110 protein-coding genes, 1 tRNA gene and 2 pseudogenes (1 of these 113 cut by a window edge) are annotated in these 113,057 nt (G+C 62.3%); 40 read left to right on the top strand and 73 right to left on the bottom strand.

The window, feature by feature from the left end; all coding sequences use genetic code 11:
- Positions 1-135 precede the first annotated feature (135 nt).
- From hisC to IFT80_RS06705, 10 genes are all read right to left on the bottom strand, one after another.
- A complete protein-coding gene (gene hisC, locus IFT80_RS06660) occupies positions 136-1,179 on the bottom strand; it encodes a histidinol-phosphate transaminase (protein ID WP_192137012.1) in 1,044 nt (347 codons plus the stop codon).
- Between the two features lie 2 nt (positions 1,180-1,181).
- Positions 1,182-2,510: a histidinol dehydrogenase gene (gene hisD, locus IFT80_RS06665; RefSeq protein WP_192137013.1), complete on the bottom strand. Its 1,329-nt coding sequence runs from the start codon at positions 2,508-2,510 to the stop codon at positions 1,182-1,184.
- A gap of 125 nt (positions 2,511-2,635) precedes the next feature.
- Complete coding sequence (gene hisG, locus IFT80_RS06670; protein WP_185794044.1) at positions 2,636-3,271, bottom strand: ATP phosphoribosyltransferase; 636 nt, start codon at positions 3,269-3,271, stop codon at positions 2,636-2,638.
- Positions 3,272-3,340: 69 nt separating this feature from the next.
- Positions 3,341-4,606 carry a UDP-N-acetylglucosamine 1-carboxyvinyltransferase gene (gene murA, locus IFT80_RS06675; RefSeq protein ID WP_122479496.1) on the bottom strand — a complete coding sequence of 422 codons (1,266 nt, stop codon included), beginning with the start codon at positions 4,604-4,606 and terminating at the stop codon, positions 3,341-3,343.
- A 22-nt stretch (positions 4,607-4,628) separates the two neighbouring features.
- Entirely contained in the window at positions 4,629-4,868 is a 240-nt protein-coding gene (locus IFT80_RS06680; RefSeq protein ID WP_043186744.1) for a BolA family protein, read from the bottom strand.
- A gap of 113 nt (positions 4,869-4,981) precedes the next feature.
- Positions 4,982-5,284: an STAS domain-containing protein gene (locus IFT80_RS06685; protein ID WP_185794045.1), complete on the bottom strand. Its 303-nt coding sequence runs from the start codon at positions 5,282-5,284 to the stop codon at positions 4,982-4,984.
- Entirely contained in the window at positions 5,284-5,937 is a 654-nt protein-coding gene (locus tag IFT80_RS06690) for an MlaC/ttg2D family ABC transporter substrate-binding protein (RefSeq protein WP_192137014.1), read from the bottom strand. The genes IFT80_RS06685 and IFT80_RS06690 overlap by 1 nt, the downstream gene beginning before the upstream one ends.
- Positions 5,938-5,947: 10 nt before the next feature.
- Entirely contained in the window at positions 5,948-6,415 is a 468-nt protein-coding gene (gene mlaD / locus IFT80_RS06695; RefSeq protein WP_043186734.1) for an outer membrane lipid asymmetry maintenance protein MlaD, read from the bottom strand.
- A complete protein-coding gene (mlaE, locus tag IFT80_RS06700; protein WP_043186730.1) occupies positions 6,415-7,212 on the bottom strand; it encodes a lipid asymmetry maintenance ABC transporter permease subunit MlaE in 798 nt (265 codons plus the stop codon). Before mlaE ends, mlaD begins: the two co-directional genes overlap by 1 nt.
- Positions 7,212-8,021 (bottom strand): ATP-binding cassette domain-containing protein, encoded by an 810-nt coding sequence (locus IFT80_RS06705; RefSeq protein WP_122479498.1) that lies wholly within the window; start codon positions 8,019-8,021, stop codon positions 7,212-7,214. Before IFT80_RS06705 ends, mlaE begins: the two co-directional genes overlap by 1 nt.
- A 234-nt stretch (positions 8,022-8,255) precedes the next feature.
- On the opposite strand from IFT80_RS06705, the gene IFT80_RS06710 reads away from it, so the two are divergent.
- From IFT80_RS06710 to IFT80_RS06755, 10 genes are all read left to right on the top strand, one after another.
- Positions 8,256-9,230: a KpsF/GutQ family sugar-phosphate isomerase gene (locus IFT80_RS06710; RefSeq protein WP_122479499.1), complete on the top strand. Its 975-nt coding sequence runs from the start codon at positions 8,256-8,258 to the stop codon at positions 9,228-9,230.
- 17 nt (positions 9,231-9,247) lie between these two features.
- Positions 9,248-9,784: a KdsC family phosphatase gene (locus IFT80_RS06715; protein WP_122479735.1), complete on the top strand. Its 537-nt coding sequence runs from the start codon at positions 9,248-9,250 to the stop codon at positions 9,782-9,784.
- Positions 9,785-9,792: 8 nt separating this feature from the next.
- Entirely contained in the window at positions 9,793-10,365 is a 573-nt protein-coding gene (gene lptC, locus IFT80_RS06720) for an LPS export ABC transporter periplasmic protein LptC (RefSeq protein ID WP_192137015.1), read from the top strand.
- Positions 10,352-10,897 carry a lipopolysaccharide transport periplasmic protein LptA gene (gene lptA / locus IFT80_RS06725; RefSeq protein WP_043186718.1) on the top strand — a complete coding sequence of 182 codons (546 nt, stop codon included), beginning with the start codon at positions 10,352-10,354 and terminating at the stop codon, positions 10,895-10,897. Before lptC ends, lptA begins: the two co-directional genes overlap by 14 nt.
- Positions 10,897-11,622, top strand: a complete 726-nt coding sequence (lptB, locus tag IFT80_RS06730) for an LPS export ABC transporter ATP-binding protein (RefSeq protein ID WP_192104046.1) — start codon at positions 10,897-10,899, stop codon at positions 11,620-11,622. The genes lptA and lptB overlap by 1 nt, the downstream gene beginning before the upstream one ends.
- Before the next feature lie 163 nt (positions 11,623-11,785).
- Positions 11,786-13,279, top strand: coding sequence for an RNA polymerase factor sigma-54 (locus IFT80_RS06735; RefSeq protein ID WP_192053588.1), 1,494 nt, complete (start codon positions 11,786-11,788; stop codon positions 13,277-13,279).
- A gap of 78 nt (positions 13,280-13,357) precedes the next feature.
- Positions 13,358-13,666, top strand: coding sequence for a ribosome hibernation-promoting factor, HPF/YfiA family (gene hpf / locus IFT80_RS06740; protein WP_049860579.1), 309 nt, complete (start codon positions 13,358-13,360; stop codon positions 13,664-13,666).
- Positions 13,667-13,678: 12 nt separating this feature from the next.
- The gene (gene ptsN, locus IFT80_RS06745; protein ID WP_122479502.1) at positions 13,679-14,143 is read left to right on the top strand and encodes a PTS IIA-like nitrogen regulatory protein PtsN; all 465 of its coding nucleotides are present in this window, start codon (positions 13,679-13,681) and stop codon (positions 14,141-14,143) included.
- A 2-nt stretch (positions 14,144-14,145) separates the two neighbouring features.
- Positions 14,146-15,003 (top strand): RNase adapter RapZ, encoded by an 858-nt coding sequence (gene rapZ / locus IFT80_RS06750; protein WP_122479503.1) that lies wholly within the window; start codon positions 14,146-14,148, stop codon positions 15,001-15,003.
- Positions 15,004-15,019: 16 nt separating this feature from the next.
- Positions 15,020-15,292, top strand: a complete 273-nt coding sequence (locus IFT80_RS06755) for an HPr family phosphocarrier protein (RefSeq protein WP_122479504.1) — start codon at positions 15,020-15,022, stop codon at positions 15,290-15,292.
- 77 nt (positions 15,293-15,369) lie between these two features.
- On the opposite strand, the gene IFT80_RS06760 is transcribed toward IFT80_RS06755, so the two are convergent.
- The 5 genes and pseudogenes from IFT80_RS06760 to pmbA form a co-directional block, all read right to left on the bottom strand.
- A complete protein-coding gene (locus tag IFT80_RS06760) occupies positions 15,370-16,263 on the bottom strand; it encodes a ZIP family metal transporter (protein ID WP_122479505.1) in 894 nt (297 codons plus the stop codon).
- A gap of 10 nt (positions 16,264-16,273) precedes the next feature.
- Positions 16,274-16,885: a superoxide dismutase gene (locus IFT80_RS06765; protein ID WP_192137017.1), complete on the bottom strand. Its 612-nt coding sequence runs from the start codon at positions 16,883-16,885 to the stop codon at positions 16,274-16,276.
- 2 nt (positions 16,886-16,887) lie between these two features.
- Positions 16,888-17,340 (bottom strand): hypothetical protein, encoded by a 453-nt coding sequence (locus tag IFT80_RS06770; protein WP_192137129.1) that lies wholly within the window; start codon positions 17,338-17,340, stop codon positions 16,888-16,890.
- Between the two features lie 33 nt (positions 17,341-17,373).
- Positions 17,374-17,590: pseudogene (aspA, locus tag IFT80_RS06775) on the bottom strand (aspartate ammonia-lyase); the annotation flags it as partial.
- Positions 17,591-17,704: 114 nt separating this feature from the next.
- Positions 17,705-19,051, bottom strand: coding sequence for a metalloprotease PmbA (gene pmbA / locus IFT80_RS06780; protein WP_185794052.1), 1,347 nt, complete (start codon positions 19,049-19,051; stop codon positions 17,705-17,707).
- A 107-nt stretch (positions 19,052-19,158) separates the two neighbouring features.
- Between pmbA and yjgA the strand changes: the two genes are divergently transcribed.
- A complete protein-coding gene (gene yjgA, locus IFT80_RS06785; RefSeq protein WP_192137018.1) occupies positions 19,159-19,680 on the top strand; it encodes a ribosome biogenesis factor YjgA in 522 nt (173 codons plus the stop codon).
- Between the two features lie 41 nt (positions 19,681-19,721).
- Here yjgA and tldD read toward each other — a convergent pair whose 3' ends face one another.
- The 7 genes from tldD to mreB form a co-directional block, all read right to left on the bottom strand.
- On the bottom strand, positions 19,722-21,164 hold the full coding sequence (gene tldD, locus IFT80_RS06790) for a metalloprotease TldD (protein WP_122479511.1): 1,443 nt from the start codon (positions 21,162-21,164) through the stop codon (positions 19,722-19,724).
- Between the two features lie 287 nt (positions 21,165-21,451).
- A complete protein-coding gene (locus IFT80_RS06795) occupies positions 21,452-25,267 on the bottom strand; it encodes a YhdP family protein (protein ID WP_192137020.1) in 3,816 nt (1,271 codons plus the stop codon).
- A 94-nt stretch (positions 25,268-25,361) separates the two neighbouring features.
- Positions 25,362-26,819, bottom strand: a complete 1,458-nt coding sequence (gene rng, locus IFT80_RS06800; RefSeq protein WP_122479513.1) for a ribonuclease G — start codon at positions 26,817-26,819, stop codon at positions 25,362-25,364.
- Positions 26,820-26,880: 61 nt separating this feature from the next.
- Positions 26,881-27,468 (bottom strand): Maf family protein, encoded by a 588-nt coding sequence (locus tag IFT80_RS06805; RefSeq protein ID WP_192137022.1) that lies wholly within the window; start codon positions 27,466-27,468, stop codon positions 26,881-26,883.
- 34 nt (positions 27,469-27,502) lie between these two features.
- Positions 27,503-27,991: a rod shape-determining protein MreD gene (gene mreD, locus IFT80_RS06810; protein ID WP_122479515.1), complete on the bottom strand. Its 489-nt coding sequence runs from the start codon at positions 27,989-27,991 to the stop codon at positions 27,503-27,505.
- Positions 27,991-29,064, bottom strand: coding sequence for a rod shape-determining protein MreC (gene mreC / locus IFT80_RS06815; protein ID WP_197975790.1), 1,074 nt, complete (start codon positions 29,062-29,064; stop codon positions 27,991-27,993). Before mreC ends, mreD begins: the two co-directional genes overlap by 1 nt.
- 166 nt (positions 29,065-29,230) lie before the next feature.
- The gene (gene mreB, locus IFT80_RS06820; protein ID WP_008371426.1) at positions 29,231-30,268 is read right to left on the bottom strand and encodes a rod shape-determining protein MreB; all 1,038 of its coding nucleotides are present in this window, start codon (positions 30,266-30,268) and stop codon (positions 29,231-29,233) included.
- Positions 30,269-30,473: 205 nt separating this feature from the next.
- Here mreB and gatC point away from each other — a divergent pair, with 205 nt between their 5' ends.
- The 5 genes from gatC (at position 30,474) to IFT80_RS06845 (ending at position 35,284) form a co-directional block, all read left to right on the top strand.
- The gene (gene gatC, locus IFT80_RS06825) at positions 30,474-30,761 is read left to right on the top strand and encodes an Asp-tRNA(Asn)/Glu-tRNA(Gln) amidotransferase subunit GatC (RefSeq protein ID WP_122479517.1); all 288 of its coding nucleotides are present in this window, start codon (positions 30,474-30,476) and stop codon (positions 30,759-30,761) included.
- Positions 30,762-30,777: 16 nt separating this feature from the next.
- On the top strand, positions 30,778-32,229 hold the full coding sequence (gene gatA, locus IFT80_RS06830; protein ID WP_192104244.1) for an Asp-tRNA(Asn)/Glu-tRNA(Gln) amidotransferase subunit GatA: 1,452 nt from the start codon (positions 30,778-30,780) through the stop codon (positions 32,227-32,229).
- A gap of 11 nt (positions 32,230-32,240) precedes the next feature.
- On the top strand, positions 32,241-33,686 hold the full coding sequence (gatB, locus tag IFT80_RS06835) for an Asp-tRNA(Asn)/Glu-tRNA(Gln) amidotransferase subunit GatB (protein WP_122479519.1): 1,446 nt from the start codon (positions 32,241-32,243) through the stop codon (positions 33,684-33,686).
- A 149-nt stretch (positions 33,687-33,835) separates the two neighbouring features.
- Positions 33,836-34,201: a septal ring lytic transglycosylase RlpA family protein gene (locus IFT80_RS06840; protein WP_240998815.1), complete on the top strand. Its 366-nt coding sequence runs from the start codon at positions 33,836-33,838 to the stop codon at positions 34,199-34,201.
- A gap of 57 nt (positions 34,202-34,258) precedes the next feature.
- Positions 34,259-35,284, top strand: coding sequence for a calcium/sodium antiporter (locus IFT80_RS06845; RefSeq protein WP_122479736.1), 1,026 nt, complete (start codon positions 34,259-34,261; stop codon positions 35,282-35,284).
- A 13-nt stretch (positions 35,285-35,297) separates the two neighbouring features.
- Here the strand turns inward: IFT80_RS06845 and IFT80_RS06850 are convergent, their stop codons facing one another.
- From IFT80_RS06850 to IFT80_RS06875, 6 genes are all read right to left on the bottom strand, one after another.
- Positions 35,298-36,653 (bottom strand): amino acid permease, encoded by a 1,356-nt coding sequence (locus tag IFT80_RS06850; RefSeq protein ID WP_122479521.1) that lies wholly within the window; start codon positions 36,651-36,653, stop codon positions 35,298-35,300.
- A gap of 45 nt (positions 36,654-36,698) precedes the next feature.
- Entirely contained in the window at positions 36,699-37,640 is a 942-nt protein-coding gene (locus tag IFT80_RS06855) for an AEC family transporter (protein ID WP_185794060.1), read from the bottom strand.
- A gap of 208 nt (positions 37,641-37,848) precedes the next feature.
- Entirely contained in the window at positions 37,849-38,760 is a 912-nt protein-coding gene (kdgD, locus tag IFT80_RS06860; protein WP_122479523.1) for a 5-dehydro-4-deoxyglucarate dehydratase, read from the bottom strand.
- A gap of 266 nt (positions 38,761-39,026) precedes the next feature.
- Positions 39,027-39,776, bottom strand: coding sequence for a FadR/GntR family transcriptional regulator (locus IFT80_RS06865; RefSeq protein ID WP_122479524.1), 750 nt, complete (start codon positions 39,774-39,776; stop codon positions 39,027-39,029).
- Between the two features lie 154 nt (positions 39,777-39,930).
- Positions 39,931-40,491 (bottom strand): response regulator transcription factor, encoded by a 561-nt coding sequence (locus IFT80_RS06870; protein WP_192137024.1) that lies wholly within the window; start codon positions 40,489-40,491, stop codon positions 39,931-39,933.
- Complete coding sequence (locus tag IFT80_RS06875) at positions 40,488-41,747, bottom strand: ATP-binding protein (protein WP_122479526.1); 1,260 nt, start codon at positions 41,745-41,747, stop codon at positions 40,488-40,490. Before IFT80_RS06875 ends, IFT80_RS06870 begins: the two co-directional genes overlap by 4 nt.
- A gap of 169 nt (positions 41,748-41,916) precedes the next feature.
- Here IFT80_RS06875 and IFT80_RS06880 point away from each other — a divergent pair, with 169 nt between their 5' ends.
- The 13 genes from IFT80_RS06880 (at position 41,917) to leuA (ending at position 59,477) form a co-directional block, all read left to right on the top strand.
- Positions 41,917-42,627 (top strand): SIMPL domain-containing protein, encoded by a 711-nt coding sequence (locus tag IFT80_RS06880; protein WP_192057685.1) that lies wholly within the window; start codon positions 41,917-41,919, stop codon positions 42,625-42,627.
- 62 nt (positions 42,628-42,689) lie between these two features.
- A complete protein-coding gene (locus IFT80_RS06885; protein ID WP_192057686.1) occupies positions 42,690-44,291 on the top strand; it encodes an ABC transporter substrate-binding protein in 1,602 nt (533 codons plus the stop codon).
- A 256-nt stretch (positions 44,292-44,547) separates the two neighbouring features.
- Positions 44,548-46,149 carry an ABC transporter substrate-binding protein gene (locus IFT80_RS06890; protein ID WP_185794064.1) on the top strand — a complete coding sequence of 534 codons (1,602 nt, stop codon included), beginning with the start codon at positions 44,548-44,550 and terminating at the stop codon, positions 46,147-46,149.
- 212 nt (positions 46,150-46,361) lie between these two features.
- Positions 46,362-47,960: an ABC transporter substrate-binding protein gene (locus IFT80_RS06895; RefSeq protein ID WP_122479530.1), complete on the top strand. Its 1,599-nt coding sequence runs from the start codon at positions 46,362-46,364 to the stop codon at positions 47,958-47,960.
- A 161-nt stretch (positions 47,961-48,121) separates the two neighbouring features.
- Positions 48,122-49,501 (top strand): OprD family porin, encoded by a 1,380-nt coding sequence (locus IFT80_RS06900; protein ID WP_122479531.1) that lies wholly within the window; start codon positions 48,122-48,124, stop codon positions 49,499-49,501.
- 72 nt (positions 49,502-49,573) lie between these two features.
- Positions 49,574-51,169 carry an ABC transporter substrate-binding protein gene (locus IFT80_RS06905; protein ID WP_192137026.1) on the top strand — a complete coding sequence of 532 codons (1,596 nt, stop codon included), beginning with the start codon at positions 49,574-49,576 and terminating at the stop codon, positions 51,167-51,169.
- Positions 51,170-51,245: 76 nt separating this feature from the next.
- Positions 51,246-52,256, top strand: a complete 1,011-nt coding sequence (locus IFT80_RS06910; protein ID WP_122479533.1) for an ABC transporter permease subunit — start codon at positions 51,246-51,248, stop codon at positions 52,254-52,256.
- 10 nt (positions 52,257-52,266) lie between these two features.
- The gene (locus tag IFT80_RS06915) at positions 52,267-53,178 is read left to right on the top strand and encodes an ABC transporter permease subunit (RefSeq protein ID WP_049861914.1); all 912 of its coding nucleotides are present in this window, start codon (positions 52,267-52,269) and stop codon (positions 53,176-53,178) included.
- Positions 53,179-53,188: 10 nt separating this feature from the next.
- Positions 53,189-54,157, top strand: coding sequence for an ABC transporter ATP-binding protein (locus IFT80_RS06920; RefSeq protein WP_192137028.1), 969 nt, complete (start codon positions 53,189-53,191; stop codon positions 54,155-54,157).
- Positions 54,157-55,125 carry a peptide ABC transporter ATP-binding protein gene (locus tag IFT80_RS06925; RefSeq protein WP_122479535.1) on the top strand — a complete coding sequence of 323 codons (969 nt, stop codon included), beginning with the start codon at positions 54,157-54,159 and terminating at the stop codon, positions 55,123-55,125. Before IFT80_RS06920 ends, IFT80_RS06925 begins: the two co-directional genes overlap by 1 nt.
- A gap of 93 nt (positions 55,126-55,218) precedes the next feature.
- Positions 55,219-56,598, top strand: coding sequence for an exodeoxyribonuclease VII large subunit (gene xseA / locus IFT80_RS06930; protein WP_192137029.1), 1,380 nt, complete (start codon positions 55,219-55,221; stop codon positions 56,596-56,598).
- A 3-nt stretch (positions 56,599-56,601) separates the two neighbouring features.
- Complete coding sequence (locus tag IFT80_RS06935) at positions 56,602-57,423, top strand: M23 family metallopeptidase (RefSeq protein WP_192137031.1); 822 nt, start codon at positions 56,602-56,604, stop codon at positions 57,421-57,423.
- Between the two features lie 383 nt (positions 57,424-57,806).
- Entirely contained in the window at positions 57,807-59,477 is a 1,671-nt protein-coding gene (gene leuA, locus IFT80_RS06940; protein WP_192137033.1) for a 2-isopropylmalate synthase, read from the top strand.
- A gap of 206 nt (positions 59,478-59,683) precedes the next feature.
- Here the strand turns inward: leuA and IFT80_RS06945 are convergent, their stop codons facing one another.
- From IFT80_RS06945 to trmJ, 21 genes are all read right to left on the bottom strand, one after another.
- Positions 59,684-60,484 (bottom strand): amidohydrolase, encoded by an 801-nt coding sequence (locus tag IFT80_RS06945; protein WP_192053944.1) that lies wholly within the window; start codon positions 60,482-60,484, stop codon positions 59,684-59,686.
- Positions 60,481-61,629 (bottom strand): pyridoxal phosphate-dependent aminotransferase, encoded by a 1,149-nt coding sequence (locus IFT80_RS06950; protein WP_192137035.1) that lies wholly within the window; start codon positions 61,627-61,629, stop codon positions 60,481-60,483. The genes IFT80_RS06945 and IFT80_RS06950 overlap by 4 nt, the downstream gene beginning before the upstream one ends.
- Before the next feature lie 320 nt (positions 61,630-61,949).
- Positions 61,950-63,413: a ribosome biogenesis GTPase Der gene (gene der, locus IFT80_RS06955; protein WP_192137037.1), complete on the bottom strand. Its 1,464-nt coding sequence runs from the start codon at positions 63,411-63,413 to the stop codon at positions 61,950-61,952.
- Between the two features lie 120 nt (positions 63,414-63,533).
- Positions 63,534-64,688, bottom strand: coding sequence for an outer membrane protein assembly factor BamB (bamB, locus tag IFT80_RS06960; RefSeq protein ID WP_122479542.1), 1,155 nt, complete (start codon positions 64,686-64,688; stop codon positions 63,534-63,536).
- The gene (locus IFT80_RS06965) at positions 64,681-65,322 is read right to left on the bottom strand and encodes a tetratricopeptide repeat protein (protein ID WP_122479543.1); all 642 of its coding nucleotides are present in this window, start codon (positions 65,320-65,322) and stop codon (positions 64,681-64,683) included. Before IFT80_RS06965 ends, bamB begins: the two co-directional genes overlap by 8 nt.
- A 42-nt stretch (positions 65,323-65,364) precedes the next feature.
- A complete protein-coding gene (hisS, locus tag IFT80_RS06970; protein ID WP_122479544.1) occupies positions 65,365-66,654 on the bottom strand; it encodes a histidine--tRNA ligase in 1,290 nt (429 codons plus the stop codon).
- A gap of 22 nt (positions 66,655-66,676) precedes the next feature.
- Positions 66,677-67,786, bottom strand: a complete 1,110-nt coding sequence (gene ispG / locus IFT80_RS06975; protein WP_122713484.1) for a flavodoxin-dependent (E)-4-hydroxy-3-methylbut-2-enyl-diphosphate synthase — start codon at positions 67,784-67,786, stop codon at positions 66,677-66,679.
- A 1-nt stretch (position 67,787) separates the two neighbouring features.
- Positions 67,788-68,771 carry a RodZ domain-containing protein gene (locus tag IFT80_RS06980; RefSeq protein WP_192137039.1) on the bottom strand — a complete coding sequence of 328 codons (984 nt, stop codon included), beginning with the start codon at positions 68,769-68,771 and terminating at the stop codon, positions 67,788-67,790.
- Positions 68,768-69,523 (bottom strand): type IV pilus biogenesis/stability protein PilW, encoded by a 756-nt coding sequence (gene pilW, locus IFT80_RS06985; RefSeq protein WP_043186565.1) that lies wholly within the window; start codon positions 69,521-69,523, stop codon positions 68,768-68,770. The genes IFT80_RS06980 and pilW overlap by 4 nt, the downstream gene beginning before the upstream one ends.
- Before the next feature lie 14 nt (positions 69,524-69,537).
- Positions 69,538-70,686, bottom strand: a complete 1,149-nt coding sequence (gene rlmN / locus IFT80_RS06990; protein WP_122479547.1) for a 23S rRNA (adenine(2503)-C(2))-methyltransferase RlmN — start codon at positions 70,684-70,686, stop codon at positions 69,538-69,540.
- Between the two features lie 28 nt (positions 70,687-70,714).
- Positions 70,715-71,140, bottom strand: a complete 426-nt coding sequence (gene ndk / locus IFT80_RS06995) for a nucleoside-diphosphate kinase (protein ID WP_043186559.1) — start codon at positions 71,138-71,140, stop codon at positions 70,715-70,717.
- An 88-nt stretch (positions 71,141-71,228) separates the two neighbouring features.
- Positions 71,229-71,429, bottom strand: coding sequence for a Fe-S cluster assembly protein IscX (gene iscX / locus IFT80_RS07000; RefSeq protein WP_122479548.1), 201 nt, complete (start codon positions 71,427-71,429; stop codon positions 71,229-71,231).
- A gap of 13 nt (positions 71,430-71,442) precedes the next feature.
- Positions 71,443-71,784 carry an ISC system 2Fe-2S type ferredoxin gene (fdx, locus tag IFT80_RS07005; RefSeq protein ID WP_122479549.1) on the bottom strand — a complete coding sequence of 114 codons (342 nt, stop codon included), beginning with the start codon at positions 71,782-71,784 and terminating at the stop codon, positions 71,443-71,445.
- Positions 71,785-71,787: 3 nt separating this feature from the next.
- Complete coding sequence (gene hscA, locus IFT80_RS07010; RefSeq protein ID WP_185794076.1) at positions 71,788-73,650, bottom strand: Fe-S protein assembly chaperone HscA; 1,863 nt, start codon at positions 73,648-73,650, stop codon at positions 71,788-71,790.
- A gap of 46 nt (positions 73,651-73,696) precedes the next feature.
- Positions 73,697-74,218: a co-chaperone HscB gene (hscB, locus tag IFT80_RS07015; RefSeq protein ID WP_192137041.1), complete on the bottom strand. Its 522-nt coding sequence runs from the start codon at positions 74,216-74,218 to the stop codon at positions 73,697-73,699.
- An 8-nt stretch (positions 74,219-74,226) separates the two neighbouring features.
- Entirely contained in the window at positions 74,227-74,550 is a 324-nt protein-coding gene (gene iscA / locus IFT80_RS07020) for an iron-sulfur cluster assembly protein IscA (RefSeq protein ID WP_122479552.1), read from the bottom strand.
- 90 nt (positions 74,551-74,640) lie between these two features.
- The gene (gene iscU, locus IFT80_RS07025) at positions 74,641-75,027 is read right to left on the bottom strand and encodes a Fe-S cluster assembly scaffold IscU (protein ID WP_043186545.1); all 387 of its coding nucleotides are present in this window, start codon (positions 75,025-75,027) and stop codon (positions 74,641-74,643) included.
- A gap of 53 nt (positions 75,028-75,080) precedes the next feature.
- Positions 75,081-76,295: an IscS subfamily cysteine desulfurase gene (locus IFT80_RS07030; RefSeq protein WP_122479553.1), complete on the bottom strand. Its 1,215-nt coding sequence runs from the start codon at positions 76,293-76,295 to the stop codon at positions 75,081-75,083.
- 34 nt (positions 76,296-76,329) lie between these two features.
- On the bottom strand, positions 76,330-76,827 hold the full coding sequence (gene iscR, locus IFT80_RS07035; protein WP_122479554.1) for a Fe-S cluster assembly transcriptional regulator IscR: 498 nt from the start codon (positions 76,825-76,827) through the stop codon (positions 76,330-76,332).
- A gap of 320 nt (positions 76,828-77,147) precedes the next feature.
- Positions 77,148-77,927, bottom strand: a complete 780-nt coding sequence (cysE, locus tag IFT80_RS07040) for a serine O-acetyltransferase (RefSeq protein WP_192137043.1) — start codon at positions 77,925-77,927, stop codon at positions 77,148-77,150.
- Positions 77,928-78,680 carry a tRNA (cytosine(32)/uridine(32)-2'-O)-methyltransferase TrmJ gene (trmJ, locus tag IFT80_RS07045; protein ID WP_122713491.1) on the bottom strand — a complete coding sequence of 251 codons (753 nt, stop codon included), beginning with the start codon at positions 78,678-78,680 and terminating at the stop codon, positions 77,928-77,930.
- 133 nt (positions 78,681-78,813) lie between these two features.
- On the opposite strand from trmJ, the gene suhB reads away from it, so the two are divergent.
- Positions 78,814-79,629: a type III secretion system regulator SuhB gene (gene suhB / locus IFT80_RS07050; protein WP_122479557.1), complete on the top strand. Its 816-nt coding sequence runs from the start codon at positions 78,814-78,816 to the stop codon at positions 79,627-79,629.
- An 81-nt stretch (positions 79,630-79,710) separates the two neighbouring features.
- Here the strand turns inward: suhB and argE are convergent, their stop codons facing one another.
- The 8 genes from argE to IFT80_RS07090 form a co-directional block, all read right to left on the bottom strand.
- Positions 79,711-80,865, bottom strand: coding sequence for an acetylornithine deacetylase (gene argE, locus IFT80_RS07055; protein ID WP_192137045.1), 1,155 nt, complete (start codon positions 80,863-80,865; stop codon positions 79,711-79,713).
- Positions 80,862-81,539, bottom strand: a complete 678-nt coding sequence (locus IFT80_RS07060) for a DUF1028 domain-containing protein (RefSeq protein ID WP_192137047.1) — start codon at positions 81,537-81,539, stop codon at positions 80,862-80,864. The genes argE and IFT80_RS07060 overlap by 4 nt, the downstream gene beginning before the upstream one ends.
- Positions 81,540-81,552: 13 nt before the next feature.
- On the bottom strand, positions 81,553-81,963 hold the full coding sequence (locus tag IFT80_RS07065; protein WP_122713495.1) for a RidA family protein: 411 nt from the start codon (positions 81,961-81,963) through the stop codon (positions 81,553-81,555).
- A 62-nt stretch (positions 81,964-82,025) separates the two neighbouring features.
- Entirely contained in the window at positions 82,026-83,321 is a 1,296-nt protein-coding gene (locus IFT80_RS07070) for a flavin-containing monooxygenase (protein WP_192137049.1), read from the bottom strand.
- A 122-nt stretch (positions 83,322-83,443) separates the two neighbouring features.
- Positions 83,444-84,175: a class II aldolase and adducin N-terminal domain-containing protein gene (locus IFT80_RS07075; protein WP_192137051.1), complete on the bottom strand. Its 732-nt coding sequence runs from the start codon at positions 84,173-84,175 to the stop codon at positions 83,444-83,446.
- 72 nt (positions 84,176-84,247) lie between these two features.
- Positions 84,248-85,081, bottom strand: coding sequence for a transporter substrate-binding domain-containing protein (locus tag IFT80_RS07080; protein ID WP_122479562.1), 834 nt, complete (start codon positions 85,079-85,081; stop codon positions 84,248-84,250).
- 25 nt (positions 85,082-85,106) lie between these two features.
- Positions 85,107-85,979, bottom strand: coding sequence for a phytanoyl-CoA dioxygenase family protein (locus IFT80_RS07085; RefSeq protein ID WP_192057700.1), 873 nt, complete (start codon positions 85,977-85,979; stop codon positions 85,107-85,109).
- A gap of 29 nt (positions 85,980-86,008) precedes the next feature.
- Positions 86,009-87,529, bottom strand: coding sequence for an amino acid ABC transporter permease/ATP-binding protein (locus IFT80_RS07090; RefSeq protein WP_192057701.1), 1,521 nt, complete (start codon positions 87,527-87,529; stop codon positions 86,009-86,011).
- 509 nt (positions 87,530-88,038) lie between these two features.
- Between IFT80_RS07090 and IFT80_RS07095 the strand changes: the two genes are divergently transcribed.
- Positions 88,039-88,998, top strand: coding sequence for a LysR substrate-binding domain-containing protein (locus IFT80_RS07095; protein ID WP_192137053.1), 960 nt, complete (start codon positions 88,039-88,041; stop codon positions 88,996-88,998).
- Here IFT80_RS07095 and IFT80_RS07100 read toward each other — a convergent pair.
- From IFT80_RS07100 to queA, 6 genes are all read right to left on the bottom strand, one after another.
- Complete coding sequence (locus tag IFT80_RS07100) at positions 88,983-89,531, bottom strand: glycine zipper 2TM domain-containing protein (RefSeq protein ID WP_122713500.1); 549 nt, start codon at positions 89,529-89,531, stop codon at positions 88,983-88,985. The genes IFT80_RS07095 and IFT80_RS07100 overlap by 16 nt on opposite strands.
- Before the next feature lie 120 nt (positions 89,532-89,651).
- The gene (gene secF, locus IFT80_RS07105) at positions 89,652-90,563 is read right to left on the bottom strand and encodes a protein translocase subunit SecF (RefSeq protein WP_122479566.1); all 912 of its coding nucleotides are present in this window, start codon (positions 90,561-90,563) and stop codon (positions 89,652-89,654) included.
- 9 nt (positions 90,564-90,572) lie between these two features.
- A complete protein-coding gene (gene secD / locus IFT80_RS07110) occupies positions 90,573-92,441 on the bottom strand; it encodes a protein translocase subunit SecD (protein ID WP_122479567.1) in 1,869 nt (622 codons plus the stop codon).
- A 62-nt stretch (positions 92,442-92,503) separates the two neighbouring features.
- Positions 92,504-92,839 (bottom strand): preprotein translocase subunit YajC, encoded by a 336-nt coding sequence (yajC, locus tag IFT80_RS07115; protein WP_122479568.1) that lies wholly within the window; start codon positions 92,837-92,839, stop codon positions 92,504-92,506.
- A 51-nt stretch (positions 92,840-92,890) separates the two neighbouring features.
- Entirely contained in the window at positions 92,891-94,006 is a 1,116-nt protein-coding gene (gene tgt, locus IFT80_RS07120; protein WP_163007623.1) for a tRNA guanosine(34) transglycosylase Tgt, read from the bottom strand.
- Between the two features lie 14 nt (positions 94,007-94,020).
- Positions 94,021-95,085, bottom strand: coding sequence for a tRNA preQ1(34) S-adenosylmethionine ribosyltransferase-isomerase QueA (gene queA / locus IFT80_RS07125; protein ID WP_192137055.1), 1,065 nt, complete (start codon positions 95,083-95,085; stop codon positions 94,021-94,023).
- Between the two features lie 109 nt (positions 95,086-95,194).
- Between queA and IFT80_RS07130 the strand changes: the two genes are divergently transcribed.
- The 4 genes from IFT80_RS07130 to IFT80_RS07145 all read left to right on the top strand — a co-directional run bounded on the left by IFT80_RS07130 (position 95,195) and on the right by IFT80_RS07145 (position 99,063).
- Positions 95,195-95,279: transfer RNA gene (locus IFT80_RS07130), tRNA-Leu, on the top strand.
- 241 nt (positions 95,280-95,520) lie between these two features.
- A complete protein-coding gene (locus IFT80_RS07135; RefSeq protein WP_192137057.1) occupies positions 95,521-96,144 on the top strand; it encodes a LysE family translocator in 624 nt (207 codons plus the stop codon).
- Positions 96,145-96,245: 101 nt separating this feature from the next.
- Positions 96,246-97,451: an MFS transporter gene (locus IFT80_RS07140; protein ID WP_192137059.1), complete on the top strand. Its 1,206-nt coding sequence runs from the start codon at positions 96,246-96,248 to the stop codon at positions 97,449-97,451.
- Positions 97,452-97,509: 58 nt separating this feature from the next.
- Complete coding sequence (locus IFT80_RS07145; RefSeq protein ID WP_122479575.1) at positions 97,510-99,063, top strand: alkaline phosphatase D family protein; 1,554 nt, start codon at positions 97,510-97,512, stop codon at positions 99,061-99,063.
- A 57-nt stretch (positions 99,064-99,120) separates the two neighbouring features.
- On the opposite strand, the gene IFT80_RS07150 is transcribed toward IFT80_RS07145, so the two are convergent.
- Together IFT80_RS07150 and IFT80_RS07155 are read right to left on the bottom strand one after the other, a co-directional pair.
- On the bottom strand, positions 99,121-99,738 hold the full coding sequence (locus IFT80_RS07150; RefSeq protein WP_192057707.1) for a LysE family translocator: 618 nt from the start codon (positions 99,736-99,738) through the stop codon (positions 99,121-99,123).
- A gap of 12 nt (positions 99,739-99,750) precedes the next feature.
- Positions 99,751-100,527, bottom strand: coding sequence for a 2OG-Fe dioxygenase family protein (locus IFT80_RS07155; protein WP_122479577.1), 777 nt, complete (start codon positions 100,525-100,527; stop codon positions 99,751-99,753).
- A gap of 124 nt (positions 100,528-100,651) precedes the next feature.
- Here IFT80_RS07155 and IFT80_RS07160 point away from each other — a divergent pair.
- Positions 100,652-101,612, top strand: a pseudogene (locus IFT80_RS07160) (LysR substrate-binding domain-containing protein).
- A gap of 82 nt (positions 101,613-101,694) precedes the next feature.
- Positions 101,695-102,558, top strand: coding sequence for a class I SAM-dependent methyltransferase (locus IFT80_RS07165; protein WP_192057709.1), 864 nt, complete (start codon positions 101,695-101,697; stop codon positions 102,556-102,558).
- Between the two features lie 23 nt (positions 102,559-102,581).
- Here IFT80_RS07165 and IFT80_RS07170 read toward each other — a convergent pair whose 3' ends face one another.
- Entirely contained in the window at positions 102,582-103,367 is a 786-nt protein-coding gene (locus IFT80_RS07170) for a substrate-binding domain-containing protein (RefSeq protein ID WP_122479580.1), read from the bottom strand.
- 312 nt (positions 103,368-103,679) lie between these two features.
- Here IFT80_RS07170 and IFT80_RS07175 point away from each other — a divergent pair, with 312 nt between their 5' ends.
- Entirely contained in the window at positions 103,680-104,327 is a 648-nt protein-coding gene (locus IFT80_RS07175) for a DJ-1/PfpI family protein (RefSeq protein ID WP_192137063.1), read from the top strand.
- Positions 104,328-104,331: 4 nt separating this feature from the next.
- Here the strand turns inward: IFT80_RS07175 and alaC are convergent, their stop codons facing one another.
- The 7 genes from alaC to IFT80_RS07210 all read right to left on the bottom strand — a co-directional run bounded on the left by alaC (position 104,332) and on the right by IFT80_RS07210 (position 111,615).
- Positions 104,332-105,531 carry an alanine transaminase gene (alaC, locus tag IFT80_RS07180; protein ID WP_122479582.1) on the bottom strand — a complete coding sequence of 400 codons (1,200 nt, stop codon included), beginning with the start codon at positions 105,529-105,531 and terminating at the stop codon, positions 104,332-104,334.
- Between the two features lie 186 nt (positions 105,532-105,717).
- Positions 105,718-106,605 (bottom strand): heme o synthase, encoded by an 888-nt coding sequence (cyoE, locus tag IFT80_RS07185; RefSeq protein ID WP_122479583.1) that lies wholly within the window; start codon positions 106,603-106,605, stop codon positions 105,718-105,720.
- Positions 106,606-106,616: 11 nt separating this feature from the next.
- A complete protein-coding gene (cyoD, locus tag IFT80_RS07190) occupies positions 106,617-106,949 on the bottom strand; it encodes a cytochrome o ubiquinol oxidase subunit IV (RefSeq protein WP_122479584.1) in 333 nt (110 codons plus the stop codon).
- Positions 106,950-107,579, bottom strand: a complete 630-nt coding sequence (locus IFT80_RS07195) for a cytochrome o ubiquinol oxidase subunit III (RefSeq protein WP_122479585.1) — start codon at positions 107,577-107,579, stop codon at positions 106,950-106,952. It abuts the gene before it with no gap.
- 3 nt (positions 107,580-107,582) lie between these two features.
- A complete protein-coding gene (cyoB, locus tag IFT80_RS07200) occupies positions 107,583-109,598 on the bottom strand; it encodes a cytochrome o ubiquinol oxidase subunit I (protein WP_122479586.1) in 2,016 nt (671 codons plus the stop codon).
- A 3-nt stretch (positions 109,599-109,601) separates the two neighbouring features.
- A complete protein-coding gene (cyoA, locus tag IFT80_RS07205) occupies positions 109,602-110,537 on the bottom strand; it encodes a ubiquinol oxidase subunit II (RefSeq protein WP_122479587.1) in 936 nt (311 codons plus the stop codon).
- A gap of 571 nt (positions 110,538-111,108) precedes the next feature.
- Entirely contained in the window at positions 111,109-111,615 is a 507-nt protein-coding gene (locus IFT80_RS07210) for a disulfide bond formation protein B (protein ID WP_122479588.1), read from the bottom strand.
- Positions 111,616-111,901: 286 nt separating this feature from the next.
- Here IFT80_RS07210 and IFT80_RS07215 point away from each other — a divergent pair, with 286 nt between their 5' ends.
- A complete protein-coding gene (locus tag IFT80_RS07215) occupies positions 111,902-112,801 on the top strand; it encodes a chemotaxis protein (protein ID WP_122479589.1) in 900 nt (299 codons plus the stop codon).
- 93 nt (positions 112,802-112,894) lie between these two features.
- On the top strand, positions 112,895-113,057 hold the 5' portion of the coding sequence (locus tag IFT80_RS07220) for a hypothetical protein (protein ID WP_122479590.1). The gene runs 152 nt beyond the window's last position; the window shows 163 of its 315 coding nt (coding positions 1-163); its start codon is at positions 112,895-112,897; its stop codon lies beyond the right edge, outside the window.

The following is a 113,057-nucleotide window of genomic DNA, read 5'->3' on the forward strand; positions in this document are numbered from 1 at the left end:
ACTCAGGTCTTGTGCGAAGCATTAGCCGGCTGACAACTTATCCTGCTGTCCCGCGCCCTATACCGGCAGCCTAACCGACCAGGAAAGTCTGCCGGTATAGCGGCTTGTTCAGCCCAGCCGCTTTTATCTTCTTGCTCACAGGGCGTCCAGCAACGCCTGGTTCTGTTCCGAAGTACCGATGCTGATGCGCAGGAATTGCGCGATGCGTTCCTGCTTGAAATGGCGCACGATCACGCCCTTTTCGCGCAAGCGGGTGGCGATGGCTGCAGCGTCCTGTTCGGGGTGGCGGGCGAAGATGAAGTTGGCTGCCGAGGGCAGTACCTCGAATCCATGTTCATTCAGCCCTTGCACCAGTTTTTCGCGACTGGCGATCACCTTGGCGCAGGTGTCTTCGAAGTAGGCCTTGTCGGCAAACGCTGCGGCGGCGCCGGCGACCGCCACTCGGTCGATCGGATAGGAGTTGAAGCTGTTCTTGATGCGCTCCAACGCTTCGATCAGGTCCGGGTGGCCGACCGCGAGGCCTACCCGCAGGCCTGCCAGCGAACGGGATTTGGAGACGGTCTGGGTGACCAGCAGATTCGGATAGCGGTCGACCAGGGTGATCGCGGTTTCACCGCCAAAATCGACGTAGGCCTCATCCACCACCACCACCGAATCCGGGCTGGCCTTGACGATCTGCTCGACCGCTGCGAGCGGCAACAGGCAGCCAGTGGGAGCGTTCGGGTTGGGGAAGATGATCCCGGCGTTGGGCCTGGCATAGTCCTGCGCGCGGATCTGGAACTGCTCATCGAGCGGCACGGCCTCGAAGGGAATACCGTACAAGCCGCAATAGACCGGATAGAAGCTGTAGCTGATGTCCGGGAACAACAGCGGCTGGTCATGCTGGAACAGGCCGTGGAAGATGTGCGCCAGCACTTCGTCCGAGCCGTTGCCCAGGAACACCTGGTTGGGTTGCACCCCGTAATAGTCCGCCACGGCTTGCTTGAGCAGGTCGCTGTTGGGATCCGGGTACAAACGCAGGGCGTCACCCAGCTCGGCGCGCATGGCCTCGATCGCCTTGGGCGATGGGCCGTAGGGGTTCTCGTTGGTGTTGAGCTTGACCAGGTTGGCAACCTTGGGCTGCTCGCCGGGCACATAGGGCACCAGGTTCTTGACGAAGGGACTCCAGAATCTGCTCATGCTCATTCCCCTTTTGCCAGATCGGGTTGGATACGGTATTCGGCGCTGCGGGCGTGTGCGCTCAGGGACTCGCCGCGAGCCAGCACGGAAGCGGTCTTGCCCAGCTCGGAAGCGCCCTGCTCCGAGCAGAAGATGATCGACGAACGCTTCTGGAAATCGTAGACACCCAGGGGCGACGAAAAACGCGCGGTGCCCGAAGTCGGCAGCACGTGGTTGGGGCCGGCGCAGTAGTCGCCCAGCGCTTCGCTGGTGTGACGCCCCATGAAGATGGCACCCGCATGGCGGATCTGCGGCAGCCAGGCCTGCGGGTCTTCGACCGACAACTCCAGGTGTTCCGGGGCAATTCGGTTGGCTACCTCGATCGCCTGCTGCATGTCGCGGACCTTGATCAGCGCACCCCGGCCATTGATCGAGGTATTGATGATCTCGGCGCGTTCCATGGTCGGTAGCAACTTGTCGATACTGGCCGCGACCTTGTCGAGGAACTCGGCATCGGGGCTGACCAGAATGGCCTGGGCGTCTTCGTCATGTTCGGCCTGGGAGAACAGGTCCATGGCGATCCAGTCCGGATCGGTGCCACCGTCGCAGACCACCAGAATTTCCGAGGGGCCAGCGATCATGTCGATACCGACCTGGCCGAACACATGGCGTTTGGCAGTCGCCACGTAGATATTGCCGGGGCCCACGACCTTGTCCACGCGCGGCACGCTTTCGGTGCCATAGGCCAGGGCCGCAACGGCCTGGGCGCCGCCGATAGTGAACACTCGGTCGACGCCGGCAATGCAGGCCGCTGCCAACACCAGCTCGTTGACCTCGCCTCGGGGCGTGGGCACGACCATGACAACCTCGGTAACGCCCGCCACTTTTGCCGGAATGGCGTTCATCAATACCGATGACGGATAGGAGGCCTTGCCGCCGGGCACGTACAGGCCGGCGCGGTCCAGTGGTGTGACCTTCTGGCCGAGCACCGTGCCGTCGGCTTCGGTGTAGCTCCAGGAATCCTGCTTCTGCTTCTCATGGTAGAGCCGCACGCGCTCGGCGGCGGTTTCCAGAGCGTTGCGCTGCACATCGGTAATGCGTGTGAGGGCCAGCTCGAGACGCTCGCGCGGCAGGATCAGGTCGGCCATCGAGGCGACCTGCAGGCCATCGAAGCGCTCGGTGAATTCGACCAGCGCGGCGTCGCCCCGCTCGCGCACGGCCTTGATGATGCCCAGCACGCGCTGATTGACCGAGTCATCTGACACACTTTCCCAGCTCAACAGATGGTCCAGATGGCGGGCGAAGTCCGGATCAGTGGCATCGAGTCGGCGAATAGCAGTGGAAACGGTCATGGCGGGCCTCAAATAATGGCAATTGCTCAAGCGCCGATAGATTACCAATCGATCCACATGGGCACTTGAGTTATTTGGCTATGATGCGGATAGACGGGCGCAGGTTGCAGACCTGCGCAGGTGCATCAGTCGCGGTGTCGCGACTCCACTGCCTTGCGCAGGGTGTCGATCAACGCCTGGATGCGGGCGTGCTGCATCTTCATGGAGGCTTTGTTCACCACCAGCCGGGAGCTGATGTGGGCGATCAGTTCCTGGGGCTCCAGGCCGTTGGCACGCAGGGTATTGCCGGTGTCGACCACGTCGATGATCTTGTCGGCCAGGCCCACCAGTGGCGCCAGTTCCATGGAACCGTAGAGCTTGATGATATCGACCTGGCGGCCCTGCTCGGCATAGTAGCGCTTGGCAACGTTGACGAACTTGGTGGCCACACGCAGCCGACCGGTTGGCTCGGCCGCGCCGATGGCGCCGGCCGTCATGAGCTTGCACTGGGCGATCTGCAGATCGAGGGGCTCGTACAGGCCCTGGCCGCTGTATTCGAGCAGGACGTCCTTGCCGGCGACACCCAGGTCGGCGGCACCATGCTCGACGTAGGTCGGCACGTCGGTGGCGCGCACGATCAGCAGGCGTACATCGTCCTGGGTCGTGGGAATGATCAGCTTGCGGCTCTTGTCCGGGTTCTCGGTGGGCACGATGCCCGCCTCGGCCAGGAGCGGCAATGTATCGTCAAGAATGCGGCCTTTGGACAGCGCAATGGTCAACATGGGAAACGTCAGTCCTTACAGGAAAGTTTCTGGCAACGACCGGGCGCATCCCTGCGCCCTGCACACACATCAGCCCGGTACGCGACGGATCTTGGCGCCCAGCATCTGCAGTTTTTCTTCGATGCACTCGTAGCCACGGTCGATGTGGTAGATGCGGTCGATCAAGGTGTCGCCTTCGGCGGTAAGCGCCGAAATCACCAGGCTCGCCGACGCCCGCAGGTCGGTCGCCATGACCGGTGCGCCCTTGAGCTTCTCGGTGCCGGTGACGATGGCCGTGTTGCCCTCGACCTGGATCTGCGCACCCATGCGGTGCATCTCGTAGACGTGCATGAAACGGTTTTCGAAGATCGTCTCGATGACCGCGCCAGTGCCTTCGGCAATGGCATTGAGCGAAATGAACTGCGCCTGCATGTCGGTGGGGAACGCCGGGTACGGCGCGGTCCGCACGTTGACCGCCTTGGGCCGCTTGCCATGCATGTTCAGTTCGATCCAGTCGGCGCCGGTGGTGATCTCGGCGCCCGCCTCGCGAAGCTTTTCCAGCACCGCTTCGAGAATGGTCGGATCGGTGTCCTTGACCTTGACCCGGCCGCCTGTGCAGGCGGCGGCCACCAGGTAGGTACCGGTCTCGATGCGATCGGGCATGACCTTGTAGGTCGCCGAGTGCAGGCGCTTCACACCATCGATGGTGATGGTGTCGGTGCCGGCGCCCTGGACGTTGCCGCCCATGGCATTGATGAAGTTGGCCAGATCGACCACTTCCGGCTCGCGCGCGGCGTTCTGCAGGACGCTGCGGCCGTTGGCCAAGGCTGCGGCCATCATGATGTTCTCGGTACCGGTCACACTGACCGTGTCGAAGAAGAAGTTGGCGCCGCGCAGGCCACCTTCAGGCGCCTTGGCCTTGATGTAGCCGGCTTCCACGTCGATGACCGCACCCATGGCTTCGAGGCCGCGGATGTGCAGGTCGACCGGACGCGAGCCGATCGCGCAACCACCGGGCAGCGCCACTTCCGCTTCGCCGAAGCGAGCGACCATCGGGCCCAGCACCAGGATCGAGGCGCGCATGGTCTTGACCAGCTCGTACGGTGCAACCAGTGTCTTGATGGTGCGCGGATCGATCTCGACCGCCAGCTTCTCGTCGATCACCGGCTCGATGCCCATGCGACCGAACAGCTCGATCATGGTAGTGATGTCGTGCAGGTGCGGCAGGTTGGCAACCGTTACCGGCCCATCGGCCAGCAGGGTGGCAGCCAGAATCGGCAGAGCGGAGTTCTTCGCTCCGGAAATGCGAATTTCGCCATCAAGGCGAACGCCGCCAGTAATAATCAGTTTGTCCATTGGAGTCTCGACGCGGAATGGCTCAGGAACGCTCAGCCCAGGCTGCGCTGCTGAAGAATTTCATGGTGATCGCATGGATGCTGCCATCGGCGATCCATGGGTTCAAATGAGCATAGATCTGTTGCTGGCGCTTGACCGGGCTAAGCGCGGTCAGCTCGTCACTGATCACGTTCAGCTGGAAATTGCAGCCTTCGCCCTCGACTTCCACCTGCACTCCCGGCAGCTTGGATTCAAGGAAACCCTTCACTTCTACAGCCTGCATGCTCAACCTCGATCGGCGCCCTGTGCGCGCGGGTCGGCCATCATACAAAAAAGCCCCCCGACTGCGAACCCCGTATCGACGGGATCAGGCCAGAGGACCTCGATGAGGGCCGCTCAAATCTGTGAAAAGAATTCGCTCATGCCGGTGACCTGAGCGATCTGACGCATATCGTGGGGCAGTGCCTGGACCCGCACGGTCTTGCCGGCCGCCTCGGCATCGCGCATGAAGCCCAGCAGCAGGGACAAGCCGACGCTGCTGGATTTCTCGACCGCAGTGCAGTCGATGACCAGCGCCGTGGCCGGGCTGGACTGGATCAATGCCTGCCCCTGCTTGCGCAGGGCGGCGCCGGAGCGGTAGTCCAGCACGCCGGCCAGGCGGAGCTGGTCGCCGGCCAGTTCGACGCGAGCCTGATCCATCACTGGGCGCTCGTCGGAGCAGCTTTGTCGGTGACTTCCTTGGCCTTGGCGACTTCGCCCGCCCAACCGTCGATGGTCTTGTCCAGGTCGTTGCCGTTGCGCTGCATGCTGTCGGCGAACTGGTCGCGGAACAGCTTGCCGATGTTGATGCCATTGATGATGACGTTACGCACCTTCCACTCGTTGTTCAGGTTTTCCAGGGTGTAGGAAACCGGATACACCGCTCCGCCAGTGCCCTTGACCTGCATGTCGACGCTGGTACGGGTGCCACTTTCATCCTTGGCCGGGCCAACGGTGATGCCCTGGTTGTTGTATTCGAGCAACGCGTTGCCATAGAACTGCATCAGGCTGCGCTTGAAATTTTCCTGGAAACGCGTTTTCTGCGCCGGTGTTGCCCGGTTCGCGTACTTCACGGTCATGATGCTGCGCGATATGCCTTCGGCATCGACGACTGGACCGACGATGGAATTCAACGCGTCGTAGAAAGCCTGAGGGTTGCTGCGGTAGGTTTCGCGGTTCTTTTCCAGATCCGACAGCAGCCGGTCGGTGACGCCCTGTACCACCTGATGTGCGGACACCGCAGGGGCTGCGTTGGCCCACATCGGTAGCATAGCCACCAGAACCAGCAGGCTGCGTCGCATGATCGAAAACATGGATAACTCCTTATTTGGCATCTTTGCTGACTGTATTGAGCAGGAACTTGCCGATCAGGTCTTCGAGCACCAGGGACGACTGGGTGTCGTGGATGGTACCGCCGTCGGTGAGCAAGGCTTCCTCGCCACCCACGCTGATACCGATGTACTTCTCGCCCAGCAGGCCCGCGGTCAGGATGGAAGCAGTGGAGTCGGTGGGCAGGTTGTCCACTTTCTTGTCCAGTTGCAGGGTCACCCGGCCGGTGAAGGTGTCGCGATCCAGATCGATGGCCGTGACCTTGCCGATGGTCACACCGGCCATGGTCACCTTGGCTCTGACAGTCAAACCGGCGATATTGTCGAAATAGGCATAAAGTTTGTAGCTCTCGGTGTTCGCGCTGGTGGACAGACCACTGACACGCAAGGCCAACAGCAGCAAAGCCAGGATGCCGGCCAGAAGAAACAGGCCGACTCCGACTTCCATTGATCGGTTTTGCATCAGAAATCTCCAAACATCAGGGCGGTCAGAATAAAGTCCAGGCCCAGGACGGCCAGCGACGCGTAGACCACGGTCTTGGTGGTAGCGCGGCTGATGCCCTCGGACGTGGGTTCACAGTCATAACCCTGGAACACGGCGATCCAGGTGACGACGAAAGCGAATACCAGGCTCTTGATCACACCGTTGAGCACGTCATCGGTGAAGCTCACGCTGTTCTGCATGTTGGCCCAGAACGATCCTTCATAGACGCCCAGCCAATCGACGGCGACCCAGGATCCACCCCAGATACCGACGACGCTGAAAATCATCGCCAGCAACGGCAGGGAAATGAAACCGGCCCACAGCCTTGGCGCAACGATGTACTTGAGCGGGTCGACGCCGATCATCTCCAGGCTCGACAACTGCTCGGTCGACTTCATGTTGCCGATCTCGGCCGTCAATGCAGAACCTGCACGACCGGCGAACAATAGAGCGGTGACCACAGGTCCGAGTTCACGCAGCAATGTCAGCGCGACCATTTGCCCGACCGCCTGCTCCGACCCGTACTTGGCCAGAATGCTGAAGCCCTGCAGCGCCAGCACCATGCCGATGAACACGCCGGACACGACGATGATCAGCAGGGACATGACGCCCACTGAATACAATTGCTTGATCAGCAGCTGGAAGCCGCCACCGATGCCGCCGCGGCCCACCAGCGCGTGGCCGAGGAACAGCCCGGAACGACCCAGGATGCCGACCATGTCGATGGCCGAGCGGCCAAACAGGCGCACGCGCTCCATGATTGATTTCTTGCGCATCAACGCTTCCCCAGCAGATCGGCGCGGTAGTCGGGCGCGGAAAAATGAAAAGGCACGGGGCCGTCGGGATCGCCCTTCATGAATTGGCGGACGCGCGGATTGTCCGACCCCATCAAGGCTTCTGGCGTGCCATGACCAAGCACCTGGCCATCACCTACGACATAGATGTAGTCGGCGATGCTCGCGGTTTCCGCCAGGTCGTGGGACACCACGATGCTGGTGATACCCAGGGCGTCGTTGAGCAGGCGGATCAGCCGCACCAGTACGCCCATGGCGATCGGGTCCTGACCGACGAACGGCTCGTCGTACATCAATATCTGCGGGTCCATGGCGATGGCGCGGGCCAGCGCGACCCGGCGCTTCATGCCGCCGGACAGTTCGTCCGGCATCAGTTCGATGGCACCGCGCAGGCCAACGGCCTGCAACTTCATCAGAACGATGTCGCGGATCATGTCTTCGGGCAGGTCGGTGTGCACGCGCAGCGGGAAGGCCACGTTTTCGAACACGTCCAGGTCGGTGAACAGCGCGCCGCTCTGGAACAGCACGCCCATGTGCTTGCGCGCATCGAACAGATCGCTGCGCGAGAGTTTGGGCAGGTTCTGGCCATTGACCCACACTTCGCCGCCGCTGGGCCGCAGTTGCGCGCCCATCAAACGCAGGAGCGTGGTCTTGCCGCTACCTGAAGGCCCCATGATACCGGTGACCTTGCCGCGAGGAATGCGGATATCGACGTCGTTGAAAATGCTCCGCGCACCGCGCTTGAAGGAAACCCCTTTCAGCTCGACCGCGTAGGCGCTATCGGCACTCATTTAAACTCCTTGCAGTGCAACCTTACCCTCGGACGCTCATCTTCTGACCGAAGACACTTGGCGCGGACAGGCCGAACAAGCGGCGAACTATAGCATTGCAGACACGTGCCGCCCAAGATTGATCCATTGGCGAAACGTACCATCGATTTACCGGGGCCGCGAAATAGGCAGGTGAGTCGCACGTCCATTCCCGCTATAATCGCCGCCTTTTCACCGGGCCTACCGATTTTCGCCATGAGCCAGACCAGCGACCTGATCCAATCCGCGCACCGCACCATACGTCTCGAAATCGAAGCGGTAGAGGGCCTGCTTGCCCACATCGACGCCGATTTCGTGCGCGCCTGCGAATTGATCCTCGAAAGCAACGGCCGCGTGATCGTGCTGGGCATGGGCAAGTCCGGCCATATCGGCAACAAGATCGCCGCGACCCTGGCCAGCACCGGCACCCCGGCGTTTTTCGTTCATCCTGCCGAGGCCAGCCATGGCGACATGGGCATGATCACTCGCCAGGACATCATCCTGGCCCTGTCCAACTCCGGTTCGACAGCGGAGATCGTCACTTTGCTGCCTTTGATAAAACGCATGGGCATTCCGCTGATCAGCATGACCGGCAACCCCGACTCACCCCTGGCCCAGGCTGCCGAGGTCAATCTCGACGCGCGCGTCGCCCAGGAGGCCTGCCCGCTGAACCTGGCGCCGACCTCCTCCACCACCGCTACCCTGGTGCTGGGCGATGCGCTGGCCATTGCTCTGCTCGAGGCGCGCGGCTTCACGGCCGAAGACTTCGCCTTCTCCCATCCCGGCGGAGCGCTGGGCCGACGCCTGCTGCTCAAGGTGGAGCACGTGATGCACACCGGCACTGCGCTGCCACAGGTGGCGCGCGGTACGCTGCTGCGCGATGCCCTGATGGAAATGACCCGCAAGGGCCTGGGCATGACCGCCATCCTGGAAGCCGATGGCCGCCTGGCCGGGATCTTCACCGACGGCGATCTGCGGCGCACATTGGATCGCACCATCGATGTCCACAGCACTCGAATCGAAGACGTCATGACTTCCCACGGCAAGACGGCTCGCGCCGACATGCTGGCTGCCGAGGCGCTGAAGATCATGGAAGACAACAAGATCAACTCACTGATCGTGGTTGACGATCAAGACTGTCCGGTAGGCGCCTTCAACCTTGGCGACCTACTGCGCGCGGGAGTCATGTAATGACCGAGAATGGTGCAATGCCCGAGACTGGCAGCAACGACCTCCTGCAGCGAGGCAAGGCCATCAAGCTGGCCGTATTCGACGTCGACGGCGTACTGACCGATGGCCGCCTGTATTTCCTGGAAGACGGCAGCGAGTTCAAAAGCTTCAGCACGCTGGATGGTCAGGGCATCAAGATGCTCATCAACAGTGGCGTGACCACGGCCATCATCACCGGTCGCAAGAGCCCGGTGGTGGAGCGGCGTGCCAAAAACCTGGGCATCGCCCACCTCTTTCAGGGCCGTGAAGACAAACTCGTGGTGCTCGACGGACTGCTCGCCGAACTCGGCCTGAGCTATGAACAAGTGGCTTACCTGGGCGACGACCTGCCTGACCTGCCGGTGATTCGCCGGGTGGGCCTGGGCATGGCAGTGGCCAATGCCAATGCCTTCGTGCGCCAGCATGCCGACGGTGTGACCCAGGCCAGTGGCGGCTTCGGGGCGGCACGCGAGTTCTGCGAGCTGATCCTCGATGCCCAGGGCAATCTCGAAGCGGCCCGCGCCGCCTACCTGTAGGGCCTGACATGCTGAACAAGAAAATCCGCAATATCGTCATCCTGGGTGTGCTGGGGCTGCTGTTCGCCGCCATCGGCTACTGGGACATCAGCCCGGAGCGCTTCCTCGACCAGCCCACGGCAGCCATCGACGAAAGCCAGATCGATTACTACGCTATCAACGCGAAGGCTCGGCAATACCTGCCCGATGGCGGCGTGCAGTACGACATGACCGCCGACAAGGTCGAGCACGTGAAGACGTCGCAGGTCACTTTGCTGACCAAGCCCGACATGCAGCTGTACCGCGGAACCGTCTATCCATGGCACGTGACCAGCGACCGTGGCGAAGTCAATCCCGATGGCAGCGAAGTCGAGCTGATCGATTCGGTGCGCATCGCGCGTACCGATCAGAAAAGCCGCGCTACGCTGATCACCAGCTCGCGCATGACCGTTTTCCCACAGAAGCAATATGCGCAGACCGACCAAGACGTTAGAATCGACGGCGCCGGTGGCGTGTCGACGGCCAAGGGCATGAAAGCGTATCTGAATGACAGCAAGATCAACTTGCTGTCCAACGTAAGAGGACAGTATGAGGCTCGTTAAAACCCTCCCCTTTTTGCTCAGCCTGAGCGCAGCACTGGGAAGCGCGAGCGCCTGGGCACTGCCCACTGACCGCGATCAGCCCATTCATATCCAGTCCGACGATGCCCAGCTCGACGACAAACAGGGTGTGGCGACCTACAAGGGCAATGTGATCATTACCCAAGGGTCGATGAAGATCACCGGCAATACCGTGACCATCACCCGCAATGCCACGGGCGACGTGGACGTGTTCACTGCTGTCGGCAACCTGGCCTACTACGAGCAGAAACCCGCCGCCGACAAGCCCATCGTGCAGGCCTACGGCATGACCATCCAGTACTTCGCGGCGCAGAACCGCATCGTGCTGATCGACAAGGCCAAGGTCATCAACGACGGCAACACGTCCGAAGGCGAGAAGATCGTCTACGACACCGTGCGCCAGGTGGTCAACGCCGGCCGTGCCACGGGCAGCAAGGTCACCACGCCTCGTCCGCGCATCGACATGGTGATCCAGCCGAAGAAGAAATCCGACGCACCGCAGAAGGCCCAGTAATGGCAGTTCTGAAAGCGCAGCACCTGGCCAAGAGCTACAAGAGCCGGCAAGTCGTACGCGACGTCAGCCTGTCCATCGAAAGCGGGCAGATCGTCGGCCTGCTGGGCCCCAACGGGGCCGGCAAGACCACCTGTTTCTACATGATCGTCGGCCTGGTGCAGGCCGATCAGGGCCGCGTGCTCATCGACGAGCTGGACGTCAGTCACCAGCCGATGCATGGCCGCGCCCGCTCCGGCATCGGTTACCTGCCGCAGGAGGCCTCGATCTTCCGCAAGCTGTCGGTGGCCGACAACATCATGGCCATTCTGGAAACCCGCAAGGAACTCGATGCCACGGCTCGGCTGGCAGAGCTCGAAGGCCTGCTGCAGGAATTCCACATCACGCACATCCGCGACAATCTGGGCATGAGTCTTTCGGGGGGTGAACGTCGCCGCGTGGAGATCGCCCGCGCCCTGGCCACCGCACCCAAGTTCATCCTGCTCGACGAACCCTTCGCCGGTGTCGATCCGATTTCGGTCGGCGACATCAAGCAGATCATCCACCACCTCAAGACCAAGGGCATCGGCGTATTGATCACCGACCACAACGTCCGCGAGACCCTGGATATCTGCGAAACGGCCTACATCGTCAACGACGGCCAGCTGATTGCCGAAGGCGATGCCCAGACCATTCTGGCCAACGATCTGGTACGCGAAGTCTACCTGGGCCACGAGTTCCGCTTGTAAGGCCCGAGGGCGCCAGCGCCCTCCCACGGGCATTAATTTTCATGGCGCCCTAGGCAAACACTCAGGTTTCAGGCATATAATTTGCTTACGACATAAGCCGGGTGCTTCGGTACCCGTAGTAGAAGGCGCTTCGCGCCGGCGACCAAGGTGTTAAGTTCCTGCCATGAAACCATCGCTCGTCCTACGTATGGGCCAGCAACTGACGATGACACCGCAGTTGCAACAGGCCATCCGCCTTCTCCAGCTATCGACTCTGGACCTCCAACAGGAGATTCAGGAAGCGCTGGAATCCAATCCCATGCTCGAACGCCAGGAAGAAGGCGACGACTTCGACAACAGCGACCCGCTGGCCGACAAGGTCGAGCAGACACCGCCCCAGGAAATCCAGGAGCCGAGCTTCCAGGAATCCGCGCCTACGGTCGACAACCTCGAGGAAGGCGACTGGAACGAGCGCATCCCCAGCGAACTGCCTGTGGACACCGCCTGGGAAGACATCTACCAGACCAGCGCCAGCAGCCTGCCGAGCAACGATGACGACGAGTGGGACTTCACCACGCGCACATCGGTCGGCGAAAGCCTGCAGACGCATCTGTTGTGGCAGCTGAACCTGGCGCCCATGTCCGACACCGATCGGCTCATCGCCGTGACCATCATCGACTGCATCAACAACCAGGGTTACCTGGATGAAACGCTGCAGGAAATCTGCGAGTCTTTCGATCCTGAACTGGACATCGAGCTGGATGAGATCGAAGCGGTGCTGCACCGCATCCAGCAGTTCGAGCCCGCTGGCATTGGCGCGCGCAACCTGAGCGAATGCCTGATGCTGCAGCTGCGCCAGCTGCCGCCCAAGACCCGTTGGCTGGCCGAAGCCCAGCGCCTGGTCAGCGACTTCATCGACATGCTCGGCTCGCGCGACTACAGCCAGCTGATGCGCCGCATGAAGCTCAAGGAAGACGAGCTGCGCCAGGTCATCGAGCTGGTGCAGAGCCTCAATCCGCGGCCCGGCTCGCAGATCGAATCCAGCGAGCCGGAATACGTCGTGCCCGATGTCATCGTGCGCAAGGACAGCGACCGCTGGCTGGTCGAGCTCAATCAGGAGTCCGTGCCACGCCTGCGAGTCAATCCGCAGTACGCCGGTTTCGTGCGGCGCGCCGATACCAGCGCCGACAACACCTTCATGCGCAACCAGCTGCAGGAAGCGCGCTGGTTCATCAAGAGCCTGCAGAGCCGTAACGAGACCCTGATGAAGGTGGCGACGCAGATCGTCGAGCACCAGCGCGGCTTCCTCGACTATGGCGACGAGGCCATGAAGCCTCTGGTGCTGCACGACATTGCCGAGGCGGTGGGCATGCACGAATCGACCATTTCACGGGTGACCACGCAGAAATACATGCATACACCCCGTGGCATATACGAGCTGAAATACTTTTTCTCGAGCCATGTCAGTACCTCGGAAGGTGGCGAATGCTCCTCCACGGCGATCCGCGCGATCATCAAGAAACTGGTCGCGGCCGAAAATCAGAAAAAGCCGTTGAGTGACAGCAAGATCGCTGGTTTACTGGAGGCACAAGGCATCCAGGTAGCCCGCCGAACGGTCGCCAAGTATCGCGAATCCCTCGGGATTGCGCCGTCCAGCGAACGCAAGCGGTTGATGTAGCCCTGCGATGTGCCACAGCGTTCCAGTGGCAGGCACCCAAGCCTGCTTCTTTATGCAATGGCAATAAGGAGAAGCGGTATGCAAGTCAACATCAGTGGACACCAACTGGATGTGACCGAACCCCTGCGAACCTACATCGGGGAAAAACTCGAGCGGCTCGAACGTCATTTCGACAAGATCACCAACGTTCAGGTGATCATGGAGGTCGAGAAGCTCAAACAGAAAATCGAAGCCACCCTGCGCATACCCGGTGGTGAGGTGGTTGCCAACGCCGAACATGACGACATGTACGCGGCCATCGACCTGCTTACCGACAAGCTGGATCGCCAACTCAAAAAGCATAAGGAAAAACAGCAAAGTCTGCTGCAAGGCGCGACTGCTCGCTGACACTCCCCACTCATGATCCGACTAGAAACCATCCTGACCCCCGGCCGTTCATGCGTGAACGTGCCGGGCGGCAGCAAGAAGAAAGCACTCGAAAACATCGCCGAGTTGATCGGTCGCGAAGTGCCCACGCTGGATACCCAAACGGTATTCGAAGCGCTCGTTGCCCGTGAAAAACTGGGCTCGACCGGATTCGGCAACGGCATTGCCATCCCGCATTGTCGCCTGAAGGGCTGCGATACACCCGTCAGCGCCCTTATCCACCTGAGCGCCCCGATCGACTACGACGCCATCGACGGTGCTCCCGTGGATCTGCTGTTCGTGCTTCTGGTACCCGAAGCGGCCACCGATGCCCACCTGGAGTTGCTCCGCCAGATCGCCAGCATGCTCGATCGCAAGGAAGTGCGTGAGAAACTGCGTTCGGCGCCCAGCAATCAAGCCTTGTACCAAGTGGTACTGGACGAACAGAGCGGTCATTAACCATGCGTTTGATCATCGTCAGTGGCCGCTCAGGCTCAGGCAAGAGCACTGCCCTGGATGTTCTCGAAGACAACGGTTTCTATTGCATCGACAACCTGCCGGCCGGGTTGCTGCCCGAACTGGCAGAGCGTGCCCTGATCCACACCGAGCTGGCACAGCCGCAGGTAGCGGTGTCGATCGATGCGCGCAACCTGCCCAGCCATTTATCACGTTTTCCCCAACTGCTGGCCGAAGTACGGGCCAAGCACATCAATTGCGATGTGCTGTACCTGGACGCCGACGAAGAAACGCTGCTCAAGCGTTTTTCCGAGACCCGTCGCCGCCACCCGCTGAGCAACGAGAGCCGCTCGCTGGCCGAGGCCATTCGCGTCGAGAGCGACCTGCTCGGGCCCATCGTCGATCTGGCCGACCTCAAGATCAACACGACCAACCTGAACCTCTACCAGCTGCGCGATGCCATCAAGGTCCGGCTGCTGAACAAGCCAGAGCCTGGTACGGCCTTTCTGGTGGAGTCATTCGGGTTCAAGCGCGGCATGCCCATAGACGCCGACCTGGTGTTCGACGTGCGCTGCCTGCCCAACCCCTACTGGAAGCCGGAGCTGCGAGAACAGTCCGGGCTCGACGCCCCGGTCGCCGAATACCTGGCGGCCCAGCCGGACGTCGAAGAGATGTATCAGGACATCTCCTCCTACCTGCTCAAATGGCTGCCGCGCTTCGCTGCCAGCAGCCGTGCCTATGTCACCATCGCCATCGGCTGTACAGGCGGGCATCATCGCTCGGTATACTTGACCGAGCGCCTGGGCCGATTGCTGCAGCAGTCGCTCAAGAACGTCCAGGTTCGCCATCGCGACCTCAGCTGAAAGGATCCCCCGCGCAATGCCCGCCCTCCAAGTAGAAATCATCAACAAGCTCGGCCTGCACGCCCGCGCCGCAGCCAAATTCGTCGGCGTGGCGGGACGCTTTCCCTGCCAGGTACGTGTTGGCCGTACGCCGGAAGCTTTGGTCGACGGCAAGAGCATCATGGGTGTAATGATGTTGGCAGCCGGAAAAGGCACCACCATCCACCTGCACACCGAAGGCGAGCAGGATCAGCAGGCGCTCGATGCCATCGTCAAACTGATCAACGACAAGTTCGACGAAGGCGAGTAAAGCCAGCCAGCGGCCGAGAAGCAGAACCCGGTAGCGGCAGTCGAGTACTGCGCTACGTCAGGTTCTGGGTTCAGGGGTCAAGACAGCGCAGTGTCCATGACCATCATCAGGCAGAACCCTACACACAGGCCCAGGCTCGCCAACTTGTGATGACCATTGCTGCGTGACTCGGGAATGATCTCGTGGGTCACTACCAGCAGCATCGCGCCGGCCGCGAAGGCCAGGCCCAAGGGCAGCAACAGCTCGCCCATGCGCACCAACCAGGCACAGAGCACGGCGAATACCGGCTCGACCAGGCCAGACGCGGCGCCAATCAGGAAAGCTTTGTAGCGCGCCATTCCGGCACCTGCCAGTACCAGCGCAATCACCAGGCCCTCGGGGACGTCCTGCAGGGCAATGCCCATCGCCAGGCTGTCGGCATCGTGCATGCCGCCGCCAGCCGACACGCCGATGGCCATGCCCTCCGGGATGTTGTGAGCGATGATGGCGATCACGAAGATCCAGATACGTGCAGGGATCACAGGCTGCTGCGTGCTGCCCACCAGATAGTCCGGTGTGACTCCGGAAACCCTCCGGTCCACCAGATACAGGCAGAACGCTCCGGACATGATGCCCAGGCTCATCAGGCCACCAGCGCCCCAGCGTGAGAAACCGATGGCCGCTGCCGCATCCAGGCCGGGAATGATCAGCGAGAACGCAGTGGCCGCCAGCATCACGCCCGCGCCGAAGCCCAGCAATGTATCAGCCACGGCGACTGGCATGCTGCGGATGACCAGTACGGGAACCGCGCCCAGAGCCGTGCCCAGGGCGCAGATGGCCCCGCCTTCGAGCGCGCGCAGGATGCGCGGCTCGAGGTCGAGCCAGGCCAGCAGCTCGCCTACCAGCAGGGCCGCGCCTGCCAATAACAGCAACGTGCCCAGCGCCAGGCGAAAGCGACGAACACTGACCAGCGCGAAGGCCTGCGATCCCATGGCGCGGGGCTCAGTTCACGGCGGCTTGGTAGCGCTTCTCGACGTTGGCCCAGTCGACCACGTTGTAGAACGCGTTGATGTATTCAGGCCGACGGTTCTGGTACTTGAGGTAGTAGGCGTGCTCCCAGACGTCCAGGCCCAGAATCGGCGTGTTGCCATTCATCAATGGGCTGTCCTGGTTGCCGCTGCTCTCCACCACCAGCTTCTTTTCCGGGGTGACGCTGAGCCAGGCCCAGCCACTGCCGAAGCGGCTCAGCGCGGCTTTGGTGAACGCTTCCTTGAAGGCATCGAACCCACCCAGCTCGGTTTCGATGGCCTGAGCCACGCTGCCCTGCGGCTGACCGCCACCGTTGGGCGACATGACTTCCCAGAACAGGCTGTGGTTGGCATGGCCGCCGCCGTGGTTGGTGACGGCGCCGCGCAGGTTTTCCGGCAGCTGCTTGACCGAGGCGACCAGCTTTTCAACGGGCCACCCGGCGTATTCGGTGCCCTCGATGGCGGCATTGACGTTGGTAATGTAGGTCTGGTGGTGCTTGGTGTGGTGGATTTCCATGGTCGCAGCATCGATGTGCGGCTCCAGGGCATCGTAGGCATACGACAAGGCAGGCAAGGTATAAGGCATTTTCAGTGAACTCCGTAGTGAAGGTTATCGGGTTGCGTGACGACTGGCGCAACGTCGGTGTCGGCGGCACCACACAGCAACCGGTGGGTACGGGGGTATTCGCCATGCTGGCGAGTGAAGCCGAGCAGTTCGGCGTAGGTCTTGCTGGCATGGCGCAGGGCCGCATCGCGCAGCGCAGGCTGCAGTCTGGAATCCTGGGCGGCTTGCAACAGGCGTTCATGAATGGCGCACAGGTACTCTGCGCTTTCTTCGGGTTGATGCAACTGCAGGTGCAGGTCGGCAAGGTTGTGGTGGGAGATGACGCATGCGGCCACTGCTTCGTCGACATCCGCCCAGCGCTCGAACAGCACCTGGGCCCATGCCAGGGCCTGCAGGTAATGCTCGCGCGCCTCGATCAGCTCGCCCCGGACAAAGCTGGCATTGGCCGTCTCCGTGATTCGTTTCCAGTGCTGCATGGCGGATGTCTCCCAGCGGTTGCCCAGCGGTCCGATACCGCCAGCGGTGAGCTTTTCCGGGTCGAGCACGTCGCCGAGCTGTTCGCGACGCAAGTCCATGTGTTCCAGCGCCACATCAATCACCGGCCGACCTTCCCTGTAGGCTAGCTCGGCAATCTGGACAGCTTGCCGATATCCGATGATCGGGTTGGCCGCGGCCACCTCGATCGGCTGGCGGGCCAGCGCCCTTCAGCCTGGCCTCGTTCAACTTGCCGAGCATGATCGACACTCATCAGCGGTAATGAGTTTTATTATTGATTGATATTGAGAATCAAAACAAGCATCGCAGCACAGATTGCCCGACCTGAAGGGCCGGGCAACGGGATCAGCTCCCGGCGACCGTCATGCGCTCGATCAGCACCGAGCCGGTGCGGATGTTGCTGCGCAGTTCCAGATCGTTGCCCACGGCGACGATCTGCTTGAACATGTCACGCATGTTGCCGGCGATGGTCACTTCCTGGACCGGAAACTGGATCTCGCCATTCTCGACCCAGAACCCGGCCGCACCGCGCGAGTAGTCGCCGGTCACCATGTTCAGGCCATGGCCCATCAGTTCGGTCACCAGCAAGCCGCGGCCCATGCGGCGCAGCAGCGCTTTCTGGTCTTCGTCGCCATGGGTTACGAACAGGTTGTGCACGCCACCGGAGTTGGCCGTACTGGGCAAGCCGAGTTTGCGGCCCGAATAGGTACTCAACACATAGGACACCAGCTCGCCATTCTCTACGAACGGCTTGGCGTAGGTTGCCAAGCCGTCGCCGTCGAATGCCGCGCTGCCCATGGCGCGCATCAGGTGCGGACGCTCGTCCAGGGTCAGCCACTCGGGGAACAGCCGCTGGCCCATCGCCCCTTCCAGGAACGAGGATTTGCGGTACAGGTTGCCACCGGAGATCGCCGCGAGGAAATTTCCGAACAGCCCCCCGGCCAGTTCGGCCGAAAACAATACCGGCACCTCGCACGTCGGCACCGGCCGTGCACCGAGACGGGCGGCAGCGCGTTGCGCGGCGCGCTGACCGATGGAAGCGGCATCGGCCAGCAACTCGCCCTGGCGACTTACGTCGTACCAGTAGTCGCGCTGCATCTGCCCGTTGGCTTCGGCGATCATCACGCAGCTCAAGCTGTGTCGCGTCGATGCATAGCCACCGATGAAGCCGTGGCTGTTGCCATACACGCGGCAGCCCTGGTGAGTGTTGAGCGTGGTGCCGTCGGCATTCTTGATCAAGGGCTCGGCGTCGAAGGCTGCGGCTTCGCAGGCCAGGGCTTTCTCGATGGCCTGCTCGGGCGTGATGTCCCAGGCGTGGTAAAGGTCGAAATCGGGCTGCTCGCGGGCCATCAGAGCGGCGTCGGCCAGGCCCGAGCTTTCATCCTCGGAGGTGTGCTTGGCGATCGCCAGGGCTGCAGCGACGGTTTCACGAATGGCCTGCGGACCGCTCGCCGAGGTGCTGGCCGAGCCCTTGCGCTGGCCGACGTACAGGGTGATGCCGAAACCCTGGTCGCGGTTGAATTCGACGGTCTCGACTTCGCGCTGGCGCACCGATGTGGACAAGCCCTGCTCCAGCGACACGGCCACCTCACAGGCGCTGGCCCCCTGACGCTTGGCTTCATCGATGATCTGCTGCACTTGCTCCTGCAGGACTGGCAATGCCTGCGGGCCGACGCTCTGGGGTGCGTTCATGGTGTTCTCCAATCAAATTCGGGTTCGGGGCGGGCCGATCTACGGCCGGGCCAGACAAGCGGCCCCCGACTGGTTATCATGGCGGCGTTTATTTGCGGACGGCCCCCATGGTTGATTCTTACGACGACTCCCTCGACGAGGGAAAAAGCAAAACTCAGGTCAAGCGCGAGCTGCATGCGCTGACCGATCTGGGCGAGCGCCTCATCACGCTCAAGCCGGACATGCTCGATCGCCTGCCCTTGACCGATGGCCTGCGCCGGGCGTTGGCCGATGCCTCCAAGCACACGGCGAACATCGCGCGCAAACGCCACATCCAGTTCATCGGCAAACTGATGCGCGACCAGGACATCGAAGCCATTCTGGTGCTGCTCGACCAAGTGGACGCCTCCACCCGGCAATACAACGAGCGCTTTCACAACCTGGAGCGCTGGCGTGATCGGCTGGTAGCCGGCCCGGACCAGGTGCTCGAGGCGTTTTTCGCCGAGTACCCGGAAACCGATCGCCAGCACCTGCGCAACCTGGTTCGCCAGGCCCAGCACGAGACGGCGCACAACAAACCGCCTGCCACTACGCGCAAGATCTTCAAGTACATCCGCGAGCTGGACGAAACTCAACGCGGCTTGCGCTGATACGCCTGAAGGCAGGCCGCCCGGCCTGCCTGTCATCCGCTTCAGGCGCCGGTACCGCCCACGGTGATCGCGTCGATCTTCAAGGTCGGCTGGCCCACGCCCACGGGCAGCGACTGCCCATCCTTGCCGCAGGTACCCACGCCACTGTCGAGCGACAGGTCGTTGCCGACCATCGAGACCCTGCTCATCGCTTCCGGGCCATTGCCGATCAGCGTGGCGCCCTTGACCGGCGTGGTGATCTTGCCGTCTTCGATAAGGTAGGCTTCGCTGGTCGAGAAGACGAACTTGCCGCTGGTGATATCCACCTGCCCGCCACCCAGGTTGGCGCAATAGATGCCCTTCTTCACCGAGGCGATGATTTCGGCCGGGTCGCTTTCGCCCGCCAGCATGTAGGTGTTGGTCATCCGCGGCATGGGCAGGTGCGCATAGGATTCGCGACGACCGTTGCCTGTGGCGGCCACGCCCATCAGACGCGCATTGAGCTTGTCCTGCATGTAGCCCTTGAGCACGCCGTTTTCGATCAGGGTGGTGCACTGCGTAGGCGTGCCTTCGTCATCGACGCTCAGTGAACCGCGACGCCCGGCCAGGGTGCCATCGTCGACGATGGTGCACAGGCTGGAGGCGACCTTCTCGCCCACGCGGCCGCTGTAGGCCGAGCTGCCCTTGCGGTTGAAATCGCCTTCCAGGCCGTGCCCGACCGCTTCGTGCAAGAGAACGCCGGACCAGCCCGCGCCCATCACCACGGGCATGGTACCGGCCGGCGCCGCCACCGCCTCGACGTTGACCAGCGCTTGGCGCAGCGCTTCGCGGGCGTAGCCCATGGCGCGGTCTTCGGCCAGGAAGTAACGGTAATCGGTGCGGCCACCGCCACCGTGGCCGCCGCGCTCGCGACGCCCATTGTGCTCGACGATCACACTGACATTGAAGCGCACCAGTGGACGCACGTCGGCGGCCAGGCTGCCATCGGCTGCAGCGACGAGAATTCTTTCCCAGACACCGGCCATGCTGACGGTGACTTGCTGGATACGCGGGTCCAGCGCGCGGGTGGCGGCGTCGACACGCTTGAGCAGGTCGACTTTCTCGGCGCGGGTCAGGACCTCCAGTGGGTTGTCAGGACCGTACAACTGGCTGACCACAGGACTGCTGAACGCCTGCACGCGGCCGTTCTGGCCAGCGCGGGAAATCGAGCGGGCCGCACGCGCGGCCTGCACCAGGGCGTCCTGAGTGATGGCGTTGCTGTAGGCGAACCCGGTCTTCTCACCGGACTGAGCGCGCACGCCCACGCCCTGATCGAGGTTGAAGCTGCCTTCCTTGACGATGCCGTCTTCCAGCGCCCAGGACTCGGAAATCTGACCCTGGAAATACAGGTCGGCGGCGTCTATACCGGGGCCGGCCAACTCGCCCAACACCGACTGCAGGCTGTCCAGCGTGAGGCCGCCGGGTGCCAGCAGGTGTTCGCTGACGGTGGATAACATCTGGCTCATATTTACTCCGCGCTGTTCGCAGGACGCTCGACGTACTGCGTAGAAAAAGCTCGCAGGACGCTCGACGTACTGCGTAGAAAAAGCTCGCAGGACGCTTCGCGTGCTGCGTGGGAAAGTGCTCGCAGGACGCGTGGCGTCCTGCGCAAATGACTGCGCGCGGGTGGCCGGAAGCGGCCCGCGCAATTCGGGTGTCGGTGACGGATGCTCAATACATGCGTCCGCCCGGACACTTTTTCAATACCGGAGCCCGGCCGACAGTCCGATACCGGGCGACGGCCACCGCGCCATCAGCCGCCGAAAGGCTTGACCAGGGTCATCTGCGGATCCTTCCAGGAACCCTCGATGCGGTATTGCACGCTGGCGAAGCGCGCCACGCGGTCGCCCAGCAGCTTGTTCACCACGAACAAGGCGCCGCCCACCACCGGCGCGCCGACCAGCACCGCTGCCAGCGGCAGGCTGTTGGTGATCGGCAGGGCAACCTGCACTTTGGCGTTGACGCCGTCGCGGACCATGTCCAGGGTACCGTCCAGATCGATGTCGGTGGTGGGACCGCGCAGGGTGATCGGGGTACGCGTCACATAGACCCCTTCGCTGGCCACCAGCAGGCCTTTGACTCGATCGTAGCTCAAACCCTTGCCCAGCACATCGGAGAAATCCAGGCGCAGGCGACGGCCGATGGCATTGAAGTTGAGCAGGCCGAACACGCGTAGAGCCTGGGCGCCGCCCTCGACCTCGACGAACTGGCCATCACGCAAAGTAGCGTCCAGGTTGCCGGAAAAACGCTTGAGCCCGACCCAGGCCGGCGAACCCGGCCAGCGACCATCGGCGTCGAGGTGGAACGACTCGCTGGTCACGGTCGGGGCAAATTTCCACGCCTGCAGCACATCGGCCAGGTTCTTGCCTTGCAAGCGCCCGCGGAACCACGTGCTGGAGGCTCCCGGCGCGCCTTCCCATGTGCCCGCGCCGTGCAGCATCAAGCCCTTGAGACCCAGGTCGAGATCGTTGAGGGCGACACCCTTGGAAGTTGGGCGCAGCTTCAACGACCAGCTGCCGATCAACTCTTCGCCCTGCAACAGCTGGCGGATCCTGACATTCACCGCGGGTATCTTGCGTGGGTCGACATTGGCCAAAGGGTCCGGTGCTTCCACCGGGTTGTCGGCCTTGACCGCGTTCGGATCGACCGGCGGCAGGCGCACGGTATCGAGGTCGACGTTGATCGGGGTCGCCTTGCCATCGGGCACATCGACCTTGCCGGTGATCTGTTGGCTGGCCAGGGCAAGGTGCCAGGCGCTGGGGCTGCGGTTGAGTTGCACGTGCGCCTGGTCGAGTTGCTGACCGAAGCCCTTGAGCGTGCCGACCTGCAGGTCGACCGCATTGATCAACTGGCTGGCAGTGCCACCCGGATCGCCACCGGTGTATTGCTCGGCCTGCTGCTGCCAAGGCTCCAGATCCAGGGTCGGCAACGCGCCACGGACTCGCAGCCCCTGGGTTGTGGGCATCTGCGGCGTACCAGAGCCGACCAGCAACTCGCCCCGACCATTGGCCAGGTCGGCGGGCGGAGCTGCATAGGCAAAACCGGCCAGATCGGCATAGGTGACGTCGAAGCGGCGTTCCCGGTCCTGCAGGTTCATCACGAATACGGTCGGGCGCGCCACAGGGCGTGTTTTGCCAAAGGGCGCAGGCAGGTCGATGTCGACACCCTTGAGGTCGGAGTCGACGCGAAGCTGGCTGTCGGCACCCAACTTGAGCTGCAGCTGGTAGGCAATATCACCGGAAGCCGGCACGGCCTGCTTGACCTGCAACCAGTCGACCAGGCGCTTCACGGTGATCTGGCTGTGGGCGACGATGCGGGTCAACGGCTCGCCTGGCTTGCCTTCGGCAGAAATCTGCGCCTTCACCGGCTGATCGAACGCCTGGGCAGTGATGCCCTCGCCGCTCAACCCCTTGTCGAAGTCGAAACGAAACGCCCCGCCCAGCTGGCTGAGCGCAAGCTCCGGAGACTTGATCTTCAGGCGGGCCGCGTGGGTGCTGAAATCCACCACGACTTTGGGCTCATGGCCCTTGACCAGCGGAATGTCGAGGTCGAGCCTGCCCTTGAGCGGGCCTTCACCCTGCCAGCCGGCGAAAATGTCGGCGGTGCCGATGGGCGCGGTCTGCAGAATTTTCAAACCGTCGGCCAGCCCCCCGTCGAAGCTGCCTTTGACATACAGGTGGCTGTCCTCGCCAAGGGGTACATGGGGCACAGTGACGGAAACGTCGCTGACCTTGGTGTCGAGGATCTGCCCGCGGTCGGCCAGGATGCGCACGTCACCGTCCTGGATATAGACATTGCCGGCGACCTTGCGCGCCTCCGGCCAACCGGGCTGGAACGCCAGGGTCACGTCGTGGACCTTGAAGAACAGCGTGATACTGCGCGAATGCGCCTCGGCCGCGCTGGCCAGCGAACCCTGGTACTGGAAGTAACCTTGGTCGACCGCGCCGCGCTTGATCGCCGTACGCAGCCACTGGTCGACCGCTGGGCTGAGTACCTTGGGCAGATATTTGCTGGTGTAGGCGCCATCACCATCGACCAGGCCGACGCGCAGGTCCATGTAGGGCTCGGCCTCATGGTGCAATGGCAGACGAATGAGAAAGTCCGCTGCAATGTTGCCTTCTTCGCCCAGCACCTTGATGGCCGGTGCGATCAGGGTGAACGCGTGTTCATCGAGCTTGAAATTCAGGCGAGCGTTGGCCTTGAGGTAATACCAGGGCTTTTCGAAGATCGGGCTCAGGTGCAGCATGAACTTTTCACTGTCCAGGCGCAGCTCGCCCTGGCCGATATCGCCGATCAGGCTACCGCTGACATTGTCCGCCGCCGGGGCGCCGGAATAGGCGTCGAAGCCGACGTTCTCGAGGTTGGCCGCGTAGCTCAGGCGCTCGGCCCCGGTGGCCTTGGGGCGGATGTCGAGCGAGACGTTGCGCAGCACACCGGTGAGGTTCAGGCCGTTGGCGATGGCTGCCACCTGCTTGGGCAGGGGCACCAGCGCGTCCAGCAACGGCGTGATCGGTGTCAGGTCGAGACGATCGGCCTGGATGCGCCACTGCTCCTCGGCCGCGGACGTCGCGGCGCGCTGCTGCAGAGCCACGTGGGTCTGCCAGGGCTTGCCATCCAGGGTCATGGCCAAGGTGCCCAGGTTCAGGTCGAAGCCTTCGGCGCTGCGTTGCGCCCAGGCCTGCAGCTTGAGATCGGCGATGGCGTAGGGCTTGTGCTCGGCGCGGGCACCTTTGAACGTCGGCACATCGAGCTTGACCACGGCTCGCTGGACGTTGGCATCCGCCCAGTCCAGCCAGAACTCGCCGCCCGCCTTGAACTGTTCGAGTTTCCAGGCCTGGGTGTAGCGGCTCGGCAACCATTGCGCCCAGTCGCTCTGCGGCAGGTTCAGATAGACCTGGGCACGGCCCTGGCGCCACCGTTCGGCACGCAGCTGTGCCTCCACGTTCAGCGCCAGCGGCTGGCCATCAGGCAAATGCAGGCGCAGATCCAGGCGCTGGCGCTCTTCGCTGGTGCGCAGGCTCAGACCCACATAGGTCAAGGTCAGCGGGTCGTGCTCGAACGGTTGCAGGGTCAGTTGGCTGTCGAGCACCGACAGCCGCTCGACCTGTTGCATCTGCTGCAGCGTGCGCTGCATGTCGAAGGCCTGGTCCTGCTGCTGCGGCAGCCCCTTGAGCGACCACTTGCCGGCAGCATCCTCGACGGCGCTGAGCTGTACGCCGCCCAGTTCGAGATGGGCAATGCGCACCGACCGCGCCAACAGGCTGCCCCACAGGTCCGGCACCACCCTGACTCGATCCAGACGCAGCGCATTGCTGCCCTCGCCCACTTGCACATCGTGAACCAGCAGTATCGGTGCCAGACGGCTCCAGCGTCCTTCCAGGCTGCCGATGCGCACCGGCATGCCCAGCGCTTCGCTGGCACGTGCCTCGATCTGCGCGTCGTATTCGGCCACCAGGGGCACCAGCTGCCGGCCCAGGCTGACGTACAGCGCCAGCAACACCAGCAGCACCGCACACAGCGTCAGCGCCCAACGCGTCAGGCCAGCGAGCACGGCATTCAAGCGGACCATGCAGGCATGCTCCCGCCACAGGCCGCGTCAGCCTGAAAGCCCGAAGCTTGAAGACTGGAAGCCTGAAGACTGGAAAATCGTTTCACTGGCCGTTTCAGAGCAGCACCACATCATATTGTTCCTGGGAATACATGGACTCGACCTGGAAGCGAATGGTTCGTCCGATGAAGGCTTCCAGTTCAGCCACATTGCCTGATTCTTCATCGAGCAGCCGGTCGACCACTTTTTGATTGGCCAGCACGCGGTAGCCCACGGCCTGATAGGCCCGAGCCTCGCGCAGGATCTCGCGGAAGATCTCGTAGCACACCGTTTCCGGGGTTTTCAGCTTGCCGCGGCCCTGGCAACAGATGCAGGGCTCGCACAGGACCTGTTCAAGGCTTTCGCGAGTGCGCTTGCGGGTCATCTGCACCAGGCCCAGCTCGGTGATGCCGATGATGTTGGTCTTGGCGTGATCGCGTTCGAGCTGCTTCTCCAGGGTGCGCAGAACCTGGCGCTGGTGTTCTTCATCTTCCATGTCGATGAAGTCGATGATGATGATTCCGCCGATGTTGCGCAGACGCAGCTGCCGGGCAATGGCGGTGGCCGCTTCCAGGTTGGTCTTGAAGATGGTCTCTTCGAGATTGCGGTGGCCAACGAAGGCCCCGGTGTTGACGTCGATGGTGGTCATCGCCTCGGCCGGATCGACCACCAGATAGCCGCCGGACTTGAGTGGCACCTTGCGGTCCAGCGCCCGCTGGATCTCGTCTTCCACACCGTACAGATCGAAAATGGGCCGCTCGCCCGGGTAGTGCTCGAGACGGTCGGCGATTTCGGGCATCAATTCGGCCACGAACTGCGTGGTCTTCTGGAAGGTCTCCCGGGAGTCGATGCGGATCTTCTCGATCTTCGGGTTGACCAGATCGCGCAGGGTCCGCAGCGCCAGGTCCAGGTCCTCGTAGATCTCGGTCGGCGCCCCGACGGTCTGGATCTGCGCGTTGATCTGGTCCCACAGCCGGCGCAGGTAGCGGATGTCCATGAGAATTTCCTCGGCGCCCGCCCCCTCGGCGGCGGTGCGCAGGATGAACCCGCCAACCTCCTGGATACCCTCTTTCTCGACGCAGTCTGCCACCACCTTCTTCAGGCGCTCACGCTCGCCTTCATCCTCGATCTTCAGGGAAATGCCGACGTGCCGGGTGCGTGGCATGTACACCAGGTAGCGTGAGGGAATCGACAGCTGGGTGGTCAGGCGCGCGCCTTTGGAGCCGATCGGGTCCTTGGTGACCTGTACCACCAGGCTCTGCCCCTCATGGACCAGGGCGCTGATGGTTTCCAGGGTCGAGCCTTCGCGCAGGGAGATTTCCGAAGCGTGGATGAACGCGGCGCGGTCTAGGCCGATGTCGATGAAGGCGGCCTGCATGCCGGGCAGCACGCGCACCACCTTGCCTTTATAGATATTGCCGACGATCCCGCGCCGCTGGGTGCGCTCGACGTGGACCTCTTGCAGGACACCGTTTTCCACCACGGCCACGCGCGATTCCATCGGCGTGATGTTGATCAGAATCTCTTCGCTCATGGCTGGGTCTCGTTCCTGGTGTCTTTATTGTAATGACGATGGCGCTCCCGGCCGGCCCTCTTCAGGACACTTGCCAGCAGGCGATGCCATTGCGTTGCAGCAGCGCCGCGGTTTCGTACAAACCCAGGCCGACGACGGCAGAATAACTGCCTTCGAGCTTTTCTACGAATATTGCGCCCAGACCCTGGATGCCGTAGCCCCCCGCCTTGTCCACCGGTTCGCCGCTGGCCCAGTAGGCACGGGCTTCGGCTTCGTCTATCGGGCGAAACGTGACCCGCGCCGAGGCCGTGCCGATGTCCATCTGCGTGCCATCGAACAGCGCCGCGGCGGTGAGCACTTCATGGGTGCTGCCGGATAACAGGGCCAGCATTGCCAGGGCATCGGCTTGGTCGCGCGGCTTGCCGAGAATGCGTCCTTGCGCGATCACTGCAGTGTCCGCGCCCAGCACGTGAGCGGCCCCCGGCTGCGACCGCGACTGCCAGCCGGCGCGCGCCTTTTCTTCGGCCATGCGCTGCACGTATGCATGGCTTTCTTCGCCGGGCCTGGGTGTTTCGTCGATGACGGCGTTGATCACGTTGAAGGGTACGCCGATCTGCGTCAGCAGTTCACGACGCCTGGGCGAGCTGGAAGCCAGGTACAGGGTAGGCATGCAAGGCGTCTCCGCGTCGGGCCGCGCGGGCCCGTCAGTTGATGCCCAGGCGCTTGCGCAAGCCACGCAGCAGGTAGCTGACCCACGGCCAGAGCAAGGCGCTCATCAAGGCAGGCAACAGCAGGGCCAGGGTAGGTTGGCGGTTGCCGGTCAACGCGCTCAGCCACAGCTGCACCAGCTGCGCCAGACCGAAGACCACGAGGATGACCAGGCTCTGCTGCCACATTGGAAAGATGCGCATGCGCTGGGCCAGGGACAGGATCAGAAAGGTGATGAGGCTGAGGATGAGTGCGTTCTGCCCAAGCAGGGTGCCGAACAGCACGTCTTGCGCAAGGCCGAGGATCCAGGCGGTGGTCATGCCCACCTTGTGTGGCACCGAGAGCGTCCAGTAGGCCAGCAGCAGGGCCAGCCACAGCGGCCGCAACACTTCCATGAACTGCGGCATGGGCGACACGCACAGCAGCAGACCGACGACGAAGGTCAGCCAGATCACCCAGCCATTGCGCGAGCGCGTACCAACCATTATTGCCTCTCCCGTGTGGTGGCCGGCGCAGAGCGCGAAGGTGTCGCCGGCGGGGTTCGCTCAGGGGTGGCGGCCGGGGCCGAGCTGGCACGCGCCGGGGTGGTGGCTGCCGGCGTCGTGGTGTGGGCAGGCGTTGCCGGTGCCGCAGCGGGCGCAGCAGTGGCTGGCGCGGAGGTTGCTGCAGGGACCGGCGTCGCCGGGGTGCCGTCCTGTGGCGCGGCACCCTGGCGGTCGGCCGCCTCTTGCGCCTGCGCAGCTTCGGTCGCCCGCTGCTCCGGCGAGCGACTGTCGCTGAACACCAGCAGCAGATAGCGGCTGCGGTTCAGGGCGGCGGTCGGCACGGCGCGGACGATGGCAAAGGGTTGACCGGAGTCGTGGATGACTTCCTTGACCGTGGCCACCGGGTAACCCGCCGGGAATCGCTGGCCCAGGCCAGAGCTGACCAACAGGTCGCCTTCCTTGATGTCGGCAGTGTCGGCCACGTGGCGCAGCTCGAGCCGCTCGGGATTGCCCGTGCCGCTGGCGATGGCGCGCAGCCCGTTGCGGTTGACCTGCACTGGAATGCTGTGGGTGGTGTCGGTGAGCAGCAGCACACGCGAGGTGTAGGGCATCAATTCGACCACCTGCCCCATAAGGCCACGCGCGTCGAGCACCGGCTGGCCGAGTACCACGCCATCGCGCTCGCCCTTGTTGATCAGGATGCGATGGGTGAACGGGTTCGGGTCCATGCCGATCAGCTCGGCAACCTCGACCTTTTCGTTCACCAGCGCCGAAGAATTGAGCAACTCGCGCAGGCGCACGTTCTGCTCGGTCAGCGCCGCCAGCTTCTGCAGGCGCCCCTGCAGCAACAGGCCTTCGGTCTTGAGTTTCTCGTTTTCGGCCAGCAGCTCGGTGCGGCTGCCGAACTGGCTGGCAACGCCTTCGTACAGGCGCTGCGGCAGGTCGGTGACCCAATAGGCACGCATCAGCACCAGCGACATTTCGCTGCGCACGGGTTTGAGCAGGATGAAGCGCGCGTCGACGACCATCAGCGCGACCGACAGCACGACCAGCACCAACAGGCGCACGCCCAGTGAGGGGCCCTTGGTGAAAAGCGGTTTAATAGGCCGCTCCTCCCAGGCAAATGTTCATGTGGTCATTCATGTGACGGCAAACCGGCCCGGATCGAAAGTACAGGACGCATACAGGTAGCATCGAAGACGCTACCTGTAAACGACCCCAGGAATCTTTCCCGCGAAGTTATTCGCTGGAGAGCAGATCCATGGTGTGCTTGTCCATCATTTCCAGGGCGCGACCGCCACCCCGAGCCACGCACGTCAGCGGGTCTTCGGCGACGATCACCGGCAGGCCGGTTTCCTGGGCCAGCAGCTTGTCGAGGTCGCGCAGCAGCGCGCCACCGCCAGTCAGCACCAGGCCGCGCTCGGCGATGTCCGACGCAAGCTCGGGAGGCGACTGTTCCAGCGCGCTCTTGACGGCCTGCACGATGGTCGCGAGCGACTCCTGCAGGGCTTCGAGCACTTCGTTGGAATTCAAGGTGAAGGCGCGTGGAACGCCTTCGGCCAGGTTGCGGCCACGCACGTCGACTTCACGCACTTCGCCGCCTGGGTAAGCGGTGCCGATTTCCTGCTTGATGCGTTCGGCGGTGGATTCGCCGATCAGGCTGCCGTAGTTGCGACGCACGTAGGTGACGATGGCTTCGTCGAAGCGGTCGCCGCCCACACGCACGGATTCGGCATAGACCACGCCATTGAGCGAGATCAGGGCGATTTCGGTGGTACCACCGCCGATGTCGACGACCATCGAACCGCGGGCTTCCTCGACCGGCAGGCCGGCGCCGATGGCGGCCGCCATGGGCTCTTCGATCAGGAACACTTCGCGGGCACCGGCGCCCAGCGCCGATTCACGGATGGCACGGCGTTCCACCTGGGTGGATTTGCAAGGCACGCAGATCAGCACGCGCGGGCTGGGCTGCAGGAAGCTGTTCTCGTGCACCTTGTTGATGAAATATTGCAGCATCTTTTCGCAGACGCTGAAGTCGGCGATCACGCCGTCCTTCATCGGGCGAATGGCGGCGATGTTGCCGGGAGTACGGCCGAGCATGCGCTTGGCTTCGGTACCGACCGCAACGACACTTTTCTGATTACCGTGGGTCCGAATGGCCACAACTGATGGCTCATTCAGGACAATACCGCGCTCACGCACGTAAATAAGGGTGTTGGCAGTGCCCAGGTCAATGGAAAGATCGCTGGAAAACATGCCACGCAGTTTCTTGAACATGGGAAAAGGACCCTAGGCAACGCGTGGGTAAAAAAGTGCGGCAAACTCTAACAACGGCGGGGATTTTGGGCAAGGCGCCAATATGTTAAATTGGCTGTTTTTCCGGGCACGCCTGCACTCGATCGCGGCCATATGACCACAGAAGTGCGATAGTGTTCCCCAAAACCACGGCTTTGCCGTATTTCATTTTCCACTGGAGATCCCCATGGCGCTTGAACGCTGCGACGTGGAAAAAATCGCTCACCTGGCCCGCCTGGGCCTGAATGAAGCCGATATGCCACGCACCATCGAAGCACTGAACAGCATTCTGGGCCTCGTCGACCAGATGCAAGCGGTCGACACCAGCGGCATCGAACCCCTGGCCCACCCACTGGAAGCCAGCCAGCGGCTGCGCGCCGACCAGGTGACCGAACGCAACCAGCGCGAGGCTTACCAGGCCATCGCACCGGCGGTCGAGAACGGCCTGTATCTGGTTCCGAAAGTCATCGAGTAAAGGGAAAGAGCCTGCCATGCATCAACTGACACTGGCCGAGATCGCCCGCGGACTCGCCGACAAGAAATTTTCTGCCGAAGAACTGACCCGGACCCTGCTGGCGCGTATCGCTGAGCTGGACCCGCAGCTCAACAGCTTCATCACCGTCACCCCCGAGCACGCCATCGCCCAGGCGCAGGCCGCCGATGCGCGCCGCGCCAATGGCGAAGGCGGTGCCCTGCTGGGTGCACCGCTGGCCCACAAGGACCTGTTCTGCACCCAGGGCATCCGCACCAGCTGCGGGTCGAAGATGCTCGACAACTTCCAGGCGCCCTATGACGCCACCGTGGTGGCCAGGCTCAATGCAGCGGGCGCGGTGACCCTGGGCAAGCTGAACATGGACGAATTCGCCATGGGTTCGGCCAACGAGAACAGCCACTACGGCCCGGTGAAGAATCCCTGGAACCTGGCCCACGTGCCCGGCGGCTCCTCGGGTGGCTCGGCGGCAGCCGTGGCGGCGCGCTTGTTGCCGGTGGCAACGGGCACCGACACCGGCGGTTCGATCCGTCAACCGGCGGCCTTCACCAACCTCACTGGCATCAAGCCGACCTACGGCCGCGTGTCTCGCTGGGGCATGATCGCCTACGCTTCCAGCCTCGACCAGGCCGGCGTGCTGGCGCGCAACGCCGAGGACTGTGCCCTGTTGCTGCAAGGCATGGCGGGCTTCGACCCGCAGGACTCCACCAGCATCGATGAGCCCGTGCCCGACTACAGCGCCACCCTGGGCGGCTCGCTGCAAGGCCTGCGCATCGGCGTACCGAAGGAATACTTCGGTGCCGGCCTCGATCCGCGCATCGCCGACCTGATTCACGCCAGCATCGAGCAACTGCAGAAGCTGGGCGCAACCATCAAGGACATCAGCCTGCCGAACATGCAGCAGGCAATTGCCGCCTACTATGTGATCGCGCCGGCCGAGGCCTCTTCGAACCTGTCGCGCTTCGACGGCGTACGCTTCGGCTATCGCTGCGAACACCCCAAGGATCTCACCGACCTGTACAAGCGTTCGCGCGCCGAAGGCTTCGGCCCGGAAGTACAGCGCCGCATCATGGTCGGGGCCTATGCACTTTCGGCGGGCTACTACGACGCCTATTACCTGCAGGCGCAGAAGATCCGCCGCTTGATCAAGAACGATTTCATGGCCGCCTTCGAAGACGTCGACATGATCCTCAGCCCGACCACGCCGAACCCGGCCTGGAAGCTGGGCGCCAAGAATGCCGACCCGGTTGCTGCCTACCTCGAAGACATCTACACGATCACCGCCAACCTGGCCGGCCTGCCGGGCCTGTCTATGCCGGCCGGTTTCGTCGATGGCCTGCCGGTCGGCGTGCAGCTGCTGGCCCCCTATTTCCAGGAAGGCCGCCTGCTCAATGCGGCGCACCAGTACCAGCAAGTCACCGACTGGCACACTCGCGCGCCTGAAGGCTTCTAAGGAGAAACATCATGCAATGGGAAGTCGTGATCGGGCTGGAGATTCATACCCAGCTCGCCACCCAGTCGAAGATTTTCTCCGGCAGCTCCACTACCTTCGGCTCCGAGCCGAACACCCAGGCCAGCCTGGTCGACCTGGGCATGCCCGGCGTACTGCCGGTGCTGAACCAGGAAGCCGTGCGCATGGCCGTGATGTTCGGCCTGGCAATCGACGCCGAAATCGGCCAGCACAACGTGTTCGCGCGCAAGAACTACTTCTATCCCGACCTGCCCAAGGGCTATCAGATCAGCCAGATGGAGCTGCCGATCGTCGGCAAGGGCCACCTGGACATCACCTTGGAAGACGGCACGGTCAAGCGTATCGGCGTGACACGCGCGCACCTGGAAGAAGACGCCGGCAAGAGCCTGCACGAGGACTTCAGCGGCAGCACCGGCATCGACCTCAACCGTGCCGGCACACCGCTGCTGGAAATCGTTTCCGAGCCCGACATGCGCAGTGCCAAGGAAGCCGTGGCGTACGTCAAGGCCATGCATTCGCTGGTCCGTTACCTGGGCATCTGTGACGGCAACATGGCCGAAGGCTCGTTGCGCTGTGACTGCAACGTGTCGATCCGGCCCAAGGGCCAGGTCGAGTTCGGCACCCGCTGCGAGATCAAGAACGTCAACTCGTTCCGCTTCATCGAGCGCGCCATCAACAGCGAGATCGCACGCCAGATCGAACTGATCGAAGACGGCGGCAAGGTCATCCAGCAGACCCGCCTGTACGACCCGAACAAGGACGAGACACGCGCCATGCGCAGCAAGGAGGAAGCCAACGACTACCGTTACTTCCCCGACCCCGATCTGCTGCCGGTGGTGATCGAGGATTCGTTCCTGGAAACCACCCGGGCCACCCTGCCCGAGTTGCCGCCCGCCAAGCGCGAGCGCTTCAAGAACGAGTTCGGCCTGTCTGCCTACGATGCCAGCGTCCTCGCTTCGAGCCGTGAGCAGGCGGACTTCTTCGAGCAGGTGGTGGCCAGCTGCGCCGATGCCAAGCTTGCCGCCAACTGGGTCATGGTCGAGCTGGGCAGCCTGTTGAACAAGCAGGGTGTGGAAATCGAGGAGTCGCCGGTCAGCGCCGCACAACTGGGTGGCATGCTGCAGCGCATCAAGGACAACACCATCTCCGGCAAGATCGCCAAGATGGTTTTCGAAGCCATGGCCAACGGTGAAGGCGATGCCGACCAGATCATCGAGGCGCGTGGCCTGAAACAGGTCACCGACAGCGGGGCAATCGAGAAGGTGCTCGACGAAGTGCTGGCTGCCAATGCCGAGCAGGTCGAACAGTACCGCGCGGCAGACGAAGCCAAGCGCGGCAAGATGTTCGGCTTCTTCGTCGGCCAGGCAATGAAAGCCTCGAAGGGCAAGGCCAATCCGCAGCAGGTCAACGAGCTGCTCAAGAGCAAGCTGGCCGGTTGATGCGCCGACGCCTTTTCTGTAGCAGCGGCGCGAGCCGCGTCCGGCGCAGTTGTAGCAGCGGCGCGAGCCGCGTCCGGCTTCAACGCGGTGAAGCAAACGGACCGCGTATACCGCCGACGCGGTTTGCGCCGCTGCTACAGGCGCTGCGTGTGTGCTGTGTCGGTGCAATTGCCGTGCTGGCGGGCTGCGCCGGCCAGAACGACCTCATCGACCCGCGCGGCTACAACCGCGAGGGGGTCGCTTCCTACTACGGCGCACGCCATCATGGTGCTCGCACCGCCAGTGGCGAACGCTTCGATCAATACGGTCTCACCGCTGCCCACCGCCAGCTTCCATTCGGTACCCGGGTAGTGGTGACCAATTTGTCCAACAAGCGCAATGTAGTGGTGCGGATCAACGATCGCGGCCCACACTCGCGCGGGCGCCTGATCGATGTGTCGAAAGGCGCTGCCGAAGAATTGGGCATGCTGCGCAGCGGCACGGCCAGAGTGCGCGTGCAGACCTTGCAAGACTGACCTGGAGCCACCCTTATCCCCGATCTTGCCACCCTGCCCGGCCCGACCTTGCTGCAATTGTTCGCAGGGCTGCTGCTGCTGATTGCCGGCGCCGAGTGCCTGGTGCGCGGCGCCGTGCGCCTGGCGGCCGCGCTCAAGATCAGGCCGCTGGTAGTGGGCCTGGGCGTGGTTGCGCTGGGCAGCAGTGTGCCGCAGCTGGCCGTCAGCCTGCAGGCGACGTTCGTCGGTACGCCGGACATCGCCGTCGGCAGCCTTGTGGGCAGCAATATCTTCAGTTTGCTGGTGACCCTGGGGCTGTCCGCGCTGATCATTCCGCTACGGGTTTCGCGGCAACTGCTGCGGCTCGATATTCCTCTGTTGATCGCAGCCAGTGCGCTGGTGTTCGGGCTGGCCCTGAACGAGCAGTTGGGGCGCCTGGAAGGCGGCGTCCTGCTTCTGGCCCTGGTCGGCTATCTGGGCGTGCTGTGGCGCCAGTCTCGGCATCCGGGCCGGGTGGCGACAGCCCAGGGCACAGCGCCCTGGCTCAAGTGCCTGGGCATGATGCTCGGCGGCTTGCTGCTGCTGGGCGCGGGCAGCCACTGGCTGCTGGAAGCGGCGCTGGAGCTGGCCACCGATTTCGGCTTGTCGGACCGGGTGATCGGGTTGACCATCGTGGCCGTCGGCACCTCACTGCCGGAACTGGCGACGTCGTTGGTCGCCGCCTTTCGCGGTCACCGCGAGATCGCAGTGGGCAACGTCATCGGCAGCAACCTGTTCAACCTGCTCGGTGTGCTCGGCCTGACCGCAGTGCTGGCACCTGCGCCCCTGAGCGTGTCACCCAACGCGCTGGACTTCGACCTGCCGGTGATGCTCGGCGTCACCCTGCTGTGCCTGCCGCTGTTCTATTCCGGATACCGGGTCACGCGGATCGAAGGGCTGGTGCTGCTGGGGTTGTACGTCGCGTATGGCCTGCACGTGGTGGCGTTCACCACGGGCATGCCATTGGCGGCCAGGCTGGAAGAGCTGATGCTGTTCTACGTGCTACCGTTGCTGGCGGCGGTGGTGCTGTGGGGCACCCTGCGCGCCTGGCGCCGACAGCACTGAGCCAGGCGGCCTCCTACCCTGCCCGACGCTTCTTGACCATCCAGGCCACGGCCAGCACCCCAAGCCACAAGGGAATCAACAGCACCGAAATGCGGATTCCCGGCGTCATGTACATGATCACCAGAATGCCCGCCAGGAACAGCAGGCATACCCAGTTGGTGATCGGGTAGCCCCAGCTGGGGAAGAACGTCGCCTGACCGTTGGCGCGCATGGCCTTGCGAAACTTCAGGTGAGTGATGCTGATGATGCCCCAGTTGATGACCAGTGCGGACACGGCCAACGCCATCAACAAGCCGAAGGCCTCGCCCGGCATCAGGTAGTTGATGACCACGCTCAACCCGGTCGCCATGGCGGAAATACCCAGCGCTTTCATGGGCACGCCACGGCGGTTGACCTTGAGCAGGGTCTTGGGCGCATCGCCCTGCACCGCCAGGCCGAACAGCATGCGGCTGTTGCAATAGACGCAGCTGTTGTACACCGACAGCGCCGCGGTCAGCACTACCACGTTGAGCACGGTTGCCACTACGTTGCTGTCCAGCGCATGGAAGATCATCACGAACGGGCTGCCACCTTCGACCACTTTCTGCCACGGATACAGCGACAACAAGATGGTCAGGGCGCCCACGTAGAACAGCAGGATCCGGTAGATCACCTGGTTGGTGGCCTTGGGGATGCTGCGCTTGGGATCATCGGCTTCGGCGGCGGTGATGCCGACCAGCTCCAGGCCACCGAAGGAAAACATGATGACCGCCATGGCCAGGGTCAATCCACCGATGCCGTTGGGGAAGAAGCCGCCGTATTGCCACAGGTTGGCGATGCTGGCGTCCGGCCCACCGCTGCCGGTGGCCAGCATCCAGGCGCCGAAGCCGATCATGCTGACGATGGCGGCCACCTTGATCAGCGAAAACCAGAACTCCATCTCGCCATAGATCTTCACCTGGAACATGTTGATCGCGTTGATCAGCACGAAGAACACCGCGGCCGAGGCCCAGGTCGGCACGTCCGGCCACCAGTACTTGATGTAGATGCCCACGGCGGTCAACTCGGCCATGCCTACCAGCACATACAGCACCCAATAGTTCCAACCGGACATGAAGCCGGCCAGGCCGCTCCAGTAGCGGTTGGCGAAATGGCTGAAGGTACCGGTGACCGGCTCTTCAACGACCATTTCGCCCAGCTGGCGCATGATGAAGAAGGCAATCAGGCCGCCGATGGCGTAACCCAGGATGACCGACGGGCCGGCCATGCCGATGGTCTGGGCGATGCCCAGGAACAGGCCGGTGCCGATCGCCCCGCCCAGGGCAATGAGCTGGATATGCCTGTTTTTCAGACCCCGATGCAGACCTTCGGGGGTGGATTGATCATCCATTGCGGTTCCTTAGCGGGTGAATGCTTGCGGGTGTGCAAGCAGCGTCTAGATCCAGCCGCCCCACTGCAACAGGAATATTCCGATATTGGTGGTGATGGCTGCCGCCAGGGTGGTGATGACGATGATGGCGGCGGCGAGCGAATAGTTGCCGCCGCTGGCCCGCACCATGACATAACCGACCGAGGCCGAAGGAGCGCCAATATACAGGAACAGAATGCCCAGTTCCGCCCCGCGAAAGCCCAACAGCCAGGCACCGAAGGTACCGACGATCGGCAGCAGGATCATTTTCACCGCGCTGGCACTCAGCGCCACCGAACCACTGCTGCGCAATGCGGCCAGCGACAGGGTCCCGCCGATGCAGATCAGCGCCAGCGGCAGGCTCATTTGCGCGACGTAGTCAGCGGAGGTCAGGATCCAGTTGGGAATGGGCACCTGCAACCAGGCGAAGGGCACGGCCAATACCACGCTGATGATCAACGGGTTGACCAGGATGCTCTTGCAGATGCTGAGCGGATCGGACTTGATGTTCGGGCTGTAGATCGCCAGCACCACTACCGACAGCGAGTTGTAGAGCACGATCACCAAACCGGCGAGGATCGAGCCCAGGGAGATGCCGTAGTCGCCATACATGCTGCCCGCCAGGGCCAGGCCGATGACACCGTTGTTGCCGCGAAAGGCGCCCTGGGTGAACACCCCACGGTCGACTTGCGGGCATCGCTTGGTGGCGATCCACCAGGCGATGGCGAAGCTGCCCACCGTGGCCACCACGAAATACACGAGCAGGCCCGGCTTGAGTGCAGAGCGCAGGTCGGCATGGTAGATGCCCAGAAACAGCAGCGACGGCATGCAGACGTTGAACACCAGGGCCGAGGCGGTCTTGATGAAGTTGTCGTTGATCCACTCGATCCGCTTCAGCCCGTAGCCGAGAAACAGCATGGCGAACACCGGAGCGGTCACGTTCAGGGTCTGCAGAAATAGGGCGAGCATGCCGGGGAACCTGTTGCCTGGGGTCAGGCGACAATGATAGCGAGGATGTGGGGGTCAGGCGGGGAAATTCTGGAAAGGTATGGCAGGCAGGGCCGCTTCGCGGGCAGAGGGCTGGCCCCCCGCCCCGCTCCCACAGAGATCCTCAGTGTCTGCAGGATTCCCATAGGAGCGGTCAGCGGCCGCGAAAGCCGCACTGCAGTTTCGAGACTTACTGCGGACCCATCTTGTCCATCAGGGCAGCGAGCATTTCGTACTCTTCGCCGGTCAGGTCGGTCAGCGGGGTGCGCACCGGGCCTGCGTCGTAGCCGGCAATCTTCGCGCCTGCCTTGACGATGCTGACTGCGTAGCCGGATTTACGATTGCGAATGTCCAGGTAAGGCAGGAAGAAGTCGTCGATCAACTTGCCCACGGTGACATGATCTTCAGCGGCGATTGCGCGGTAGAAGTCCATGGCGGTCTTCGGGATGAAGTTGAACACGGCGGACGAATACACCGGCACACCCAGAGCCTTGTAGGCCGCTGCATAGACTTCGGCGGTCGGCAGGCCACCCAGGTAGCTGAAGCGGTCGCCCAGGCGACGGCGGATCGACACCATCAGTTCGATGTCGCCCAGGCCGTCCTTGTAGCCGATCAGGTTCGGGCAGCTTTCGGCCAGGCGTTCCAGCAATGGCGCGTTCAAACGGCAGACATTGCGGTTGTAGACGATGACGCCGATGTTGACCGATTTGCACACGGCCTCGACGTGGGCGGCTACGCCGTCCTGGCTCGCTTCGGTCAGGTAGTGCGGCAGCAGCAGCAGACCCTTCGCGCCCAGGCGCTCGGCTTCCTGTGCATACTCGATGGCCTGGCGAGTGGAACCACCGACGCCGGCGAGGATAGGCACGCTGGTGGCGCAGGTGTCGACGGCAGTCTTGATCACTTGCGAGTATTCGCTGGCAGCCAGGGAGAAGAACTCACCGGTGCCGCCGGCGGCGAACAGGGCGCTGGCGCCGTAGGGGGCAAGCCATTCCAGGCGCTTGATGTAGCCTTCGCGATGGAAGTCGCCCTGGGCAGTGAAGTCGGTTACTGGAAAAGACAGCAGGCCGTGATTGAGGATGGACTTTAGTTCTTGTGGATTCATTGTTTGAACACCCTGAGTCGCATGGAAAATTGAACAACCAAGCAGCCATGGCTGGCTGATGTCGTACGTCATCGTACAACTACTTATGCAGTTCCTCAATAGGTTGAACGAAGTATTTTCAGATTGTCCCTGATGGGCTTCACCGAACGCCGAGACGACACACGGGATCCCCGTAGCAGCGGCGCAAGCCGCGTCCGGCCTCGCTGCGGTCTGCCAGATACACCTCGCCAGCCGCCGACGCGGCTTGCGCCGCTGCTACGGGGCGTTCAGCCCCTGCCCGCTTCGGCTTCCTGGTGCGCCTGGCGCAAACGCTCGCGGCTGTTGGTCAGGTGCAGGCGCATGGCTGCGCGTGCGGCATCGGAATCCTGGCGGGCGATGGCGTCGTAGATTTCCTCGTGCTCGCGACTGAGTCGGGTCATGTAGTGCTGCTGGTCGTCATGTGCCAGACGTGCCGAATTCAGGCGGGTGCGGGGAATGATGCTGGTGCCCAGGTGCGTCATGATGTCGGTGAAATAGCGGTTGCCAGTGGACAAGGCAATCTGCAGATGGAACTGGAAATCGGACGCCACTGCATCGCTGGCATGGGCCGCGCTTTCGTTCAGCGCATCGAGGGCCGCGCGCATCGCCGCCAGTTGCTCGGGCGAGCGACGGCTGGCGGCCAGCCCGGCGGACTCCACTTCCAGGCTGATACGCAGCTCGAGCACGGCGAGCACATCGCGCAAGGTCACGATGGTCGCCGGATCGATGCGAAAACCACTCGGGCTGGGCGTATCCAGCACGAAGGTGCCGATGCCGTGGCGGGTTTCGACCTGACCTGCCGCCTGCAGCCGGGAAATGGCTTCACGCACCACGGTCCGGCTGACGCCCTGCTCTTCCATGATGGCCGACTCGGTAGGCAGCTTGTCGCCACGCTTGAGGTCACCATCGAGGATGCGCTGGGTCAGCACGGCCACCAGTTCCTGGGCCAGGCTGCGCGGTTTGCGACGGGCGCGTGGGGCGGCGCTCTGAGTATCCATAGTGAAAGTCATTCTCGAAACGGTCGGTGATTGGAGCAATCATAGCCTAAAGCGGGTTGTACGATCATGGCATGAGCCGCCGCAGGGCCCGGCGGGCGGGCGAATGCCGCCTACCCGGGCGCGCAGGGCGCCAGCCAGAGCGCTCCACGCGAATTTACCGACGCACGGGGCGTTTCTGCAATTTGCGTTGCAGGGTACGCCGGTGCATACCCAGCGCTCGCGCCGTGGCGGAAATGTTGCCGGCGTGCTCGGTGAGCACTCGCTGGATGTGCTCCCATTGCAGGCGGTCGACCGACATCGGGTTTTCCGGCACCAGCGTGTCGAGGTCAGCGTGTTCGGCCGACAGCGCCGCCAGTACGTCATCGGCGTCGGCGGGCTTGCACAGGTAGTTGCAGGCGCCACGCTTGATCGCCTCCACCGCAGTGGCGATGCTCGAATAGCCGGTGAGAATCACCACGCGCATTTCCGGATCCAGCTCCAGCAGCTTGGGCAGCAGCACCAGGCCCGAATCGCCTTCCATCTTCAGGTCCAGCGCGGCGTAGTCGGGTACATCGTCCTGGGCCAGCTTCAAGCCTTCCTCGGCGCTGCCTGCGGTGCTTACGCGAAAGCCTCGGCGGGTCATGGCACGGGCCATCACACGGGTAAACGTGGCGTCGTCGTCCACCAGCAACAGGTGCGGCAGCTCTTCGCCTTCGACTTGTTTTTCGTCAGTCATCGATCATCTCCTGGGACGCCACGGGGCAGGCGCAGCTCGGTGAGCGTGCCGCCCTCTTCATGACTATAGAGTTTTACCGAGCCGCCGGCGCGAGTCACGCTGGCCTTGCTCAAGAACAGGCCAAGGCCGAAGCCCTTGCCCTTGGTAGTGAAGAACGGTTTGCCGATCTGCTCGGCAATGGCCAGGGGAACACCCGCGCCGTGGTCGCGGATCACGATGAAGATGTCTTCACTGTCCCAGTCCAGCTTGACCTCGAGGTTGTCGGGGCAGGCATCGGCGGCGTTGTTGAGCAGGTTGAGCAGCGCCTGGGTGAGGTCCGGAGGCGGCGACAGGTGCGGCACCTCGCCTTGGCCCAGGCGGTGGAAACGGTAGCTGGACTCGGGGCGCATCAGATGCCAGCGATTGAGGGCTTCGTCGAGCCAGGCGGTGACCGGCTGATCGACCACGGCCATGCGTCGGTTGGCTTCGGCAGCCCGCACCAGTTGCTGGAGGGTTTCCTTGCACAGCTTGACCTGATCCTGCAGCACCTGCAGGTCTTCCTGCAGTTCAGGCTGGGGATGGTCCTGGCGCATTTCCTTGAGCAGCACGCTCATGGTGGCGAGCGGCGTACCCAGCTCATGGGCAGCGCCCGCAGCCTCGGTGGCCACGGCCAGCAGTTGCTGGTCACGCAGGCCCTCTTCGCGGCGCTGGGCACGCAGCTGTTCCTGGCGCCGCAGCTCCTCGGCCATCTTGGCAGCGAAGAAGGTAATCACCGAAGCAGCCAGGGCGAAGCTCAGCCACATGCCGTAGATCTGCAGGTTTTCACGGCCGATCGGCAGCGTGTCGAGGGGGTAGAAGTGCGCCAGCATGAAGGTGTAGCAGGCCAGCGCGATGCCTGAGAGCACCAGGGAGTAGACCCACGGCAGGGTCACGGCGGCAATGGTCAGGGGCACCAGGTAGTAGGACACGAACGGGTTGGCGCCGCCGCCCGAATAGTAGAGCAGGACACTGTGGATCAGCAGGTCGCAGGCCAGTTGCAGGGCGTACTCGAGCTCGGTGACCGGCAACGAGAAGCGCAGGCGCAGGACGGTCAGCGCGCAGAGTATGGCGGACACCGCCAGGGTGGTGCTCAGCGCCAGCCAGGGCAACGGCAGCAGGTGCGTCAGGTAGGCGAAACCAACCGAGCCGGCCTGAGCGGCCAGTACCAGGGTGCGGATGAAGGTCAGGCGCCAGAGGTTCTGGCGTGAAGCGGAAAGAGGCATAGGATGGGCGAGCATTTGCTCTCCAGTGAGCGCTGCAGGCGGATCGGTGCAAGTATAACCAACTCGACACGCCGACAGCGGAAACTGCGGCAAATGACCGCGCGAAACGCATGAACCAGGCATCGTTCAGGAACCGCATCCGGCCTGGCCAGTCTTACCCAGCACCTACAACAAGGAGTTTTCCATGCCCGTCATCACCCGCAGCGCCGCTTTGGTCCTTGGCGCGAGCCTGCTGGCCAGCCTTCCCGCGCTGGCCGACGAAGCCCGCTACAACCAGATTTCCCTGCGCGCCGAGGTCAGCCAGGAAGTGCCCCGCGACCTGATGCTCGTGACCCTCTACAGCGAAGAGCAGAACGCCGACCCGGCCAAGCTCGCCGCCGGAATTACCGACACCTTGAACAAAGCCCTCGCCCAGGCGCGCGAAGTCAAGGGCGTGATCGTGCGCCAGGGCAGCCGCAACAGCTACCCGATCTATGACGACAAAGGCCAGGCCATCACCGGCTGGCGCGAGCGCGCGGAAGTGCGCCTGGAAAGCGCCGATTTCCCCGCGCTGTCCAAACTCACCGGCGAACTGCTGCAGAGCCTGAAAATGGGCGCCATGGACTTCTCGATCGCCGACAAGACCCGCAAGCAGAGCGAAGACGCCCTGCTCAAGGAAGCCGTCGCTGCGTTCAAGGCCCGTGCTCAACTGGCCACCGACGCCTTGGGTGGCAAGAGCTACAAGGTGGTCAATCTCAACCTCAACAGCGCGGGCTATCCGCGGCCCTACGCGTCCGCCCCGATGATGATGAAAGCCGCCCGTTCCGACGCTGCCCCGGTAACCCCGGACGTGGAAGCCGGCACCAGCGAGGTCAGCATCAACGCTGATGGCGTCATCGAAGTCGTGATGCCTTGATGCGCTGCCGCCCTTGATCGGGCGGCCCTATCCCCTATTGCCATTCATCTGCCGAGGCCCCCATGCACATCCCCGCCTTCAAGCCACTGCTCCTGACCGCTGCCCTGTGTGCCGGGATGCCCATGGCCCAGGCCGCGAGCACCCTGGTGTACTGCTCCGAAGCCAGCCCCGCCGGCTTCGACCCCAGCCAATACACCAGCGGCACCGATTTCGACGCTTCAGCGGAAACCGTCTTCAATCGCCTGACCCAGTTCAAGCGCGGCGGCACCGAAGTCGAGCCTGGCCTGGCCACCTCCTGGGACGTATCGGCCGACGGTTTGAGCTACACCTTTCACTTGCGCGAAGGGGTCAAGTTCCACAGCACCGACTACTTCACGCCCAGCCGCGATTTCAACGCCGACGACGTGCTGTTCACCTTCCAGCGCCTGCTCGATCCCGAGCACCCCTTTCGCAAGGCCTACCCTTCGGAATCGCCCTACTTCACCGACATGGGCCTGAACACCAACATCAAGTCGGTCAGCAAACAGGACGAGCACACCGTCGTCTTCACCCTCGCCACGGTCGATGCCGCGTTCGTGCAGAACCTGGCCATGAGCTTCGCCTCGGTGCAATCCGCCGAATATGCCGCGCAGCTGCTCAAGCAGGGCAAGGCTGCCGACATCAATCAGAAACCGATCGGCACCGGCCCGTTCGTCTTCAAGCGCTATCAGAAGGATTCGCAGATCCGCTACGTTGCCAACAAGGCGTACTGGAAGCCTGAAGACGTCAAGCTCGACAACCTGATCTTCGCGATCAACACCGATGCTGCCGTGCGCCTGCAGAAACTCAAGGCCGGCGAATGCCAGGTCAGCGGCTATCCGCGTCCCGCCGACATCGAGGTGATGAAACAGGATCCCAACCTGCGTGTGCTCAGCCAGCCCGGCTTCAACCTGGGCTTCCTTGCCTACAACGTGACCCATCCGCCGCTCGATCAACTCAAGGTGCGTCAGGCACTGGACATGGCGATCGACAAGCCCGCCATCATCAAGGCGGTGTACCAGAGCGCCGGCCAACTGGCACAGAACGCCCTGCCCCCCGCGCAATGGTCTTACGACACGGGCATCAAGGACGCGCCCCACGACATCACCAAGGCCCGCGCGCTGCTCAAGGAAGCCGGGATCAAGGAAGGCACGACCATCGACCTGTGGGCCATGACGGTGCAGCGCGCTTCCAACCCCAACGCGCGCATGTCGGCGCAGATGATCCAGAGCGATTGGGCCAAGGTCGGCATCAAGGCCAACATCGTCAGCTACGAATGGGGCGAGTACATCAAGCGCGCCAAGAACGGCGAGCACGACACCATGATCTACGGCTGGACCGGCGACAACGGCGACCCCGACAACTGGCTCGGCGTGCTCTACAGCTGTGCGGCGGTCAAGGGCAGCAACTACGCCAAATGGTGCGACCCGGCCTACGACAAGCTGATCCAGCAGGCCAAGCTGAGCAGCGATCGCGACGAGCGTGTGAAGCTGTACCAGCAGGCGCAGCGTATCCTCAAGCAACAGGTGCCGATCACGCCCATCGCCAACTCCACGGTGTTCCAGCCCATGCGCAAGGAAGTTCAGGACTTCCGCATCAGCCCCTTCGGCCTGACCCCTTTCTACGGTGTCAGCCTCTCGCAGTGATACCTAACGCCCCATTGCAGTGCGCCAGCGTGGTGCAGTGGGGTCGATAAGCGTGTGTTCTGCTGCAAAACGTTATTGATCGTGCGTTCAACTATCGAAAAAATTATATCGATGCGACATTCGTGTACGCCCGTCCCACCGTTTCAACCCCGATTCGATGCAAACAGTTGATTTGGGTATGCCGCCTGCATAAGTATCGGCCGGGTCGGCCCACAAGGTCGCCCTCATTCTTAAAATGACAACAACTGAGGCCACCATGCTCAAAACCGCGGTCATTCCGTTCATCGTCGGGGCCGGCCTGCTTGCCAGCGCCCCTTTCGCCCATGCTGCGAGCAACCTTGTATTCTGCTCCGAAGGCAGTCCGGCGGGTTTTGACCCGGCGCTGTATACCAGTGGCACGGATTTCGACGCTTCTGCAGAAACCGTCTTCAACCGTCTGAGCCAGTTCGAGCGTGGCGGCACTGCGGTCATTCCTGGCCTGGCCACGAGCTGGGACATCTCCGAAGACGCACTGACCTACACCTTCCACCTGCGCGAAGGGGTCAAGTTCCACACCACCGACTACTTCAAGCCGTCCCGCGAATTCAACGCCGACGACGTGCTGTTCACGTTCAACCGCATGATCGACAAGAACATGCCGTTCCGCAAAGCCTATCCGACCGAGTTCCCGTACTTCACCGACATGGGCATGGACGAGAACATCACCAACATCGAGAAGCTCGACGACCACACCGTTCGCTTCACCCTGAAGACCGTCGACGCCGCCTTCATCCAGAACATGGCGATGAGCTTCGCTTCGATCCAGTCCGCCGAATACGCCGCCCAACTGCTCAAGCAGGGCAAGGCCGCCGACATCAACCAGAAGCCGATCGGCACCGGCCCGTTCGTGTTCAACCGCTACCAGAAAGACGCGCAGATTCGCTACAAGGGCAACAAGGACTACTGGAACCCGGATGACGTGAAGATCGACAACCTGATCTTCGCCATCACCACCGATGCATCGGTGCGCATGCAGAAACTCAAGAAGAACGAATGCCAGGTCAGCGTGTACCCACGCCCGGCCGACCTCAAGCCGCTCAAGGAAGACAACAAGCTGCAGATGCCTGACCAGGCCGGCTTCAACCTGGGCTACATCGCCTACAACGTCACCCATGAACCGCTCGGCAACCTCAAGGTCCGCCAGGCGCTGGACATGGCCGTGAACAAGAAAAGCATCATCGAAGCCGTGTACCAGGGCGCTGGCCAGCTGGCAGTGAACGCCATGCCGCCGACCCAGTGGTCCTACGACGAAAGCATCAAGGACGCCGGCTACAACGTGGAAGAGGCCAAGAAGCTGCTCAAGGAGGCCGGCGTCAAGGAAGGTACCGAGATCACCCTGTGGGCGATGCCGGTGCAGCGTCCCTACAACCCCAATGCCAAGTTGATGGCCGAGATGCTGCAATCGGACTGGGCCAAGGTGGGTATCAAGGCCAAGATCGTCAGTTACGAATGGGGTGAGTACCTCAAGCGAGCCAAGGCCGGCGAGACCGATGCCATGCTGATCGGCTGGAGCGGTGACAACGGTGACCCGGACAACTGGCTCGGCACCCTGTACGGCTGCGACGCGGTGAACGGCAACAACTTCTCGAAGTGGTGCGACAAGGACTACGACCAGTTGATCAAGACCGCCAAGGCCACGCCTGACCAGGCCAAGCGCACCGAACTGTACAAGCAGGCCCAGGTGCGCCTCAAGGAACAGGTGCCGATCACCCCGATCGCGCACTCCACGGTCTACCAGCCCATGAGCGCCAAGGTCACCGACTTCAAGATCAGCCCCTTTGGCTTGAACTCGTTCTATGGCGTAGGCCTGAAGGACTGACAAAGGCGTCTCCCCCATGCAGGCGAGCGATGGACCGGCAGGTCCGTCGCTCACTTTGCCTGCACAAACGCCAGGATCTTTCCCACAGCACTACCGGAATACGCCGACATACACCTTAGTCAAATGGAACTAGCTTTCCTTGGCGACGGCCGTCCTATTCCTGCCAGGGGACTGGCGACCCACGATCGGAAAACAACAAGACAGGGACTATCATGCGACATACAAAGCTTTGCTCCGCCATGCTCGCTCTGGGCCTGCTCGGCCAGGTCGGCCTCAGCCAGGCCGCGAACAGCCTGGTGTACTGCTCCGAAGGCAGCCCCGCAGGTTTCGACATCGCCCAGTACACCAGCGGCACCGACAACGATGCTTCGCAACCGATCTACAACCGCCTGACCGAATTCGAAAAAGGCGGGACCAGTGTCATTCCCGCACTGGCCACCAAATGGGACATCTCGGAAGACGGCCTGACCTACACCTTCCACCTGCGCGAAGGGGTCAAGTTCCACAGCAACGAGGCGTTCAAGCCAACCCGTGACTTCAACGCCGACGACGTGCTGTTCACCTTCAACCGCATGCTCGACCCCAACCAGCCGTTCCGCAAGGCCTACCCCACCGAGTTTCCCTACTTCGTCAGCATGAGCCTGGACAAGAACATCGCCAAGGTCGAAAAAGCTGACGACCACACCGTGGTGTTCACCCTCAACGCCGTGGATGCCGCGTTCGTGCAGAACATCGCCATGAACTTTGCCTCCATCCTGTCCGCCGAGTACGCCGACCAGCTGCTCAAGAGCGGCAACATGCGCGACATCAACCAGAAGCCGATCGGCACCGGCCCGTTCGCCTTCCAGCGTTACCAGAAGGACTCGCAGATCCGCTACAAGGCCAACCCGCAGTACTGGGACATGAGCCAGGTAAAGGTCGACCAGTTGATCTTCGCCATCAACACCGATGCTTCGGTGCGCATGCAGAAGCTCAAGAAGAACGAGTGCCAGGTGACGGCCTACCCACGCCCCGCCGACCTCGCGGGCCTCAAGGCAGACCCCAAGCTCAAGGTCATGGAGCAGGCTGGCTACAACCTGGGCTACATCACCTACAACGTGCGCCACAAGCCGTTCGACCAGCTGGAAGTGCGCCAGGCGATGGACATGGCGGTGAACAAGGACGCCATCCTCAAGGCCGTCTACCAGGGTGCCGGGCAAAAAGCAGTCAATGCCATGCCGCCGACCCAGTGGTCCTACGACGAGAGCATCAAGGACGCACCTTTCGACCCGGAGAAAGCCAAGCAGATGCTGCAGGCCGCCGGGGTCAAGGAAGGCACCGAGATCACCCTCTGGGCCATGCCCGTGCAGCGTCCGTACAACCCCAACGCCAAGCTGATGGCTGAAATGCTGCAGGCCGACTGGGGCAAGATCGGCCTCAAGGTCAAGATCGTCAGCTACGAATGGGGCGAGTACCTGGACCGCACCAAACGTGGCGAACACGACGTCTCGCTGATTGGCTGGACTGGCGACAACGGTGACCCGGACAACTGGTTGGGCACGCTGTACAGCTGCGATGCGATTGGCAGCAACAACTACTCGATGTGGTGCAACCAGGACTACGACAAGCTGGTGCAGCAGGCCAAGCGCGTGACCGATCGCGACGAGCGCAGCGTGCTCTATCGCCAGGCGCAGCAGTTGCTCAAGCAGCAGGTGCCGATCACCCCGATCGCCCACTCCACCGTCAACCAGCCGGTCAGCGCCAAGGTCGACGGCTTCAAGGTCAGCCCGTTCGGGCGTAACGATTTCGGCGGCGTAAGCGTCCGCGACTAGATAAGCCCAGCCCTCCCAAACCCATGGTCGTGCCATGGGTTTGGGGAGCTTTTGGCAAAAAAGAGCAAGCAAACGTTTGCAACTGTCACCACCCGCCATGGATTGGGCACAAGCCGCCTCGATAAAGCGGCAATAAAACCAAAAAATGTAAGGAGCTTCAGTTGAAAATCACCAAGAGAGCAGTACTCACGTTGTCCTTGAGCGGTTTCACGCCCCTGGCCCTGGCCGAAGAAGTCAGCCAGGCTTTCGTCCCTCTTAGCGTCAAGACCAGCAGCGCCCAGGATGAAGCCCAGGGCTTCATCGAGGACTCGAGCCTGACCGGCTCGACGCGCAACTGGTTCGCCAAGGAAAAAGGCAAGCGCGGCCTGACCTGGGGCATCAACAAAGGCAACGGCGCCACCGAACGCACCGGCAGCCGCGATACCTGGGTACAGGGCACCATCGTCAACTACACCTCGGGCTTTACCCAAGGCACGGTAGGTTTCAGTACCGAAGTGGCGGCCTACAACACCGTGGCTCTGGAGCAAGGCAAAGGCCGCGTGGCTGGCGGCGGCAACCGCACCCTGACCGACCACGACGGCGAAGTGGTCGACCAGTGGACCAAGGCAGGCCTGGCCAACCTCAAGGCACGGGTTTCAAACACGGTGGTGACCGCCGGGCGGCAATCGCTGAACACACCGGTGCTGGCCTTCATCGGCAACCGTGCCCTGCCCTCCAGCTTCGAGGGTGTCAGCGTGCACAGCGCCGAGTTCGACAACCTCGATTTCGACCTCGGTACGTTCAGCCGGGTGTCGCCGCGCACCGAGCAGGGCCTGAGCAAATTCAGGACCGAGTACGGCAACGGCACCACTACCGATCAGGTCAACATCTTCGGCCTCAACTACCAGCCGCTGAAAAGCCTGACCACCAGCCTGTACGCGTCCAACGTCAAGGATCTCTGGAACCAGTACTATTTCGGCGCAGCCCATGAATTGGGGGATGCCTCGGTACTGAGCCTGAGCACCGGGTTCAACTATTACAAGACCAAGGATGCGGGCAGCGCCAAGATGGGTGCCATCGACAACGACACCTACAGCCTGTCGTTGACCGCGACGCACAAGGCGCACAGCCTGACCCTGGCCTTCCAGGAAGTGAACGGCGACGAATACTTCGACTATTTGCACGAGACCAACGCCATCTTCCTGGCCAACTCGCTGTTCTCCGACTACAACGGCCCGAACGAAAAATCGTTCCAGGTCGGCTACGGGCTGGACATGGCCAGCTATGGCGTACCGGGGCTCAAGTTCAGCGTCTACACCGCGCGCGGCTGGGGCATCGATGGCACGCGCTACAAGGGTGGCGGCTATGACGGCATTCAGGCTCAGGACGGCGAAAGCCATTACGAGTACGGCTTCGGCACCTCATACGCCGTGCAGGGCGGGCCATTGAAGGCCAGCACCATTCGCGCGACCTACAGTGCCCACCGCGCCAGCGCCAATCAGGTCGATGGCAGCCTCAACGAGCTGCGCATCGTCACTACCATTCCGTTCCAGATTCTTTGATCGGCGAGCGCTGCCCGTGGTTCGCCGAATCACGGGCAGCGACTACGCTTACGTGCGATTGCGAGGGCAACGATGAAAACGCTATCACTCAAGGCTGCCGTAGCCGCCGCCCTGCTCGGCATGAGCCTGGGCGCCAGTGCCAAACCGCTGGTGGTCTGCACCGAAGCCAGTCCCGAAGGTTTCGATATCGTTCAGTACACCGGTGCGGTGACGGCCGACGCCTCAGCCGAAACGGTGTTCAACCGCCTCGTCGACTTCACGCCGGGCAGCACCGATATCCAGCCCGGCCTGGCACGAAGCTGGGACATCAGCGAAGACGGCAAGACCTACACTTTCCACCTGCGCGAGGGCGTGAAGTTCCATACCACGGACTACTTCAAGCCGACCCGCAACCTCACTGCCGACGACGTGCTGTGGAGCTTCATGCGCCAGTTCGATGCCAACCACCCCTGGCATGACAAATCGACCATGGGCTATCCGTACTTCGAATCGATGGGCATGGGTGAGTTGATCCAGAGCATCGACAAGCTTGACGAGCTGACCGTGCGTTTCGTGCTCAAGCGCCCAGAGGCGCCCTTCCTGCGCGACATGGCAATGGGCTTCACCTCGATCTATTCCGCCGAATATGCCGACCAGCTGCTCAAGGCCGGCAAGACCGCCGAGCTGAACAGCAAGCCGATCGGCACCGGCCCCTTCGTGTTCGTGCGCTACAGCAAGGACGCCCAGGTTCGCTACAAGGCCAACCCCGACTATTACAACGGCAAGCCACCGGCCGACCCGCTGATCTTCGCCATCACCGTGGACAACAACGTGCGGGCGCAGAAGCTGCGCGCCAACGAATGCCAGGTCGCGGTGTACCCCAAGCCGGACGACGTGCCCGGCATCAAGGCCGACCCGCAGCTCAAGATCGCGGAAATGGACGCCCTGATGACCAGCTACGTGGCCATCAACACCACCCACAAGTACCTGAGCGACGTGCGCGTGCGCCAGGCCATCCAGATGGCCTTCGACAAGCAGACCTTCGTGCGTACGCTGTTCGGCGAAGGCAACGCAACGCCGGGCGTGGGCCCCTACCCGACCACCCTGCTGGGCTACAATCATTCCCTGAAGGACTTGCCCTACGATCCGGCCAAGGCCCGGGCGCTGCTCAAGGAAGCCGGCGTTCCGGAAGGTACGTCGTTCACCATCTTTGCGCGCAATGGCAGCAGCCCGACCAACCCCAATTCCAGCCTGGCGGCGCAGCTGCTCCAGGCGGACCTGGCCAAGGTAGGCATCAAGCTGGATATTCGCGTGCTGGAGTGGGGCGAGTTGATCAAGCGCCTGAAACTGGGCGAACATGACCTGGCTTTCTACGGTTGGGCCGGCGACAACGGCGATCCGGACAACTTTCTCAGCCCGAACCTGACGTGTGAAGCGGCGAAGAACGGCGAAAACGCCGCTCGCTGGTGCAACCCGGAGTTCGATGCATTGGTGAACAAGGCCCGCGAAGCCACTGAACCGGCGGCGCGCGCGGCGTTCTACGAACAGGCACAGGTCATTTTTCTCAAAGAGCAACCCTGGTTGAGCCTGGCGTATCCACGCCTGTTCTCGGCCATGCGCAAGAACGTCGAAGGCTTCCACATAAGCCCGATGACCAATAATAACTTCTCCACCACCCAGGTGAAGTAGAAAAAGACGCCCCGCTTCGGCGCCCATCCGGGCGGACGCGGGGCATGCCTAACCGGCTGATGAGGTACTACGCACGATGTTTAGTTTTATTGCCCGACGTGTGGGATTGCTGATCCCCACTTTCTTCGGCATCACGCTATTGACCTTCGCGTTGATACGCCTGATTCCCGGTGACCCTGTCGAAGTGATGATGGGCGAGCGTCGGGTCGACCCCGAAATGCACGCACAGGCGATGGAACGCCTGGGTCTGAACAAGCCCCTGTATGCCCAGTACCTGGACTACATCGGCAACCTTGCCCAGGGCAACCTGGGCGAGTCGCTGCGGACCCGTGAAAGCGTGTGGACCGAGTTCACCGCACTGTTTCCGGCCACCCTGGAGCTGTCCATTGCCGCGCTGATCTTCGCCGGCATTCTGGGCCTGCTCGCCGGGGTAATCGCCGCGCTCAAGCGAGGCTCCCTGTTCGATCACGGGGTCATGGGCATCTCCCTGGCCGGCTATTCCATGCCGATTTTCTGGTGGGGCCTGATCCTGATCATGTTCTTCTCGGTGACCCTGGGCTGGACGCCGGTCTCCGGGCGCATCGACCTGTTGTACGACATCGAGCCGAAAACCGGCTTCATGCTCATCGACACGCTGTTCAGCGAAGACGAAGGCGCCTGGTGGGATGCTCTGCACCACCTGATTCTGCCGGCCATCGTATTGGGCACCATCCCGCTTGCGGTGATCGCGCGCATGACCCGTTCCTCGATGCTCGAAGTGCTGCGCGAGGACTACGTGCGCACGGCGCGCGCCAAGGGCCTGTCGCCGGCCCGCGTGGTCTTCGTGCACGGCCTGCGTAACGCGCTGATTCCGGTGCTGACGGTGTTCGGCCTGCAGGTCGGCACGCTGCTGGCCGGTGCGGTACTGACCGAAACCATTTTCTCCTGGCCGGGCATCGGCAAGTGGCTGATCGAGGCCATCGGCGCCCGTGACTACCCTGTCGTGCAGAACGGCATCCTGTTGATCGCCTGCCTGGTGATCCTGGTCAACTTCGTCGTGGATATCCTCTACGGCCTGGCCAACCCACGCATCCGTCATCAGCGCTGAGACCCTATCCATGACTACGAAAATCGAAACGGTAGCGGTGGATCAGAGCCTGCTCTATCCCTCCCCGTACAAAGAATTCTGGCAGGCTTTTGCCAAGAACAAGGGCGCCGTGGCCGGCCTGGTGTTCATGCTGATCATCGTCTTCTGCGCGCTGTTCGCGCCCTGGGTGGCACCGCACAACCCCAGCGAGCAGTACCGCGACTTTCTCCTGACCCCGCCGGTATGGCTGGAAGGCGGCCAGTGGCAGTTCATCCTGGGCACCGACGAACTGGGCCGCGACCTGCTTTCGCGCCTGATCCAGGGTTCGCGGCTGTCGCTGCTGATCGGCCTGTCGTCGGTGGTGATGTCACTGATCCCGGGCATCCTCATGGGTCTGCTGGCCGGCTTTTTCCCACGCATCCTCGGGCCGTCGATCATGCGCCTGATGGACGTCATGCTGGCGCTGCCGTCGCTGCTGCTGGCAGTGGCCATCGTCGCCATTCTCGGCCCTGGCCTGATCAACACCGTGATCGCCATTGCCGTGGTGTCGCTGCCTTCCTACGTGCGCCTGACCCGCGCTGCGGTGATGGGTGAACTGAACCGCGACTACGTCACTGCCGCGCGGCTGGCCGGGGCAACGCTGCCACGCCTGATGTTCATTACCGTGCTGCCCAACTGCATGGCGCCGCTGATCGTGCAGGCCACTTTGAGTTTCTCCTCGGCGATTCTCGACGCCGCTGCGCTGGGCTTCCTGGGCCTGGGCGTGCAACCGCCGACGCCGGAATGGGGCACCATGCTGGCCTCGGCGCGGGACTACATCGAACGCGCCTGGTGGGTGGTGAGCCTGCCGGGTCTGACCATTCTGCTCAGCGTGCTGGCAATCAACCTGATGGGCGACGGGCTGCGCGATGCGCTGGACCCCAAACTCAAGAACGCCGCCTGAGGAGCCGACCATGTCACTTTTGAATATCAACAACCTGAACGTGCGCTTTGGCGACGCCAAGGCTGTGCCGGTCGTCGACGGGCTGGACCTCAGCGTGGACAAGGGCGAAGTGCTCGCCATCGTCGGCGAGTCGGGCTCGGGCAAGTCGGTGACCATGATGGCCCTGATGGGCCTGATCGACGCGCCCGGCATCGTCACGGCCGACTCGCTGCTGTTCGACGGCCACGACATGCTCAAGCTCAACGCACGGCAACGGCGCAAGGTGGTCGGCAAGGACCTGGCGATGATTTTCCAGGATCCGATGACCGCCCTGAACCCAAGCTACACCGTGGGCTTCCAGATCGAGGAGGTCTTGCGCCAGCATCTGGGCATGTCCGGCAAGGCCGCGCGCCAGCGGGCCCTGGAACTGCTCAAGAAGGTGGAAATTCCTGCGGCGGAAAGCCGTCTGGATGCCTACCCCCATCAACTGTCCGGTGGCATGAGCCAGCGCGTGGCAATCGCCATGGCGATTGCCGGCGAACCCAAGCTGCTGATCGCCGACGAACCCACCACTGCCCTGGACGTGACCATTCAGGCGCAGATCATGGAATTGCTGCTCAACCTGCAACAAGAGCAGAACATGGGCCTGATCCTGATCACCCATGACCTGGCCGTGGTGGCCGAAACTGCCCAGCGCGTGTGCGTGATGTACGCCGGCCAGGCGGTGGAGGTGGGCCACGTGCCGCAACTGTTCGATATCCCTGCGCACCCCTACAGCGAAGCGCTGCTGATGGCCATCCCCGAGCACAGCGAGGGCGCCGAACGCCTGGCCACCCTGTCCGGCATCGTCCCGGGCCGCTACGACCGTCCGCAGGGCTGCCTGCTTTCGCCACGCTGCCCGTACGTGCGTGAAAACTGCCGTACCGAACGCCCTGCCCTGGATCAGAAAACCCAGAGCCTGGCGCGCTGTTTCTACCCACTCAATCAGGAGGTGGCGTAATGAGCGTCGTACTGACCGCCCGCGACCTTACTCGCCACTACAACGTCTCGGCCGGGCTGTTCAAGCCTGATGCCGTGGTGCGCGCCCTCAATGGCGTGTCCTTCGAGCTCGAAGCCGGCAAGACCCTTGCCGTGGTCGGTGAATCGGGCTGCGGCAAGTCGACCCTGGCGCGTGCGCTGACCCTGATCGAAGAGCCTTCGTCCGGCTCGCTGCAGATTGCCGGCCAGGAAGTCGCCGGCGCCAGCAAGGCCGAGCGCAAGCAATTGCGCAAGGACGTGCAGATGGTCTTCCAGAGCCCCTATGCCTCGCTCAATCCGCGGCAGAAGATCGGCGATCAGCTGGGCGAGCCACTGCTCATCAACACCTCGCTGAGCAAGGCCGAGCGACGCGAGAAGGTCCAGGCAATGATGCAACAGGTCGGCCTGCGGCCCGAGCACTACCAGCGCTACCCGCACATGTTCTCCGGTGGTCAGCGCCAGCGTATTGCCTTGGCTCGTGCCATGATGCTGCAGCCAAAGGTGCTGGTCGCCGATGAGCCGACCTCGGCACTCGACGTGTCGATCCAGGCGCAGGTGCTGAACCTGTTCATGGACCTGCAGCAGGAGTTCAACACTGCGTACGTGTTCATTTCACACAACCTGGCGGTTGTGCGTCACGTGGCCGACCAGGTGCTGGTGATGTACCTGGGCCGGCCGGCGGAAATGGGGCCCAAGGAGGACATCTATACCCGGCCTCTGCACCCGTACACCCAGGCCCTGCTGTCGGCAACGCCGACCATCAAGCCCGATCCGCTCAAGCCCAAGATCAAGATCGTCGGCGAATTGCCCAACCCGTTGAATCCGCCGTCGGGCTGTGCATTCCACAAGCGTTGCCCGTACGCCACCGAACGCTGCAGCACGGAAATACCGGCGTTCCGGCCGGTGGATACGCGGCAAGTGGCGTGTCATTACGCCGAACAGTTCCTGTAACGCTTCAAGGCCTCTTCGCTCACTGTCGAAGAGGCCTTTTGCCTCCCCTTCCTCCCAGTGCATCCGCAGACGAATGTCTCTATGATGCCGAACATGATCAAAGACCCCTTCGCCCGCCTCAACCTCGATCGCGAGGTCATCACCGTCAGCCAGCTCAATGGCCGCGCCCGTGTATTGCTCGAAGACGTCTTCAGCAACATCTGGGTCGAAGGTGAAATCTCCAACCTGGCGCGTCCGGCGTCCGGCCACGTCTATTTCACCCTGAAGGACAGTGGTGCGCAGGTACGCTGCGCCTTGTTCAGGCAGAACGCCCAACGCGTGCGCCAGGTCCTCAAGGACGGCGCAGCGGTAAAGGTGCGTGGCAAGGTCTCGCTGTTCGAAGGCCGTGGTGACTATCAATTGATCCTCGATACCGTGGAGCCTGCCGGCGACGGCGCGCTGCGCATGGCGTTCGATGCGCTCAAGGTCAAGCTCGATGCCGAAGGCCTGTTCAGCAGGGAGCGCAAGGTTGCGCTGCCGGCTCACCCGCAACGCATCGGGATCGTCAGCTCGCCGACCGGTGCGGTGATCCGCGACATCATCAGTGTATTCCGTCGCCGCGCCCCGCAGATCCAGCTGACCCTGATCCCGACCGCCGTGCAAGGCCGCGAAGCCACCGCTCAGATCGTCCGCGCGCTGCGCCTGGCCGATGCGCGCGGGTTCGACGCGATCATCCTCGCCCGTGGCGGCGGTTCGCTGGAGGACCTCTGGTGCTTCAACGAAGAAGCCGTGGCGCGCGCCGTCGATGCCTGTGTGACGCCGATCGTCAGTGCCGTAGGCCACGAGACCGACGTGTCCATCAGCGACTTCGTGGCCGACGTACGTGCCCCTACTCCTTCGGCAGCTGCCGAACTGCTGGCCCCGGATGCCGGCGACCTGCAGCGCCGACTCGACAGCCTGCAGCGGCGCCTGGTGTTGCGCATGCACAATCGCCTGGCCCACGAACGCCTGCGTGTGGAAGGGCTGACCCGCCGCCTGCGCCATCCCGGCGAACGTCTGCGCCAACAGGCACAGCGCCTGGACGACCTGGACATGCGCATGCGCCGCGCCTTCGAACGGCAGATGACTGCGCGCGCGCACCGCCTGGCACAGTTGCAGACGCGGCTTGCCGGGCAGCACCCGGACCGAGTCCTGCGGCTGCTCAAACAGCGCCTGGATGGCCTGGCCGAGCGTCTGCCGCGGGCCATGCGCGACACCCTCAAGGCGCGTCGTCTGTTGCTGCAGAGCCAGGTGCAGACCCTGCACGTGGTCAGCCCATTGGCGACCCTCGGACGCGGCTACAGCATCCTGCTCGATGAGCGGGGCCAGGCCATCCGCAGCGCCGAGCAGACCCAGCGCGGTCAATGCCTGATCGCAAGGCTCGGCGAAGGCGAGCTTGCAGTGCGCGTCGAGGACAATCACCTCACGCCCGTTACCCTTTCCCTACTGGACTGATCCATGCCGCGTTTTCTCGTTGTCGCCCTGCTGATATGCCTGTCTTCGTTCGCCCAGGCGGACAGCTACATCACCCGGCTGTTGAACAAACCGGTGCCCGGCGGCGTGGTGGTGGTCGATCTGGGCAGCGCCAGCCAGGCACCAAAGGCCACCTACGATGGCAGGCAGGTGCTGGTGGTCAACGAGCAAGGCACCTGGCGCGCCATCGTAGGTATTCCATTGACGGTCAAGCCGGGCCCGGCGCAGTTGAGCGTGGCCGGGCGCACCGTCGCTTTTCAGGTGGGCAGCAAACAGTACCCGGAACAGCGGATCACTTTGAAGAATACACGGCAGGTCAACCCCAACCCGGCCGACATCAAACGCATCGACGGCGAACTGGCCGAGCAGCTGCGCGCCTATCGCAGCTTCAGCGCTGGCACGCCGAGCAACCTGCTGCTGGACAAGCCTGTCAGCGGACCGCTGTCGAGCAAGTTCGGCGTGCGGCGTTTCTTCAACGGCGAGGAGCGCAATCCGCACTCGGGCCTGGATTTCGCGGTGCCGGCCGGCACGCCGATCAAGACCCCTGCCAATGGCAAGGTGATTCTGGTGGGTGATTACTTCTTCAATGGCAACACCGTGTTCGTCGACCATGGGCAGGGCTTCATCAGCATGTTCTGTCACATGTCCAAGATCGACGTGAAGGTCGGGCAAAGCCTGGCACGCGGTGCAGTGGTCGGCCGGGTCGGCTCCACCGGCCGCGCGACCGGACCGCACATGCACTGGAATATCAGCCTCAACGATGCGCGGGTCGATCCGGCGATCTTCATCAACGCCTTTCAGCCTTGACCCACCGGAAATCCTCTCAGCACTGCTTGACCTGTGGGAGCGGGCTCTGCCCGCGAAGGCCGCACCGTCGACCCAGCGCATTGCGCCGCCCCTTAAAGCCACGCAATCTCTGGCACCCCTTTCCAAATCTTCAGCAATAAAATCTCGCCTGCCCCAAGATACCCAACTCTCCTACCATTTTTCTCAATACCCTTGCCATTTTTCACCCCACTGGTTAGGGTTGGGGTCATGAACACTGCACACACCCTCATCCAGCTCCGCCAACACCGCAGCCTCTGCCTGGTCGGTGCACGACTGCCTGGCTGAAACGCGTCGCCTCGCCTCTTCACCATTCGAATGACCGGCAGGCCCTTTCCCCAGGCTGCTCACCAAGGATTTTCACCATGTCCATGCTCAAAGACCCGTCGCAGAAGTACCGTGCGTTCCCGACTATCGACCTGCCCGACCGCACCTGGCCGTCGAAAGCCATCACGGTGGCCCCTATCTGGTGCAGCTCCGACCTGCGAGACGGCAATCAATCGCTGATCGAGCCCATGGACGCGGCAAAGAAGCTGCGCTTCTGGAAAACCCTGGTCGCCGTTGGCGTGAAGGAAATCGAAGCCTCCTTCCCCTCCGCCTCGCAGACCGATTTCGATTTCGTGCGCACCCTGATCGAAGACGGCCACATCCCGGACGACACGACCATTCAGGTGTTGACCCAGGCCCGCGAAGACCTCATTGCGCGCACCTTCGAATCGCTCAAGGGCGCCAAGAAGGCCATCGTTCACCTGTACAACGCCACGTCGCCGTCCTTCCGCAAGATCGTGTTCAACCAGGACAAGCAGGGCGTCAAGGACATAGCGGTAAATGCCGCCAAGCTGTTCGTCAAATACGCAGCCCAGCAGCCTGAAACCCAGTGGACCTTCCAGTACTCGCCGGAAACCTTCAGCGCCACCGAACTCGAGTTCGCCAAGGAAGTCTGCGATGCGGTGATCGAGGTGTGGAATCCCACCCCGCAGAACAAGGTCATCCTCAACCTGCCGGCCACCGTGGAGGTGTCCACGCCCAACATCTATGCCGACCAGATCGAATGGTTCGGCCGCCATATCAGCCGTCGCGACAGCGTGCTGTTGAGCCTGCACACGCACAACGACCGTGGCACCGGCGTGGCTGCCACCGAGCTGGGCCTGATGGCCGGCGCGGATCGCGTCGAAGGCTGCCTGTTCGGCAATGGCGAACGTACCGGCAACGTCGACCTGGTGACCCTCGGCTTGAACCTGTACACCCAGGGCGTCAATCCCGAGCTGGATTTTTCCGACATCGACGGTATCCGCAAGGTGGTCGAAGAGTGCAACCAGTTGCCGGTGCATCCTCGTCATCCGTACGTGGGCGATCTGGTTCACACCGCGTTCTCCGGCTCGCACCAGGATGCCATCCGCAAGGGGTTCACCCAGCAGAAGGAAGGCACGTTGTGGGAGGTGCCATACCTGCCGATCGACCCGGCCGACATCGGTCGCAGCTACGAAGCAGTCATCCGCGTGAACAGTCAGTCGGGCAAGGGTGGCATCACCTACCTGCTGGAACAGGAATACGGCATCAGCCTGCCGCGCCGCATGCAGATCGAGTTCAGCCAGGTGGTACAGGGTGAAACCGACCGCCTGGGCCTCGAGATGACCGCCCAGCAGATCTACGCCTTGTTGCGTAAAGAGTATCTGCAGGCCAACACGCCTTACGCGCTGATCAGTCATCGGTTGCAGGAAGAAAACGGCAACAGTGCCGTGGACGTCGAAGTGCACAGTGACGGAGAAACCCAACACTGGCGTGGCAAGGGCAACGGCGCGCTGGAAGCGCTGGTCGCCTCCATGCCAATCGCCGTCGAGATCATGGACTACAACGAACACGCTATCGGCGCAGGCACGAACGCCAAGGCCGCAGCCTACATCGAGCTGCGGGTGGCCGGTGGCCGTCCCGTGCATGGCGTGGGTGTGGATGAAAACATCACCACGGCCAGCTTCAAGGCCCTGTTCAGCGCGCTGAACCGGTCGCTGAGCCAGCAGGAAGCCAAGGCGGCCTGACGCCTCAGGCCACACAAGAGCCGGCCCATCAGGGCCGGTTTTTTTATGCCTGCGCTACCCCGTAGGAGCGGTCATCGGCCACGAAAAACACACCGCAGTGTGTCAGGCATAACGCCATGAACCCTTCGCGGCCACAGACCGCTCCTACATACTATCGAATCATCGGCCGCGAAAAACGCACCGCGGCGTGTCAGGCATGAGCGTTCCTAGCGCAGCTCGTATTCGTCAGCGTCCAGATGGGCCGGGAACCTGCCGCGGTAGGCGCGCAACGCTTCGGTACTTAGGCTTGCGTGGAAGACCCCGTCGGCCTCGCCAGCGCTCAGCAGATTCTCGCCCTGAAAGTCCAACACCTGGCTGTCGCCTGTGTAGGCAAAGCCCTTGCCATCGGTGCCCACGCGGTTCACTGCGGCTACGTAACACAGGTTCTCGATTGCCCGAGCTGGCAGCAGGCGGTTCCAGTGCATGCGTCGCGCGCCCGGCCAGTTGGCGGTGTACAGCAGCAGGTCAGTGCCTTGGGCATCGCGGCTCCACACTGGAAAACGCAGGTCGTAGCAGATCAACGGACGCACGCGCCAGCCCTTCACGGAAAACACCGCCTGGTGCTCCCCAGCACTGTAGTGCTCGTGCTCTGCAGCCATGCGAAACAGATGGCGCTTGTCGTAATGCAGCATCTGGCCGTCCGGGCACGCCCACAACAGGCGGTTGCGATAGCTGCCGTCTGCAGCCTGGACGATCACGCTGCCGGTCACTACCGCGTCGAGCTTGTCGGCCCACGCCAACAGCCAGCCGTGAGTCACCCCATTCTCCGGCTCGCACTGGCTTTCGGACTCCATCGAGAACCCTGTGGTGAACATCTCCGGCAGGACCACCAGATCTGCACCCCGCGCGTGCTCGAGCAAGGCATCGAAGTGCTCGAGATTGGCTTCGCGGTCGTGCCAGGCCAGCTGGGTCTGCACCAATGCGAGCTTGAGTTCCGGGGCATGCTCGACAACAGTCGCTTCACTCATATTCGGCATAATGTGCTCGCTGCCTCGCGCAGCGTCTCCTCACGTTTGGCGAAACACAATCGGATCAGGCGCTGATCCGCTACCGGGGTGCGATAGAACACCGACACCGGAATGCTCGCTACCCCATGCTCGCGCGTCAACCACAGCGCCATGTCGACATCGTTCAAGTCAGGCCGGATCGCCGAATAGTCGACCAGTTGAAAGTAGGTACCGGGCGTGGGTGTCAACGTGAAGCGGGAATCCGCCAGCAGGTCGCAGAGCAGATCACGCTTGCCTTGATAGAACGCCGGCAGCTCATCCACATGTCCAGGGTGTGCGGCCATGTAGTCGGCCAACGCGTACTGCAGCGGCGTGACCCCGCAGAAGCTGACGTACTGGTGCACCTTGCGCAGTTCCCGGCTCAGGGCCGGCGGTGCGATCACATAGCCGGTTTTCCAGCCCGTGACGTGGTAGGTCTTGCCGAACGAGCTGACCACGAACGCGCGCTCATACAAGCGTTCATGAGCGAGCACGCTGGCGTGAGCGACGCCGTCGAACACCAGATGCTCATAGACCTCGTCGCTGAGTATGTAGATGTCGCGGTCGGCGATCAGTGCCGCCAACCGGTCCAGTTCCGCGGCACTGATCAAGGCACCGCTGGGATTATGCGGCGTGTTGATGATGATCATGCGTGTGCGCGCGGTAATGGCATCGCTCAACCGCTGCCAGTCGATCGTGAAGTTCTCGGCATCCAGCTGCACGTGCACGCAGGTGCCGCCAGCCAGCTCGACCGAGGGTTCGTAGCTGTCGTAGCAGGGATCGAACACAATGACTTCATCGCCGGGGCGAATGACTGCCTGGATCGCGCAGAAAATTGCCTGGGTGGCGCCCGGTGTGATGGTGATCTCGGTTTCGGCGTTCACAGTGCGCCGGTACAGACGCTCGACCTTGATCGCCACCTGTTCGCGCAGGGCCGGTAGGCCGGTCATGGGCGAGTATTGGTTGTGGCCTGCCAGCACGTGGCGACCCACCGCCTCGAGCAGGGCGGGCGGACCGTCGAAATCCGGAAAACCCTGGGACAGGTTCAAGGCGCCGGTTTGTGCGGCAAGTTGCGACATGGTGGTGAAGATGGTGGTGCCGACATTCGGCAGCTTGCTGCTGATCATGAGCTGCTCCCTGGAAAACCGTTCTCCAGTGTAGCAGGCAGACCGCATCCACCGCCGACGCGGCTTGCGCCGCTGCTACGGGGGGCGTGGTGTGTCTGACGGACCGCATCCACCGCTGACGCGGCTTGCGCCGCTGCTACGGGGGGCGTGGTGTGTCTGACGGACCGCAACCACCGCTGACGCGGCTTGCGCCGCTGCTACGGGGGGCGTGGTGTGTCTGACGGACCGCATCCACCGCCGACGCGGCTTGCGCCGCTGCTACGGGTTACACATTTTCCTGTAGCAGCGGCGCGAGCCGCGTCCGGCGTCACCACGGTGTATCAACGCTTGTCGCGGCGCTTCTTGTCGGCCTTCTTGTGGTGCGACATCAGGCGGCGCTTCTTGTTGACCTGGCGATCGGTGAGGGTGTTCTTGTTGCCCTCGTACGGGTTCTCGCCACCCTTGAACTCGATACGGATCGGCGTACCGACCAGCTTGAGCACCCGGCGATAGGTGTTTTCCAGATAGCGCACATACGACTTGGGTACCCGCTCCACCTGGTTGCCGTGGATCACGATCAACGGCGGGTTGGCACCACCCAAGTGCGCGTAACGCAACTTGATGCGGCGGCTGTTGACCATCGGCGGCTGGTGCTCCTGCACCGCATCCTCGAGGATCTGCGTCAGGCGGCTGGTGGGCCAACGCGTGATCGCCGACTTGAACGAAGCCTGCACCGATGCATACAGGTTACCCACGCCGGTGCCGTGCAGCGCCGAGATGAAGTGGATGTCGGCAAAGTCGACGAAGAACAACCGCCGCTCCAGCTCGACCTTCACATAGTCGCGCTCGCTGGGCTGCATGCCATCCCACTTGTTCAGCGCGATGACGATGGCACGACCGGTTTCCAGGGCGAAGCCCAGCAGGTTCAAGTCGTGGTCGACCACGCCTTCGCGCGCGTCCATGACGAAGATCACCACGTTGGCGTCCTTGATCGCCTGCAGCGTCTTGACCACCGAGAACTTCTCGACTTCCTCGTGGATCTTGCCGCGCTTGCGCACACCGGCCGTGTCGATCAGCGTGTATTTCTCTTCGTTGCGCTCGAAGGGAATGTAGATGCTGTCGCGGGTAGTGCCCGGCTGGTCATAGACGATGACCCGGTCTTCACCGAGCATGCGGTTGACCAGGGTCGACTTGCCAACGTTGGGCCGACCGATGATGGCGATCTTGATGCCATCCTTCTCGCTCGGGCCCGGGATGCGCACGGCCTCCTCGCCTTCGGCCACATCGGCTTCGAGGTCGACTTCGTCATCGTCGCGCGGAAACTCGCCCAAGGCGGTTTCGAGCAACGTGTTGAGGCCGCGGCCCTGGGCACCGGCCACGGGAATCGCGTCGCCCATGCCCAACGGGGCAAATTCGGCCTTGGCCATTTCCGGGTCGACGTTGTCGACCTTGTTGGCCACCAGCAGCGAGCGCTTGTTACGCTTGCGCAGGTGTTCGGCAATCATCTGGTCGGCGGCGGTGAAACCGGCGCGCGCGTCGACCAGGAACATCACGACATCGGCTTCTTCGATGGCCAGCAGCGACTGCTCGGCCATCTTTTCGTCCATGCCGTGCTCGTCACCGGAAATACCACCGGTATCGACCAGAATGTAGGAACGCCCTTGCCAGCGCGCCTCACCGTATTGGCGATCACGGGTAAGACCAGACAGGTCGCCGACAATGGCGTCACGGCTCTTGGTCAGGCGGTTGAACATGGTGGATTTACCGACGTTGGGTCGGCCCACCAGGGCGATTACGGGAACCATGCGGCTCTCCACTGCGTTGATTCAGAAAATACAAAGGCCGCTGCAGGCAGCGGCCGGAGTTCGAGGCGCTTCAAAGGAAGCGGCTTGCCGACACCCGCGGGTGTCAGCAAGCATAGTCAATCACTGCTTGACGGTCAGGGCTTCCAGCTTGCCACTGTTGCCGAAAATATAAAGCATGTCACCGACGACCAGCGGGCGAGCCCGCACGCCATCGCTGTCGACCCGGGTGCGGCTGACGAAACGACCGTCTACCTGGCTCAACAGATGGACATAACCTTCCAGGTCGCCCACTGCGATGTAGCTGGAGAACACTTCGGGCGCCGACAACTGACGACGAGCCAGCTGGTCGTTGCTCCACAGGGCGGTGGTGGAACGCTCGTCGACGCCCTCCACGGTTCCCGAGGCCAGGCTGGTGTAGACGTTGCCGAAGCCCTGCGCGACACCTGCGTAGCTGGAGGCATCACGCTGCCACAGCACGCGCCCGCTTTCCAGGTCCAGGCCGGCCATGCGGCCCTGATAGGTGGTCACATACAACGTGCCACCGGACAGCAGCAGGCCGCCGTCGATATCGACCACCCGATCCAGCTCGGAGCGGCCCTGGGGCACGGCAACCCGCGCTTCCCAGACCGGCACGCCGTTGGAGATGTCGAGTGCCACGACCTTGCCGGTCGACAGCCCGGCAATCGCCAGCTGGTTGGTCACCAGCGGCGCGCCCGTACCGCGCAGGGTCAGCACCGCCGGGGTGCTGTCGTATAGCCAGCGCTGGTCGCCAGTGCTGGCATCCAGGCCGATCAGGCGATCATCCTGGGTCTGCACTACAACGACGTTGCCATTGTTGGCCGGTGGCGCCAGCACTTCACTGTTCACCCGCGCCTTCCAGCGCTGTTCGCCGGTATCGGCGTCCAGAGCGATCACATCACCACGCAGAGTCCCCAGGGTCACCATGCCGTAGCTCACACCGACGGCACCGGAAACCGGCTGGTCCAGATCCTTCTTCCACAACACGTCACCGGTCATGCGGTTCATCGCGACCACTTCACCGGTTACATCGGCGGCGTAGATACGGTCGTTCTCGACGGCCGGCACGAGCATGTTGTAGGTCTTGCCCTGGCCATCGCCGATACCGCGGCTCCAGACCTTCTGCAAGGACACTTCTTCCTTGAAGTCGGTCAGCTCGGCCGGTGGCAGTTCCTTCTTGCTGTTGCTGCTGCAACCCACGGCCATCAAGGCCAGGGCCAGCAATGCTGCATGTTTCCAACGGATCACGTCACGCATCCCCTTTGGCCAGGTCGTCGAGCTTGATTTGAAGGCCACCCACCGCCGCTTCATCGGACAGCGCAGCCTTGGCTTTTTGATACGCGGCATAGGCGTCGTCGCTGCGGCCCAGTTGCACCAGCAGGTCGCCCTTGAGCTCTTCGCGGGCCGCCAGGAAGGCCTTGTCGGTGTCGCCGTCGAGCAGCTTCAAGGCGTCTTCGGCCTTGTTCTGCGCGGCCATGACCTGTGCCAGGCGCTGACGCGCGACCTCACCCAAGGTGGTATCGGCTGGCTTGTCGACCACCGTCTTGAGCTCGGCTGCAGCGTCATCGAGCTTGCCGGCATCGACGGCAGCCTTGGCCAGGAACAGGCTGGCGTACTGCGCGTAGGCAGTACCGCCGAACTCGTTCTTGAGCTTGCCGGCCAGATCCGCCACCTGGGCGGTATCGGGCTTGCCGGTCGGGGTCAGGCTGGCTTCCAGCAACTGCTGGTACAGGTTGGAAGCGCTCTGCGACTGGTTGCTCTGGTATCGGGTCCAGGCTTGCCAGCCGAACACGATGACCAGGGCCAGCAGGCCACCGGTCACCAAGGGCTTGCCGTTACGCTGCCACCAGTCCTTGAGTTCGCCCATTTGTTCGTCTTCGGTACTCGACACCCCAATGCTCCTATTCGCGCAAATGCTTGATGCTTGCTTGATTCAGCCCTGCACAACGCAGGTCGCCAGATGGTCGGCCAATGCCGACCAGGCAATGTTCTGTTGTTCGCCCTGGCCGCGCAGGGGTTTGAAACCTACCACTTGTTGGGCCAGTTCGTCGTCCCCCAGGATCAAGGCATGCAACGCACCGCTCTTGTCGGCTTTCTTGAACTGACTCTTGAAGCTGCCGGCACCGGCATTGACCATCAAGCGCAGCCCAGGCACTTCGTCGCGCAGCCGCTCGGCCAGGGTCAGACCTGCCAGCTCGGCCTGCTCGCCAAATGCACACAGGTACACATCGACCTGTCGGGAAATCGACTCGGGCACCTGCTCCAGGGTTTCGAGCAGCAGGATCAGACGCTCGATGCCCATGGCAAAGCCCACGCCCGGTGTCGGCTTGCCGCCCATCTGCTCGACCAGGCCATCATAGCGGCCACCGGCACAGACGGTGCCCTGGGCGCCCAGCTTGTCGGTGACCCATTCGAAGACGGTCTTGCTGTAGTAGTCCAGGCCACGCACCAGCTTGGGGTTGATCACGTAGGGAATGCCGGCGGCGTCCAGACGTGCCTTCAAACCTTCGAAATGCACGCGCGACTCGTCGTCGAGATAATCCGCCAGCTTCGGTGCGTTGACCAACACCGCCTGGGTTTCCGGGTGCTTGGTATCGAGCACGCGCAGCGGGTTGGTTTTCAGACGACGCTGACTGTCTTCGTCGATCTGGTCCAGGTGCGCGGTGAGAAACTCCACCAGCGCCTCGCGATAGCGACCGCGCGCTTCGCTGGTACCCAGGCTGTTGAGTTCCAGGGTGACCGCGTCACGGATCCCCAGCAGCTTCCACAGCCGCCAGGTCAGCACGATCAGCTCGGCATCGATGTCCGGGCCGTCGAGGTTGAAGACCTCCAGGCCAATCTGGTGAAACTGACGATAGCGCCCTTTCTGCGGCCGCTCATGACGAAACATCGGCCCCATGTACCAGAGCTTCTGCACCTGGCCACCACCGCTCAAGCCATGTTCGAGCACTGCGCGAACACAGGCTGCAGTGCCTTCGGGGCGCAGCGTGAGGGAATCGCCGTTGCGATCCTCGAAGGTGTACATCTCTTTCTCGACGATATCGGTGACTTCGCCGATGGAGCGCTTGAACAGGTCGGTGAACTCGACGATGGGCATGCGGATCTGGCGGTAGCCGTAGCCGTCCAGCAAACCGGCCACGGTGCCTTCGAAGTAGCGCCACAGCGGCGTCTGCTCGGGCAGGATGTCGTTCATGCCACGAATGGCTTGCAGAGTCTTGCTCACAAAATATCCTTAGAAATCCCGGTTAGCCGCGAATGATCAACGCCGCGTCGGCTTCGACCTTTTCCGCTGCCTTCTGCCGGATCAGCCTTTCGAGCTCATCCACCAGATTGTCGTTGGTCAGTTTCTGTGACGGCTTGCCGTCGATGTAGATCAGGTTTGGCGTACCGCCAGTCAGACCGACATGGGCCTCCTTGGCCTCGCCCGGTCCGTTGACCACGCAACCGATGACCGCGACGTCCAGCGGCACCAGCAGGTCTTCGAGACGCCCTTCCAGTTCGTTCATGGTCTTGACCACGTCGAAGTTCTGTCGCGAACAGCTGGGGCAGGCAATGAAGTTGATGCCACGCGAACGCAGGCGCAACGACTTCAGGATGTCGTAACCAACCTTGACCTCCTCCACCGGATCGGCTGCCAGCGAAATGCGAATGGTGTCGCCGATACCGTCCGCCAGCAGCATGCCCAGACCGACCGCCGACTTGACCGTGCCGGAGCGCAGGCCACCGGCCTCGGTGATGCCCAGGTGCAAGGGCTGGATGATCTGCTTGGCGAGCAGGCGATAGGCATCGACGGCCATGAACACGTCGGACGCTTTCACGCTGACCTTGAAATCGTGGAAGTCCAGGCGCACCAGATGCTCGACGTGGCGCAGCGCAGACTCGACCAACGCTTCGGGCGTCGGCTCGCCGTACTTCTTCTGCAGATCCTTTTCCAGCGAGCCTGCGTTGACGCCGATCCGGATCGGGATACCGCGGTCGCGAGCGGCATCGACCACGGCGCGCACGCGGTCTTCGCGACCGATGTTGCCGGGGTTGATGCGCAGGCAGTCCACGCCCAGTTCGGCCACACGCAAGGCGATCTTGTAGTCGAAGTGGATGTCTGCCACCAGCGGCACGCTGACGCGCTGCTTGATGCGACCGAACGCCTCGGCGGCGTCCATGTCGGGCACGGACACGCGCACGATGTCGGCACCGGCATCGACCAGACGCTGGATCTGCCCCACGGTGGCATCGACGTCATTGGTATCGGTATTGGTCATGCTTTGCACGGCAATGGGCGCATCGCCCCCCACCGGTACCGAGCCAACCCATATTTTGCGCGATTCGCGGCGCTTGATCGGAGATTCACCGTGCATGTTATTGCCCCAGCTTCATGCGAGCAGTATTGCCCTTGGTAAAGGGCGCGACATCCACCGCTTGACCGTTGTAAGTCACCTGGGCGGCATTGGCCACGCCCAGGCGTATGGCGAACGGCGGCTTGCCGCCGACCTGAAGATTCTCGCCGGAACGCTTGAGACCGCTGTACAGGACCTTGCCGGTGGCATCACTGACCTGAGTCCAGCAATCGGCGACGAAATTGATCCCGACCTGGCCTTGCCCGGCCACTGGAGCTTCAATGGGCGCAGGGACGGCAGCCGGGTCGGCAGCACTGCTAGTCGGGGCGCTGCTCGGGCTCGGCGCGGCAACGATCGCTGGTGTCTGCGCCGCAACCGGCGGCTGCGCCGCGGTGGCGGCAGGCGTACCGGTGGTGGCCGGGTCGACCGGGGCCTGGCCCTGGTTCAGGCTCAAGGCCGTCGGCTCGCCCTCGCGCGCAGCCACGACCGCCTGGTCTTCAGGCTCGTCGAGCGGATGGATCTGGGTGGTGCCATCGGCGCTTTCGACTTCGACGTGCTCCAGCGCGACGTTGGTCGGATCGGTGCCCCGCGCGGTGGTCTTGTCCTGCCACCAGAGGAAACCGCCACCCACCAGCGCCAGTACCAGCATCAGGCTGACGATGCGCAGCAGGTTGTGAGCCAGGCGCGATGGTTCTTCGATGCGACCCAGGCCATGCACGTTGCTGCCCTGCGCATTGGTGCCCGTGTACTGGTCGAACGCCTGCACCAGTACTGCCTGATCCAGACCCAGCAACTTGGCATAGGCGCGGATGTAGCCACGGGAAAAGGTGTGCCCGGGCAGCTTGTCGAACGCGCCCGCTTCCAGGTTGGCCAGCGAAGTGGGCGTGAGATTGAGCCGTGCGGCCACCTCAGGCAACGACCACTCTTTGCTTTCGCGGGCCTGACGCAAGGTATCGCCGGGGTTTACACGAGAGCCTGCTGCTACTTCGGGATGCGCCGCTTTCATCTTTGCTCCGACAGGTATTGCTGATATTCCGGCGTACCGGGATAAAGCCGTTTGAGTTGCAGGCCATAACTGGCGGCCTTGTTCTTGTCTTCGTAGACTTTCGCCAGACGCGTGCCAAGCAGCAGGCTGCGCGCGGTGTGCTCGCTCAACTGGGTGAACCGGTCGAAATACTCCTTGGCCGGCACATAATGCATGTCCTGGTATGACATCTCGGCCATTTCCAGCAACGCACGGGGCTGCTGGCGGTTGAGCCGCAGGGCCTTCTCCAGGTTCTGCTGTGCCACCTCGCGCTGCCCAAGGGCCACGGCGGTCATGCCGAGGTTCTCGAAGACCCGTGAACGCTCCGGGTAAAGCGTATCGGCGGCGGCCTTCTCGAACAGTTCATAGGCTTCCTTGTAGCGTTTCTGCTCGTACAGAAAACTGCCGTAGTTGTTCAGGATACGGGCATCGCTGCGAGCGTTCAAAGCCTTGCGAAAATGCTGCTCGGCGAGCTCCGGTTCCATCTCCGCCTGGAACACCAGGGCCAGTGCGGCATTGGCGTCGGCGTCGGAGCTGTTCAGCTCCAGGGCCTTCTTCAAGGGAATCTTCGCCCGTTCGGTACTGCCTTCCTGCAGGTAGCCCAGGCCCAGTTGCACATAGGCCTGACGTGCCTCGTCCCGCCCCTTGCTGGTGTCCATCGGATTGACCTTGCCCGTGGTGACGCAGCCGGTCAGCAAGGCGAATACGATCAGCAGCGCAGCGCGCAGGGTCATGGGGTTCCTCTCGCTCAGTTCCGATTCGCGGCAGTTTGCGGCATATCGGCCTCAGCGCCTAATTGGCGTACGGCGATGTAGCGTTCACTGCGGCGCGTGCGGTCCATGACCTGACCCACCAGCTGGCCACAGGCCGCGTCGATGTCCTCGCCGCGGGTGGTGCGTACGGTGACGTTGAAGCCAGCCTGATGCAGGTGATCCTGGAAACGACGGATCGCATTGTTGCTCGGGCGCTCGTAGCCGGAATGCGGGAACGGGTTGAACGGAATGAGGTTGACCTTGCAGGGCACGTTCTTGAGCAACTCGACCATTTCCACGGCATGCTCGAGCTGGTCGTTGACGTCCTTGAGCAGGGTGTACTCGATAGTCAGCACGCGCTTCTCGCCCAGCTGCGACATGTAGCGCTGGCACGACTCGAGCAGCATCTTGAGCGGGTACTTCTTGTTGATCGGCACCAACTGGTTGCGCAACGCGTCGTTGGGCGCGTGCAGCGACAGGGCCAGGGAGACGTCGATGTGATCGGCGAGCACGTCGATCATGGGCACGACACCCGAGGTCGACAGGGTGACCCGGCGTTTGGAGATGCCATAGCCCAGGTCATCCATCATCAGGCGCATGGCCGCGATGACGTTGTCGAAGTTCAGCAGCGGCTCGCCCATGCCCATCATCACCACGTTGGTGATGGCACGGTCGACGGTCGCCGGGACGCTGCCGAAGGATTTATTGGCAATCCACACCTGGCCAATGACTTCGGCGGCGGTGAGGTTGCTGTTGAAGCCTTGTTTGCCGGTGGAGCAGAAACTGCAATCCAGCGCACAGCCCGCCTGGGACGACACACACAAGGTGCCACGCTTGCCCTGGGGGATGTACACGGTCTCGACGCAGCTGCCGGACGCCACGCGCACCACCCACTTGCGGGTGCCGTCGGTGGAGATGTCCTCGCTGACCACTTCGGGGCCGCGGATCTCGGCACAGGCCTTGAGCTTTTCGCGCAGGGCCTTGCCGACGTTGGTCATGGCATCGAAATCGTCCACGCCAAAATGGTGAATCCACTTCATGACCTGACCGGCACGAAAGCGCTTCTCCCCGATCGAGTCGAAGAACTGTTCCATTTCCGGTTGAGTCAGACCCAACAGGTTCGTCTTGCCAGTCATATCAGTCATGGGTTCACCTTCACTCGTTGGCCGTGGCTTAGCGAGTGGTTACTTCGGTAGTAGCGAAGAAGTATGCGATTTCGCGGGCAGCAGCGGCTTCGGAGTCCGAACCGTGGACGGCGTTGGCGTCGATGGATTCGGCGAAGTCGGCACGGATGGTACCGGCAGCAGCTTCTTTAGGGTTGGTAGCACCCATCAGTTCGCGGTTCAGAGCGATGGCGTTTTCACCTTCCAGAACCTGGACGACGACCGGGCCGGAAGTCATGAAGGCAACCAGCTCACCGAAGAAGCCACGAGCGCTGTGTTCGGCGTAGAAGCCTTCGGCTTCGGCTTTGGACAGTTGCTTGAGTTTCGAGGCAACGACGCGCAGGCCGGCTTTTTCGAAACGAGTGGTGATCTCGCCGATGACGTTCTTGGCGACAGCGTCGGGCTTGATGATGGAGAAAGTACGTTGAACAGCCATGTGAAACTCCAGAAACAGTGATTGAAGCGAAAAATTAAACCCGCGAATTATACGCGGGTTCCGGGGTATTGCCTAACCTGCAAATCGATCAGTCCTTTTCGGCAGCCCAGAGGGTCTGCACCGCTTCGAGCACCTTCTCGCCGACGCGACCGGAGGCGTCGTCGAAATCAGGCAACGCCTTGATCATCTGCTGCAGGCGGGTGAAGCCGATCGAATACGGATCGAGTTCCGGATGCCGTTCTTCCAGCTCCTCGGCGATCCGCTGTACATCATTCCAACCATAGCTCATGACGATTCCTCGGTCAGTGCGGCGCTTCGGCGGCGTGATTGAGCGAGTACTTGGGAATCTCGACGGTGATGTCCTGGGTGCCGACCTTGGCCTGGCAGCTCAGGCGCGACGTCGGCTCAAGGCCCCAAGCGCGATCGAGGAAATCCTCTTCCAGCTCGTCGGCTTCTTCCAGCGTGTCGAAACCGGCACGGATCACGCAATGGCAGGTGGTGCAGGCGCACACGCCGCCACAGGCACTCTCGATCTCGATGTGATGATCGTGGGCAACGTCGAGCAGCGACCGGCCAGTTTCAGCTTCGACCACCATGCCGTCCGGGCAATGCTCGGCGTGGGGCAGAAAAGTCACCTTCGGCATCAGTTATTCCTCAATTTCATTCAGGTTGCGCCCTGACAGGGCGTCTTTCACGGCATTGTTCATACGACGCGCGGCGAAGGCATCGGTCACCTGCGACAGCAGCTTGGTCTGCTGTTCGATGGCCGGACCGTCGTCGCCCTTCACCCGCGCGCGCAACTCGTCCATCTGCAGGCCGATCACCATGCGCTCTTCGTCGTCGAGCAGACGCTCGCCATCGGCGTCCAGCGCGGCCTGTACCGCTTCGAGCAGACGCTCGCCGTCGACCTGGTGCTCGCGCAGCTGGCGAGCGACCTTGTCGTCACCGGCGTACTGGAAGGAATCGGTGAGCATCCTGGCGACCTCGCCATCGGTCAGGCCATAGGAGGGCTTGACCTGAATGCTCGCTTCCACGCCAGAGCCCAGCTCGCGCGCGGACACACTGAGCAGGCCATCGGCATCGACCTGAAAGGTCACACGGATCTTCGCCGCGCCGGCCACCATGGCTGGGATGCCACGCAGCTCGAAACGGGCCAGCGACCGGCAGTCGCTGATCAGCTCGCGCTCACCCTGCAGAACGTGCACGAGCAAGGCCGACTGGCCGTCCTTGTAGGTGGTGAAATCCTGGGCACGCGCAACGGGAATGGTGGTGTTGCGCGGAATCACCTTCTCCATCAGCCCGCCCATGGTTTCCAACCCCAGGGACAGCGGGATGACGTCCAGCAGCAACAGCTCGCCGCCGTCGCGCTTGTTGCCGGCCAGGGTATCGGCCTGGATGGCCGCACCGATGGCCACCACCTGATCGGGGTCGATGTCGGTCAACGGCTGGCGCCCGAACAGCTCGCCGACCGCTTCACGTACCCGCGGCACGCGGGTAGAGCCACCGACCATGACCACGGCAAGGATCTCGTCGATCTCGATGCTGGCGTCACGCACGGCGCGTCGGCAGGCCTTGAGGCTGCGCGCGATCATGGGTTCGATCAGCGCCTGGAAGGCGTCGCGCGTGAGCTCCGCACTCCAGGTGCCGTATTCGATGGTGGCGCTGTACGACTGGCTCAGGGCTTCCTTGGCAGCGCACGCCGCCTGCAGCAGCTGGCGCTGGGCACCGGGGTCGAGGTTGGCGGATACGCCCGCCTGCTCGACGATCCAGCCTGCGATGGCATGATCGAAATCGTCGCCACCCAGCGCGCTGTCGCCGCCGGTGGCCAGCACTTCGAAGACCCCGCCGGTCAGGCGCAGGATGGAGATATCGAAAGTGCCACCGCCCAGGTCGTAGATCGCCACCAGCCCTTCGGCGTGCTGATCCAGGCCATAGGCGACGGCAGCGGCCGTCGGCTCGTTGAGCAGGCGCAGCACGTTCAGCCCGGCCAGGCGCGCGGCGTCCTTGGTGGCTTGCCGCTGGGCGTCATCGAAATAGGCGGGAACGGTGATCACCGCCCCGACCAGGTCGCCGCCCAAGACGTCTTCGGCGCGCTGGCGCAGGGCCTTGAGAATATCGGCAGACACTTCCACCGGGCTTTTCGGCCCTTGGACGGTCTGGATGAACGGCATGTGCGACTCGCCACCGACGAAGCGGTAGGGCAATTGCTCGCCCAGCTGCTTGACGTCGGCCAGGCCACGGCCCATCAGGCGCTTGACCGAGAGTACGGTGTTGAAAGGGTCGCTGGCGGCGGCAGCCTTGGCAGCCGCTCCGACCTCGACACGATCGGCGTGATAGCGAACGGCAGACGGCAGGATGACCTGCCCGTCTGCGTCTGCCAGGGGTTCGGATAGACCGCTGCGCAGCGCAGCGACCAGCGAATTGGTAGTGCCCAGGTCGATCCCCACGGCCAGACGACGCTGGTGTGGTTGAGGACTCTGGCCAGGTTCGGCGATCTGCAGTAGGGCCATGCTTATCAGGTCAGGAATTCAGGCGTGTGGCCGTAGCGACACTGGGTTAATCGTCGAGGCGCTCTTCGAGCTGGCGCACTTCATAAGAAAGCTTGTCGAGAAACTGCATGCGCCGCATCAGGCGTTCGGCCTGTTCGCGTTCCGCCGCGTCATCCCAACAGGCAGCGAAGCTGTCTTCGAGTTCAGCCTGCGCGGCCTTGACCCGCCGCTTGAAGGCGGCCACACCGGGCAAGTCGGCGCTGTCCTGCAGGTCTTCGAGCTCTTCGCGCCACTGCATCTGCTGCAGAAGAAAGTCCGGGTCATGGACCGTGACTTCCTGCGGTACTTCCCGCCCGCCGATGGACAGCAGGTAACGCGCACGCTTGGGCGCAGCCTTCAGGGTCTGGTAGGCATCATTCAAACCCGCGGACTTTTCCAGCGCCTGGCGCTGCTCGCGCTCGGAAGCGTCGGCAAAGCGATCGGGGTGGACTTCACGGGCCAACTCGCGGTAGCGGGTAGCCAGCTGGTCGAGATCCAGGCGAAAGCCGGGCTTGAGGTCGAACAGGGCGAAATGACAAGGAGTACCCACGGTCAGCCTCAGATATTGAAGCTTTCGCCGCAGCCACATTCGCCGCGTACGTTGGGGTTGTTGAACTTGAAGCCTTCGTTCAACCCTTCCTTGACGAAATCGAGCTCGGTACCGTCCAGGTAGACCAGGCTCTTGGGATCGATGATCACCTTGACGCCATGGTTCTCGAAGACCTTGTCTTCGCTGCCGGCTTCATCGACGAACTCCAGCACGTAGGCCAACCCCGAGCAACCGGTGGTGCGTACGCCCAAACGAATGCCGTCACCCTTGCCACGCCCTGCCAGGGAGCGGCGAACGTGGTTGGCGGCGGCTTCTGTCATGCTGATGGCCATCGTGACTCCTTACCTGCAAACGGTTGCGCGCGAGCGGTCACCCGCACCGCGCTGTATCGAACCTGCGACTGTGTCCAGCTTCGCTCTGACTCAGAGCAGACCTTTCTTCTGCTTGTAGTCGCGTACGGCCGCCTTGATGGCGTCCTCGGCGAGCACCGAGCAGTGGATCTTCACCGGCGGCAACGCCAGTTCTTCGGCCAGCTGGGTGTTCTTGATGGTTTCGGCTTCGTCCAGGGTCTTGCCCTTCATCCACTCGGTGGCGAGGGAGCTGGAAGCGATGGCCGAACCGCAGCCGTACGTCTTGAACTTGGCATCTTCGATGATGCCCTGCTCGTTGACGCGGATCTGCAGACGCATCACATCGCCGCACGCCGGAGCGCCGACCATGCCAGTGCCGACATCGGCATCTTCGGCGTCCATCTTGCCCACGTTACGTGGGTTTTCGTAGTGGTCGATGACCTTTTCACTGTAAGCCATGATATTGATCCTTACTGAAACTCATCAGGTAAGCCGCTCTTGCCGGCAGCTACTTAGTGCGCCGCCCACTCGATCTTCGAGATATCGACACCGTCTTTGTACATGTCCCACAGCGGCGACAACGCGCGCAGCTTGGTGACGGCCTCGCAGACTTTCTGCGCGGCGTAATCGACTTCTTCCTCGGTGGTGAAGCGACCGAAGGTGAAACGAATGGAGCTGTGTGCCAGCTCGTCGTTGCGGCCCAGGGCGCGCAGCACGTACGAGGGCTCGAGCGAGGCCGAGGTGCACGCGGAACCGGAAGACACTGCCAGGTCCTTGAGGGCCATGATCAGCGACTCGCCTTCGACATAGTTGAAGGACAGGTTCAGGTTGTGCGGTACGCGGGCAGTCAGGCTGCCGTTGACGTACAGCTCTTCCAGGTTTTCGACCTGCTGGTAGAACCGGTCGCTGAGGGCCTTGATGCGTGCGTTCTCGTCCGCCATGGTTTCCTTGGCGATACGGAAGGCTTCACCCATGCCGACGATCTGGTGCGTGGCCAGGGTGCCCGAACGCATGCCGCGCTCGTGACCACCGCCGTGCATGGCAGCTTCCAGACGAACGCGCGGCTTGCGGCTGACGTACAGCGCGCCGATACCCTTGGGGCCATAGGTCTTGTGCGCCGAGAACGACATCAGGTCGACCTTGAGCGCGGCCAGGTCGATGTCGACCTTGCCGGTGGACTGCGCAGCATCGACATGGAACAGCACGCCGCGCGAACGGGTCAGTTCGCCGATGGCCGCGATGTCGTTGATCACGCCGATTTCGTTGTTCACGTGGATGACCGAAACCAGGATGGTGTCATCGCGCATCACCGCTTCGATCATGGCCGGGGTGACCAGGCCATCGGTGCCGGGCTCGAGATAGGTGACGTCGAAGCCTTCACGCTCGAGCTGGCGGGTGGTGTCCAGCACCGCCTTGTGCTCGATCTTGGTGGTGATGATGTGCTTGCCCTTGGTCTGGTAGAAGTGCGCCACACCTTTGATCGCGAGGTTGTCGGACTCGGTGGCACCGCTGGTCCAGACGATTTCGCGCGGGTCGGCACCGACCAGGTCGGCCACTTGGCGACGGGCGTTTTCGACGGCTTCTTCGGCTTTCCAGCCGAACACGTGCGAACGGGAAGCCGGGTTACCGAAGTTCCCATCCATCTGCAGGCATTCGATCATCTTCTGTGCAACGCGTGGATCCACTGGCGTGGTCGCGGAGTAATCGAGGTAAATCGGCAACTTCATTGGTATCTCCTATCAGGCGGCTAACCTGGCTTTCTCATTCGACGGCAGACGTTTCGATCTTGTCCAGGCGTTGCGTGCGGCCGTTGCTGTTGCAACGGCGCAGGTCCTGGCGCTGGGCGACTTCTTGCACTTCACGGCGAGTGACAAGGTCGGACAGACTGATGCCGCTCAAAAATTCATGGATCTGCTGGCTGAGGTCGCACCACAGGTGATGGGTCAGGCAGGTGTCTCCGGCGTGGCAATCACCCAGGCCCTGGCACTTGGTGGCGTCGACCGATTCGTTGACCGCGTCGATGACCTGTGCAACCTGGATGCCTTCCATTTCGCGGGAAAGCTGGTAACCACCGCCCGGGCCACGCACGCTGGACACCAGGTTGCCCCGGCGCAGCTTGGCGAACAGTTGCTCCAGGTAGGACAGCGAGATGCCCTGGCGCTCGGAGATGTCGGCCAATGAGACGGGCCCACGCTGCGCGTGCAATGCCAGGTCGAGCATGGCAGTGACGGCGTATCGGCCTTTAGTTGTCAGTCGCATGGCTAGTACCACGGGTTCTCGGAATAGGTTCGATCATCCTATTTCCGAGTAAATTTGTCAACTATAAGTCCTACTGAATTACTAGGACTTGAGTGCAAAAACGGCGGCGCAATGATAGCAGACTAATGATGCAGGAGGGAGAACCCCATCGTGCGCACTCCCCCCGCAGGAGCGGCCATCGGCCGCGAAATGGATGCCGCGGTGGATCTGCCAGACCGAGGTGCGCCTTTCGCGGCCATGGACCGCTCCTACGGGGGTATCGAGGCACGCGTAGGAGCGGTCATCGGCCGCGAAACGGGCGCCGCGGTGGATCTGATGGATCAGGGGTTGGCCTTGCGCTCCGCGCCCTGCACGCATTCGAAATCCTCGTCACGCAGGGGCGGCAGGTCCTTGGCACGGTAGTCGCTGCCCAACTGATTGAGCGCGCCACACATGCCCTCGAGGCGCCCATCCACTGCATGCAGGTGATCGAGCAGTTGGCCGATGGCCCTGGCCACCGGGTCCGGCATATCTTCCCCACCGACACCGTAGGCATCGAAGCCGATCTTCTCGGCCATGGCCTTGCGCCGCGCATCGAGCTGGTCGTCGCTCTTGACGATGATCTTGCCCGGGATCCCCACCACGGTCGCGCCGGGCGGCACCTCCTTGGTCACCACCGCATTGGAGCCGACCTTGGCCCCGGCGCCGACGGTGAACGGCCCGAGCACCTTGGCCCCTGCCCCGACCACCACGCCGTCGGCGAGGGTTGGATGGCGCTTGCCCTTGTTCCAGCTGGTACCGCCCAGGGTCACGCCCTGATAGATCGTCACATCGTCGCCGATCTCGGCCGTCTCGCCGATCACGATGCCCATGCCGTGGTCGATGAAGAATCGCCGACCCACTGTAGCGCCCGGATGAATCTCGATCCCGGTCATCCAGCGACCGAAATTCGACACCACCCGCGCCAGCCATTTCAGCTCCCGCTTCCACAAGGCATGGGCCGCCCGATGCAGCCAGATGGCGTGCATGCCCGGGTAGCAGGTCAACACCTCGAACGCATTGCGCGCAGCCGGATCGCGATGAAAAACACTCTGGATATCTTCCCGCAGACGTTCGAACATTTACTGATCCTTGCGCTTATGCGGCTCACCCCGAGCGACCTTCTGGGTCTCGGTGAGAATGCCGCGCAAAATACTCATTTCCGACTTGTTCACGGCGCTGCGGCCAAACAGCCGGCGCAGGCGCGCCATCAAATGCCGCGGTTTTTCCGGGTCGAGAAAGGCGATGTCGACCAGCGTGTCCTGCAGATGGCCATAGAAGCGCTCCATCTCGTCGCTGGTCGCCAGCTCTTCGGCCTTCTCCATGGCAGCCGCCGGCCGCGTGCCCGCCAGCCAGGCCATGCGCACTTCATAGCCGAGCACCTGCACCGCCGCCGCCAGGTTCAGCGAGCTGAAATCGGGGTTGGACGGGATGTGCACATGGAAATGACAGCGCTGCAGCTCGTCGTTGGTCAGGCCGGCATGCTCGCGGCCGAACACCAGCGCGATCTGCTTGCCCTGCCCCGCTTCGTCGATGACTTTCTCGCCGCACTCACGGGGATCCACCAAGGGCCAGGGCAGGCTGCGGTCGCGGGCGCTGGTACCCAGCACCACCGTGCAGCCCACCAGTGCCTCTTCCAGCGTGGCGACCACCTGGGCGTTTTCCAGCACGTCACTGGCACCCGAGGCGCGCGCCTCGGCTTCGGGCGACGGAAAATCGCGGGGCTCGACCAGCACCAGCCGCGACAGGCCCATGTTCTTCATGGCGCGCGCCGCTCCACCGATGTTGCCGGGATGGCTGGTATTGACCAGGACGACTCGGATGTTATCCAGCACGGCTAGGGCTCTGTGTCGGGGAAAGGGCGGCAAATATTACAGAAGGCCTATAACTAAGGCTATGTCCCTCTTCTTGTCCACGACTTTTCTGCTAGAATGCGCGGCTTTCTTTAACGACCTAGGTGAAACGTCCATGCAGCCCATGCTGAATATCGCGCTGCGCGCCGCCCGCAGCGCCAGTGAATTGATCTTCCGCTCCATCGAGCGCCTGGATACCATCAAGGTCGACGAGAAAGATGCCAAGGACTACGTGTCCGAAGTCGATCGCGCCGCCGAACAGAAAATCATCGACGCCCTGCGCAAGGCCTATCCAACCCACGGCATCCGTGGCGAAGAAACCGGCTTCCACGCCGGCAGCGGCGAAGGCGAAGACTACCTGTGGATCATCGACCCACTGGACGGCACCACCAACTTCCTGCGCGGCGTCCCGCATTTCGCCGTCAGCATCGCCTGCAAATACCGCGGTCGCCTGGAGCACGCGGTGGTTCTGGACCCGGTGCGCCAGGAAGAATTCACCGCCAGCCGTGGCCGTGGTGCCCAGCTCAACGGTCGCCGCCTGCGTGTCAGCGGTCGCACCAGCCTGGACGGCGCCTTGCTGGGCACCGGCTTTCCGTTCCGTGACAACCAGATGGACAACCTCGACAACTACCTGGGCATGTTCCGCAGCCTGGTGGGCCAGACCGCCGGCATCCGCCGCGCCGGCTCCGCCAGCCTGGATCTGGCCTACGTCGCCGCGGGCCGCTTCGACGCATTCTGGGAGTCGGGTCTGTCGGAATGGGACATGGCCGCAGGCGTGCTGCTGATTCAGGAAGCAGGCGGTCTGGTGAGCGATTTCACCGGCGGCCACAACTTCCTGGAAAACGGCCACATCGTGGCCGGCAACACCAAGTGCTTCAAGGCGGTGCTGACCGCCATCCAGCCGCACCTGCCGGCTTCGCTCAAGCGCTGAGCGCCGACGCGACAAGCGCCGCGACGAAAAAAGCACCCTGATGGGTGCTTTTTTCATGCCCGAGATTCACGCCAACACGGACTATTCTTCGCAGGCAAAGGCCAGTATTCGACCCAACATCTCGTCGCATCCTGCCAACTGCGCGACGCTGACGAACTCATCGGGCTTGTGCCCCTGCGCCATGCTGCCCGGCCCGCACACCACCGTGGCGATACCTGCCTGATCGAACAGCCCGCCTTCGGTGCCGAACGCCACTGTGGAGAACGCCCGCGAACCGCTGAACCGTGCGATCCAGCCAGCGGCCTCGCTGGCATGGCTCACGTCCAGGCCCGGATAGCTGGACAACTCGCTGAAGCGAATGGCGCTCTGGCCACCGACCGCCTGCATGGCCGGCAGCAACGTGTGCTCAGCGTAACCTTGCAGGGCCTGGGTGAGTTGCCGCGGATCATCGGCGGGCAGCGAGCGCACCTCGAAATCGAAACGGCAATGCTGGGGTACGATGTTGAGCGCCGTACCGCCCGCTATCACCCCCACCTGCACCGTGGAAAACGGCGGATCGAAGCGCTCGTTGCGTGCATCCGGGGTTTGCAGCGCCTCACCCAGCCGGCCCAGTTCGGCAATCAGCCGCGCGGCGTACTCGATGGCATTGACCCCGCTGGGCGCATGGGCCGAGTGACAAGCCAGCCCCTCCACCTCGCAACGCATCGCCAGCTTGCCCTTATGGCCGAGCACGGGCGCCAGCTCGGTCGGTTCGCCGATCACGCACAACATCGGCTGCACCGGCCGGTGACGCAACGCTTCGAGCAGCGAGCGCACGCCCAGGCAGCCGACTTCCTCATCGTAGGACAGCGCGATGTGCAGCGGCCTGCGCAGGGGTGCCTCGACCCATGCCGGTACCTGCGCCAGTACGCAGGCGATGTAGCCTTTCATGTCGGCGGTGCCGCGGCCATACAGGCGCCCATCCGCTTCGCTCAGCTGAAACGGCGGATGGGTCCAAGCCTGGCCGTCTACCGGCACCACATCGGTATGGCCCGACAGGACGATGCCCGGCACATGGTCAGGGCCGATGCTGGCGAACAGATTGGCCTTGCTACGAGCCTCGTTGTAGATCAGCTCGCTGCTCACGCCGTACTCTGCCAGGTAGCCCTGAACGAATTCGATCAGCGCCAGGTTCGACTCGCGACTGGTGGTGTCGAAGGCCACCAACTGCGCCAGCAGATCACGGCTGGCGCTCATCGGGCGTCTCCCGGCACGCCGTAACCCGGCGCCACCGCCGGATTCAAAGCGCGGTCGATATAGTCCTGCATCTGCGGTCGATAGGCCTGCCACAGCTGCTGCAACTCACCCAAAGGATCATGCTCGGCCCAGTCCACTCGCAGGTCGACGACGGGCCACGGCAGCTCACCTACTACTTTCAGCGCCGCAGAGTGCACCGGCCCGGCTTCGCCACCGGCGGCCAGCCCGGCCAGCATGGCATGCAGCAAGCGCTCGGCCAGGTGCCCGGAGGCCTCTTGGAACGCCTCGACCAAAGCGTCGACCACCGCGGTGGCGGCCAGCATGTTGCCTGCCGCTACGCAGTGTTCACCGCTGCGCGCATGGTGAATGCCCAAGGTCTGGCTACCACTGACATGGGCGCTGCGCCCCTGCGCATCGAGGGCGATGATCTGCCGGTACTCACCGAAACCGTCGCGGCCCAGCACCTGCTGCAACGCCTCGGCAGGCGACACCTGCTGTTCGAGCAGCACAAGCGTCTGCGGGCCGAGGGCTGGCAGGGTGATGTTCTGTGACGACACCGCCCCCACACCGGCCAGCAGCCACGGGCAGCGGGCGCCCACGGCAATGCTCGAAGAACTGATGGCGATGCCCAACTGGCCGGTTTCGGCGCAGCGTGCCGCAATGGAAAAGGTCATAGCAGGGAACTCCTCATTCCGGGATGACGGCGATCACGTCGATTTCCATCAACCACTGCGGTTGGCCGAGGGCCGACACCACCAGGCCAGTGGAAATCGGGAAGACTCCCTTGAGCCAGCGGCCGACGACGTGATAGACCGGCTCGCGATAGCGCGGATCGATGATGTAGGTAGTGGTCTTGACGATATGCGACAGGTCGCTGCCCGCCTCTTCCAGCAACTGCTTGACGTTTTTCATGGCCTGCTCGGCCTGCGCGGCCGGGTCACCGAGCCCCACGAGGTTGCCGTCGAAATCGGTGCCCACCTGGCCACGCACATAGACGGTATTGCCGGCCCGGACAGCTTGGCACAGGTCATTGTCCAGGCTCTGGTTGGGGTAGGTGTCCTTGGTGTTGAACATCCGAATGCGGGTATGGGTAACCATGAACGAAACTCCTTGGCGTAGGCGTCGAGGTGACGCCACACAGTAGTGATCAACAGCTGCGATCAAGCGTTGGCGCGCAACGCGGCGGGCAAGTCCGCGGCCGACCTGGATTCGTCGTAGGCGCGGTATTTGCGCTGGGTGGCGATCTGGTCGGCGACATGCCGGGCGTCGTGCCATACGCCCCAGATAAACGCCGAACCGCGCCGCGACAACCATGGCAGACCGACGAAATAGATGCCTTGTTCGCTGCTCACGCCGCGCTGGTGACGCGGCTTGCCGTTGGCGTGGAAGGCGTCCACCTGCAGCCAGCTGTAGTCTTGCGAATAACCGGTGGCCCAGATGATCGTGGCCACGCCCGCCTCGGCCAGGTCCAGCGCCTGCAGCGGCTTGGCGATGCACGCCGCGTCGGCTACGCGCTCGCGGGCAGTCGGTTCCAGGGGCAAGTCCAGGCCGTTGCGCTCGGCATAGGCATCGGCCGCATCGAGCAGGGCCAGATAGTTCTCGTCACCCCGGTCGAGGTTGTCGTTCAGGTCCTGGGCAAAGGTGACGGTGCCATCGGCAAAACGCTCGGTCAGGCCGACCAGCACCATCCCGGCTTGCGCCAAGCGACGAAAGTCCACGGTATGCCCGCCACGGGCGCCACTGACGGCAATGGTGACGTGCTCGCGGCCCGCCTGCACGGTCTCGCTGTCCCACAGCCCGAGCACACCCAGCCACCAGCAGAAATCCCGCCCGCGGTAAGCGCGTGGCGGCCGGTCGTGCGGCCCAACCGACAGGTAGACCTTGCGCCCTGCGCGCAGCAGCTCCTCGGCGATCTGCACCCCGGATGACCCCGCACCGACCACCAGCACCGCGCCTGCGGGCAATTGCTCGGGGTTGAAATAGTGCGCCGAATGGATCTGGTGAAGCGCTGAATCAGTGGGCGCGATGGCCGGGATGACCGGTTTCTGGAACGGCCCGGTGGCCGACACCAGGTGCTTGACCGAATAGGTGCCCGCGCTGGTTTCCACGGTGAAGCCGGCGCGACCGACGTTGCGCGTCACTCGCTTGACCTCCACACCGGTCTTGATCGGCGCGTCGAATGTGCGGGCATAGGCTTCGAAATAATCGGCCACCTGCTCCTTGCCGGCGAAGCCATCCGGGTCCATGTCGAATTCCAGGCCGGGGAACCGATCGTGCCAGGCCGGGCCGTTGGCCACCAGTGAGTCCCAACGGCCCGAGCGCCAGGCTTCGGCGATGCGAGCCCGCTCCAGTACCAGGTGAGGGATGCCCAGACGGCTCAGGTGCTCGCTCATGGCCACCCCGGCCTGTCCAGCACCCACTACCAGGGTGTCTATTTCGGTGATCTGTTGGTTCATCTTGGCATCCTTCGGCAGGCCGTCAGGGCTTGCCGCTGTCTTCATGAAAATTCGAAAGCCGGGCACACGGCGTCCTGCGGCACCCGCGAGGCTGTGCAGAGCGCTCAGTGGATGTCGGGTGCTCAGTCCACCAGCGAGGGATCCGCCTGAATCATCAGGTACTTCATTTCTTCGAAATGGCGCTGGGAAAAATCGCTGATTTTCTCCCAGTCCCGCGCGGTCTTTTCCGCCACTTCATCAGCCAGCACCTTGAGCGGCTGGCCGGTCGACCAGGCGGTTACCAGAATCTGGCAGGCGCGCTCCAGGGTCCAGATGTCATCGAACGCCTCACCCACCGTGGGGGCAGTGACGATGACACCATGGTTGCCCATCAGCAGCCGGCTCTTGTCCTGCAGCAGGCTGGCCAGGCGCGCGCCCTCGGCGCTGGTATCGGCCATGCCGCCATACAGTTCATCCACCGCGACGCGGTTGAAATAGCGCGCCGTGTTCTGGTCGACCGGCACGATTTTGGGCTGCGCCAGGCAGGCCACGGCGGTGGTGTAGACCGGGTGCAGATGCAGCACCACACGGGCATCGGGCAGGCGTTGGTGAACCTGGCCGTGGATCGACCAGGCAGTGGCATCCACGTCCGGGCGCTGTGCGGCTTCGGCATCGTCGGCATCGAGTAGCAACAGATCACTGGCTCGCAGGCGGGAAAAATGCACCCACTTGGGGTTGAGCAGGAACTGCTTGCCGTCGGCGCTGATGGCCGCACTGAAATGGTTGGCGACCGCCTCATGCATGCCCAGGTGGGCGATGATACGGAACGTCGCCGCCAGGTCGACGCGCGTCTGTTCTTCGAAACTCAGGGCCATGGCGCTGGGCACTCCGTTGGCACGTACCCGCGACGATCCACGGGCACTGTTGGCTGATCTTGATGCGCGATATCAGGGCTTGGGCATCAATGTGGCGATGTCATCGGCGGTCGGCGCCTGGAACTTGTACTTGGCCAGCAGGGCGGCGTACTCCGGGGTCTTGCTGTACTTTTCCAGGCCTTCGACGAGCGCGTTTCTGACGGCATCGTTGCCCTTCTTCACGCCGAAGCCGTTGAGCACCGGGTAGATCAGGGTCTGCGAGGAAATCACTACGCGATTGCCCAGCTTGTCGACCACACCACGGGCGACCGCCGCATCGGTGATCTGCGCCTCGACTGCGTGCGCCAGCATGGCCTGGGTTGCCTGTGGATCGGTGCCGTACTCGCTGATGGCAATCGGCTGCAGGCCATTCTTCACGCAATATTCGGCAGACAGCTTCTGCAACTGCTGCAGCCAGGACGTGGCACCCATGGAGCCGATCTTGTGGCCGCAGAACTCTTCGGGCGTCTTGGGCTGATAGTCACTGCCCTTCACTGCAAGTATCGACTCGCCACTTTTCAGGTAAGGGACCATGTCGATCACCTTCAGGCGGTCGGCGGTGATGTACATCGACGAGTTGGTGATATCGAACCGTCCGGCCTGCAGTCCGCTGATCAGGTTGGGAAAGCGCGTGTCGATGTTTTCCGCAGTCATGCCCATGACCTTGGCCAGACCGTCGAGAAATTCGATATCGAAGCCGGCGGGTTTGTTCTTCTCCATGTACTCGTAGGGGAAGAACGTCATATCGGAACCGGCGACGATCTTGCCGGGCTGCTGGAACGCCGAAGCGCTCAACGAGCTGGCAGCCAGGACGGCGCCGAACACGGCCATGGCAACGGGGCGGACGATCAGGCTTGGCAATTTCATGGGGTATTCCTCGCAGTCAATGGAGTCAGACAGTCGTCAGGTCGGTACCGGCCTGCTGGACGAAAAACGATGCACCCTTGGGTTTCTGGGGCAGGCGAACGTGGTGATCGGTGCTGCGCACCAGGCCGCTCTCGCGCCCGGCCACCAGAAGCCCGGCGTGCTCGCTGGGCAGCGGGTTGTCGGCCAGCGGCAAAGCGTCCTCGGCGGCGTAGACGCTGATGAACAGGGTTCGCGGATCTTCGGTGTGGTTGGGGCTTGAGGCATGCAGCAGACGGGTGTGCATGAAGCACACCGAACCGGGCGGACCGAAGCAGGCCACCGGCGCCTGGCAGTGCTCATCGACCACGGCATCGGCCACCGCACCGGTAAAACGCTCGTCGTGCCAGTGCGACCACAGCGGGCCTGTGTGGCTGCCGGGGATGACCTTGAGCGGGCCGTTCTGCGGGGTCACTTCGCTGACCATCAACAGCGCCGTCACCAGGTCATCGTTGCTGTGCGGGGTGAACAGGAAATCCTGGTGCCATTTCACCTGGGTGGCGGTGTGCGGCAGCTTGGAGTTGATCTTGCTGTGGTGGAAGCGCGTGCCGGTACCGCCGATGAGTTGCCCGGCAATCTCGGCCATGCGCGAGGCGAAGGCGGCCTGACGATACGCCGGCGAAATCTCGGTGGGCGAGGCCACGCGGCGCAGCGAAGGATGGTCCGCGCGGTGATCGCTTTCCACATCGAAGCGAGGGCGCCCATCCAGTGTTTCACCCCAGGCCAGGGACTGGCTGCGGCTGTCCTGAACCCACTGGTCGAAGTCCTGTTGCAGCGCGGCGACTTCAGGCGCAGCCAGCACGTCCTCCACGACCAGAAAGCCATCTTGATGAAACCGGTCTATCTGCCATTGCTCGATCATGTTTGCTACTCGCACCAGTTAGGTGGGATTCAAGCCAACGAGACATCTTTGAGGAACGCTTCCACCCGCGGGTTGTGCCCGCTACGCAGCGCCTGCGGGCTGTCATCGCAGACCACGCGGCCCTTCTCCATGAAGACGATGCGATCGGACACCTTGAAGGCGAAATTCATTTCGTGGGTCACGATGATCATGGTGATGCCTTCGCTGGCCAGCGCTTCGATGACCTGCAACACCTCGTTGACCTTCTCAGGGTCGAGCGCCGAGGTGGGTTCGTCGAACAGCATGATCTGTGGGCGCATCATCAGTGCGCGAGCAATCGCCACGCGTTGCTGTTGGCCACCGGACAACTGATGCGGGTACTTCCAGGCATGGTCGAGCATGCCGACCTTGTGCAGCAGGGCGTAGGCCTGCTGCCGGAGATCGGCCAGCGGCGCCAGGCGGTGATAACGCGGGGCCATGAGCAGGTTGTTGAGCACGGTCATGTGCGGGAACAGGTTGAAGCTCTGGAACACCATGCCGATGTTCAGGCGATGCTCGGCGTGTTCTACATAGCGCTGCGGCTGTGCGCCCTGTCGGTCCAGGTGAATGAACGGCTGGCCGTTGATCTTGATCTCACCGTTGTCGATCTGCTCCAGCCCGTTGAGCAGGCGAATCAGCGTGGTCTTGCCCGAGCCCGAAGGGCCGATGACCGAAACCACTTCACCCGGCTGGATCTGCAAGCTCACCGCGCCCAGTACTTCGACGTCGTTGTAGGCCTTGTGCAGCTTGGTCGCCTGCAGCGCGGGGCCAGTCGAATCGCTGTTGGGCCGCGCCACAGCAGCCTTGTGCTCGGTGGCCAGCCGTAGCACTTCGGCATCGGGCAGGCGCGCGGCCTTGGTCTGGGTCACGTCCAGATAGCGCTCCAGGCGCTTGAGCAGAAAGTCGAACACGGTCACGATCAGCACGTAGAAGAACGCCACTCCGGCCATGGTTTCCATGACCAGGAAGTTCTGCGAGTACAGGCGCTGACCCACCATGAGGATCTCGGTCAACGAGATCACCGACACCAGCGAGCTGAGCTTGACGATGGAGATGAATTCATTGGTGAGCGAAGGCAGCGCCACCCGCAATGCCTGGGGAATGACGATGCGCCATTGCGTGCCGGCAAAGCGCAGGCCCAGGGCTCGCGCGGCCTCGCTCTGGCCCTTGGCGATGGACAGCAAGCCACCACGATGGATCTCTGCGACGTAGGCGGTTTCACTGAGCACCAGCGCGATCAGGCCAGCCCAGAACGGGTTGGCCAGCACGGCCGATGTGGACGGCATCGCCTGCGGCAGGTTGTAGACGAATATCAGCAGCACCAACAGCGGCAGACTGCGAAACAGCCAGATATAACCGCGCGCTGGCAGATTGATCAATGGACGGGTGGACTGCTTCGCCAGGGCCAGAACAAAGCCCAGCACGATACTGATGACCCAGGTCAATACACTGAGTTGAATCACGGTCCAGGCCGCCATCCAGAACTCGGTATCGCTGAGCAGACCAAACATGTATTTCCAGTCAAACGTCATCGTCGGCTCGCTCGGCAAGGTCAATAGTGATGGGTGACTTCCTGTCGGATCTGAACTTCGAACGTTGCCCGTTCTGCCCGTCTTGTAACCATCATGATTGATGCCAGGTCGTGCCGAAATTAGTAAATTCGAGCCCCTTGCATAGGAAAAACCTAAGCAGGAGCGGCACGGTTAGTTCGCTACGGAAGACTGCGTACGCTACGCAGTGAAACAACCACGACCTTCGAAAAGCCCGTGCACGGTATTGGCGCGGTGAACTTCCAGTCCGTGCGAACATGGGGCGTTTCGCTGCGCAAAGGCAAACCTGCCTGTATTTGCTGGATGTGCCGGAATGTCGCAGCCAGGAGCGCCCTGGTGAAGCAGGCTGCCGCGCCGTGCCACGGGAACATCCCGCAATGCTGGCGATATGGCCAGGCCAGTACTGGCATGGTCTTCGCACAGCCTTGGCAAAGATAGGTAAAACCTATTCAGCCAGCGCATCGCGGAACAGCGCTGCACAGGAGTCGAACGTGATGCACTTTACCCTGCGGCAACTCAAATACTTCGTGGCTGCCGTAGAACAGGACAGCATTGCCGAAGCGTCCAGACAACTGCATATATCCCAGCCGTCCATCTCGGTTGCCATCAAGAATCTGGAAGAAGCCTTCAACCAACCTTTGTTCGTTCGCCATCATGCCCAGGGTGTTTCACTTACCGCTGGGGGCGGCAGGATCTATGAGAAGGCCAAGGAGTTGTTGCGCCTGTCCCAGGAATTGGAACAGGACTCACGCGCCGAGAATGGCAATGTTTCCGGCACTATTGCCATTGGCTGTTTCGAATCGGCAGCGCCTTTGTACATGCCCAAGTTGGTGGCTGGATTCAAAAGCCTATACCCGGAAGTTTCCATTCAGTTGTATGACGGCGAACAACATGAATTGATGCATGGCCTGCACCGGGGTCGCTTCGACCTGGCTTTTCTCTACGATCTGGAGCTGGGCACGACCATACACAAACAGGCCCTCAACGCACCGCACAAGCCCTACGCGCTGCTGCCTGTCGAGCATCCCCTGGCACAACAGCCGTCCGTGACCTTGCAGGCCCTGAGCCAGGAGCCGATGATCCTGCTCGACGCCGTCCCCAGTCGCAGCTACTTCATGGATATCTTCACCGAAAAGAGCTATGCGCCAGTGGTCGCCTACAGCTCCCCTTCCATTGAAATGGTGCGCTGCATGGTAGGGCAAGGCCTGGGGTTTTCGGTGCTGGTGACGCGGCCGTGTACGCAGATGACATACGACGGCAAGCTGCTGGCTCACCTGGAGATCGAAGACGACATGCCGGCCTCGACCTTGGTGATGGCGCACCTGCGCAACAACCAGCCAAGTCGGGCGACCCGGCTGTTCATGGAGTACTGTTCAAGTGTGGAGCTGACGCCACCTGGGGCGGCGGCGCCTGCGATCGAGGCAGAGCGAAAGGCTTACTGCCCGGCTTGATTTTCGCCCAGGATCAACTGACCCTGCTTGTTCACAGGGATCTGCGAACCGGGATCACGATCCATGCGCACCTGGCCGACCTTGCCATCGAGCTGGTACTTCACGTTGTAGCCAACGACCTTGTCGCTGATGTCATTGACGGTGTTGCAGCGCGTCTGGGTGGTGGTGTAGGTGTCACGGCCTTGCATGCCTTCCTGCACCTTGTTGCCTGCATAGCCACCGCCGACGGCACCGGCCACGGTCGCGATCTTCTTGCCATTGCCACCGCCGACCTGGTTGCCGAGCAAACCACCTGCCACTGCACCAAGGACGCTGCCAACGATCTGATGCTGGTCCTGAACGGCCTTCTGCCGAGTCACGGTGACGTCCTTGCACACTTCGCGAGGCGTCTTGATCTGCTGTTTGATCGGCTCTGCGGCCAATACGTCAGCGTACTCGGGGCCCTTGTTCACGAGGCTGTAGGTTGCAACGGCACCTCCGGCTGTAACACCGACTGCACCGAGCACTGCACCAATCAGCAACGATTTATTCACTTTGAACCTCCTGACTACAATCATGGCACGAAGCCACGCTTCCATGCCTTGGAGCATAAAAAAAGGCGCGAGTTCAATACTCGCGCCTTTCGGGCCTTGCCGCCGGGACAGTCGAACGTCTTATGGACGGTCGTCGACCTGGTCCTTGGCCACTGGAGGAATCAGATCCTCGCTGCTCAGGTTCAGCCAGATCAGTACCACGTTGGCGATGTAGATCGACGAGTAGGTACCGGCCATCACGCCGATGAACAGCGCCAGCGAGAAGCCCCACAGGTTGTCGCCACCGAAGAACATCAGTGCGGCGATGGCCAGCAAGGTAGACACCGAGGTCGCCACGGTTCGCAGCAGCGTCTGGGTGGTGGACACGTTGATGTTCTCGATCAAGGACGCCTTGCGCATCACCCGGAAGTTCTCGCGAACCCGGTCGAATACCACGATGGTGTCGTTGAGCGAGTAACCGATGATGGCCAGTACCGCCGCCAGCACCGTCAGGTCGAAGGTGATCTGGAAGAACGACAGCAGGCCGACGGTGACGATCACGTCGTGGATCAACGAGAGGATCGCGCCGACTGCGAACTTCCACTGGAAGCGGAAGGCCAGATAAATGAGCACGCCGCCCAGCGCCAGCAACATGCCGAGGCCGCCCTGGTCGCGCAGTTCTTCACCCACCTGCGGACCGACGAATTCGACGCGCTTGACCGTGGCAGGGTTGTCGCCCCCGACCGTCTGCAGCGCCGCTGCGACCTGGTTGCCCAATTGCGGGTCTTCACCCGGCATGCGCACCAGCAGGTCGGTGGTAGCACCGAAGTTCTGCACCACGGCATCGTGATAACCGGCTTTCACCAGCTCTTCACGCACCAGGCCCAGGTCGGCCGGCTTTTCGTAGGTCAGCTCGATGAGCGTACCGCCGGTGAAGTCCAGCCCGTAGTTCATGCCCTTGTGAAACATGCTGAACAACGCCAGCACGGTAAGGAGCACGGTGATGGCGAACGCAATATTGCGAACGCCCATGAAGTTGATGGTACGTAACATGGCAGCCCCTTAAATCCACAACTTCTTGAAGTCCCGACCGCCGTAGATCAGGTTGACCATTGCGCGGGTCACCATGATGGCCGTGAACATCGAGGTAAAGATCCCGAGGGACATGGTGACGGCGAAGCCCTTGACCGGGCCGGTGCCCATGGCGAAGAGAATGCCGCCGACCAGCAGCGTCGTCAGGTTGGCATCGATGATCGCGGTGTAGGCGCGGTCGAAACCTTCGTGAATGGCGCGCTGGATGCTCATGCCATTGGCGATTTCCTCACGTATGCGCGAGAAGATCAGTACGTTGGCGTCCACCGCCATGCCCATCGTCAGCACGATACCGGCAATGCCCGGCAGCGTCAGGGTTGCCCCCAGCAGCGACATCAGCGCCAGCAGCATGACCATGTTCAAGGCCAGTGCCACGGTGGCGATCACACCGAAGAAGCGGTAGATGGCAATGATGAACAGCGAGACGAACAGCATGCCCCACAACGACGCATCGACACCCTTGGTGATGTTGTCGGCACCCAGGCTCGGGCCAATGGTACGTTCTTCGGCGAAGTACATCGGTGCCGCCAGACCACCGGCACGCAACAGCAGCGCCAGTTCGGATGACTCACCCTGGCCGTTGAGGCCGGTAATGCGGAACTGGCTGCCCAGTGGCGACTGGATGGTCGCCAGGCTGATGATCTTCTTCTCTTCGGTGAAGGTCTGTACCGCAACGTCCTTCTCGACCCCATTGACCGTCTGCTTGACGTAGCGCGTAGTCGGGCGCTGCTCGATGAAGATCACCGCCATGCTGCGGCCAACGTTGCTGCGCGTGGCGCGGCTCATGAGGTCGCCGCCGTGGCCATCGAGCTTGATGTTCACCTGTGGCTGGCCGTGTTCGTCGAAGCTGGCCTGGGCATCGGTAACCTGGTCACCGGTGATGATCAGGCCACGCTCGACTGCCGCGGGAGCACGGTTGCCCTCGCGGAACTCGAAGGTTTCGGTAGTCGCCTTGGAATCATCCGGACCGGCACCGAGACGGAACTCGAGGTTGGCGGTCTTGCCGAGGATACGCTTGGCTTCGGCAGTGTCCTGCACGCCCGGCAGCTCGACCACGATGCGGTTGGCACCCTGGCGCTGGACCAGCGGCTCGGCCACACCCAGCTCGTTGACCCGGTTACGCACCGTGGTCAGGTTCTGCTTGATGGAGTACTCGCGGATCTCCGCGACCTTGGCCTGGGTCATGGCCAGGCGCAGCACCGACAACTCGCTGCGCTCGCTGGCAGTCAGGTCGAAATCGGTGAAACTCTTGCGGATCAGGGCTTGTGCCTGGTCGCGGGTAGCGGTGTCGCTGAAGCCCAGCTGAATGGCGCCATCCTGCTGCGGCAGGCTGCGATAACGCACGCGCTCCTTGCGCAGCAGCGTCTTGACTTCGCCTTCGTAGACTTTCATGCGGGCGTCGAGCGCCTTGTCCATGTCGACTTCGAGCAGGAAGTGCACGCCACCGGACAGGTCGAGGCCCAGCTTCATCGGGCTTGCACCCAGGCTGCGCAACCAGGGCGGCGTGGTCGGAGCCAGGTTCAGGGCCACCACATAGTCATCGCCCAGCGCCTTGCGCACGACATCCTTGGCCGGCAACTGGTCTTCGGCCTTGGTCAGGCGCAGCAGACCACCCTTGCCGTTTTCGGCGAGGCTTGCGGATTTGACCTGGATGCCGGCGGCATTGAGTGCCGTGCCGACGCGATCCAGATCTGCCTGATTGACCTGCAGCGAAGTGCTCGCGCCGCTGACCTGGATGGCCGCGTCATCAGGATAGAGATTAGGTGCGGAATAGATAAAACCGATCGCCAGCACCGCCAGGATCAGTACATATTTCCACAGAGGGTATTTGTTCAGCATCACGCCGCCCGTTCAAGACGCGGGGCGCCTTGCGCGCCCCGACATGGGTAAAAGTCTGCAGCTTAGATCGCTTTGAGCGTGCCTTTGGGCAGGGTCGCGGCGATGGCGCCCTTCTGGATTTTCAGCTCGACGGTGTCGGACACTTCGATGACCACGAAGTCGTCGGTGACCTTGTTGATCTTGCCGGCGATGCCGCCACTGGTGACCACTTCGTCACCTTTCTGCAGGTTGCCCAGCAGGTTTTTCTGTTCCTTGGCACGCTTGGCCTGCGGACGCCAGATCATCATGTAGAAGATGACCAGGAAACCGACCAGGAAAATCCACTCGAAGCCAGAGCCGGCAGGGCCAGCAGCCGGTGCAGCGGCGTCCGCGAAAGCGGCGGGGATCAAAAAGCTCATTCAACGCTCCAGTTACTTAGAAGTTATTGACTTAAAGTCTTTATAAAACGGTCAGTCCAAGGGCGGCACAGGCAGCCCGCGCTTGGCATAGAAGGCATCGACAAAGGCGGCCAATGTACCCTGTTGAATAGCCTCGCGCAAACCAGCCATCAGCAGCTGGTAATGACGCAAATTGTGGATGGTATTCAACATGCTACCGAGCATTTCGCCACACTTGTCCAGGTGATGCAGATAAGCGCGCGAGAAGTTGCGGCAGGTATAGCAATCGCAGGTAGGGTCCAGCGGCGAATCATCGTGGCGATGGAACGCGTTGCGGATCTTCAGCACGCCCGTGTCGATGAACAGATGCCCGTTGCGCGCATTGCGCGTCGGCATCACGCAGTCGAACATGTCGACGCCGCGGCGCACACCCTCGACCAAGTCTTCGGGTTTGCCTACCCCCATAAGGTAACGAGGTTTGTCAGCGGGCATCAGGCCCGGCAGGTAGTCGAGCACCTTGATCATTTCATGCTTGGGCTCGCCCACCGACAGGCCGCCGATGGCCAGGCCATCGAAACCGATCTTGTCCAGGCCTTCGAGCGAACGCATGCGCAGGTTCTCGTGCATGCCGCCCTGAACGATGCCGAACAGCGCCGCGGTGCTTTCGCCATGCGCGTCCTTGGACCGTTGCGCCCAGCGCAGCGACAGCTCCATGGAGGTGCGCGCGGTGTGCTCGTCGGCCGGGTAAGGCGTGCACTCGTCGAAAATCATCACCACGTCCGAGCCCAGGTCGCGCTGGACCTGCATCGATTCTTCAGGGCCCATGAACACCTTGGAGCCATCCACCGGGGAGGCGAAGTACACGCCCTCCTCCTTGATCTTGCGCATGGCGCCAAGGCTGAACACCTGGAACCCACCGGAGTCGGTCAGAATCGGCCCTTTCCACTGCATGAAATCGTGCAGGTCGCCGTGCGCCTTGATCACCGCAGTGCCCGGGCGCAACCACAGGTGGAAGGTGTTGCCCAGAATCATCTGCGCACCGATCGCCTCGATGTCGCGCGGCAACATGCCCTTGACCGTGCCATAGGTGCCCACCGGCATGAACGCCGGGGTCTCCACCACGCCACGCGGGAAGGTCAGGCGGCCACGACGGGCTTTGCCATCGGTGGCCAGCAATTCGAACGACATACGACAGGTGCGACTCATGCGTGATCCCCTGGCGCGGCTTCGCTGGGACCGCGAGGCGCCGGATTGCGGGTGATGAACATGGCATCACCGTAACTGAAGAAGCGGTACTCGTTGGCCACCGCCGCCGCATAGGCCGCCATGGCTTCGGGATAACCCGCGAACGCCGAGACCAGCATCAGCAGCGTGGACTCCGGCAAATGGAAATTGGTGACCAGGGCATCGACCACATGGAACGGTCGCCCCGGAAAGATGAAGATGTCGGTATCGCCACTGAACGGCTTCAACACGCCGTCACGCGCCGCGCTTTCCAGCGAGCGCACGCTGGTAGTGCCTACCGCCACCACGCGACCACCGCGGGCCTTGCACGCCTGCACCGCGTCGACCACGTCCTGGCTGACCTCCAGCCACTCTTTATGCATGTGGTGGTCTTCAAGCTTCTCGACCCGCACCGGCTGGAAGGTACCGGCACCGACATGCAGCGTCACGAAGGCGGTCTGGACCCCCATCGCCTCGATCTGCGCCAGCAGCGCCTTGTCGAAATGCAGCCCCGCCGTCGGCGCCGCCACCGCGCCAGCCTTCTCGGCGTACACGGTCTGATAGCGCTCGCGGTCGGCGCTGTCGTCGGGCCGGTCGATGTAGGGCGGCAACGGCATGTGCCCGACCCGATCGAGCAGTGGCAACACCTCTTCATTGAAGCGCAGCTCGAACAGCGCATCATGCCGCGCGACCATCTCGGCCTCGCCGCCGCCGTCGAGCAAAATCTTCGAACCCGGCTTGGGCGACTTGCTGGAACGCACGTGGGCCAGCACGCGATGGCTGTCCAGCACGCGCTCGACCAGAATCTCCAGCTTGCCCCCCGACGCCTTTTGGCCAAACACCCGTGCCGGAATCACCCGGGTATTGTTGAACACCATCAGGTCCCCTGGCCTGAGAAAACCGGGCAGATCGGTGAATTGACGATGATCCAGCGCACCGGACGGCCCATCGAGGACCAACAGGCGGCTGCCATGGCGCTCCGCCAACGGATGGCGAGCGATCAGGGAATCAGGAAGCTCGAAAGAGAAATCGGCGACACGCATGATAGGGTTCGGCTGTATAGGGCTGAAAATTCTAGCAAAAATCTGCAAAATTGACCATGAAAGCTGATTGACCAGTGGTCGCGCCGTCTCTATACTTCGCCGCCTGTAAGCCCTGATGGCGGAATTGGTAGACGCGGCGGATTCAAAATCCGTTTTCGAAAGGAGTGGGAGTTCGAGTCTCCCTCGGGGCACCAAATCAGAAAAAAGACCTTCGCGAAGGTCTTTTTTTTTCGTCTGCGATTTCTCCCACTCCCGTTGCAGGGGCGGCAAGTGGCCGCGAAGGCGCCAGCCCAATCGCTACCACTTCCGCACCCATCCCTCGCCCGACAGGCCCCGCCCCGCGACCACTGTTGCCCCCACCTTCTCTTGAACTGTACCTCCCGCCGCTCGCTCGATGCGCCTACCCTGTGAACTCAATCCACAGGAGCGCTCGTCATGCCGGATGCAGCCAACCTCTACCTGTTCGTTATCGCCGCAATGCTCCTGTTGGTCGTTCCCGGACCCAACATGGCCTTCGTCACCAGCCACGCGCTGGCACACGGTTGGCGGGCCGGGGTGACGGCGGCATTGGGGATCTCGTTGGCCGACTTGCTGCTGACGCTGTTGGTCAGCGCCGGCATGGGCGCTGTCGTCATGAGTTGGGCGCCTGCCTTCGACTTGTTGCGGCTGGCCGGTGCGTGCTATCTGTTGTGGCTGGCCTGGCAAGCGCTGACGGCGCCGACTGGCGAAAGCGCTGCACCCCGCCCTCTGGGTTCGATCCGCAAGATCTTCATTCGCGCCACGCTCAACAGCTTGCTGAACCCCAAAGGCCTGCTGTTCTTCATGGTGTTTCTGCCGCAATTCGTCACTGTCGGCAACGCCAGTGTGACGGTTCAACTGGTCATGCTGGGTGTGCTGCTTCTGCTGATCTCCCTGGTTTTTCACAGTGTGCTGGCACTGTGTGCGGGAACGCTGCGCGGACGGTTGAACAGCATGCCTCGACGCTGGGCCAATTATGGCTTTGCGAGCGTGATGACAGCACTGGCAGCACGACTTCTATTTCTTGAGCGGCCGATATGACCACTCTCCCGAAGCACCTCCGGACAGGTATCCATCCCGCCTCGTTGGCCCTGTAAACTTCTCCCTCATGCCCCCCGCGAACAAGGAGTTCCGCCCTTCACATGAGTAATGCCTACCGTACATTCTTCGCAACCCCGGGCGTCGTGGCTCTGTTACTGGCGGGTTCCATGGCCCGGCTCCCACAGACCATGATCGGGCTGGGCCTCATCACCATGCTCGTGCATGAAACCGGGCGCTATTGGGTTGCAGGCGCAGTGGCGGGTACTTTTACCCTGACCAGCGCCATACTCGGGCCGATGATTTCGAAACTGGTGGATCAGCGCGGCCAGCGCAAGGTGCTGGCGCCCGTCGCGGCGTTCAGTATCGGCATGCTTCTGGCCCTGATCGGCGCCGTGCATTGGCATGCGCCGCTGTCGGTGCTGTTCGTGCTGGCCGCCCTGGCGGGCGTACTCCCCAGTTTCGGCGCAATGATCCGCGCACGCTGGGCCTACCTGTTTCGCGGAAAACCACAACTGCACGCCGCGTACTCCCTGGATACAGTGCTGGTGGAGTTCACCTTCATCGTCGGTCCACCGCTATCCATCGCCTTGAGCAGCGGTCTGTTTCCACAAGCCGGCCCGCTGGTAGCCGCCGTGTTGTTGGCCGTGGGCGTGGTTGCCTTTCTGCGCCAGCATGAAACCGAGCCGCCGCCGGTGCCGGCGGTCAAGGGTCCATCCACGTCTCCGCTGCGCATTCCTGCCTTGCGGATCATCGTGGTGGCGATGCTGGCGCTGGGGTTGCTCGGCGGCTCGGTCGATGTGGCGGTAGTGGCGTTTGCCAAGGAACAAGGCTGGCCAGCCGCCGCCAGCTTTATTCTGGCGGGGTTCGCTGCAGGGTCGATGGTTGCCGGGATCACGTTCGGGACAGTGAGAAGTGGGCTGGCATACGAAACTCAGCTGCTGATCGGCGCGGTATTCACTGCCGTGGCGACGACGTTGCCGATTTTCGCGCCCAATGTGTATTGGCTCACCGGATTGCTGTTCATCACCGGCATGTCGTTCGCACCGACGCTGATCGTGGTAATGAACATCGGCACGAAAATCCTGCCGCCCGGCAAGATCACCGAAGGGCTGACCTGGCTGAGCACAGGGGTCAGTGTCGGCATCGCGATGGGTGGGGCAGTCGCCGGTATGGTCATCGACCACTTCGGTACCCGTGCCGGATTCGCCGTTGCCATCGGTGCCGGGCTGTTAATGCTGACCGCCGTGCTCACAGGGCTGCGTACGCTGCAGGCAACTTCGGCGAGCGAGGTTATCGTGCCTGGCTGACACGCACCTGTCACATCCCCACGCTTACATAGCCCTTTCACTTTCCAAGGGCTATGTCATGACCATGTTCGATCTCAAGCGCCGTCGCCTCGTCCAAGCCGTGGGGGCAGGCTTTCTGTTGCCTGGGCTGGCGCCGGCGGTGATCGCCTCGGTCAAGGACCGGCCACAACTGACTGACGGCGTGCAGTCCGGCGACCTGATGGGCGACAGGGCCATGGTCTGGAGCCGCTGCGACCGCCCGGCACGCATGGTGGTGGAATGGGATACGCGCAGCATGTTCACCAACCCGCGCCGCCTGGTATCGCCACTGGCCGACGCGGGCAGCGATTTCACCGCGCGGGTCGAACTCAGCGGCCTGCCGGTGGACCAGGCGATCTTCTATCGCGTGCAGTTCGAAGACGCGCAGACCGGCGTCAGCAGCGAGCCGTGGTTCGGCCATCTGCGCAGCGAGCCTTCGCAGCGTCGCGACATCCGCTTCGTGTGGAGCGGCGACACAGTGGGCCAGGGTTTCGGCATCAACCCCGACATCGGCGGCATGCGCATCTATGAAGCCATGCGTCTGCGCTTGCCGGATTTCTTCATCCACAGCGGCGATACCATCTACGCCGACGGGCCGGTGCCCGCCACGGTGACCACCGAGAATGGCCGCGTATGGCGCAACATCACCACCGAAGCCAAGAGCAAGGTGGCGGAAACTCTGGACGAGTACCGCGGCAACTACCGCTACAACCTGATGGATGAAAACGTGCGGCGCTTCAATGCCGAGGTGCCGCAGATCTGGCAATGGGACGACCACGAGGTGACCAATAACTGGTCGCCCAGCAAGCAACTCGACGCGCGCTACCAGAACCGCGACATCCGTCATCTGGTTGGCAACGCGCGTCAGGCATGGCTCGAGTACGCGCCCATGCGCCTGCAGCGCGCCGACAACGGCGGGCGTATCTACCGCAAGCTCAGCTATGGGCCGATGCTGGACATATTCGTCCTGGACATGCGCAGCTACCGCAGTGGCAACGACGACAACCTGGCGGCCAAGCCCGAAGCCCGCACGGCGTTTCTTGGACAGGCGCAACTGGACTGGCTGAAGTCCGGGCTCAAAGGGTCGCAGGCCCAATGGAAAGTCATTGCCGCCGATATGCCCATCGGCTTGGGTGTCCCGGATGGAGAAATGAGCCCGGGGGTCGGGCGCTGGGAGGCGATCGCCAATGGCGATGATGGGGCCGCCAAGGGGCGCGAGCTGGAGATCGCCGAGCTGCTCGGCTTCGTGCGCCAGCAGAACGTGGTCAATACGGTCTGGCTGACTGCCGACGTGCACTACTGCGCCGCGCATCACTACCACCCCGACCGCGCCGCCTTCCAGGACTTCGAACCATTCTGGGAATTCGTCGCCGGGCCACTGAACGCCGGCAGCTTCGGCCCCAACCCGTTGGACGCCACCTTTGGCCCACAGGTGGTGTTCCAGAAAGCACCACCGGCCCAGAACACCTCACCGTTCGCAGGTTTCCAGTTTTTCGGTGAAGTACAGATCGAGGGCCAGAGCGGAGAAATGACCGTGCAACTGCGTGATCTGGATGGCGTGGTGGTGTTCGAGAAGAAGCTGCAGCCGGTTTGACGCCCATTGCACCGCACACATCCGGACAAATAGCCGCGGCGGGGGCGGTGCAATGGCTCAACTGCCAAGGCCCGGCAGTACCAGGCACGCGGCCAACCCTATGAGGGCGGTGCCGATCACCCGATCGACAACGTGTTGTTTCTCCAGCATCCGCCGACGCAGCGGCCCGGACGAGAAGAACAGCGCCACGATGCTGAACCACACCCAGTGCGAGAACGACATGAACAAGCCATAGGCAAAGTTCGTCATTATCGAACTGCCCGCCTGTACGACCTGACTGTAAGTGGCTACCACGAACAGCATGGTCTTGGGATTGAGGGCATTGGTGAAGAAGCCTGTCCGAAATGCGCTGCACAATGACGGCGCCCCGCCTCCCACGTTGGCCAATGCCAACTTGGAGGTGTTGAGCAACGAGCGCACGCCCAGGTAGATGAGATAACCGGCACCCAGCCATTTCATGCCCATGAACAACAGTGGCGACTGAGTGATGATCACGGCGATGCCGAACACGGTGTAGAACACATGCACCTGTACACCGCAGGCAATGCCCAAAGCCGCGATCAAACCACTCTGACGCCCGTAGGCATAGCTGTTGCGTGTGACCATGGCAAAGTCCGGGCCCGGGCTGATGACGGCCAATACGGTAATCAGGGCGACTGCCAATAATTCGTTCATGATCACGTCCCGTCAACGTTTCTTGAAAGTGACGACCAGGACATCCCGATGGGCAGGTCGATCGGGGTGTATGGGGATGACGGCGCTGACGCCGTGTCGAACCTGCTCATCGTTGAGCAGGGCGGCTTCCAGTTCATGGATCATCGAGTGCCTTGCCAGCAGCCGCAGGTCATTGTCGTAGATGGACGTCTCGCCCTCCATCACGTTGACTCGATTGACCAGCAGCATGAACACGAAGTCGACGCCATCGCGGTGCACACCTTCAGGTGTCGGGGACGCCGCTCCGCGGGATGCATCGATACGGAACTGATGCGCTTCGATATGCCAGGCACTTTGCCCAGCGAGGACGCCGAGAAAGGCGCAGCACAGGTCCATCACTGCCGAAAACACCTTGCCTGAGCAGACCTCGGTCGTGAACGGCGCGTAATGCCGGACGATGCCGCCGTTGAGGCCGTTGTGCTCGACGTTCTGGTAATGCGGTCGATGAGCGCAAGCCTGCCAGTGGCGACTGCCTTGCTCGATGGAGAGGGTCGCATGGCGACGCAGGCGATAGGTGCCGCCATCCCCCATGAATGTATCCTGCTGCAGATGATCCCAGCTTTGCCGAAACTGTTCCCAGTCCTGGATGAAGCCAGGCACGACGGTGTCCAGCAAGTGAGCGACCGTGGGAGGCTGCAGAAAGGCGAAGCCACTGTGAGCCACGCTTTCACATACATCGTTGATTGACGGCTCGAAAAGCCTCAGTCCAATGGCGCTGCTCGGCATTGCACGCTTATGCATATCTTCCATGGATTCTCTCCATTTTATTGGTAAGGCTGCCAAAATGCCCGGCAACGAGCGCAATCATGGAGTTTTGCGCAGGCAGGAAAAAACGATTTATAGTCGTCGAAACCTGTGAGATTTCGTCGTTCGTATGAGCCTTCCGCCCCTCGCCTCTTTCCGCTTTTTCAACGCCGCTGCGCAGAACCAAAGCTTCATGAAGGCGGCCGAGCAACTGCACGTGACGCACGGCGCGGTCAGCCGCCAGATTCGCTCGCTGGAAGACGCGTTGGGGGTGGAGCTGTTCGATCGGCGCAATCGTGCGGTCTTTCTCAACCATGCAGAACGGCTGCTGCACGACGTCACGCAGCCGATGTTCGAGCAGTTGGAGCAGGCGGTCCGCCAGGTGCAGCAAAAAGCGCGCGAAGACACGCTGGTAGTGTCCTGCGAACCGACGATTGCGATGAAATGGCTGATTCCCCGCCTGCCTGCCTTCCATCAGGCGCACCCGCAGATCCAGATTCAATTGCTGGCGGCGGGTGGGCCGATCGACTTTTCTCGATGCGGCGCTGACCTGGCCATTCGACGCGACGATTTTCGCTGGGACGATTCAGTCGAAAGTGCTGCGTTGTGTCCTGAATGGGTCGGTCCGGTTTGCGCGCCCGCCTTGGCGGAATCGGTGAGGCGATTGAGTGGTGTGCACGTGCTGCGCAGCAGCACACGACCGGCTGCCTGGGAGCAGTGGCTGCGACTGGCGAAGAAAGTGCCAGGGGAAGTGGCAACCGTCGAGTACGAGCATTTCTACCTGTGCCTGCAGGCCGCTACTGCTGCGTTGGGCGTGAGCGTGGCGTCACTGTTGATGGTTCAAGAGGAACTGGCATCCGGGCAATTGGTAGCGCCCTTCGGCTTCACTCGCGATGGTTCGAAGTACGTGGTGCTGTACCCGCGATTGCCGGAAGAAAGCACGAAGTGCGCCGTCTTCAGACAGTGGCTGAACGAGCAGGCAGAGGCATCGGTTGCCCAGACACTTTCCGACGGACGCTGATCCGGTTTCACCCCACCCTGCACGAATTAAAGGTGACCTCAACGACCTTGGGCTACGCTTTGTCTTATAACGCCCACCGTGGCTGGTTGGGCGTTGCGCTGTGCAATCAGCCTGGCGACAACAACCGCGCTAGCAAGCGTGCGAGGGCGAACATGAGCAATTTCGACAAAAACAGTAGCACCACAAACCCCAAGAGCTTGACCGAAAAACTTCTCAAACTCCTTCCATCGACGGCTGTAAAAGGCTATCTGCAGGGTGCCAGCTCATTCGACAAGGGGCGCCCGGACTACCCGAAGGAACTCGACAACTGGCTGCGCGAGATCATGCAGATCAAGCCGCACAGCAAATGGGACCCACCCCATACAACTGTACTCGACCTGGGCTCGGGGACTGGCAAGTTCATTCCGCGGTTGGTCGATATCGGCGCCGAGGTGTTCGCGGTGGAACCGGTTTCCGCCATGCGCGAGAAGCTGGAACTCAACTGGGGCGACAAGCCCTACGTGAAGATACTCGAGGGCGCCGCCGAAGAGATCCCGTTGAAAAACGAATCGGTGGACGCGGTGATCTGCGCGCATTCCTTCCACTGGTTTGCCAAACCCGAGGCCATGAAGGAAATCCACCGGGTGCTCAAGCGCGGCGGACGCCTGGGAATGATCTGGAACCTGCGCGATACCCGCGAGGACTGGGTACGTCAGGTGGCGGACGTGGTCAGCGCGGTGGCCGGTGACAGCCCGCGGTTCTACACCCAACAGTGGCGTGAAATGTTCCCGCACAAGGGCTTCGCCCACCCGCTGGTGGAAAAGCACTTCAGCCATTCGCACACCGGCACGCCGGAAGACGTGATTCTCAACCGGGTGCGCTCCATCAGCTTCATCGCCACCCTCCCCCCTGAACAGCAAGAGCCGATTTACCAGAGAGTCCGCGAAATCATTGCCACCCACCCCCAGCTCAAGGACAAGCAGGAAGTAACCGTGCCCTATGACACCGTGGCCTTTCATACTGTGAAGATTCTCTAGACCACCGTTGGCGCCCGGCGTGATCAATGCACCGGCGTAAGCCCGCTTTCCTGAATGGCGAGACGGGCTGCCGGTGTGCTCAGGTACTGCAGCAATGCGGCGGCCTCTTCAGGGTGGGCGCTGGTACGCGTGACACCGCCCGAATACAAAGTCATCTTCTGCACCGCATCGGGAATCAGGCCGACGATATCGATGCCCGGTACCGCCTTGAGCTCGCTCAATTGCTGGAAACCCAGCTGCACATCGCCCCGAGCAACCACGGCACCCACGGGCTCGCTGTCTACCAGGCTGCTTTTGTCGCGAAGCTGTTCGGCCAGTTTCATGCGCGGAAACAGCAGGTGCGACAGGTACAGGCCGCTGGTGCTGTTGGAGTAGGCCAGCGAGCGGGCGTCTATCAGCGTCTTGCGAAAAGCGTCGACACTGCCGATGTCTGGCTTGGCCTCACCTTGGCGTACGGCCATGGCAATGAAGGACTTGCCGACATCCACGCGAGGTTCGCGCTGCACTTCACCCAATTGAATGAGTTTGTTCAACGCGGCGTCTTCGGTGAGCACCAGGTCGGCACGCTCGCCGCGCTCCAGCCGACTGGAGATGGCCATGGGGTTGTCGCCGATGGCAGGTGAAGGCAGCACGGTGACCTTGATGCCGGTGGCTTTTTCGTATTCGACGACGATGGTCTGCATGGCACTGACCACGCCGCCGGACCCGAGCAGGGACAACTGCACCGGTGGTGGCGCCTTCTGCGCGTGGGCAGCGCTGGAGCCGAGCAATACACAAGCCAGCAGAGCGCTGGTGAGCCGTTTGGTCATGACGATATGATCCTGAAAGTGAAGATGAAGCCTGGCCGATGACTGGCCAGAGGCACAGCGGACGAGTGCGGTGATGGTCGACCGCCTCGCGAAGAAGGATAAGTTTACGCGCAATCGGCCAAAAGCCAGGATCAGGTTGCCATTTAAAAAGGTGATGTTCGGCAATTGCAACGTCGAGAAACAATTTCAGCCCTGGCCGCGCAAACGTGCGATGCAAGCAATCACGACACTTTGGCAGGATCTGTGGGGTAACTGTCATTTACCCTTTTACCGTTCAGCTCGATGATGCGTGCTCCAGACTGGAGTGACCGTATGTCCAAGGCCTTGCCCCCCGAATTGCAGATTTTCGACCGCCCCTTGCAGGTTGTCATCCTGCTCTACCCCGGTATCGAGATTCTCGACTTCGCCGGGCCGTACGAAGTGTTCAGCGTTGCCACCCGCGTTGCGCTGCGCGACGGCTTGAGCATTCACGCGCCATTCGTGGTCAGCACGGTTGCGGCCAGTCGCGACCTGCTTACCGCCCGCTACGAGCTGCGGGTGCAGCCCGACGGCCAGTTCGATGAAGAGGTGCACAGCGATGTGCTGATCGTGCCGGGGGGCGTGATCGATCAACCTGTAAATGACCCGAATACCCTCGCGTGGGTGCGGCGGATGGCGGCGACGACCGGGTTGCTCACTTCGGTATGCAGTGGCGCGTTGATCCTGGCCAAGGCTGGCCTGCTGGAGGGGCAGAGCGTCACCACCCATTGGGCCGACATCCAGGAGCTGCGCGACAGCTACCCGGACCTCGATGTGCGGGAGAATGTGCCCTATGTCGATGCTGGCAGCCTGGTCACCAGCGCCGGGATTTCAGCCGGCATCGACATGAGCCTGCATCTGGTGGCACGCCTGCTCGGTGCCGATGCGGCGCGCCTCACCGCTCGGCAGATGCAGTACGAGTGGCACGATATGCCAGGGTAGAGCGTCAGCTCTTGTCGTTGCGAAACATCTGGCGAATGCCACGCACGGCCTGCCGAATGCGATCCTGGTTTTCGATCAGCGCAAAACGTACGTGGTCGTCGCCATAGTCACCGAAGCCGATGCCGGGCGAGACGCAGACCTTGGCTTCGGCCAGCAGCTTCTTGGCAAACTCTAGCGAGCCCATGTGCGCGTAGGCCTCCGGGATCTTGGCCCAGACATACATCGACGCCTTGGGGTTCTCGACCATCCAGCCCAGTTCGTGCAAGCCTTTGACCAGCACGTTGCGGCGCTGGCGGTACTGCTCGGCGATGTCCTTCACACACTGTTGATCGCCTTCGAGCGCGGCGATGGCTGCGACCTGCAACGGCGTGAACGTGCCGTAATCGTGGTAGCTCTTGATGCGTGCCAACGCATTGACCAGCTCGGGATTGCCGACCATGAAGCCGATCCGCCAGCCAGCCATGTTGTAGCTCTTGGACAGGGTGAAGAATTCGACGGCGATGTCCTTGGCGCCCGGCACTTGCATGATCGACGGCGCTTTCCAGCCGTCGTAGACGATATCGGCATAGGCCAGGTCATGCACCACCAAGACGTCGTAGCGCTTGGCGAGGGCCACCACCCGCTCGAAGAAATCCAGTTCCACACACTGGGCGGTCGGGTTGGAGGGAAAGCCCAAAATCATCATCTTCGGCTTGGGAATGGATTCGCGGATCGCCCTCTCCAGCTCGTTGAAGAAGTCCACGCCCGGCACCAGCGGCACCGAGCGCACCTGGGCGCCGGCGATCACCGCACCGTAGATATGAATCGGGTAGCTGGGGTTGGGCACCAGCACGGTATCACCCTGGTCGAGCGTGGCCAGCATCAGGTGCGCCAGACCCTCTTTCGAGCCAATGGTGACGATGGCTTCGTCTTCAGGGTCGATATCGACCGCATAGCGGTCCTTGTACCAGCGCGAAATGGCCCGGCGCAGCCGCGGAATGCCGCGGGAAGTGGAGTAGCCGTGGGTATCTTCGCGCTGGGCAACGGTCACCAGCTTGTCGACGATATGGGGTGGCGTGGCGCCGTCGGGGTTGCCCATGCTCAGGTCGATGATGTCTTCGCCGCGCCGACGCGCAGCCATCTTCAACTCGGCGGTGATATTGAACACATAGGGGGGGAGACGATCGATGCGCGCAAAGCGGCGCGGGCGAACAGGTTCGGCCATGACTTCCTCGGATACGTAAGCGCCCGGAACCGTCCGAGCGACGTTGGCCACTGCGGTGGCCAGCCCGAAAGATAACGGGGCCGATGCGGGGATGTAAAGCGCAATATGCGGTGCGGAACCAACCTTTGCCCCAAAAAAAAGCCCCGGAACTGTTCGGTCCGGGGCTTTTTTATCGCTGCAGCAGGATCAATGCGCGTAGGTCAGCAACAGCTCGCCCGGCGCCTTGAAATCCAGGGACATCATTACGCTCAACGCGGTAATGGTGAAGATCGAGAACACGAACAGCTTGCGCGCCCAGACCTTGTCATCGACCGCCTTGTAACCTGTCCAGGCCATGTACAACCAGTACATGCCCATGGCTGCGGCAACTGCGAGGTAGCTCATGCCGGCATAGCCACCCAGGGTCAGCATCAGCGTCGCCAGGAGGAAAGCCAGGATGTAGATCAGGATATGCTTCTTCGCCACCACGATACCACGCTTGACCGGGAGCACCGGAATCGAAGCCGCCAGGTAATCGTTGAAGCGGAAGATTGCGATCGCATACGAATGGGGCATCTGCCACAGGCTGAACATCACCAGCAACGTCAACGCCGCCAAATCGAAGCTGTTGCTCACTGCCACGTAACCGATCACCGGAGGCATGGCGCCGGACAGGCTGCCGACCAGAGTGCCGTGCACCGACTTGCGCTTCAGATAAAGGCTGTAGAAGCCCACGTAGATGACGAAGCCGATCAAGCCGCACAGGGCCGCCAGCGGGTTGGCCAATGCGTACAGCATGACCATCCCGGCAACCCCCAGCAGCGTGGCGAAGATCAGTGCGACCTTCACCGAAATCTGCCCCTGAACCAACGCGCGATTCTTGGTGCGCTCCATCTTCACGTCGATGTCACGGTCGATGCAGTTGTTGAATGCACAGCCCGACGCCACTACCAGCGATGTACCGATCACCGTGGCCAGAAACAGCCCGATGTCGACATGCCCTTGAGAGGCCAGGAAGAACCCACCTGCCACGGAAAGCACGTTACCGAAAATGATCCCCGGTTTGGTGATTTGGATAAAGTGCTTTACGGACATGTCCGGGTTCCTTACTTCGCCATCATGAAGTGATGGATGCTGAACATGATCCACAGCGAAAGGCCTACCAGGAACGCGATGATCAACGCAGAGAACACGAAGGCAATCACGTTCCAGCGCTGTTCGGACGTGCGGTCCAGGTGCAGGAAGTAGACCAGGTGAACCAGCACCTGAATCACCGCGAAGATCATCACGATCCACAGGGTGGCTTCCTTGGACATGCTCGGAAACATCACCAGGCCGAACGGAATCGCGGTCAGGATGACCGACAGCACGAAACCGATCATGTACGACTTGTAGCTACCGTGGCTGCTACCGGCCGAAGTGGTATGAGGGTTTGCCATTTACAGAGCTCCCATCAGATAGACGACGGTGAACACGCAGATCCAGACCACGTCCAGGAAGTGCCAGAACAGGCTGAGGCAGCTCATGCGCGTGTTGTTGGTTGCGGTCAGGCCTTTGGATTTGACCTGGGCGATCAGCACCGCCATCCAGATCAAACCGCTGGTCACGTGCAGGCCGTGGGTACCGACCAGGGTGAAGAACCCGGTCAGGAAGCCGCTGCGCTGCGGGCCGAAGCCCTCTTCGATCAACTTGTGGAACTCGTAGATTTCCATCGCGATGAAGCCTGCGCCCAGCAGGAAAGTGACGAACAGCCACTTCATCACACCGCTTTTGTCGTTGCTGTGCAGCGCCAGCATGGCGAAGCCATAGGTAATGGAGCTGAACAGCAGCAGTGCGGTTTCGGCTGCCACGAACGGCAGCTCGAAGATGTCGTGGCCCGAGGGGCCACCGGCAACGTTGTTAACCAGTACTGCGTAGGCGGCGAAGATCGACGCGAACAGGATGCAGTCGGTCATCAGGTAGATCCAGAAACCGAAGACAGTCATGCCCCCGGAATCGTGATGATCGTGATCGTCATGACCGTGCTCGTGCTCGTGAGCCACTTCCGCGTTTAGGGTTGCGTTAGACATTGTTTAAGCCTTCTCCACCGTGGAGTTCAGACGAGAATCAACTCGTGCGGCGTTTGCCAGGCGAGCCATGCGTTCACCTTCGATACGAGCGACTTCTTCAGCCGGTACGTAGTAGTCGATGTCATCGTCATAGCTGCGCACGATCAAAGTGATGACCATGCCGGCCAGACCGATCGCAGCTGCCCACCAGATGTGCCAGATGGCAGCGAAACCCAGGATCAGACCGAAGAACGACATCAGCACGCCCATACCGGTGTTGCGCGGCATGTGAATCTGCTTGTAGTCCGCAGCGTTGGCAGTGGCTTCACCACGTTCCTTCATGCCCCAGTAAGCGTCCAGGTCGGAAACCACTGGTTGCTCGGCGAAGTTGTAGAACGGTGGTGGCGACGAAGTCGACCACTCCAGGGTACGGCCATCCCATGGGTCGCCCGAGACGTCCTGGTTCAGATGACGGTCGCGGATCGAGACATAGAGTTGCAGCAGCATGAAGCCGATACCTGCGGCCACGAACAGCGCGCCGACGAAAGCCACGTACAGCCACGGCGTCCAGTCTGGGTTGTCGGTGTGGTTCAGGCGACGGGTCATGCCCATGAAGCCCAGCACGTACAGCGGCATGAACGCCAGGTAGAAACCTACCAGCCAGCACCAGAAGGAGTACTTGCCCAGGCGCTCGTTGAGCTTGAAGCCGAAGGCTTTCGGGAACCAGAAAGTGAAGCCGGCCAGGTAACCGAATACCGCACCGCCGATGATCACGTTGTGGAAGTGAGCGATCAGGAACAGGCTGTTGTGCAACACGAAGTCAGCACCGGGCACTGCCAGCAGAACGCCGGTCATGCCGCCGATGCTGAAGGTCACGATGAAACCGATGGTCCACAGCATCGGAGTGGTGAACTCGATGCGGCCGCGGTACATGGTGAACAGCCAGGTGAAGATCTTCACACCCGTCGGGATCGCGATCACCATCGTCATGATGCCGAAGAAGGCGTTGACGTTGGCACCCGAACCCATGGTGAAGAAGTGGTGCAGCCAGACGATGAACGACAGCACGGTGATGGCGATGGTTGCCCATACCAGCGACACGTAACCGAACAGGCGCTTGCGACAGAACGTCGAAGTGACTTCCGAGAACACACCGAATGCCGGCAGGATAAGGATGTACACCTCGGGGTGACCCCAGGCCCAGAACAGGTTGACGTACATCATCGGGTTCCCACCAAGCTCGTTGGTGAAGAAGTGGAAGCCCAGATAACGGTCAAGCGTCAGCATGAACAGTACAGCGGTCAGGATCGGGAACGATGCAGCGATCAGTACAGCCGTGCACAGGCAGTTCCAGGTGAACACCGGCATTTTCATCAAGGTCATGCCGGGCGCACGCATCTTCAGGATGGTGACGATGAAGTTGACGCCCGTCAGCAATGTACCCAGACCGGATATCTGCAATGCCCAGATGTAGTAGTCGACACCGACTCCGGGACTGTATTGGATGCCCGCCAGCGGTGGATACGCCACCCAGCCCGTCTTGCCGAACTCGCCGACCCCCAGGGAGATGTTGACCAGCAGCGCGCCGACCACGAACAGCCAGAAGCTGACCGAGTTCAGGAACGGAAAGGCTACGTCGCGTGCGCCGATCTGCAGCGGCACGACGATGTTCATCAGACCGATCATGAATGGCATGGCCATGAAGATGATCATGATCACACCGTGAGCGGTGAAGATCTGGTCATAGTGCTCGGGCGGCAGGAAGCCGGTCGAGCCAGCAGTGGCCACTGCCTGTTGCGAGCGCATCATGATGGCGTCGGCAAAGCCCCGCAACAGCATGACCAGGGCAACGGCGATGTACATGACGCCGATTTTCTTGTGGTCGACCGACGTGAACCACTCGGTCCACAGGTACGTCCACTTCTTGTGATAGGTGATCAGACCGAACACCACCGCCCCGAGCAGCGCAACGACGGCAAGTGTCACCATCACTATCGGCTCGTGGAAGGGCACCGCTTCCAGACTAAGTTTACCGAACATCTTTTACTCCTCTGCCCCAGCAGCTGAATTCTTGCCCATGTCCATCCCTTCGTTCGAGGCCTGTTTCCCCTCGTGGCTGACGCCTTTGCCTGGGTTCATCCCTTCATACTTGTCGATGATGGTCTGGAACAGGTTCGGAACGTACGAGGAATACAGCTCGACCGGGTTTTTCTCGCTAGGTTTGGCCAGCGCTTCGTAGGTAGCTGCATCGAGCTGCTTAGGCGCGCTCTTCACTTCACTGACCCATGCATCGAAATCGGCCTGGGTCGTAGCGACTGCTTTGAACTTCATGCCGGTGAAGCCTGCACCACTGTAGTTCGCGGAAATGCCGTCGAACTCGCCATTTTCATTGGCGATCAGGTGCAGCTGCGTCTGCATGCCGGCCATCGCGTAGATCTGGCCGCCAAGCTGCGGAATGAAGAACGAGTTCATGACCGAGTCGGAAGTGATGCGGAAGTTGACCGGTACATTCGCCGGGAAGACGATCTTGTTGACCGTGGCGATGCCTTGTTCCGGATAGATGAACAGCCACTTCCAGTCCAGCGCCACGACCTGGATGGTCACCGGCTTGTGCTCGGATTCCAGCGGACGGTAGGGGTCCAGGTGATGAGTCGACACATAGGTCACGTAACCCAGCGCGATGATGATCAGCAGCGGGATGCCCCATACCACCAGTTCGATCTTGGTGGAGTGCGCCCATTCAGGCGTGTAGGTCGCTTCCTTGTTCGAGGCACGGTACTTCCAGGCGAACGCGAGCGCCATGACGATGACCGGGATCACCACCAGCAACATCAGCCCGGTGGCGATGTAGATCAGGTTGCGTTCGTCGATGCCCACCTGCCCTTTCGAGTCGATCAGGGTCCACTTGCACCCGCCGAGAAAAAGCATGCCTAAAAAGGGCAGTATGCCAAACAGTCTGGGGTAACGCTTTTTACTCATCTCACGACCTCTAGAGCAGCTTGCTTCAATGCAATTGTGTTTTGGTAGCCAACACTTCGACCTGCCAAGCGCCAGCATTTATATCGGGATTGAATACGGACATGCCAGGCTCGCAGTTGCTGCGGGATGACAAGACCGGTCTGGAGCGGTGCAGCTGTCATGACGTGCGCAGCCGAAGGGCTGCATACTCCTTCCCTTGAGTGCACGGACCACGCAAGGGTTCAGCCAGGCAGCGCCAAAGGTACGAAAAGTGCCTGTCATTGGTGCATGCGACCACCTGACCTGCCCTTTTTGAGGCACTGACCCACTGAAATTTCCGCGATTGTAGTGAGCCTATTACCCATTGACTACGACTAATCCGGCAACAGGTATTTCCAAATTATGCAACAATCCGACGCACTTTCAAAGCCTTGCGACACGATGTCGCACCCCGGCCAACCCTTGCAAAGGCCCGTAATTACGAGGCTTTTGCAAACTCAAGGGCGACACGTTGCCACATTCGCGCCTTTACCCCATCAACGGGGAATCGGATTCCGGCACGAATAATGACCGGGCGTGCGTGCTGGAATACTCAGCGGCGAGTGCGATTGCGATAGATGCCCAGTGGTACAAGAATAGCCGTCATCACGAAAGCTACCAGCGCCCATTGCGCCAGCGACAGGCCCAGCACCGGTGGATAGGGCGTGGAGCAGAACCCCTGCACCTGGAACACGCTGGGCATCAGATTGGCCAGGGGCAGACCGTCGACGATGGGTTGCAACGTGTCGAGGCCGCAGCTGACCGCTGGATTGGCCAGCACCCACGCATGGCGCCCGGCGGCTGCGATACCACCCAGCGCACTGAGCACCACCAGCCCTTCGCACAAAGTCACGCCGGTACGGCCGCGCATGGCCGCGCCGATGAACGCGAACAGGGCAATGAACAACAGGGCGTAGCGTTGCAGGATGCACAGCGGGCATGGCGCCTCGCCCAGCACGATCTGCATGTACAGCGCGCCGCCGATCAGGGCCAGGCAGATCACTCCCAGCAGCACCAGGAAACGGCGTTCGCGGTTCAGGCGCAAGTTGACTTCGTTCATTGCAGCTTTCCCTTCACAGGCCAAAACGGGCGGGTTTTCGATGGGCGCCAGTCTACACGCTGACTCGCGCGGACGACTGTAGGAAAAATCCGGAAATACGATGTAACCGGAGATTTCCGCCAACCTCGCTACAGTTATGCCTTGTCGATTAAACCGGCGTTAAGACCCTGCTCGCAGCCTGTCGACGATCGCGTTAAAGCCTGCGCACGCCGAGTCGATACATAGGCAACGCACTCGATGGGTCTACTGTTCACGGCCCTGCATCGGTTTCATCAAGAAGGTTCACATGGCATCCCAGAACGCCCGCGCAGATTCCCTTTCGCTGTTGCTGTTCACCTTGCGCAGCGGCAAGTTGATGGCCATCAACCTGCTCAAGGTCAGCGAGATCATCCCCTGCCCTGCCCTGACCCGGCTTCCCGAAGCGCACCCGCACGTCAAGGGCGTGGCAACCCTGCGTGGCCAGGCGCTGTCCGTCATCGACCTGAGCCGAGCGATCGGTGAACAGCCATTGCTCGACCCTTCCGGCGGTTGCCTGATCGTCACCGACGTCAGCCGCTCCAAGCAGGGCCTGCACGTACAGGCTGTCAGCCGCATCGTCCATTGCCTGAGCACCGATATTCGTCCGCCGCCCTACGGCTCGGGTACCAAGTCGTTCATCACCGGCGTTACCCAGGTGGACGGTGCCTTGGTGCAGGTGCTGGATATCGAGAAAGTCATCCACGGTATCGCCCCGGCGCGACTGCAGGGCGACCCTCAACGCTTGAGCGATGCCGACGCGCGCTGCCTTGCCAACGCCAGGATCCTGGTCGTGGACGACAGCCATGTGGCGCTGCAGCAGTCGCTCATCACCCTGCGCACACTGGGCATCGAATGCCGCACGGCGCGCAGCGCCCGCGAGGCGATCGATTGCCTGCTGGAGCTGCAGGGTACCGATGCGCAGATCAATGTGTTGGTGTCGGATATCGAGATGTCGGAAATGGACGGCTATGCGCTGACCCGCACGCTGCGCGATACACCGGACTTCAAGGACCTCTACGTCCTGCTGCACACCTCGCTGGACAGCACAATGAACAGCGAGAAGGCGCGCCTGGCCGGTGCCAACGCGGTGTTGACCAAGTTTTCCTCTCCGGAACTCACCGGCTGCCTGATCACCGCGGCGCGCTTCGTCACGGAGCAGGCACGCTGAAACAGCCGGGGCCTGGCGCAGGCGTCCAGGTACGCAGATGAACATCAGTTGGGCATAATGGCTGCCTGTTCACAAGGCGCAGGAACCACGACCATGAAAACCTACCTGACCCTGTTGCTCGCACTCGGCGGCTTCACCACCCACGCGATGGCATCGACCGACCAGGCGTGGGCGGAACACGACAAGCGCGTCGCCAGCACCTGCCTGAAAGCCACCACGCTGAAACAGGCCCGAGTGGCCAGCGCTCCCGCCGAGT

It is taken from the genome of Pseudomonas sp. CFBP 8771 (assembly GCF_014841695.1).
GTDB lineage: Bacteria > Pseudomonadota > Gammaproteobacteria > Pseudomonadales > Pseudomonadaceae > Aquipseudomonas > Aquipseudomonas baltica.

Excerpts from the sequence above, each read along its gene's own strand:
- secF (WP_122479566.1), bottom strand. The coding sequence starts at position 90,563 with ATGTTACGTACCATCAACTTCATGGGCGTTCGCAATATTGCGTTCGCC.
- IFT80_RS07070 (WP_192137049.1), bottom strand. The coding sequence starts at position 83,321 with ATGAACCAACAGATCACCGAAATAGACACCCTGGTAGTGGGTGCTGGA.
- IFT80_RS06910 (WP_122479533.1), top strand. The coding sequence starts at position 51,246 with ATGTTTAGTTTTATTGCCCGACGTGTGGGATTGCTGATCCCCACTTTC.
- yajC (WP_122479568.1), bottom strand. The coding sequence starts at position 92,839 with ATGAGCTTTTTGATCCCCGCCGCTTTCGCGGACGCCGCTGCACCGGCT.
- suhB (WP_122479557.1), top strand. The coding sequence starts at position 78,814 with ATGCAGCCCATGCTGAATATCGCGCTGCGCGCCGCCCGCAGCGCCAGT.
- IFT80_RS07135 (WP_192137057.1), top strand. The coding sequence starts at position 95,521 with ATGCCGGATGCAGCCAACCTCTACCTGTTCGTTATCGCCGCAATGCTC.
- IFT80_RS06760 (WP_122479505.1), bottom strand. The coding sequence starts at position 16,263 with ATGGGATCGCAGGCCTTCGCGCTGGTCAGTGTTCGTCGCTTTCGCCTG.
- IFT80_RS06705 (WP_122479498.1), bottom strand. The coding sequence starts at position 8,021 with ATGAGTGCCGATAGCGCCTACGCGGTCGAGCTGAAAGGGGTTTCCTTC.
- IFT80_RS06905 (WP_192137026.1), top strand. The coding sequence starts at position 49,574 with ATGAAAACGCTATCACTCAAGGCTGCCGTAGCCGCCGCCCTGCTCGGC.
- ptsN (WP_122479502.1), top strand. The coding sequence starts at position 13,679 with ATGATCCGACTAGAAACCATCCTGACCCCCGGCCGTTCATGCGTGAAC.
- bamB (WP_122479542.1), bottom strand. The coding sequence starts at position 64,688 with ATGCGTGACGTGATCCGTTGGAAACATGCAGCATTGCTGGCCCTGGCC.
- IFT80_RS07065 (WP_122713495.1), bottom strand. The coding sequence starts at position 81,963 with ATGGTTACCCATACCCGCATTCGGATGTTCAACACCAAGGACACCTAC.
- IFT80_RS06885 (WP_192057686.1), top strand. The coding sequence starts at position 42,690 with ATGCACATCCCCGCCTTCAAGCCACTGCTCCTGACCGCTGCCCTGTGT.
- mreD (WP_122479515.1), bottom strand. The coding sequence starts at position 27,991 with ATGGTTGGTACGCGCTCGCGCAATGGCTGGGTGATCTGGCTGACCTTC.
- pilW (WP_043186565.1), bottom strand. The coding sequence starts at position 69,523 with ATGACCCTGCGCGCTGCGCTGCTGATCGTATTCGCCTTGCTGACCGGC.
- mreB (WP_008371426.1), bottom strand. The coding sequence starts at position 30,268 with ATGTTCAAGAAACTGCGTGGCATGTTTTCCAGCGATCTTTCCATTGAC.
- IFT80_RS07140 (WP_192137059.1), top strand. The coding sequence starts at position 96,246 with ATGAGTAATGCCTACCGTACATTCTTCGCAACCCCGGGCGTCGTGGCT.
- IFT80_RS06795 (WP_192137020.1), bottom strand. The coding sequence starts at position 25,267 with ATGGTCCGCTTGAATGCCGTGCTCGCTGGCCTGACGCGTTGGGCGCTG.
- IFT80_RS06925 (WP_122479535.1), top strand. The coding sequence starts at position 54,157 with ATGAGCGTCGTACTGACCGCCCGCGACCTTACTCGCCACTACAACGTC.
- IFT80_RS06735 (WP_192053588.1), top strand. The coding sequence starts at position 11,786 with ATGAAACCATCGCTCGTCCTACGTATGGGCCAGCAACTGACGATGACA.
- rng (WP_122479513.1), bottom strand. The coding sequence starts at position 26,819 with ATGAGCGAAGAGATTCTGATCAACATCACGCCGATGGAATCGCGCGTG.
- fdx (WP_122479549.1), bottom strand. The coding sequence starts at position 71,784 with ATGCCGAAGGTGACTTTTCTGCCCCACGCCGAGCATTGCCCGGACGGC.
- gatB (WP_122479519.1), top strand. The coding sequence starts at position 32,241 with ATGCAATGGGAAGTCGTGATCGGGCTGGAGATTCATACCCAGCTCGCC.
- tldD (WP_122479511.1), bottom strand. The coding sequence starts at position 21,164 with ATGAGCCAGATGTTATCCACCGTCAGCGAACACCTGCTGGCACCCGGC.
- hisG (WP_185794044.1), bottom strand. The coding sequence starts at position 3,271 with ATGTTGACCATTGCGCTGTCCAAAGGCCGCATTCTTGACGATACATTG.
- secD (WP_122479567.1), bottom strand. The coding sequence starts at position 92,441 with ATGCTGAACAAATACCCTCTGTGGAAATATGTACTGATCCTGGCGGTG.
- IFT80_RS07210 (WP_122479588.1), bottom strand. The coding sequence starts at position 111,615 with ATGAACGAAGTCAACTTGCGCCTGAACCGCGAACGCCGTTTCCTGGTG.
- murA (WP_122479496.1), bottom strand. The coding sequence starts at position 4,606 with ATGGACAAACTGATTATTACTGGCGGCGTTCGCCTTGATGGCGAAATT.
- hpf (WP_049860579.1), top strand. The coding sequence starts at position 13,358 with ATGCAAGTCAACATCAGTGGACACCAACTGGATGTGACCGAACCCCTG.
- IFT80_RS06880 (WP_192057685.1), top strand. The coding sequence starts at position 41,917 with ATGCCCGTCATCACCCGCAGCGCCGCTTTGGTCCTTGGCGCGAGCCTG.
- ndk (WP_043186559.1), bottom strand. The coding sequence starts at position 71,140 with ATGGCTGTTCAACGTACTTTCTCCATCATCAAGCCCGACGCTGTCGCC.
- mlaE (WP_043186730.1), bottom strand. The coding sequence starts at position 7,212 with ATGCGCAAGAAATCAATCATGGAGCGCGTGCGCCTGTTTGGCCGCTCG.
- IFT80_RS06915 (WP_049861914.1), top strand. The coding sequence starts at position 52,267 with ATGACTACGAAAATCGAAACGGTAGCGGTGGATCAGAGCCTGCTCTAT.
- IFT80_RS06690 (WP_192137014.1), bottom strand. The coding sequence starts at position 5,937 with ATGTTTTCGATCATGCGACGCAGCCTGCTGGTTCTGGTGGCTATGCTA.
- IFT80_RS07150 (WP_192057707.1), bottom strand. The coding sequence starts at position 99,738 with ATGAACGAATTATTGGCAGTCGCCCTGATTACCGTATTGGCCGTCATC.
- alaC (WP_122479582.1), bottom strand. The coding sequence starts at position 105,531 with ATGGCCGAACCTGTTCGCCCGCGCCGCTTTGCGCGCATCGATCGTCTC.
- yjgA (WP_192137018.1), top strand. The coding sequence starts at position 19,159 with ATGGTTGATTCTTACGACGACTCCCTCGACGAGGGAAAAAGCAAAACT.
- hscA (WP_185794076.1), bottom strand. The coding sequence starts at position 73,650 with ATGGCCCTACTGCAGATCGCCGAACCTGGCCAGAGTCCTCAACCACAC.
- IFT80_RS06920 (WP_192137028.1), top strand. The coding sequence starts at position 53,189 with ATGTCACTTTTGAATATCAACAACCTGAACGTGCGCTTTGGCGACGCC.
- IFT80_RS06805 (WP_192137022.1), bottom strand. The coding sequence starts at position 27,468 with ATGCCTACCCTGTACCTGGCTTCCAGCTCGCCCAGGCGTCGTGAACTG.
- queA (WP_192137055.1), bottom strand. The coding sequence starts at position 95,085 with ATGCGTGTCGCCGATTTCTCTTTCGAGCTTCCTGATTCCCTGATCGCT.
- IFT80_RS06890 (WP_185794064.1), top strand. The coding sequence starts at position 44,548 with ATGCTCAAAACCGCGGTCATTCCGTTCATCGTCGGGGCCGGCCTGCTT.
- IFT80_RS07080 (WP_122479562.1), bottom strand. The coding sequence starts at position 85,081 with ATGAAATTGCCAAGCCTGATCGTCCGCCCCGTTGCCATGGCCGTGTTC.
- IFT80_RS07215 (WP_122479589.1), top strand. The coding sequence starts at position 111,902 with ATGGCATCCCAGAACGCCCGCGCAGATTCCCTTTCGCTGTTGCTGTTC.
- iscX (WP_122479548.1), bottom strand. The coding sequence starts at position 71,429 with ATGAGCTATGGTTGGAATGATGTACAGCGGATCGCCGAGGAGCTGGAA.
- IFT80_RS06875 (WP_122479526.1), bottom strand. The coding sequence starts at position 41,747 with ATGCTCGCCCATCCTATGCCTCTTTCCGCTTCACGCCAGAACCTCTGG.
- pmbA (WP_185794052.1), bottom strand. The coding sequence starts at position 19,051 with ATGAACGCACCCCAGAGCGTCGGCCCGCAGGCATTGCCAGTCCTGCAG.
- IFT80_RS07145 (WP_122479575.1), top strand. The coding sequence starts at position 97,510 with ATGACCATGTTCGATCTCAAGCGCCGTCGCCTCGTCCAAGCCGTGGGG.
- IFT80_RS06895 (WP_122479530.1), top strand. The coding sequence starts at position 46,362 with ATGCGACATACAAAGCTTTGCTCCGCCATGCTCGCTCTGGGCCTGCTC.
- IFT80_RS07170 (WP_122479580.1), bottom strand. The coding sequence starts at position 103,367 with ATGACCAAACGGCTCACCAGCGCTCTGCTGGCTTGTGTATTGCTCGGC.
- ispG (WP_122713484.1), bottom strand. The coding sequence starts at position 67,786 with ATGCACGGTGAATCTCCGATCAAGCGCCGCGAATCGCGCAAAATATGG.
- IFT80_RS07155 (WP_122479577.1), bottom strand. The coding sequence starts at position 100,527 with ATGGAAGATATGCATAAGCGTGCAATGCCGAGCAGCGCCATTGGACTG.
- lptA (WP_043186718.1), top strand. The coding sequence starts at position 10,352 with ATGAGGCTCGTTAAAACCCTCCCCTTTTTGCTCAGCCTGAGCGCAGCA.
- cyoB (WP_122479586.1), bottom strand. The coding sequence starts at position 109,598 with ATGTTCGGTAAACTTAGTCTGGAAGCGGTGCCCTTCCACGAGCCGATA.
- IFT80_RS07030 (WP_122479553.1), bottom strand. The coding sequence starts at position 76,295 with ATGAAGTTGCCGATTTACCTCGATTACTCCGCGACCACGCCAGTGGAT.
- gatC (WP_122479517.1), top strand. The coding sequence starts at position 30,474 with ATGGCGCTTGAACGCTGCGACGTGGAAAAAATCGCTCACCTGGCCCGC.
- IFT80_RS07195 (WP_122479585.1), bottom strand. The coding sequence starts at position 107,579 with ATGTCTAACGCAACCCTAAACGCGGAAGTGGCTCACGAGCACGAGCAC.
- lptB (WP_192104046.1), top strand. The coding sequence starts at position 10,897 with ATGGCAGTTCTGAAAGCGCAGCACCTGGCCAAGAGCTACAAGAGCCGG.
- cyoD (WP_122479584.1), bottom strand. The coding sequence starts at position 106,949 with ATGGCAAACCCTCATACCACTTCGGCCGGTAGCAGCCACGGTAGCTAC.
- tgt (WP_163007623.1), bottom strand. The coding sequence starts at position 94,006 with ATGTCGTTCGAATTGCTGGCCACCGATGGCAAAGCCCGTCGTGGCCGC.
- iscR (WP_122479554.1), bottom strand. The coding sequence starts at position 76,827 with ATGCGACTGACAACTAAAGGCCGATACGCCGTCACTGCCATGCTCGAC.
- hisC (WP_192137012.1), bottom strand. The coding sequence starts at position 1,179 with ATGAGCAGATTCTGGAGTCCCTTCGTCAAGAACCTGGTGCCCTATGTG.
- argE (WP_192137045.1), bottom strand. The coding sequence starts at position 80,865 with ATGAGCGCCAGCCGTGATCTGCTGGCGCAGTTGGTGGCCTTCGACACC.
- kdgD (WP_122479523.1), bottom strand. The coding sequence starts at position 38,760 with ATGAATCCACAAGAACTAAAGTCCATCCTCAATCACGGCCTGCTGTCT.
- IFT80_RS06715 (WP_122479735.1), top strand. The coding sequence starts at position 9,248 with ATGCCCGAGACTGGCAGCAACGACCTCCTGCAGCGAGGCAAGGCCATC.
- IFT80_RS07175 (WP_192137063.1), top strand. The coding sequence starts at position 103,680 with ATGTCCAAGGCCTTGCCCCCCGAATTGCAGATTTTCGACCGCCCCTTG.
- mlaD (WP_043186734.1), bottom strand. The coding sequence starts at position 6,415 with ATGCAAAACCGATCAATGGAAGTCGGAGTCGGCCTGTTTCTTCTGGCC.
- cyoE (WP_122479583.1), bottom strand. The coding sequence starts at position 106,605 with ATGTCCGTAAAGCACTTTATCCAAATCACCAAACCGGGGATCATTTTC.
- lptC (WP_192137015.1), top strand. The coding sequence starts at position 9,793 with ATGCTGAACAAGAAAATCCGCAATATCGTCATCCTGGGTGTGCTGGGG.
- IFT80_RS06850 (WP_122479521.1), bottom strand. The coding sequence starts at position 36,653 with ATGGATGATCAATCCACCCCCGAAGGTCTGCATCGGGGTCTGAAAAAC.
- IFT80_RS06950 (WP_192137035.1), bottom strand. The coding sequence starts at position 61,629 with ATGATCAGCAGCAAGCTGCCGAATGTCGGCACCACCATCTTCACCACC.
- rlmN (WP_122479547.1), bottom strand. The coding sequence starts at position 70,686 with ATGACTGATATGACTGGCAAGACGAACCTGTTGGGTCTGACTCAACCG.
- iscA (WP_122479552.1), bottom strand. The coding sequence starts at position 74,550 with ATGGCCATCAGCATGACAGAAGCCGCCGCCAACCACGTTCGCCGCTCC.
- IFT80_RS07075 (WP_192137051.1), bottom strand. The coding sequence starts at position 84,175 with ATGGCCCTGAGTTTCGAAGAACAGACGCGCGTCGACCTGGCGGCGACG.
- IFT80_RS06765 (WP_192137017.1), bottom strand. The coding sequence starts at position 16,885 with ATGCCTTATACCTTGCCTGCCTTGTCGTATGCCTACGATGCCCTGGAG.
- IFT80_RS06710 (WP_122479499.1), top strand. The coding sequence starts at position 8,256 with ATGAGCCAGACCAGCGACCTGATCCAATCCGCGCACCGCACCATACGT.
- IFT80_RS07060 (WP_192137047.1), bottom strand. The coding sequence starts at position 81,539 with ATGACCTTTTCCATTGCGGCACGCTGCGCCGAAACCGGCCAGTTGGGC.
- IFT80_RS06945 (WP_192053944.1), bottom strand. The coding sequence starts at position 60,484 with ATGAGTGAAGCGACTGTTGTCGAGCATGCCCCGGAACTCAAGCTCGCA.
- hisD (WP_192137013.1), bottom strand. The coding sequence starts at position 2,510 with ATGACCGTTTCCACTGCTATTCGCCGACTCGATGCCACTGATCCGGAC.
- gatA (WP_192104244.1), top strand. The coding sequence starts at position 30,778 with ATGCATCAACTGACACTGGCCGAGATCGCCCGCGGACTCGCCGACAAG.
- IFT80_RS06980 (WP_192137039.1), bottom strand. The coding sequence starts at position 68,771 with ATGAAAGCGGCGCATCCCGAAGTAGCAGCAGGCTCTCGTGTAAACCCC.
- IFT80_RS07090 (WP_192057701.1), bottom strand. The coding sequence starts at position 87,529 with ATGACGTTTGACTGGAAATACATGTTTGGTCTGCTCAGCGATACCGAG.
- cyoA (WP_122479587.1), bottom strand. The coding sequence starts at position 110,537 with ATGAGTAAAAAGCGTTACCCCAGACTGTTTGGCATACTGCCCTTTTTA.
- leuA (WP_192137033.1), top strand. The coding sequence starts at position 57,807 with ATGTCCATGCTCAAAGACCCGTCGCAGAAGTACCGTGCGTTCCCGACT.
- IFT80_RS06855 (WP_185794060.1), bottom strand. The coding sequence starts at position 37,640 with ATGCTCGCCCTATTTCTGCAGACCCTGAACGTGACCGCTCCGGTGTTC.
- IFT80_RS06770 (WP_192137129.1), bottom strand. The coding sequence starts at position 17,340 with ATGCAGCACTGGAAACGAATCACGGAGACGGCCAATGCCAGCTTTGTC.
- cysE (WP_192137043.1), bottom strand. The coding sequence starts at position 77,927 with ATGTTCGAACGTCTGCGGGAAGATATCCAGAGTGTTTTTCATCGCGAT.
- rapZ (WP_122479503.1), top strand. The coding sequence starts at position 14,146 with ATGCGTTTGATCATCGTCAGTGGCCGCTCAGGCTCAGGCAAGAGCACT.
- IFT80_RS06755 (WP_122479504.1), top strand. The coding sequence starts at position 15,020 with ATGCCCGCCCTCCAAGTAGAAATCATCAACAAGCTCGGCCTGCACGCC.
- IFT80_RS07165 (WP_192057709.1), top strand. The coding sequence starts at position 101,695 with ATGAGCAATTTCGACAAAAACAGTAGCACCACAAACCCCAAGAGCTTG.
- IFT80_RS06865 (WP_122479524.1), bottom strand. The coding sequence starts at position 39,776 with ATGGATACTCAGAGCGCCGCCCCACGCGCCCGTCGCAAACCGCGCAGC.
- iscU (WP_043186545.1), bottom strand. The coding sequence starts at position 75,027 with ATGGCTTACAGTGAAAAGGTCATCGACCACTACGAAAACCCACGTAAC.
- IFT80_RS07085 (WP_192057700.1), bottom strand. The coding sequence starts at position 85,979 with ATGATCGAGCAATGGCAGATAGACCGGTTTCATCAAGATGGCTTTCTG.
- xseA (WP_192137029.1), top strand. The coding sequence starts at position 55,219 with ATGATCAAAGACCCCTTCGCCCGCCTCAACCTCGATCGCGAGGTCATC.
- IFT80_RS06685 (WP_185794045.1), bottom strand. The coding sequence starts at position 5,284 with ATGGATCAGGCTCGCGTCGAACTGGCCGGCGACCAGCTCCGCCTGGCC.
- IFT80_RS06680 (WP_043186744.1), bottom strand. The coding sequence starts at position 4,868 with ATGCAGGCTGTAGAAGTGAAGGGTTTCCTTGAATCCAAGCTGCCGGGA.
- der (WP_192137037.1), bottom strand. The coding sequence starts at position 63,413 with ATGGTTCCCGTAATCGCCCTGGTGGGCCGACCCAACGTCGGTAAATCC.
- IFT80_RS06870 (WP_192137024.1), bottom strand. The coding sequence starts at position 40,491 with ATGACTGACGAAAAACAAGTCGAAGGCGAAGAGCTGCCGCACCTGTTG.
- IFT80_RS06935 (WP_192137031.1), top strand. The coding sequence starts at position 56,602 with ATGCCGCGTTTTCTCGTTGTCGCCCTGCTGATATGCCTGTCTTCGTTC.